The organism is Massilia soli (genome assembly GCF_016809835.1).
GTDB lineage: Bacteria > Pseudomonadota > Gammaproteobacteria > Burkholderiales > Burkholderiaceae_D > Telluria_A > Telluria_A soli.
In genome coordinates this window covers 511,642-598,871 of record NZ_JAFBIL020000003.1, presented here as the reverse complement: position 1 = coordinate 598,871, position 87,230 = coordinate 511,642, and the positions used below count along the sequence as shown (strand labels likewise).

The 87,230-nt window shown below is 63.0% G+C and carries 76 protein-coding genes and 2 pseudogenes (1 of these 78 running past the window's edge); 43 read left to right on the top strand and 35 right to left on the bottom strand.

What is annotated here, in order from left to right; all coding sequences use genetic code 11:
* Positions 1-522: 522 nt before the first annotated feature.
* The 7 genes from I4X03_RS10155 to tssE all read right to left on the bottom strand — a co-directional run bounded on the left by I4X03_RS10155 (position 523) and on the right by tssE (position 9,795).
* Complete coding sequence (locus I4X03_RS10155) at positions 523-948, bottom strand: hypothetical protein (protein ID WP_223468097.1); 426 nt, start codon at positions 946-948, stop codon at positions 523-525.
* Positions 949-954: 6 nt separating this feature from the next.
* The gene (locus I4X03_RS10150) at positions 955-2,772 is read right to left on the bottom strand and encodes a PAAR-like domain-containing protein (RefSeq protein ID WP_223468096.1); all 1,818 of its coding nucleotides are present in this window, start codon (positions 2,770-2,772) and stop codon (positions 955-957) included.
* A complete protein-coding gene (locus I4X03_RS10145; RefSeq protein ID WP_223468095.1) occupies positions 2,769-3,914 on the bottom strand; it encodes a DUF2169 family type VI secretion system accessory protein in 1,146 nt (381 codons plus the stop codon). Before I4X03_RS10145 ends, I4X03_RS10150 begins: the two co-directional genes overlap by 4 nt.
* A gap of 41 nt (positions 3,915-3,955) precedes the next feature.
* Positions 3,956-6,187, bottom strand: a complete 2,232-nt coding sequence (locus I4X03_RS10140; RefSeq protein WP_223468094.1) for a type VI secretion system Vgr family protein — start codon at positions 6,185-6,187, stop codon at positions 3,956-3,958.
* Between the two features lie 109 nt (positions 6,188-6,296).
* On the bottom strand, positions 6,297-7,406 hold the full coding sequence (tssG, locus tag I4X03_RS10135; protein ID WP_223468093.1) for a type VI secretion system baseplate subunit TssG: 1,110 nt from the start codon (positions 7,404-7,406) through the stop codon (positions 6,297-6,299).
* Complete coding sequence (gene tssF / locus I4X03_RS10130) at positions 7,376-9,214, bottom strand: type VI secretion system baseplate subunit TssF (RefSeq protein ID WP_223468092.1); 1,839 nt, start codon at positions 9,212-9,214, stop codon at positions 7,376-7,378. The genes tssG and tssF overlap by 31 nt, the downstream gene beginning before the upstream one ends.
* An 89-nt stretch (positions 9,215-9,303) precedes the next feature.
* A complete protein-coding gene (tssE, locus tag I4X03_RS10125) occupies positions 9,304-9,795 on the bottom strand; it encodes a type VI secretion system baseplate subunit TssE (protein ID WP_223468091.1) in 492 nt (163 codons plus the stop codon).
* A gap of 192 nt (positions 9,796-9,987) precedes the next feature.
* Here tssE and tssK point away from each other — a divergent pair, with 192 nt between their 5' ends.
* Positions 9,988-11,328, top strand: coding sequence for a type VI secretion system baseplate subunit TssK (gene tssK / locus I4X03_RS10120; protein WP_223468090.1), 1,341 nt, complete (start codon positions 9,988-9,990; stop codon positions 11,326-11,328).
* Between the two features lie 4 nt (positions 11,329-11,332).
* Here the strand turns inward: tssK and dnaQ are convergent, their stop codons facing one another.
* The 3 genes from dnaQ to I4X03_RS10105 are packed head-to-tail and all read right to left on the bottom strand — an operon-like array spanning position 11,333 to position 13,307.
* Complete coding sequence (gene dnaQ / locus I4X03_RS10115; protein ID WP_223468089.1) at positions 11,333-12,037, bottom strand: DNA polymerase III subunit epsilon; 705 nt, start codon at positions 12,035-12,037, stop codon at positions 11,333-11,335.
* 51 nt (positions 12,038-12,088) lie between these two features.
* Entirely contained in the window at positions 12,089-12,526 is a 438-nt protein-coding gene (gene rnhA, locus I4X03_RS10110; protein WP_223468088.1) for a ribonuclease HI, read from the bottom strand.
* A 7-nt stretch (positions 12,527-12,533) separates the two neighbouring features.
* Positions 12,534-13,307 (bottom strand): class I SAM-dependent methyltransferase, encoded by a 774-nt coding sequence (locus I4X03_RS10105; RefSeq protein ID WP_223468114.1) that lies wholly within the window; start codon positions 13,305-13,307, stop codon positions 12,534-12,536.
* 27 nt (positions 13,308-13,334) lie between these two features.
* Here I4X03_RS10105 and gloB point away from each other — a divergent pair, with 27 nt between their 5' ends.
* The gene (gene gloB / locus I4X03_RS10100; protein ID WP_223468087.1) at positions 13,335-14,129 is read left to right on the top strand and encodes a hydroxyacylglutathione hydrolase; all 795 of its coding nucleotides are present in this window, start codon (positions 13,335-13,337) and stop codon (positions 14,127-14,129) included.
* Positions 14,130-14,175: 46 nt separating this feature from the next.
* Here the strand turns inward: gloB and aceB are convergent, their stop codons facing one another.
* A complete protein-coding gene (aceB, locus tag I4X03_RS10095) occupies positions 14,176-15,765 on the bottom strand; it encodes a malate synthase A (RefSeq protein WP_223468086.1) in 1,590 nt (529 codons plus the stop codon).
* Positions 15,766-15,900: 135 nt separating this feature from the next.
* Here aceB and I4X03_RS10090 point away from each other — a divergent pair, with 135 nt between their 5' ends.
* Positions 15,901-16,806: a LysR family transcriptional regulator gene (locus I4X03_RS10090; protein ID WP_223468085.1), complete on the top strand. Its 906-nt coding sequence runs from the start codon at positions 15,901-15,903 to the stop codon at positions 16,804-16,806.
* A gap of 98 nt (positions 16,807-16,904) precedes the next feature.
* On the opposite strand, the gene I4X03_RS10085 is transcribed toward I4X03_RS10090, so the two are convergent.
* The 4 genes from I4X03_RS10085 to I4X03_RS10070 form a co-directional block, all read right to left on the bottom strand.
* A complete protein-coding gene (locus I4X03_RS10085; RefSeq protein WP_020703630.1) occupies positions 16,905-17,108 on the bottom strand; it encodes a cold-shock protein in 204 nt (67 codons plus the stop codon).
* A gap of 334 nt (positions 17,109-17,442) precedes the next feature.
* On the bottom strand, positions 17,443-17,802 hold the full coding sequence (locus I4X03_RS10080; protein WP_223468084.1) for an Hpt domain-containing protein: 360 nt from the start codon (positions 17,800-17,802) through the stop codon (positions 17,443-17,445).
* Positions 17,803-17,809: 7 nt separating this feature from the next.
* A complete protein-coding gene (upp, locus tag I4X03_RS10075; RefSeq protein WP_223468083.1) occupies positions 17,810-18,460 on the bottom strand; it encodes a uracil phosphoribosyltransferase in 651 nt (216 codons plus the stop codon).
* A 118-nt stretch (positions 18,461-18,578) separates the two neighbouring features.
* On the bottom strand, positions 18,579-20,255 hold the full coding sequence (locus tag I4X03_RS10070; protein WP_223468082.1) for an isovaleryl-CoA dehydrogenase: 1,677 nt from the start codon (positions 20,253-20,255) through the stop codon (positions 18,579-18,581).
* A 312-nt stretch (positions 20,256-20,567) separates the two neighbouring features.
* On the opposite strand from I4X03_RS10070, the gene I4X03_RS10065 reads away from it, so the two are divergent.
* Together I4X03_RS10065 and I4X03_RS10060 are read left to right on the top strand one after the other, a co-directional pair.
* Entirely contained in the window at positions 20,568-22,337 is a 1,770-nt protein-coding gene (locus I4X03_RS10065; protein WP_223468081.1) for a putative bifunctional diguanylate cyclase/phosphodiesterase, read from the top strand.
* Positions 22,334-23,833 carry an HDOD domain-containing protein gene (locus I4X03_RS10060; RefSeq protein ID WP_223468080.1) on the top strand — a complete coding sequence of 500 codons (1,500 nt, stop codon included), beginning with the start codon at positions 22,334-22,336 and terminating at the stop codon, positions 23,831-23,833. The genes I4X03_RS10065 and I4X03_RS10060 overlap by 4 nt, the downstream gene beginning before the upstream one ends.
* An 8-nt stretch (positions 23,834-23,841) precedes the next feature.
* Here the strand turns inward: I4X03_RS10060 and aroC are convergent, their stop codons facing one another.
* From aroC to I4X03_RS10045, 3 genes are all read right to left on the bottom strand, one after another.
* Positions 23,842-24,936 carry a chorismate synthase gene (aroC, locus tag I4X03_RS10055; RefSeq protein ID WP_223468079.1) on the bottom strand — a complete coding sequence of 365 codons (1,095 nt, stop codon included), beginning with the start codon at positions 24,934-24,936 and terminating at the stop codon, positions 23,842-23,844.
* Between the two features lie 94 nt (positions 24,937-25,030).
* Entirely contained in the window at positions 25,031-25,864 is an 834-nt protein-coding gene (locus I4X03_RS10050; protein WP_223468078.1) for a hypothetical protein, read from the bottom strand.
* A 131-nt stretch (positions 25,865-25,995) separates the two neighbouring features.
* Positions 25,996-26,448, bottom strand: a complete 453-nt coding sequence (locus I4X03_RS10045) for a CBS domain-containing protein (protein ID WP_223468077.1) — start codon at positions 26,446-26,448, stop codon at positions 25,996-25,998.
* Positions 26,449-26,613: 165 nt separating this feature from the next.
* On the opposite strand from I4X03_RS10045, the gene I4X03_RS10040 reads away from it, so the two are divergent.
* From I4X03_RS10040 to I4X03_RS10030, 3 genes are read left to right on the top strand one after another with little or no spacing between them, the layout of a single operon-like run.
* Positions 26,614-27,924 carry an O-acetylhomoserine aminocarboxypropyltransferase gene (locus tag I4X03_RS10040; RefSeq protein WP_223468076.1) on the top strand — a complete coding sequence of 437 codons (1,311 nt, stop codon included), beginning with the start codon at positions 26,614-26,616 and terminating at the stop codon, positions 27,922-27,924.
* A gap of 1 nt (position 27,925) precedes the next feature.
* The gene (locus tag I4X03_RS10035) at positions 27,926-28,735 is read left to right on the top strand and encodes an alpha/beta fold hydrolase (RefSeq protein ID WP_223468075.1); all 810 of its coding nucleotides are present in this window, start codon (positions 27,926-27,928) and stop codon (positions 28,733-28,735) included.
* A gap of 16 nt (positions 28,736-28,751) precedes the next feature.
* Complete coding sequence (locus I4X03_RS10030) at positions 28,752-29,057, top strand: Mpo1-like protein (RefSeq protein WP_223468074.1); 306 nt, start codon at positions 28,752-28,754, stop codon at positions 29,055-29,057.
* Here I4X03_RS10030 and I4X03_RS10025 read toward each other — a convergent pair.
* Complete coding sequence (locus I4X03_RS10025; protein ID WP_223468073.1) at positions 29,047-30,432, bottom strand: YihY family inner membrane protein; 1,386 nt, start codon at positions 30,430-30,432, stop codon at positions 29,047-29,049. The genes I4X03_RS10030 and I4X03_RS10025 overlap by 11 nt on opposite strands.
* A gap of 64 nt (positions 30,433-30,496) precedes the next feature.
* Between I4X03_RS10025 and wrbA the strand changes: the two genes are divergently transcribed.
* The 11 genes from wrbA (at position 30,497) to I4X03_RS09970 (ending at position 43,758) form a co-directional block, all read left to right on the top strand.
* The gene (wrbA, locus tag I4X03_RS10020) at positions 30,497-31,108 is read left to right on the top strand and encodes an NAD(P)H:quinone oxidoreductase (protein WP_223468072.1); all 612 of its coding nucleotides are present in this window, start codon (positions 30,497-30,499) and stop codon (positions 31,106-31,108) included.
* Positions 31,108-31,509, top strand: coding sequence for a DUF2069 domain-containing protein (locus tag I4X03_RS10015; protein WP_223468071.1), 402 nt, complete (start codon positions 31,108-31,110; stop codon positions 31,507-31,509). The genes wrbA and I4X03_RS10015 overlap by 1 nt, the downstream gene beginning before the upstream one ends.
* Positions 31,502-32,911, top strand: a complete 1,410-nt coding sequence (locus I4X03_RS10010) for an FAD-binding oxidoreductase (protein WP_223468070.1) — start codon at positions 31,502-31,504, stop codon at positions 32,909-32,911. Before I4X03_RS10015 ends, I4X03_RS10010 begins: the two co-directional genes overlap by 8 nt.
* 12 nt (positions 32,912-32,923) lie before the next feature.
* Entirely contained in the window at positions 32,924-33,358 is a 435-nt protein-coding gene (locus tag I4X03_RS10005) for a DUF4124 domain-containing protein (protein ID WP_223468069.1), read from the top strand.
* Positions 33,346-35,895 (top strand): FtsX-like permease family protein, encoded by a 2,550-nt coding sequence (locus I4X03_RS10000; RefSeq protein WP_223468068.1) that lies wholly within the window; start codon positions 33,346-33,348, stop codon positions 35,893-35,895. Before I4X03_RS10005 ends, I4X03_RS10000 begins: the two co-directional genes overlap by 13 nt.
* Positions 35,895-36,962, top strand: a complete 1,068-nt coding sequence (locus I4X03_RS09995; protein ID WP_223468067.1) for a lipocalin-like domain-containing protein — start codon at positions 35,895-35,897, stop codon at positions 36,960-36,962. The genes I4X03_RS10000 and I4X03_RS09995 overlap by 1 nt, the downstream gene beginning before the upstream one ends.
* A gap of 29 nt (positions 36,963-36,991) precedes the next feature.
* The gene (locus I4X03_RS09990; RefSeq protein WP_223468066.1) at positions 36,992-38,812 is read left to right on the top strand and encodes an ABC transporter transmembrane domain-containing protein; all 1,821 of its coding nucleotides are present in this window, start codon (positions 36,992-36,994) and stop codon (positions 38,810-38,812) included.
* A gap of 88 nt (positions 38,813-38,900) precedes the next feature.
* Positions 38,901-39,992 carry a threonine aldolase family protein gene (locus I4X03_RS09985; protein WP_223468065.1) on the top strand — a complete coding sequence of 364 codons (1,092 nt, stop codon included), beginning with the start codon at positions 38,901-38,903 and terminating at the stop codon, positions 39,990-39,992.
* A gap of 34 nt (positions 39,993-40,026) precedes the next feature.
* Positions 40,027-40,821, top strand: coding sequence for a thymidylate synthase (locus I4X03_RS09980; RefSeq protein WP_223468064.1), 795 nt, complete (start codon positions 40,027-40,029; stop codon positions 40,819-40,821).
* Position 40,822: 1 nt separating this feature from the next.
* Complete coding sequence (locus tag I4X03_RS09975; protein ID WP_223468063.1) at positions 40,823-41,305, top strand: dihydrofolate reductase; 483 nt, start codon at positions 40,823-40,825, stop codon at positions 41,303-41,305.
* Positions 41,306-41,490: 185 nt separating this feature from the next.
* Positions 41,491-43,758, top strand: coding sequence for an arginine/lysine/ornithine decarboxylase (locus tag I4X03_RS09970; protein ID WP_223468062.1), 2,268 nt, complete (start codon positions 41,491-41,493; stop codon positions 43,756-43,758).
* A gap of 89 nt (positions 43,759-43,847) precedes the next feature.
* Here the strand turns inward: I4X03_RS09970 and dcd are convergent, their stop codons facing one another.
* The 6 genes from dcd to I4X03_RS09940 all read right to left on the bottom strand — a co-directional run bounded on the left by dcd (position 43,848) and on the right by I4X03_RS09940 (position 50,618).
* Positions 43,848-44,414 (bottom strand): dCTP deaminase, encoded by a 567-nt coding sequence (dcd, locus tag I4X03_RS09965; protein ID WP_223468061.1) that lies wholly within the window; start codon positions 44,412-44,414, stop codon positions 43,848-43,850.
* Positions 44,415-44,467: 53 nt separating this feature from the next.
* Positions 44,468-45,280 (bottom strand): alpha/beta fold hydrolase, encoded by an 813-nt coding sequence (locus I4X03_RS09960; RefSeq protein ID WP_223468060.1) that lies wholly within the window; start codon positions 45,278-45,280, stop codon positions 44,468-44,470.
* 91 nt (positions 45,281-45,371) lie between these two features.
* Positions 45,372-47,726, bottom strand: a complete 2,355-nt coding sequence (locus I4X03_RS09955; protein ID WP_223468059.1) for a DNA internalization-related competence protein ComEC/Rec2 — start codon at positions 47,724-47,726, stop codon at positions 45,372-45,374.
* A 121-nt stretch (positions 47,727-47,847) separates the two neighbouring features.
* On the bottom strand, positions 47,848-48,663 hold the full coding sequence (locus I4X03_RS09950) for a TatD family hydrolase (protein WP_223468058.1): 816 nt from the start codon (positions 48,661-48,663) through the stop codon (positions 47,848-47,850).
* Between the two features lies 1 nt (position 48,664).
* A complete protein-coding gene (gene lolD, locus I4X03_RS09945) occupies positions 48,665-49,360 on the bottom strand; it encodes a lipoprotein-releasing ABC transporter ATP-binding protein LolD (protein WP_223468057.1) in 696 nt (231 codons plus the stop codon).
* Positions 49,353-50,618: a lipoprotein-releasing ABC transporter permease subunit gene (locus I4X03_RS09940; protein WP_223468056.1), complete on the bottom strand. Its 1,266-nt coding sequence runs from the start codon at positions 50,616-50,618 to the stop codon at positions 49,353-49,355. The genes lolD and I4X03_RS09940 overlap by 8 nt, the downstream gene beginning before the upstream one ends.
* Before the next feature lie 165 nt (positions 50,619-50,783).
* On the opposite strand from I4X03_RS09940, the gene I4X03_RS09935 reads away from it, so the two are divergent.
* The 4 genes from I4X03_RS09935 (at position 50,784) to recJ (ending at position 55,582) form a co-directional block, all read left to right on the top strand.
* Positions 50,784-51,971 carry a hypothetical protein gene (locus I4X03_RS09935; RefSeq protein ID WP_223468055.1) on the top strand — a complete coding sequence of 396 codons (1,188 nt, stop codon included), beginning with the start codon at positions 50,784-50,786 and terminating at the stop codon, positions 51,969-51,971.
* Between the two features lie 24 nt (positions 51,972-51,995).
* The gene (locus tag I4X03_RS09930; protein ID WP_223468054.1) at positions 51,996-52,760 is read left to right on the top strand and encodes a ferritin-like domain-containing protein; all 765 of its coding nucleotides are present in this window, start codon (positions 51,996-51,998) and stop codon (positions 52,758-52,760) included.
* 102 nt (positions 52,761-52,862) lie between these two features.
* Entirely contained in the window at positions 52,863-53,891 is a 1,029-nt protein-coding gene (locus I4X03_RS09925; RefSeq protein ID WP_223468053.1) for a hypothetical protein, read from the top strand.
* Entirely contained in the window at positions 53,888-55,582 is a 1,695-nt protein-coding gene (gene recJ, locus I4X03_RS09920) for a single-stranded-DNA-specific exonuclease RecJ (protein WP_223468052.1), read from the top strand. The genes I4X03_RS09925 and recJ overlap by 4 nt, the downstream gene beginning before the upstream one ends.
* Before the next feature lie 6 nt (positions 55,583-55,588).
* Here recJ and I4X03_RS09915 read toward each other — a convergent pair whose 3' ends face one another.
* Positions 55,589-55,921: a hypothetical protein gene (locus I4X03_RS09915; protein WP_223468051.1), complete on the bottom strand. Its 333-nt coding sequence runs from the start codon at positions 55,919-55,921 to the stop codon at positions 55,589-55,591.
* Positions 55,922-56,051: 130 nt separating this feature from the next.
* On the opposite strand from I4X03_RS09915, the gene I4X03_RS09910 reads away from it, so the two are divergent.
* From I4X03_RS09910 to I4X03_RS09890, 5 genes are read left to right on the top strand one after another with little or no spacing between them, the layout of a single operon-like run.
* A complete protein-coding gene (locus tag I4X03_RS09910) occupies positions 56,052-56,492 on the top strand; it encodes an MbcA/ParS/Xre antitoxin family protein (RefSeq protein ID WP_223468050.1) in 441 nt (146 codons plus the stop codon).
* Positions 56,493-56,494: 2 nt separating this feature from the next.
* Positions 56,495-57,178, top strand: coding sequence for an RES family NAD+ phosphorylase (locus I4X03_RS09905; RefSeq protein WP_223468049.1), 684 nt, complete (start codon positions 56,495-56,497; stop codon positions 57,176-57,178).
* A 19-nt stretch (positions 57,179-57,197) separates the two neighbouring features.
* The gene (locus tag I4X03_RS09900; protein ID WP_223468048.1) at positions 57,198-57,518 is read left to right on the top strand and encodes a DUF2288 domain-containing protein; all 321 of its coding nucleotides are present in this window, start codon (positions 57,198-57,200) and stop codon (positions 57,516-57,518) included.
* A complete protein-coding gene (locus I4X03_RS09895; RefSeq protein WP_223468047.1) occupies positions 57,515-58,183 on the top strand; it encodes a class I SAM-dependent methyltransferase in 669 nt (222 codons plus the stop codon). Before I4X03_RS09900 ends, I4X03_RS09895 begins: the two co-directional genes overlap by 4 nt.
* Positions 58,180-58,416 carry a hypothetical protein gene (locus I4X03_RS09890; protein ID WP_223468046.1) on the top strand — a complete coding sequence of 79 codons (237 nt, stop codon included), beginning with the start codon at positions 58,180-58,182 and terminating at the stop codon, positions 58,414-58,416. The genes I4X03_RS09895 and I4X03_RS09890 overlap by 4 nt, the downstream gene beginning before the upstream one ends.
* A 335-nt stretch (positions 58,417-58,751) precedes the next feature.
* Here the strand turns inward: I4X03_RS09890 and I4X03_RS09885 are convergent.
* A pseudogene (locus I4X03_RS09885) lies at positions 58,752-60,752 on the bottom strand (bifunctional 2',3'-cyclic-nucleotide 2'-phosphodiesterase/3'-nucleotidase); the annotation flags it as partial.
* Between the two features lie 20 nt (positions 60,753-60,772).
* Here I4X03_RS09885 and I4X03_RS09880 point away from each other — a divergent pair.
* From I4X03_RS09880 to lysS, 4 genes are all read left to right on the top strand, one after another.
* Positions 60,773-60,952, top strand: a complete 180-nt coding sequence (locus I4X03_RS09880) for a hypothetical protein (RefSeq protein ID WP_223468115.1) — start codon at positions 60,773-60,775, stop codon at positions 60,950-60,952.
* A protein-coding gene (prfB, locus tag I4X03_RS09875; RefSeq protein WP_223468045.1) for a peptide chain release factor 2 occupies positions 60,869-61,979 on the top strand; the annotation gives its coding sequence in 2 pieces (ribosomal slippage) (positions 60,869-60,949 and positions 60,951-61,979; 1,110 coding nt in all). Before I4X03_RS09880 ends, prfB begins: the two co-directional genes overlap by 84 nt.
* On the top strand, positions 61,976-62,641 hold the full coding sequence (locus I4X03_RS09870) for an HAD family hydrolase (protein ID WP_223468044.1): 666 nt from the start codon (positions 61,976-61,978) through the stop codon (positions 62,639-62,641). The genes prfB and I4X03_RS09870 overlap by 4 nt, the downstream gene beginning before the upstream one ends.
* 26 nt (positions 62,642-62,667) lie before the next feature.
* Positions 62,668-64,200 carry a lysine--tRNA ligase gene (lysS, locus tag I4X03_RS09865; RefSeq protein WP_223468043.1) on the top strand — a complete coding sequence of 511 codons (1,533 nt, stop codon included), beginning with the start codon at positions 62,668-62,670 and terminating at the stop codon, positions 64,198-64,200.
* A gap of 247 nt (positions 64,201-64,447) precedes the next feature.
* Here lysS and ppnN read toward each other — a convergent pair whose 3' ends face one another.
* Positions 64,448-65,818: a nucleotide 5'-monophosphate nucleosidase PpnN gene (gene ppnN / locus I4X03_RS09860; protein ID WP_223468042.1), complete on the bottom strand. Its 1,371-nt coding sequence runs from the start codon at positions 65,816-65,818 to the stop codon at positions 64,448-64,450.
* A 253-nt stretch (positions 65,819-66,071) separates the two neighbouring features.
* On the opposite strand from ppnN, the gene I4X03_RS09855 reads away from it, so the two are divergent.
* Complete coding sequence (locus tag I4X03_RS09855; protein WP_223468041.1) at positions 66,072-67,589, top strand: peptide MFS transporter; 1,518 nt, start codon at positions 66,072-66,074, stop codon at positions 67,587-67,589.
* A gap of 50 nt (positions 67,590-67,639) precedes the next feature.
* On the opposite strand, the gene I4X03_RS09850 is transcribed toward I4X03_RS09855, so the two are convergent.
* Entirely contained in the window at positions 67,640-68,542 is a 903-nt protein-coding gene (locus I4X03_RS09850; RefSeq protein ID WP_223468040.1) for a LysR substrate-binding domain-containing protein, read from the bottom strand.
* A gap of 104 nt (positions 68,543-68,646) precedes the next feature.
* Between I4X03_RS09850 and I4X03_RS09845 the strand changes: the two genes are divergently transcribed.
* On the top strand, positions 68,647-69,576 hold the full coding sequence (locus I4X03_RS09845) for an NAD-dependent epimerase/dehydratase family protein (protein ID WP_223468039.1): 930 nt from the start codon (positions 68,647-68,649) through the stop codon (positions 69,574-69,576).
* Positions 69,577-69,670: 94 nt separating this feature from the next.
* Positions 69,671-71,980 (top strand): annotated as a pseudogene (locus I4X03_RS09840) (penicillin-binding protein 1A); the annotation flags it as partial.
* Positions 71,981-72,052: 72 nt separating this feature from the next.
* Here I4X03_RS09840 and I4X03_RS23315 read toward each other — a convergent pair.
* Positions 72,053-72,388: a DUF5335 family protein gene (locus I4X03_RS23315; RefSeq protein WP_370660503.1), complete on the bottom strand. Its 336-nt coding sequence runs from the start codon at positions 72,386-72,388 to the stop codon at positions 72,053-72,055.
* A gap of 201 nt (positions 72,389-72,589) precedes the next feature.
* On the opposite strand from I4X03_RS23315, the gene I4X03_RS09830 reads away from it, so the two are divergent.
* The 6 genes from I4X03_RS09830 (at position 72,590) to I4X03_RS09805 (ending at position 81,671) form a co-directional block, all read left to right on the top strand.
* Entirely contained in the window at positions 72,590-73,582 is a 993-nt protein-coding gene (locus I4X03_RS09830) for an HDOD domain-containing protein (RefSeq protein WP_223468037.1), read from the top strand.
* On the top strand, positions 73,566-74,501 hold the full coding sequence (locus tag I4X03_RS09825; protein WP_223468036.1) for a 5'-nucleotidase: 936 nt from the start codon (positions 73,566-73,568) through the stop codon (positions 74,499-74,501). The genes I4X03_RS09830 and I4X03_RS09825 overlap by 17 nt, the downstream gene beginning before the upstream one ends.
* A 40-nt stretch (positions 74,502-74,541) precedes the next feature.
* Positions 74,542-77,991, top strand: a complete 3,450-nt coding sequence (mfd, locus tag I4X03_RS09820; RefSeq protein ID WP_223468035.1) for a transcription-repair coupling factor — start codon at positions 74,542-74,544, stop codon at positions 77,989-77,991.
* A gap of 2 nt (positions 77,992-77,993) precedes the next feature.
* Positions 77,994-78,839 carry a phosphoserine phosphatase SerB gene (gene serB / locus I4X03_RS09815; RefSeq protein WP_223468034.1) on the top strand — a complete coding sequence of 282 codons (846 nt, stop codon included), beginning with the start codon at positions 77,994-77,996 and terminating at the stop codon, positions 78,837-78,839.
* Between the two features lie 113 nt (positions 78,840-78,952).
* Positions 78,953-79,336 (top strand): hypothetical protein, encoded by a 384-nt coding sequence (locus I4X03_RS09810; protein ID WP_223468033.1) that lies wholly within the window; start codon positions 78,953-78,955, stop codon positions 79,334-79,336.
* Between the two features lie 139 nt (positions 79,337-79,475).
* Positions 79,476-81,671, top strand: coding sequence for a hybrid sensor histidine kinase/response regulator (locus I4X03_RS09805; protein WP_223468032.1), 2,196 nt, complete (start codon positions 79,476-79,478; stop codon positions 81,669-81,671).
* Here the strand turns inward: I4X03_RS09805 and I4X03_RS09800 are convergent.
* Entirely contained in the window at positions 81,637-82,407 is a 771-nt protein-coding gene (locus I4X03_RS09800) for a DUF72 domain-containing protein (RefSeq protein ID WP_223468031.1), read from the bottom strand. The genes I4X03_RS09805 and I4X03_RS09800 overlap by 35 nt on opposite strands.
* 121 nt (positions 82,408-82,528) lie before the next feature.
* On the opposite strand from I4X03_RS09800, the gene trxC reads away from it, so the two are divergent.
* Both trxC and I4X03_RS09790 read left to right on the top strand, forming a co-directional pair.
* Positions 82,529-82,981, top strand: a complete 453-nt coding sequence (gene trxC / locus I4X03_RS09795) for a thioredoxin TrxC (protein ID WP_223468030.1) — start codon at positions 82,529-82,531, stop codon at positions 82,979-82,981.
* Between the two features lie 24 nt (positions 82,982-83,005).
* Positions 83,006-83,365: a DUF4870 family protein gene (locus tag I4X03_RS09790; RefSeq protein ID WP_223468029.1), complete on the top strand. Its 360-nt coding sequence runs from the start codon at positions 83,006-83,008 to the stop codon at positions 83,363-83,365.
* A 9-nt stretch (positions 83,366-83,374) separates the two neighbouring features.
* Here I4X03_RS09790 and I4X03_RS09785 read toward each other — a convergent pair whose 3' ends face one another.
* From I4X03_RS09785 to phaC, 4 genes are all read right to left on the bottom strand, one after another.
* On the bottom strand, positions 83,375-84,535 hold the full coding sequence (locus tag I4X03_RS09785) for a cystathionine beta-lyase (RefSeq protein ID WP_223468028.1): 1,161 nt from the start codon (positions 84,533-84,535) through the stop codon (positions 83,375-83,377).
* Positions 84,536-84,637: 102 nt separating this feature from the next.
* Entirely contained in the window at positions 84,638-86,044 is a 1,407-nt protein-coding gene (gene rimO, locus I4X03_RS09780; RefSeq protein WP_223468027.1) for a 30S ribosomal protein S12 methylthiotransferase RimO, read from the bottom strand.
* 116 nt (positions 86,045-86,160) lie between these two features.
* Complete coding sequence (gene phaR, locus I4X03_RS09775; RefSeq protein WP_223468026.1) at positions 86,161-86,721, bottom strand: polyhydroxyalkanoate synthesis repressor PhaR; 561 nt, start codon at positions 86,719-86,721, stop codon at positions 86,161-86,163.
* A 213-nt stretch (positions 86,722-86,934) separates the two neighbouring features.
* Positions 86,935-87,230, bottom strand: partial view of a class I poly(R)-hydroxyalkanoic acid synthase gene (gene phaC / locus I4X03_RS09770; RefSeq protein ID WP_223468025.1) — the 3' end only. 1,432 nt of this gene lie beyond the right edge of the window; 296 of the gene's 1,728 nt are visible here — the last part of the coding sequence; its start codon lies beyond the right edge, outside the window; the stop codon is at positions 86,935-86,937.

The following is an 87,230-nucleotide window of genomic DNA, read 5'->3' as shown; positions in this document are numbered from 1 at the left end:
GCATTCCGTTTTTTCGACGATGCCGCTTCCGCCAAAAATCGGGAAACCGCTGAAATCATCAATTGATCAGCGCTTCCCTAGGTAATCTCACCCCGAATGGCAAAGTCAAGCACGTGCATGGTAATGAATAAAATTCGTACACACCGGTAGCCCTCTAACCTTTGCCATGAGTTGATCGCGAAAAAAAATTGCATTTCTACTCAGGCGAATAGGATCAACTTTTAAAATGCCAATCGTCGCACCTAATCAAATTATGGCACATTATCTATCATGTAAATAAAAATAATAGTCGCACGCCCCAATCTCGGCATTCATCGGTACGGTCAAAAGCTGGCCAAGCAGACCCAATGGACTCTCGGGTACGGTGGCCTCAACAGTGATTACGACGTTCTCCGCTGGGAACTCTAATGTTGTTACTTTGCGTAAATGCTGCCTTTTCTAAAGTGCACGGCTCCCAGGCACCGGATAATGGAAGCCTATCAAATATACTTAATAACTTTCTTAAAACTGGTGGCATAGACTCTAAGGAAACATTACCTTGTCGGGCCAATCGCCCTCATCTTCAAAGTTGAGCCAGCCATAGGTCGCGCCATCGCTTTCGTGTTTTTCTGTCGGCCCGAGTGAGAGCCCTTGGACTGTAACAGAAAATCCAGCTACAGCCTTTCTGAAATCATGATCGTACTCCGGTGGCAAGGTTCCCTCATTATTGTCTCGCTTATAGTTTGCACTAACAAATCGCGAAACATTCTCATCCAAGGATTCAGCAATTTCACCCCTTATCGCCGCCTGGACAATGGGATATGTTCGGCTATAAAACTGATACGGATCATGATCCGGTGAGATTTTCTTCTCAATTTCGTCACGAAGCGCTATCGCTTTTCGTTTTAGGCGGATGGGGTCGACCTCGGCCCAATGCCATTCATTGTACTTAACCAGTTTCTTATGCATATGCACCTAAGGAAATATTATACTAGTGAGTCTTGGAGCCGAAAAAATACTGCGGTCGGCCAATAAGGTTTGAAGGCCGCCGCCATTTTGCGACCATATCACGCCATTTGATCCAATTTCTTTTGTTGGTGCAATCACTGAAGTGAAGGATGTCCCCTGCCGAATCGCGGTTATCTCTACAACCTCGAAACGTATGCCCTGCTGCGAAATCAGCGGGATTCCGACTCTGTCTGCGATTTGATCATAGCTCGCGCCTCGCAGCGTCGCAAGTTCCGCTTCGGTCGCCCAGAAAGCGCTGCTAGGCCCGACTTGTCCTCCCTCAGGGATGATCTTGTAAAATTTGTCCCCAATCTCGATTGGATTTGGCAAAGGAATCGTCGAACCGGTCTGCATTAGGTCTTTCGTCTTTTGCACCGCCTCCGCCGGACTCAAACCAGTCTTTTCGAATTCGTGAACCATTCTGCGGCCCTCCGGAGTAGCCATTGGGTCAGCTCTAAGTCCACGAGTCAAATAATCGTCCCAATCACCGCTAAATTCTGGCTTCTTGTGCTGGCGAATGTGCACGCCATTATCCACCTGCAGCGCGACACTGCGCGGGAATTTTGTCGCCGCATCGGAAGCCTTGCTTGCATCAGCCACCCTCGAGGCACGTCCTGCACTTCTGCCCTTCAACCATCCCAGCCCTGGCGTGCCGATTTCCGCAGCGCCGCGGGTGACAGCTTCAACGTAATCTCCTTTAGCCCACGGATCGGTCACTGGCAGGATGATAGCTTTGCCAACATCCAGTGCGCCGCGCCCGATAGTCCCCGGCGTAATGTTACCTATTTTTATATTTTCGCCGAAGATCTTTGCATCGAGCAGAGCAAGAGCTTTGCCCTTTTGCGTCTGGGTCAGCTGTACAACTTTGGGCACTGCCTTAATGCCCTCGTACGCTAGTTCGCCTGCCCCCATCACAAGATCTTTGCCAAACCCAAGCACGCCGCGCGCAACCTCGGCCGCGTAGCCTACGGCCGTGCCGTGCGTACCGCTGATCTGCGCGATAAGGTCACTGAGTGCTTGATTGGATTGGTCGAAATTGACGTACTCATCGAGCGCATCGAGCTCAAGCATCCCGTCCGCGACGCTCGCTCTCGCCTTCTTGAGGGCGGCCAGCTTTTCGCTGGTGCGCTCCCCCGGAGGCGCGGCGTCCTTCGGGGTAGATTCGCCCTCGCCGACAGTCTTCCGCTCCGTGACAAGTTTTCCTTGTACGCCGCCAACACCCGAAGCGTCACAGTTGATGAGGCAGCGGCTGTCGTGGCGCGCGACCGGAATTCCGTTCACTTTGACGTTATCGTGGCCGTCCAGAATCTTGACATGTCCGCTTCCGAGGGAAGTTCCGGAAACAATGTGCTTGCCGGCGTCTCCCTGGACTTTTTTAATCATGTCACCTTTGCGGTACACCGCAGTACCTCTCGCCTTAACATTTGGCGACGCGGCCTGCTGCATGTCCAACGTGGCAAAACTATTGAACGCCACCACGGCATTGCCGACCTTGCAGAAATCAGGCGCAGTACAGATCGCTTGCCAGCCTGCGGAATGGGCAATATGACTCACCCTCCCCTTGCCAGTAGCGTGGGAATTGACGACCGCCGGTTCCATTTGTGCGAGTTGCGCTTCGAGTTCCGCGTTACTGCGCTCAAGCTGAGCTATTCGTTTCTCGTTCTCAATCAGTTGTGCACGCTCGGCGAGCTGATCTTCAATTGAACGTCGGTCCAGGACGACATTTCCTTTAGGACCAGATCTCGTCAGATCCGATAAATTCAACTTGTCGCGTGAGGAACTCATCGGGTGTTCTCGCCGTTCGGCATCGCCGTCATTGACGGGCTATCGCTCATGAGGCCACCCGTGATAGCGGCCAAAGCAATTTCAACGACCGGATCGACAAAATCAAAGTGTGCGCGCCACACCAACGAGGCCTCGCCGGAGTCCAGATCAAAACGAACAGTATCGAGGTTAAAAATGCATAGCGTGCTCTCACCACTAGCGCGTGTGACCGCGGCAACCATGCGCCACCCCGGCAGGCACATTTCTCGATCGTCGGATAATAGGCCGGTCAGTACGACCCGCTCGTCACCAATCAAATACGGAGAACACACCTGGTCTGCAGCAGCGCTTTGGTAGTAGCGCGAATCGAAATCTTTTGGCAACATGGGATTCCTAGCCGCATGCCACTCATCGTCGTATGTCCCTTGCCAGGACAATCTCGGTTCGCACCAGCGTGCTATCGTGCTGAAACCTTGCGCATCCACGTTCTGAAACGGATACCGGACAGGCGTTGCCTCTGATTCAATTTGGGGTGCGGGAAGAAATTTCTTCCCCTTGATCCAATCCTTGATATGCCTACGTGCCGCCCTAGGCAGGTGCTTGTACGCACTTGGCTTCGGGAGCCAGCCGCATCCTGCCGGGTTGCCTGGATGTTTGATCGTATAGGCGATACTTTCTGCCGTAAGGGCCGCTGGAACGTCGATGCATCCTCCATACGCGAGCCGGTAGTCGAGCGGCACGTATGCAACTGGCTCGCTAGGTCCAAGGCGCCATCCAAAGAACGTTTTGTAAAAATTCCTCGGGCCGTGCAGCCGTAAAGTTTTGCGCATCTGCCCGACCCGGACACTGGCGAGCCAAGATGGCTGAGCAATGCCGGCCGGTGCGACCGCATGCCCCACAATCAAGACATCCGTGCCTGGTTTGTAAGGGAGTAGATCTCCGTCCTCAGTGATAACGGCGCGCAGCGGGTCGCTTTCGACGGAATCCGAATAGGCATCGCCGTAGGCAATCGGCTGTTGCTCAGGCGTCACCGTCATCGGCTGGCCATTGACTCCAAAGGCGAAAGTCGCGCGTACAACTAGGACATCAAGGTGTTCGCCGTCCGGCCCGGTTTGTTCGAACCAGAAATGTGGAACCCCGGTGCTGTTCTCAATAGTGGCCATGAGTTACCCCATGCTGTCAAATGGCAACGACGCTGTCGGGTTCATTCCTCTTTACCCTTTGGGCCCAAGGGAGCGCTCTGGGCACTTCCTGAGTTCAGCAATACGTCAGCGGGCCCATCAAGCTGAACCTTGCTGCTGCTCTTGATATGAACATCGTTGCCCTCTATGTAGATGGCAGTTGGCGTCAGCACCAGCTTCGATTGCCCGCAAATAAGCTGAATTTTGTCGCCAGCGGAAATGGAAACCGTCTTGCCGACCTTTGTAAATTGGCTAGCGCCGACAACGGTTGCCATGACAAGTCCGACGTTTAAGTCGTAACCAAGGCCGACGTTTTCCATACGCCCCATTCCGACGTTTTGCATGTACGCCATACCGATTGTCTCGGTTTTCACCTTGGTGACGTTGATGGACCAATTCCTTCCAATGCTGTCCTTCTGATTTTTGACGACCGACTTGGTACGATTGCCTCCAATGTTGATCGTCTCGTTTTTGCCCACATCCTCAGTGCGATTGTCACCTATGCTGATCTTTTCTTCGTGATCGACCCGCTCTGAGCGGTTGTTGTGGACTGTTATCTGTTGGTCGTTCTTGACCTCAACCGTTTCATTGTGGTCAACGGTCTTCCTACGATCGTTGCCAACCCAGTGCGCTTCGTCATGTTCGACTTCTATCCGCTGATCTTTCTGGGCGTGCAGCCACACTTCTTCTTCACCGCGCTTGTCCTCGAATCGAATCGCGTTCGCATGGGCGCTTCTGCCCTCTTTTGTCGAGCGCGTTAGGATCCCGCTCTGCGTCTTATTGAGCGGCAGCTCCCATGGCGGCATGTTGTTCGCGTTGAAGACACAACCAATGATCAGAGGATGGTTAATGTTGCCATCCAAGAAGTGCAATGCCACTTCCATTCCGACGCGGGGAAGACTGATCTGACCAAATTGCGGACCGGCCCAAGTCGTAAGGACGCGAACCCATGGCGAGCTCTTATCGTCAAATTCGCCTTTACGGTCCCAGTGAAACTGCACCTTCACCCGGCCGTAGCCGTCCGTGTAGATTTCCTCTCCAGGAGGACCAACGACGACCGCGGTTTGAACCCCGAAGATCTTCGGCTCCTCGCTGTTGAAGCCGCGTCCAGGCCGCCATGGCAGGTTATGCGCGATGCACGTCATCTCATTGCTGTAACTCGAGACCGCATCGCGTCCATCCTGGTAGTTGTTCGTCGCCTCGTGGCGCACCGAGGTGATGAGATATTTTTGTGCGGCCGTCCCTTTCGCATTGCCTGATTCGGGATACCCGCTCAACGTGAACCATCTCCCCGGCTCCGCGGTGCGATCGTTGCCCTTGGCGCGATATTCGCTGCGCCGAGTATCCAGCTCTTCAATCCGCAGCTGTGCAAGTGCCTGCCCGTCGTCGAAGTCCTTGAACCCGTAGGTACCGGTGTTCTCATACACTTCCAGCTGCGGCTCGGCGCTTCGGCTTTGCGCCGATGTCCTCTCGACGCGCTTAGGCCTGGGATGTTTGAAGTTGAAGCTCACCGCTGTCACCTTATCGGACCCGATACGGCGCCCGGGGCTCCACCCATGGATCCCATCGTCTTCGGCTACGCCGGCCTTGTCCTGATATGGCATATCGGTGCGCTCGCCTGCAATGGGCAGTGCGCATCGGGTGCTGTCGTCGCAAAGGACCAGCGAATGCCCGTCAGCGCGATGCTCGTAATAGTAGTGCCAACCCCTCGCCTCCCAATGCCTGTGCAGGAAGTTATGTTCGCTCTCGTTGTGCTGGCAGCTATAGGTGATTGGTGGATCGGCGGCGACTACGCGATGCCGCCAGTCGCGCTTGATGTATTCGTCGCATATCTTCGTCGTCATATCGATGACGCTCATATCGTGGAACGCTACGTTGTCCTGGCGCAGTCGGAGATAGGACAGCCACGGTTCGAGTACGAGCTGGTAGTAGGCGAAGCCGCCGTCGGTTTTGAGGAAGCTGAAATCGAAGACGAAGCCGTTGAAAAAGCGGAGCGTACCGTCCTCGCGCACCAGTTCGACCGTCACCATCTTGCCAAGCACGTCATCGTGTGGGATTGCTGCGTTGTCAGATAGGACCTCAACTGTGAAAGCGTAGTCTTGCCCCAGCCCCTCACTTGCATCAAGACGATTGGCCAGCATGAAGGCGTTAGCCGGCGCATCGTCTTTCCGAAACCGCAGGCGCAGGATGCGCTTGCCTTGCCGGTCATTGGCCAGGGCTTCAAGCGCGGCCGCGTCGCCTCTAAATTGATTCATGGTTTTAGGTCCGTGGCAGTAATGCAGGGGCGCAGTTGTCGGATACGATCTGGCAGACTCTACCGATTACGCTCGTCGGCTTGTTGACTAAGGTCAAGTTTAGGAAAACCTAGCTCAGCGGATGTGTTCGTACGGCGGACCGTGGTGGCAACGGCGCCGTTGGAGCAATGTGGTAGAACACGTCGTCGCGGTCGCTGGAACTCGACTCACTGATGAGGAAGCTGTTCTGACCTAACCGTGCGCCCACGGCGACCTGGCCTCCGAGAACGATCGGCCGGATATCATCAGCATGGAGGTTTAGCCTGATCTCATAAACTACTGTGTGATCGCCAAACAGCGTCAGCATCTTCGCCAGCGACAATGCTGCGCACCCGCCTGGAAGGAAGGTTTCAAACTGCTCCCTATGCATTGGCCCAACGGACAATCGTGCCCCCAGGTCCGGCCGCCAGGTGCGCTCGCCAAGAATGGTGTTGTATCCGAGGGTGGCGTTCATCAGGCCAGGCGCGCATTGCTCATGCGGTCCGAGTACGCTCCAGAAGCCGACCGACTCTTCCACATCGATCGCGACCTCAAGAACGCACGCAAGCACTCGGGCGAGGACCACTGGTGAGACTGGGCGCTGCTGCAGCACCCCGGCGAACAACGCTATTGTCTCGTCGCTGATGCCCTCGGCGTTATCGTTCGATGCTTGGGGCTGGAAGCCGGCCAGGCTGAGAAGAAGCGGCAGGTAGTTATCCTTGCCGTCGCCAATCGACTGCTCAATACGGTTCTTTCGCCAGGATTCATAGAAAAGCGCCAGTGCGCGATTTGAAAATACATCCAGGAAGGCACGCGGCGCCTCGTCCTTCCCGAGCAACTGATGGGCTGCGATTCGCTCGGTGTAGTGATGAGGCAACGCGCCATTCTCGCCAAGGAAGCCCATAAACGTGGGCGTCACCGTGAATTGCAGCGCCCGGTCTTCATTCAGCTTCTGGGCGAGGTCCTTCTCACTAACGATATCTTCGTCGCAAATCGCGGCCAACCTTTCAATCTGGCTGGGCGGGAATGCCAAGGACAGGCTATTTTCAAACCTCAAGTGATCAAGGAGCGCCCTCTCCCGGGGCACCCCCTGACTACCCAGCCAGAGGACAATCAGATTGACAGCCTGGCCGAACTCAAATCGATACGGTTCATCCAGCAAGCGCTGGATCACGCTTTTTCGGCGCAGCGAGGCTGACATTTCAGTATCTCCTTCCCTGATTGCTCCGAGACGATCTCGAGCTGGGTGAAGCAGTTGAGCTGGCGGTTGAGTGCGAAGTAGCGGTCCATAACCCGAGCAAAGATGTAGAGCGCGCTGCCGACAAAGGCCTGCTCGTCAACCGTCATTCGAATGCCGATGCCAGGCATAAGCGAAGCCACCGGCAAGGTTGGCATCCATGCGCGAACCGTTCCGTGTTCAAGCCCCACGATGCCACCAATCTGCCGTTGTGAAATTGTGGACCGAGGCAGGTCGTACAGCGACAACATTTTGCGAAGGTCCGACAGGCCGGCAGTCGTCAGAGTCGAATAGTTCAATGTGAGGTGCGAGATCAGGCGCCAGTGGGAACCCTTGTCGGATGCGAAGCGGTACGGAGAGGATGGCTTGCGTAATAGCCGGATCGGCATCGTAGTCGCGACGGCATCGCAAGTGAGGTCGCCACTGGCATGACCGTAGCGCAGCTGGGAGGGTAAGTCGCGATTGGTGCAACTAAGCTCGGTCGAAAGCGTCGCTGTCTCGCCGCTGCTAGGGTTGAAGTCCGCATCAACGAGCGTGATCCTGAGTTCATGGCCGGGACTGATCGCAGCGATGGAGTCGTCGCGGCGGGCCATCCAATAGTTGCCCTTGCCTTCGGCCGCGCCGCCAGGGCGAGCCGTATATAGCGGCGTGAACTCCGTCACGGTGTTGCCGGCTGTTGACTCACGGACGAGCCGTACCGAGTTGATAGAATGGACCTCATATCCTGAAGCATGCGTGGCATCGGCAAGCAGCTGATAGTCAGAACTGGTGTGATCCTGCTGAACTGGTACACCGCGCTTTTCAAACAGGTTCACGACTGGCGTGCAGCCCAGTTTGAAATTCTTGTTTGATAGCGCCGCCAGCAGCCGCGCTTCGTTCGAGTCGCTGGACAGGCCCGCGATGGTGAACTGCAGCGTCATGCGTGAGCATTTTTCTGGGAGCAGCGGTGCAATTTCACTGAGGTCGATGTCGATGAAGTTGAATTTTTCTGGATACGAAAAATACTCCGTCAGTAGCCGAAAAGCAGGATGCGATCGGGCTGTGAAAGGAATCATCGTGTCATCGTCACCAAAGCCAGCAACGTCCAGAGGCACACGCTTGAGCGCGTTCCACGCACCCGTGCTTCCGTCCTGCAGGTAGGCGCCCGCCGAGCGGATCAGTAGCGTGTCGATCAAGGAGGCACGCAGTGATGGCTCGGCGTCTATGAAGACGCGGATCTTCTTCAGGCGCCCGGCGAAATCGCCAAGCCCATGCGCGAGGCTATCGATCGTGATGTTTATGCTAGCGGTCACGGTCGGGGGCAGTCGCATCGCGCGCAACGTGTCGTCGATTACCGGCATGAACGTAACCTTGGAGATCACGAGAGGCGCCAGGGTCACGTCGTAGGCTGTAGTGAACAGGCACGTTACCCCTTGCACCGAATCAGATTGCAGCGTGCTCCCGCGCGGCAGGACAGAGATTGATTCGGGCCGCTCATTGTCACGCCCCCCGATTTGGACGATCGAGTAGGAAGGCAGTGGCCGAAGAAAATGGGGATACAGGCTCTCCAGCATCGCTTCGGTGAACTTTGGGTAGTCGCTGTCGAGCCGTTTTGAAATCCGTGCCGTCAACAGCGCGAAGGACTGGATCATCCGTTCAACGTGGGGATCCTCGGAATTCTCGCCCGCGATGAGTAACTTACCTGCGGTTTTAGGGAAGCGCTCCGAGAACTGGCGCGTGTATTGCCGAAAAATACCGAGCTCACGCTCGTAGTACGGAAGAAGGTCATCCAAGGCAACACTCCCCTATGATTTGTTCTGATCAGGACTGCTTCCGTTCAATCAATGGTCCAGCTCATCGTGCGGCAGCAGCTGTTCCACGTTCAACCTCCCACTGGCGCCGGCCGGCGCGCTTTGCTGATGCTGTAATGGAGCGTCGACGGCTGCAGTTGCGCGTCGAAGTTAACCGGCTCCTGTGCTTCGCTGACAACCATCATCGCGGCAATCGAAAAATTAAGGCTGTTAATCGCGCCGTCACGCTCATCGAGCGATGCCGTGACATTGCGCAGGCGCGGTTCATGGCGCGCGATCGCCTGTTCAAGGCAGGCGCAGATATGGGCGCGGTCATCAGGACTGGACAGCGACCTGCCGGCAAAATCGGCCAGGCCATAGGTAAGCACGGAGCGGGCGCATTCGGGGAAGGCCTTCAGCAGGTCTTCGGACAGCGCGGTGCGCGTATTGAGCAGCGCCTCGAGGTCGCGCGCCACCGAATCCTTCAGGTCCTCGACCGATATCCGCGACACCGTCGCGCTGGTCGCGCCGCGCACCGGCACATCCATCAAGCGGTCAAACAAGCCAGGTGTAAAACCCTTCATGTGCCCCCCAAGGTCAGCCGAGCGCGGCCGCAGGATGGAATATTTGCACAGAAAGAATGGAAAAAACAGCGCCAATGGCGGCGACCGGCGCACACCTTGAGCAGGCGCAAGGATGCACAGCATTCGCCTGCAAATGAGCAGAGGAAAGGTTATGTTTGCGAACTTAATCGCTGCAGAAGAGAGGCACGCAAGATGACCGGTAAAGTTCTCTGGGGCGAGGGCCTGTTCCTGCGTCCCCAGCATTTCCAGCAGCAAGACCAGTACCATGAGCATCGGCTGCACGAGAGCGTCAAGTCGGTCCACCCCTACGCCTGGGGCGTGAGCCATTTGAACGTGGACCGCGACGCGCTGGCCAGCAACAGCCTGCGCATCCTCGAACTGGCCCTGCGCTTCCAGGACGGGGAAATGGTCGTCGCCCCGGGCGCGGACGAGTTGCCGGAGCCTGTAGACCTGAGCCAGTTGCTGCAATCCCAGCAAAGCGTGACGTATTACGCCGCCCTCCCCACCTTCAAGCCTTTTGGCGGCAACTTCAGTCAGCCAGGCCAACCCAAGGACGGGGCGCGTTTTGTCCAGGTCAACCAGGACACGCCGGACCTGTACACCCAGGCTGCGCAGGCGCAGCTGTCATACCTGAGGAAGAAGCTGCGCCTGGTCTCCGAATTCGAGCCGCGCGACTCCTACACCCACTTCCCGCTGCTGCGCCTGCGCCGCGCCTCTGCTGGCGGATTTGAAATGGACCCGGCATTTGTTGCGCCAAGCCTGTCGGTGGCCGCCGCGCCGGTGCTGTTCATGCAGCTGCGCCGCTTGCTGGACGCGCTGCAGGCCAAGGTCAGTGCCTTGTACGGTCATCACCGTGAGCCGAGCCGCAATGTGGTCGAATTCCGTTCCGGCGACATGTCGTCATTCTGGCTGCTGCATACCGCCAGCTCGGCTTTCGCGGCCTTGACGCACCATTTCAACCACCCATCGCTGCATCCGGAACGGCTGTACGAACAAATGCTCGGCATTGCTGGCGGTTTGATGACCTTCTCCAAAAGCTGGACGCTGGCCGACCTTCCGGCCTACCAGCACGGCGATCCTGGCCCGTCATTCGAGAAGCTGTTCCAGATTATTCGCGAACTGGTCGACACGGTCATCTCGTCCAAATACTTTGCGATCGCGCTCAATCAAGTCCGGCCGTCGTATTACAGCGGCGCGCTGGACTCGGGGAAGATCGACGACAAAACCGCGTTTTATGTCGCGGTATCGGCCAGCATGCCGCTGGTGGAATTGGTGGATCTCGTCCCGTTGCGCTTCAAGGTGGGCGCACCGGACGACGTTGAGAAGTTCGTGCTGTCGGCATTGCCGGGAGTGCGCCTCCAGCATGCGCCGCAAGTGCCGGCGGCGGTACCGGTACGGCCGGATACCTGCTACTTCACGGTGGACGCGAAAGGCCAGATGTACGAGCGGATGCTGCAGGCGCAGTCGATCTCGATCTACGTCCCGTCAGGCATGCTGGACCTGAAGCTGGAACTGGTGGCCGTGACGTCGTAAGCGCTTATGCGTCGGCGTAGTGGCGCCAGACGCAGCTGCCCTTGACCTGCTTGTCCAGGCCGTCGAGCACGCTGCCATGGTCGGCCAGCTCGTCGTCGGCCGCGCGCAGCACGATGATCTCCGCCAGCGCGACGGCTTCGAGCGTGATGCCGGCGTTGTCGGCTTCCACCTCGTCGTACATCGACAGGCTGTTCTGCCCGCGCGTCATCGACAGGTAGACATCGGCCAGCAACTCCGCATCGAGCAGCGCGCCGTGCAGCTTGCGGTGCGAGTTGGATACGCCGTATCGGTCGCACAGCGCATCGAGCGAGTTGCGCTTACCCGGATGCATTTCCTTGGCATTGACCAGCGTGTCGATCACGCCGCTCGCAAGGCTGACAAAGGGCGGCAGTCCGAGCAGCTTGAACTCGTGGTTCAAAAACCCCAGGTCGAACGGCGCGTTATGGATGATCAGCTCGGCGCCTTCGATATATTCCCGCAACTCTGCCGCAATTTCAGCGAACTTCGGCTTATCGCGCAAGAACTCCGACGTCAATCCGTGGACTGCCAGCGCCCCTTCGTCCGAGTCGCGTTCCGGGTTGATATACCGGTGGAAGTTATTCCCGGTCAGCATGCGGTTATTGAGCTCGACACAACCGATTTCAATGACGCGATCGCCGGTACGTGGGTTCAGGCCGGTGGTTTCAGTATCGAGGACAATTTGACGCATGGAATCTTAGTGATGTAGTGAAACAAGTCGGCGAAGTATAACAGCCAGCGCCTAGCGGCGGACCGTATCGACGCCGCGGTTGGCAAGCACGTCGGCACGTTCATTGCCAGGATGGCCGTTGTGGCCGCGCACCCAGCGCCAGTCCACCTTGTGCTGCTGCTGGGCCAGGTCGAGCGCCTTCCACAGGTCTTCATTCTTGACCGGTGCTTTCGCCGCGGTCTTCCAGCCGCGCGCTTTCCAGCCGTGAATCCACTCGGAGATGCCTTTCTGAACATACTGGCTGTCGGTGTGCAGCACCACTTCGCAAGGACGGTTCAGGGTGCCGAGCGCCTCGATTACGGCGCGCAATTCCATGCGGTTGTTGGTGGTATTGAGTTCGCCACCGAAGATTTCCTTCTCGTGCCCGTCGGCGACCAGCAAGGCACCCCAGCCGCCGGTACCAGGATTGCCTTTACATGCGCCATCGGTAAAAATCTCTACTTTGCTCATCCAGCTGTTACTTTCTATTAGTTGCGGGAACGGCTTGTGGCGCCGATGCCGATTTTTTGTTCCATGCCGGACCGATCAGGGTCATCCCCTTGACCCGCTTGACTGCGTGCACCATGTACACCGCGCCGAGATACGGCCACCAGCGCTTGCCGGCGTTTTCCATGAAGGCAAAGCGATTGAGCCACTGGGTGGTCCGGGCAGGCGGCGCATAACAGCCAAAATGGCTGCGCGTTACGCCAAGATTCAATAATTTTAACCAGTCTTTCATCCGGGGCAAAGAAATGAATTCCCCCGCGACAGGTAAATAAGGGCTGCGCGTGATGCGCCGCACACTCTGCCGCAAACCCCACAGGCTGGCCGGATTGAAGCCGCAGATGATCACCTGCCCTTCCGGAATCAACACCCGCTCCACTTCGCGCAACACCTGGTGCGGTTCGGCCGCAAACTCCAGCACGTGCGGCATCACCACCAGGTCGAGGCTTTGCGAGGCGAACGGCAGCTCGGCAAAATCGAGCGCGACCGCGATCTGCTTGTTCCCCGCTGCCAGCGCCACATCGTCGAGATGGGACAAGCGCGTAGCCGCCTGCCATTTGTTGGGCATGCGGTTGGCGGCCAGTGCGTCGATCTGCGGCAAGCCCACTTGCACGGCGTTGTAGCCAAAAATATCGACAGTCAGCTCGTCGAGGCAGGCTTGTTCCCACTGGCGCACGTAAATCCCGGCGGGCGATTTCAGCCAGCCGTCGAGCGCTATAATGGATTTTTCGGATGCCGCGCTGTCCATGCCTACCCTTTTGTCGAAACCAACACTATGACGTCTATTCTGCGCAACGATTTGACCGTGCTTGCCATCCCCGCCTTTAAAGATAACTATCTCTGGCTGATTCATGACGGCACCAATGCGGCGGTGGTCGACCCAGGCGACGCCCAGCCCATCCTCGATACGCTGGACGAGCACAAGCTCACCCTTGCTGCCATTTTACTCACCCATCACCATGCTGACCACATTGGTGGAGTTCAACAGTTATTGCAGCATGCCAGTGTGCCCGTTTTCGGGCCGCGCAACGACGGGATTTCGGCGGTCACCCAGCCGTTGGCCGAAGGCGACGAGGTCCATGTTCCGGGCCTGGAACTGGCCTTGCGGGTGCTCGATGTGCCGGGCCACACGCTGGGCCATATCGCGTATGTGGCGCAAGATCCGAACTGGCTGTTCTGCGGCGACACCTTGTTCGCCGGCGGTTGCGGGAGGATGTTCGAAGGCACTCCCGCGCAGTTTACCGATTCGCTCGGCAAGCTGGCCGCGCTGCCCGACGACACCCTGGTGTATTGCGCGCACGAATACACGCTGTCGAACCTGCGCTTCGCCCAGGCGGTCGAACCGGGCAACGCGGCGCTGCTGCAACGGGTAAAAACTGAGGCGGAGAAACGGGCGCACGACGAGCCGACGGTACCGTCGACAATCGGGCTGGAGAAAGCGACCAATCCTTTTCTGCGCTACCGCGAACCAGGGATTATCGACACGCTTGTCAAGCAACGGGGGCTGGATGCGGCCGCACCGCCGGTCAATGCGTTCGCGGCGCTGAGGGAATGGAAGAATACTTTTTAACGCGCCTCGCCACGCCCGGCAAGCGGGAGTGGCGGCGGCGTAGCGCTTAAATTTCTTCGTACAGCGGCAAGGTCAGGAACTCGGCGAACGATTCCGACGTCGACATTTCTTCAAATATCACCGCGGCGCGCGCGTAGCTGGGATCCGAGCCGTTCGGCGCCACTTCCTTTACCTTCGCCAGTTCTTCCGGAATCATCGCGCGCACCATCTCGGCGGTTACCTTGCGGCCGTCGTCCAGCACACCCTTCGGCGTACGGATCCACTGCCACACCTGCGAGCGGCTGATCTCGGCGGTCGCGGCATCTTCCATCAGATTATGGATCGGCACGCAGCCATTGCCAGTGAGCCAGCTGCCAAGGTAATGGATACCGACGTTGATGTTGTAGCGCAGGCCAGCTTCGGTGATCGGCGCTTCCGGCTTGAAGTCCAGCAGTTCGAGCGCGGTGACCTCGACATCCGGGCGCTGCTTTTCGATCTGGTTTGGCTTGTCGCCGAGTACCTTCTTGAACTCCGTCATCGCCAGCTCGACCAGGCCCGGGTGCGCAACCCAGCCGCCGTCGTAGCCGTCGGTCGCATCGCGCGCCTTGTCGCTGCGAACGCCGCCCATCGCGACGTCATTTTTCTCCGGATCGTTTTTGATCGGGATCAGCGCCGACATGCCGCCGATCGCCGGCGCGCCGCGCTTGTGGCAGGTCTTCAGCAGGAGCAAAGCGTAGGCGCGCATGAACGGCGCGGTCATCGTGACCTTTGGACGGTCGGCCAGGCAGAAGTCCTTGTCCAGCTTGAATTTTTTGATGCACGAGAAAATGTAATCCCAGCGGCCGGCATTCAGGCCAGCACTGTGATCGCGCAGCTCGTACAAAATTTCATCCATCTCGAACGCGGCCAGGATGGTTTCGATCAGCACGGTCGCCTTGATGGTTCCCTGCGGCAGGCCCAGTTCATTTTGCGCCATCACGAAAATGTCGTTCCACAGGCGCGCTTCCAGGTGCGATTCCATTTTCGGCAGGTAGAAATACGGGCCCGCGCCGCGCGCCAGCTGCTCTTTGGCGTTGTGCACCATGAACAGCGCGAAGTCGAAGATGCCGCCGGAGACGCGCTTGCCGTCGACCAGCACATGCTTCTCGTCGAGATGCCAGCCGCGCGGACGCACCACCAGGGTCGCCACCTTGTCGTTCAGCTTGTACGATTTGCCGTTTTGCTCCATCGCGATGGTGCCGCGCACGGCGTCGCGCATGTTGAGCTGGCCGGTAATCTGGTTCTCCCAGTTCGGCGTGTTCGAATCTTCGAAGTCGGTCATGTAGCTGTCGGCGCCGGAGTTCAGCGCGTTGATCACCATCTTGCGTTCGACCGGGCCGGTGATTTCGACCCGGCGGCATTCCAGCGCCTTGGGAATCGGCGCGATTTTCCAGTCGCCTGCGCGGATGTGCGCGGTCTCGGCGAGAAAATCAGGACGCTCGCCCTCATCCAGGCGCTTTGCGCGTTCAACGCGTGCCGCGAGCAACTGCTGGCGGCGCGGTTCAAACTCGCGCGTCAGCTTCGCCACCAGCGCAAGTGCTTCCGGTGTGAGGACCTGTTCGTAACCGGGCTTGATCTCGGCGGTAATTTCCATGCCGGCTGGGGTCGTGATGCTCATGGGCTGCTGCTCCTGTAGGTGAAGGTGGATGCTGGGCGTTTCAGTTAACTTAAAGTATATTCACTATCTGGTAGCTAAACGAGACAATTAATACATTCATTTGTGCGTTTTTGTCACAGATACGAAAGAATTTGCATGGGACAGTTCCGCCAGATCTCCACCTTCGTTGAAGTCGTCGCGCGCGGCAGCTTGTCGGCTGCGGCACGTGCCGAAGGCATCGCACCGGCCATGATCGGGCGCCGCCTCGATGCGCTGGAAACGCGGCTCGGCGTCAAGCTGCTGCAGCGCACGACCCGCAAGCTCGCGCTGACCAACGAGGGCGCCGCCTTCCTGGAAGATTGCCAGCGCATCCTGAGCGAGCTGGAAGAGGCCGAATCGGCGGTCGCCGAGCGCAGCGCGCGCGCCAGCGGGCACCTGCTGGTGTCGGTGCCTGCCGGCTTCGGCAGGCAGCATGTGGCGCCGTTGCTGCCCTCCTTCCTCGCCGAGCACCGCGATGTGACGGTCAACCTCAACCTCACCGACCGCATCGTCGATGTCGTTGGCGAAGGCGTCGACGTCGCCATCCGCATCGCCAGCCTGTCCGATTCAAGCCTGGTGGGCGTGAAACTGGCCGACAACCAGCGCGTGCTGGTCGCCTCCCCCGCTTACTTGCGGCGCAACGGCACGCCGCGCACCCTGGCCGACCTCGCCAAGCACAACTGCCTGGCGATCAGCAGCGAAGGCAGCCAGCGCGGCTGGTCGTTCAGCGAGAACGGCAAGATCGTGACGCTGAAGGTGGCCGGCAACATGGTGTGCAATGACGGCGCCGTGCTGCACGACTGGGCGCTGACAGGCAAGGGACTGGCGTGGCGTTCGATGTGGGAGGTCGCCAGCGATATCGAGGCAGGCCGGCTGCGCACGGTGCTCGACCAGTTTGCCGCGCCCGGCAACGACATCTATGCGGTGTTCGCGCAGCGCCGCCACCTGCCATTGCGGATCAGGGCGTTCGTCGATTTCCTGCGCCACACCTACGCAGGCAGGGAGTACTGGCGTAAACGATAAAAGGCCGGAATTAACCGGCCCTCTCGTCACCCGTCGCTGTAGCAGCTGGGGCTAAAAAAAATCCCCGGAAGCCGAGGATTTTTTATTGGATTCAGCTATTAGATAGGCTGAATGTTCGAAGCTTGCTTGCCTTTAGGGCCAGCAGTTACTTCGAAAGAGACGCGCTGGTTCTCTTGCAGGGATTTGAAGCCTGCCGACTGGATAGCCGAGAAGTGAGCGAACAGATCTTCGCCGCCTTCATCAGGGGTGATGAAGCCGAAGCCCTTCGAATCATTGAACCATTTTACGATGCCAGTTGCCATTACAATTTCCTATTTCAGTTAAGTGGACTTGCGTCCGTTTTCGATCGTTTGAAGAACCAAGTAAGAAATGACAGACAAACTGCACTACTACCTCGAATCCAACGATCCCGTATTATACCGAATAAAACACAAAAAGCACGTCCCGCACAAAATAAAATGCTGACGGTTGAAATAATTCAGTGCGTCAACTCTTTAGCGCCCGTGTTCACTGCGGCAGTACGGTGAATATAGGCCATCGAAGCGGTACAAGTTTGCGTTATATCAAACGACCATCGTAAGATAACTTGCAACTAGTAAAGGCGTCGCACAATTGCTTTACTGCCCGAATGGGTGTTCAGGGATATTGATCGGCTTTTGGATTGGTTTCCGCCCACGCCACGTATTCATCCAGGCAAACCATCCAGTTTTCCCAATCCTGGGCCTGGACCGTATCGAACGCCATCAGCACGCGCAGCCGCTGTTCAAGCTGGCGCGCCTGCTGGCCAAGCACGCGGAAACCAAACGTGGCGGCCGAGCCGGCGATGGTGTGCAACATCTGGTGCAGCTCGCCGACCAGTGCCTTGTCCGGGCTGTCCGGCGCGAAGCGCACGCGCACGTCGCGCAGGCGCCCCATGGTGGCCGGCACGCTCGCGGCGAACTTCACATTAAGCTCGTTCAGCCTGGCGAAGAAATCCTGGTCGATCAACGTGGCCATGGGGCGCTTATTTCGTGCCGAAAATACGGTCGCCGGCGTCGCCCAGGCCTGGCACGATGTAGGCGTGATCGTTCAGGTGCGAGTCGAGCGAGGCCACGTACAGCTTGACCTTCGGATGAGACTTCTGGAACACCTCAACGCCTTCCGGTGCGGCAACCAGGGCCAGGAAGATAATTTGCTCGTCGCTGACGCCGCGCTTTTTCAGCACATCGATCGCGTGGACCGCGGAGTTTCCGGTCGCCACCATCGGGTCGCACAGGATGAAGATGCGGTCGGCCGTGTCGGGCAGGCGCACCAGGTATTCAACCGGCATATGGGTGTCCGGGTCGCGGTACACGCCGACGTGGCCGACCCGTGCCGACGGCACCAGTTCCAGCAGGCCGTCGCTCATTCCAATGCCTGCACGCAGGATCGGCACGATGGCGAGCTTCTTGCCGGCGATCACAGGGGCGTCGATGGTGACCAGCGGGGTCTCGATCTGGCGCGTGGTCAGCGGCAGGTCGCGGGTGATTTCGTAACCCATCAGCAGGGTGATTTCCTTGAGCAGTTCGCGGAAGGTGCGCGTGGACGTATCGCGCTCGCGCATGTGGCTCAATTTATGCTGGATCAGCGGGTGATTCAGGATAAACAGGTTGGGAAATCGGGGATCTTGTTTCATTGTGTTGTTCATGTAATCGTCTAAGTGAGGCTATTTCGCCATTATCCCAGCCACGGACGGGTTTGTCCGCATTTTGGCAAATAAATGTCCAATGGACACGACAAATGACGCAAATGCATCAGATTGCCAGTGCGCGCGCGAGGATCGCCTCGCAATCGACGCCGTCCGGCAAGCGTCCGTAGGCGCCGCCGGCGTCGCGCGCCAGGCGCGAGGCCACGAAGGCCGAGGCGACGAACGGCGGCGCGTGGCGCAGCAGCAGCGCCGCCTGCACCGCGACGACGATGCGCTCGGCCAGCCGGCGCGCGCCGTATTCGTCCTGCGGCCGCGCCAGGTCGGCCAGCAGCTGTTCGCTGTAGGCGGAAAACGCCGCGTCGCCGCTACCAACGAGTGCCAGCTCGGCCGCCAGCGCGTCGCGCGTTTCGGGCGCCTTGCCGAAGGCGCGCAGCACATCCAGGCACATCACGTTGCCCGATCCTTCCCAGATCGAATTGACCGGAAACTCCCGATACAGCCGCGCCAGCGGGCCGTCTCCCACATAGCCATTGCCGCCGACCACCTCCATCGCCTCGAAGCCAAAGCCCGGCCCGCGCTTGCAGATCCAGTATTTTCCCGCTGGCGTGAGGATGCGCCCGAGCAGCGCCTGGGCCGGATCGGCGGCCTCGTCGAAGCAGCGCGCAAGCCGCATCGCAAACGCGGTGGCCGCTTCCGATTCCAGCGCCAGGTCGGCCAGCACGTTCTGCATCAAGGGCTGCTGCGCCAGCGGCCTGCCGAAGGCCGACCGCCCGCGCGCATGGTGCAGCGCATGCGCCAGCGCCGCGCGCATGATGCCGGCGCTGCCGACCACGCAGTCCAGGCGCGTGTGACTGCCCATTTCAAGGATGGTCGGGATGCCGCGCCCGAGCTTGCCGACCAGCCAGCCGGTGGCGCCGGCAAACTCCACTTCCGACGACGCGTTCGATCGGTTGCCCAGCTTGTCCTTGAGGCGCTGCACGCGGATCTCGTTGCGGCTGCCGTCAGGCAGGAAGCGCGGCACGAAAAAGCATGACAGGCCCGCGCTGCCCTCGTCGCTGGTTTGCGCCAGCACCAGATGGGCGTCAGACTGCGGCGCCGAGAAGAACCATTTGTGCCCGACGATGCGCCACGCGCCCTCGCCCTCGGCGCCAAAACGCGCCTGCGCCGCGCCGGCATCCATCGGTACGGCGCGCGTGGTGTTGGCGCGCACGTCGGTGCCGCCCTGCTTCTCGGTCATGCCCATGCCGATCAGCGCACCGGTCTTTTGTTCGATCGGCAGCGAGCGTGGATCGTACTGGCGCGACAAGATCTTCGGCAGCCACTTGTCGGCGATCGGGCCGGCCTGGCGCAGCGCCGGGACCGACGCATAGGTCATCGTGACGGGACACTGGCTGCCGTTTTCGACCTGCCCGAACAGCAGGTACTGGGCCGCGCGCGCCACCTGCGCGCCCGGCCGCGCCGAATCCCACGGCGAGGCGTGGGCGCCGGCCTCGATCAGCATCGCCATCAGTGTGTGCCACGACGGGTGGAACTCGACCTCGTCGATGCGGTTCCCGCTGCGGTCGAAATTGACCAGGCGCGGGCCGTTGGCATTGGCCTGCCGCGCCAGCTCGAATGTCGCCGCCGTCCCCAGCTGCGCGCCGAGCGCCCCCAGGCAGTCGGCCGCCCAGCCGGCGCCTTCGCGCACAACCGCCTCCATCAGTGCCGGATCGCAGGCGAACAAATTGACGTTCTCAAATGGCGGCGCCTGGTTAAATACCGCGTGCGTGTCGAACTGGCTCATTGTTTCATTGCTCCGGGGTTGGCTGTTGATCGTGGACCGCGCCTGAGGCTAGCGCAAACGCATTTCGGACGCAAGCTTTCGACGGCCGCACGCGGCCGAATGCCGGCGGCGGCCGCGCAATTCCTTTGACCGGCGTCAGATTTAACGAAATCAACGGCTTGCGCCACAATATTTAATGCGTTTTGGCATCTTTGCTTCATCCTTTTCGCTCTAGTTTGGTAGACTTGCGGGATCAAACAGACCCGGCCATTCGCTTCGTACCCAAATTGGATACTTTTCAGGCCTTACGATAAGAAAGTCGCACTTTTTCAGATGCTTTCCAGTCCCCCATCAGTGCCTGAGAGCGAGCTGCGCGCCGCACAGCGAAGCGCCGCCGCCGCGGCGCTTGGGCCACTTCTCGAAGCGGCCGGCGATATCGTTTTCGCCCTCGACCTCGATGGCGCGATCCGGAAAGCCAGCCAGCGCGCCATCGCACTGAGCGGCGCCGCCGGCGACCTGCATGGCCAGCCGCTGGCGAACCTGGTGGCCGAGGCCGACCAGTCGATCCTGCGCCACGCGGTCGCCAATGCGGTCGCCAATGCGGTCGGCGGCCAGGATGCGGTGCGCATCGAGGCGCGCCTGAATACCCCGGAAAAGGAAGTCTGGTTCGAATTCCGCTTCGCCGCACTGGCTTTGCCCGATGGCGACCTCGCCCTGCTGGCGGTCGGCCGCGACATGTCGGTCCAGCGCGCGACCGAAGAACGCCTGCGCCACCTGGCCACCCACGACGGGCTGACCGAACTGCCCAACCGCCTGCTGCTGTCGGACCGGATTCGCATGGTGATCGCCCAGTCGCGCCGCTCCGGCCAGGGCTTCGTGGTGGCGACCATCGGCCTCGACGGCTTTAAAAAAGTCAACGATGGCCTCGGCCATCCGGTGGGCGACGCGGTGCTGAAGATGGCGTCGGCGCGGCTGCGCAAAACCCTGCGCGACAGCGATACGCTGGCGCGCATCGGCGGCGACGAGTTTGTCGCGGTCCTGCCGGGCACCCACACCGAAGCGCAGATCAAGCTGGTCACCGGCCGCCTGCTGGCGACGCTGCAGCCGCCGTTTGAAATCGACAAGCACACCGTCTACCTTGGCGCCTCGGTCGGCGTGTCGATCTACCCGCAGCACGCCGAGGATGAAGTGCGCCTGGTGGCGCTGGCCGACGCCGCGATGTCGCGCGCCAAGGAAACCGGCAAGGCGCGCTGCGTGGTCTACAGCCCGGCCCAGAACGGGCCGCCGGAGCACGACATCTCGCTCGAAGCGGCAATGTTCCAGGCGGTGCGCGAAGGCGAATTCCTGCTGTACTACCAGCCGATCGTCGACGCGGGCACGCGCCAGATCCAGGGATTCGAGACGCTGATGCGCTGGAAGCATCCCACCCTCGGCATGGTGCCGCCGGTGCGCTTCATCCCGATCGCCGAGACCAATGGCCTGATCAACCTGCTCGGCGCGTGGGCCTTGAAGGCCGCCTGCGTGCAGCTGCGCCAGTTCGAGGAAGCGGCGCGCCGCAAGCTGTACATGTCGGTCAACATCAGCCCGCGCCAGTTCCGCAGCGATAAATTCCTCGACGTGCTCGACGACGCGCTGGCGTACTCGGGCCTCGGCGGCGAGCAGCTGGTGCTCGAGATCACCGAAGGCACCCTGATGGTCGACCCGGTCCACGCCGAAACGGTCCTTGCGCGCATGGCCGAACGGCGCGCGCGCATCGCGATCGACGACTTCGGCACCGGCTACTCGTCGCTGGCCTACCTGAAGCGCTTCCCGATCTCGGTGCTGAAGGTTGACCGCGCCTTTGTCAAAGACCTGCCGCACGCGGCCAAGGACGCGGCGATCTGCAACGCGGTGCTCGACCTGGCCAAGCACCTTGGCCTGTCGGTGGTCGCCGAAGGCGTTGAAACCGAAGAACAGCTGGATTACCTTAACCAGCGCGGCTGCGCGTTCATCCAGGGCTACCTGACCGGCAAGCCGATGCCCGCCCACGTTGCCATGGCAGCGTTGACGGAAGACAAATACACAGCCCTGCTGCCAATCGACCTGAGGGCCGGGAACCCATGACGACTACCGCCAACGCACTGCCCCCGATGAGTTCCGAGACCACCCTTGCGCTGCTCTGGGAGCGCACGCGGCGCCAGGGCGACATGCCCGGCTTCACCAAGGCGATCAGCGCGATCCTCGGCGCCATGCGCGGTGAGGACGAGCAGGAATTCAACATGACCCAGACGGTGCTGACCGACCCGGTGCTGACCCAAAAGGTCCTGCGCCTGGCAAACAGCGGCATGTATGCGGCCTTTGGCCAGCGCGTGAACACCGTCTCGAAAGCCGTGCTGGTGCTGGGCACCGAGGCGATCGGCCACCTGGCGCTCGGGCTGAAACTGATCGAAGAGCTGTCGAAGTCGCTGCCCGATTCGGAGGTCGCGCACATCGAAATGGAAAAGGCGGTGCTGGCCGGGATGGTCGCGCAGCAGGTGGCGGCGGGCTGCCTGCCGAAGGTGGCCGAGGAAGCGGTGGTCTGCTCCATCCTGCATACGCTGGGCCGCATGATGGTGTCGTTCTATATGCCCGAGCGCTGGCTGCAGATCACCCAGCGCGGCGCCGGCCGCGCCGAAGACGAAGCGGCCGAGGAAGTGCTCGGCATGTCGCTCGAACGCATCGGCGTGGCCGCGGCCCGTCACTGGGGCCTGCCGGCAAACCTGATCAGCGGCATGCGGCGATCCGCGCCTGGCCAGCGCGGCAACACCTTCGGCCACGGCGACTGGCTTGCCGCGGTATCGACCATGTCGTCGCAATGCGCCGACGCCCTGTGGGGCGACGAACCGGGTAGCACCGAAGCGGTCAGCGCGCTGGCCACCGGCTTTGCGCCGCTGTTGAACATCGCCCCCGACGCCCTGCTGGTCTCGATCGGGAAAGCCAAGGTGGCCGCGGCCGCCGACCTGCAGATCGCACCGCTGGCCAAGCCGGCCGAGAGGCGCGCCCTCGAAGCCGCATCGACCCGCCTGCGCGCCGAAGGCAACCGCATCCTGGTCAGCGGGGTATCGGACATGCGCGACGTCGCTGCCAGCGCAAGCCCGGGGCAGATGTCGTCGATGGCGCTCGAAACCCTGTACCAGGGCCTGTCGTTCACCCACGCGATGGCGTTCATGCGCAACCGCCGCGACAAGGAATATACCTGCAAGATGGGCTTTGGCGAAGGCGTCCAGGCGATGATGCCGGAAATGCGCTTCAACGATGCGTACGAGCCGAACGTCTTCCACGCGGCCCTCAACAGCGACCGCGTCATCTTCATCGAAAATGCACGCGATCCGAAGTTCGCCGCCAAGCTGCCGGCATGGTGGAAGCAGACGCTGTCGGGCGCGCGCAGCTTCGTGATCCTGCCGCTGTGCGCCAACGGCCAGGCGGTCGGTTTCCTGTACGGCGACTGGGACCAGAGCTTCCCGGCGATCCAGTTGAGCGCCGCCGAGTTCTCGCTGATGAACGACCTGCGCGCGCTGGTGATGAAAGCGGTCGAGCGGCGCCGCGCCGGCGAGCTGGAAACCCTCGGCCGCGTCAGCTGACGCGCGCGTCAGGCCAGTCGCGGCGTATTCACCCGCACGTCGCCGCACTGCGCGCGGTGCATCAGGGCGTGATCGATCAGCACCAGGGCCAGCATCGCTTCGGCAATCGGGGTGGCGCGGATGCCCACGCACGGATCATGGCGGCCGAAGGTCTCGACCATCACCGGATTGCCTTCCTTGTCGATGGAGCGGCGCGGCGTGCGGATCGACGAGGTCGGCTTGATCGCGATCGAGACCGCGATGTCCTGCCCGGTCGAGATCCCGCCCAGCACGCCACCCGCGTTATTGCCGATGAAGCCATCCGGGGTCAGCTCGTCGCCGTGCTCGGAACCCTTCTGCACCACGCTGTTGAAGCCGGCGCCGATCTCGACGCCCTTGACCGCGTTAATACCCATCATGGCGAACGCGATGTCCGCATCGAGCTTGTCGTAGATAGGCTGGCCGAGGCCGACCGGGACGTTCTGGGCCACCACGTCGATCCGCGCGCCGATCGAGTCGCCGGCGCGGCGCAGTTCATCCATCGCGTCTTCCATGCGCGCGATCAGCGCGGCATCGGCGCTGGCGGCGAAGAACGGGTTGTCGTGCACGTGCTCCCAGCTCTCGAACGGCACCGCGATGTCGCCCAGCTGGCTCATGCAACCCCTGAACACGGTACCGTACTGCTGCAGCAGCCATTTTTTGGCGACCGCGCCGGCGCCGACCACCGGCGCGGTCAGGCGCGCCGAGGAACGGCCGCCGCCGCGCGGGTCGCGCACGCCGTATTTGTGCCAGTAGGTATAGTCGGCGTGGCCCGGGCGGAAGCTGTCGGCGATATTGCCGTAGTCCTTGCTGCGCTGGTCTTCGTTGCGGATCAGCAGCGCGATCGGGGTGCCGGTGGTGACGCCTTCATACACGCCCGACAGGATTTCGACGCGGTCGGCTTCCTGGCGCTGGGTGACGTGGCGCGAGGTTCCCGGGCGGCGGCGGTCAAGCTCGGGCTGGATGTCGGCTTCCGACAAGGCCAGTCCGGGCGGGCAGCCGTCGATGACGCAGCCGATGGCCGGGCCATGCGATTCGCCGAAGGTTGAGACGGTAAACAGCTTGCCAAATGAGTTGCCGGACATGATGAGGAGAGAGGAAAGGCGGAAAAGCCAATTCTACCGTACGCAGGGCGATGCTGCTGCCCTGCCCCTGGCCCTGGCGCCATTCCTCCCGTGATCAGTCGGCGCAATGGCCCGGCGCGCCGGGATAGACGCCATTGTTGTAGGCGTCGAGGATCGCGCCCAGGTCGATCTGGCGCTGGCATTGGCCGGGCTCGCAGCTGGCGGGTGTGGTGCCGCCGGCGAAGAAGGCCGCCGCTTCGTCGATGGCGGCAATCACGCTGGGCGGCGCCGAGGCGCCGCCGGCGTAGTTGAGCACCGCTGCGATGTACTGCTTGGCCAGGATCAGGTAGCCGCTACCGCGCACCGGCGCATCGAGAATGCCCTGCAGTGTCAGGCCGCTGGCGAAGAACAATGCATCGCGGCTATACGGTGCCGGCCAGATCACGTCCGGCTTGCTGCCCCAGTAGCCCTGGGTGCGTACGCAGCCCTTGATCGGATTGCAGCCGCACACCGTCTCCGGGGCGACCAGGCCAAAGCTGCTGACACGGCCCGGGTTGGCGGGATCGGTCAGCTGCACGGCGGCGGCGCCGCGCATCGTCCCCAGGGTTAGGGCCGCCTCCTCGATACTGAAGCCGTACATCGGCGCCGCGGTGCTTACCAGCGGCACTGCGGCGGCGTTATACGATGGCAGGTAATCGGCGCCGGACACCCGGTTCTGGACCGTGTAATCGACTTTCGCGGCGGTTCCCCTGGGTAAGGCGCTGGTAATCGCGACAATGCCAGAGTAAACCCATTTCCCGGTGGCGGCATTTTCGCAGACGTCCAGCGTGGCAACGCCTTTCGCGGCCGAAGTCTGTGCGTGGACCGGCAATGACAGCGCGCTCGCGGCGACGGCCGCGGCGGCAAGGACGCGCAGCAAGGCGCTGGCGCAAACAGATGTGGTGCCCATGTCGACTCTCCTCGATGGTGACAGCCGGCCGTCGCTGCAGCCGTGCTGACTCCAGTCTGGTCTCGATCTGATGGGCTCGCTTGCGTTATCTCATTCGCAAGTCAGAATCAATTTCAACGCTGCATGAGCGCTTAATCTTCTTGCGCGGTTTCGGCTGGCCAGTCGCGAATGTAGGCTTTCAGCATGCGATTTTCGAAATTCTGGGCTTCCAGCATGGCGCGCGCGACGTCATAAAAGGAGATAACGCCAAGCAGTGTCTTGGCGTTCATTACTGGCAGGTAGCGCGCGTGTTTCTCGAGCATCATGCGGCGCACTTCATTGACTTCGGTGTCGGGCGTGACCGTGATCGGATGGTCATCCATGTACTTGCGCACGGTGCCGCCGCCGATCGCGCCGTCGTTGGAATGCAGCGTCTTGATGACTTCGCGGAAGGTCAGCATGCCGACCAGGTCGCCAAATTCCATCACGACCAGCGAGCCGATATCCTTCTCCGCCATGATGTTGACTGCGTCGACCAGCGGCATGTCGGGGGTGGCGGTGTACAGGATGTTGCCTTTAACCTGGAGGATTTCAGAGACTTTCATGGTGGTCACCCTGTGGGAAGGTTTATCTGCGCTTGCACGGCTGTAAGCTTTATCCGAATGTAGCCTAAGCGTAGCAAAAAATCCAGTATTGCGAATAATCAAAGCTTGCTGGCGTGCGCCGGCATGCTACGATGCGGGCCATTCAATTTCTTGGATGAGCCCATCATGAGCGGTCCCCAATACCCAGGTTTCGACACGCTGTCGCTGCACGCCGGCGCCGCACCAGACCCGGTCACCGGCGCACGCGCCACCCCGGTGTACTTCACGTCCTCGTTCGCCTTCAAGGACTCCGACCACGCCGCGTCGCTGTTCAACATGGAGCGCGCCGGCCACGTGTACTCGCGCATTTCGAACCCGACCAACGCGGTGCTGGAAGAACGCATCGCCGCGCTCGAAGGCGGCGTGGCCGGCATCGCCACCGCCAGCGGCCAGGCCGCGATGCATTTGGGACTGGCGACGATTGCCGGCGCCGGTTCGCACATCGTCGCCTCGCGCGCGCTGTACGGCGGTTCGCAAAACCTGCTCGCCTACACGATGAAACGTTTCGGCATCGAGACCACGTTTGTCGACCCGCGCGACCTGAACGCATGGCGCGCGGCGATTCGCCCGGAAACCAAGGCGCTGTTCGCCGAAACGCTCGGCAATCCGGGACTCGATGTGCTGGACATTCCCAACGTGGCCGCCATCGCGCACGAAAACCACCTGCCGCTGATGCTCGATTCGACCTTCACCACGCCCTACCTATTAAAACCGTTCGACCACGGCGCCGACCTGGTGTTCCACTCGGCGACCAAATTCCTGTGCGGGCACGGCACCGCGATCGGCGGCCTGCTGGTCGACGGCGGCACCTTCGACTGGCAGGCGGCATACGACAAGACCGGCCGCTTCGCCGAGCTGTGCGAGCCGTACGAGGGCTTCCATGGCATGGTGTTCGCCGAGGAGTCGACGGTGGCGCCGTTCGCGCTGCGCGCGCGGCGCGAAGGACTGCGCGACTTCGGCGCGGTCATGAGCCCGCACAACGCGTTCGCCGTGCTGCAAGGGATCGAAACGCTGGGCCTGCGCATGGACCGCCACGTCGCCAACACCCGCAAGGTGGTCGACTTCCTGCTGTCGAATCCGGCGGTGGAATCGGTGTCGTACCCGGAGCTGGCATCGCACCCCGACTACGAACTGGCCAAGCGCCTGCTGCCCAAGGGCTGCGGCGCGGTGTTCTCGTTCACGCTCAAGGGCGACCGCGCGGCCGGGCGCCGCTTTGTCGACGCGCTCAAGATTTTCTCGCACCTGGCCAATGTCGGCGACGCCAAGTCGCTGGTGATCCACCCTGCGTCGACCACCCATTTCCGCGTGCCCGCGGAGCAACTGGCGGCATCCGGCATCGGCGAAGGCACGATGCGCCTGTCGGTCGGCCTGGAGAACGTCGAGGACCTGATCGACGACCTGGCGCGCGGCCTGAAACTGTCGCAGAAAGGAGCCTGACATGATCATTGACGTACAAGGCAAGCAGGCTTACTGCTATACCGGCGGCAAGGCGTTCGACGCCGCGCGCCCGACCGTCGCTTTCATCCACGGCGCCCAGAACGACCACTCGGTGTTCGCGCTGCAGACCCGTTATTTCGCCCATCACGGCTTCAATGTGCTGGCGGTCGACCTGCCGGGACACGGCCGCAGCGCCGGGCCAGCGCTGGCCAGCGTGCCGGAGATGGCCGACTGGCTGCTGGCGCTGCTGGGCGCGGCCGGCGCCGCGCAGGCCATGCTGGTCGGCCACAGCATGGGCTCGCTGATCGCGCTGGACGCGTCGTACAAGGCGCCGCAGGCCGTCACCAAGCTGGCGCTGCTGGGAACCACCTATCCAATGAAGGTCGCTGACGCACTGCTCGATACATCGAAAAACAATGAACCTGCCGCGATCGACATGGTCAATATCTGGTCGCACTCGTCCATGGCGCAGAAACCATCGTGCCCGGGGCCGGGGTTTTACACGATGGGCATGGCGCGCCGGCTGATGCAGCGCATGTCGGCCATCAACCCCGAGCAATTGTTCTTCACCGACTTCACCGCGTGCAATGCCTACGGCAATGGACAGCTTGCAGCCGAAGCGGTGCGCTGCCCGGTGCTGATGGTGTTCGGCGCCAAGGACATGATGACGCCGCCGCGCTCGACAAAACTGCTGACGGCGTCGATGCCTCATGCCAGGATCGTCCATGTCGACGCGGGCCACAGCATGATGCAGGAGCAGCCCGATGCCGTGCTCGACGCGCTGTTCGGCTTTGCAGGGGCAGCCAATTAGCGACCAGGAGAGTCCGATGACGACCCGCTACACCAGTTTCGCCGAGTTCTACCCGTACTACCTGACGCAGCATGCCAACCGCATGTGCCGGCGCGCGCACTTTATCGGCACGTCATCGGCGATTGCCGGCATCGCGCAGTACATCGACAGCATGAACCCGTGGTGGTTGCTGGTGGCGGTGGTGTCGGGCTACGGCGGCGCATGGGTCGGCCACTTCTTCTACGAGAACAACCGGCCGGCATCGTTCACCCAGCCCTTGTACTCGTTCCGGGCCGACTGGAAGATGTACTGGCAAATGCTGACCGGCAAGCTCAGCTGGTAGGCTGGGCCGCCAGCTGGCGCCCATCGAAGTGCTCGCCCACGCTCTGGCCCAGCTGGACCTCAACCGCGCCTTCGACCTGGCGTGCCAGCGTGGCGATATCGAGCGTCATTGGCGAGGACGGGTTCAGGTCGTACGACGCGCCGGCGTCCAGCGACAGGCCGCCGAACACGAACAGCCGGTACACCTCGGATATCTTCAGGCGCGACAGGTTCACCAGCAGCACCCAGTTATCGGCGCCCTCGCGCCCGCGGCGGCGCCATTTCGCGCGGGTGATCAGATCGGTCTGCACCCTGCCGACCCAGCCGACGGCGACCATCTTGCCCATCAGCGCAGTCATCTCGTCGTAGCCGATACGCGTATGCGCGCGGATTTCCTCGCTCGACACCAGCGCCGTGTCGCCCTGCTGTGCGCGGCCATGCATCACCTTCAGGATCGCCATCGCATCGACGAACGCGCCGCCCGGTACCGGCTCGTACCACCAGCGCTCGTACTTCACCACCGGCAGCGCGGCCGTCAGCACGGCGCCGAACAGCGTGATCATCCACGACAGGTAAAGCCACAGCAGGAACAGCGGCAGCGCCGCCAGCGCGCCGTAAATAATGGCGTAGGTCGGGAACTGGCGGATAAACAGCGCGAACAGCCGCTTGGCGACTTCAAAGGCGACCGCGGCCACCAGCCCGCCCCACATGGCGTCGCGCCAGTCGACGAAACGGTTGGGCACGGTCACGTACAGCATCGTGTAGGCGCCGGTGGTCAGCGCGATCGACACCAGCGTGTAGAACACGGTGGCCAGCAGCGGCGCGCTTTTGGCCAGGCCGGTGGTGGCGCCGAACAGCTGCGAGGTCACGGTGATCGACAGGCCCATCAACAGCGGGCCCAGCGTCACCAGTGCCCAGTAGATGGTGATGCGCTGCGCCAGCGGGCGCGCCTGGCGCACCCGCCAGATCTGGTTGAAGGCGCGCTCGATCATGCCCATCATCGCCGCCGAGGTCAGGATCAGCGCCACCGCGCCGACCGCCGACAGGCTGGTGGCCTTGCTGGCGAACTGGGTCAGGTTGCCGATGACGGTGTTGGCGATCCCCTTCGGCATCAGGCTCTGCACGAAGTACGCATCGAGCGCGCTGCGCAAGCTGCCAAAGATCGGGAAGGTGGTGAAAATGGCCAGCACGATGGTCAGCAGCGGCACCAGCGCGAGCGTGGTCGTAAACGTCAGGCTGCCGGCCAGCTGCGGCAGGCGCTCCTCGTTCAGGCGGCGCTGCGCGAACTGAAACAGGTCGCGCATCTGGCTCCACGTCAGGCCGCGCATGGCGGCGGCGCCGACATCGATCATGTCGCTGGTTGACCTGGAGAGCGAGCGGACTGTTTTTGAAAGCATGAACTAGTGAAAATCACGCCCGGCAAAGGCATGACATAATATAAAGCGCCCTATAATACCAACGATGAACCAAACCACTCCGATTATTCTCGTTTTATACTATTCGCGCCATGGCGCCACCCGCAAACTCGCCGAACTCATCGCCCAGGGCGTGGAAAGCGTCCCCGGCGCCGAGGCGCGGCTGCGCACGGTGCCGGCGGTGTCCACGGTAACGGAAGCGACCGCGCCGGATATTCCGGCCAGCGGCGCGCCTTACGTGGAGCTGCAAGACCTGGCCGACTGCGCCGGCCTGGCGATGGGTTCGCCCACCCGCTTTGGCAATATGGCGGCGTCGATGAAGTACTTTTTGGACGGCACCTCGGCCGACTGGCTGGCCGGCACGCTGGCGGGCAAGCCGGCGGCGGTGTTTACCTCCACCGGCAGCCTGCACGGCGGCCAGGAGTCGACCCTGCTGTCGATGATGATCCCGCTGCTGCACCACGGGATGCTGGTCATGGGCCTGCCGTACACGCAGCCCGAACTGATGACGACCGCGACTGGCGGCAGCCCTTACGGCCCGACCCACTGGTCGGGACTGGACGGCGACAAGCCAGTCAGCGAAGATGAAAAACGGCTCGCGATCGAAGCCGGGCGCAGGCTGGCCGAAACGGCGGCGCGCCTCTGGAGGACAAGGTAATGGAATCATCGAAGGTATATCACGTCGGCGCGGCGGCCAGCCTGGCGGTGCTGATCGCCTGGCTGCTGGCCTGGGAGATGCTGGTCGCGCCGCTCAAGCCGGGCGGCTCGCTGCTGGCCCTGAAGGTCATCCCGCTGCTGATCCCGCTGCGCGGCGTGCTCAAACGCGACGTCTACACGCTGCAATGGACCTCGATGCTGATCCTGCTGTACTTCGCCGAAGGCGTGGTGCGCGGCTACAGCGACCTCGATGCGACCTCGCGCTTCATGGGCCTGGGCGAAGTGGCGCTGACCCTGGTCTACTTCGCCTGCGCCTTGCTGTACCTGCGCCCCTATAAAAAGGCCGCCAAAAAAATGGCCCGCGACCTGCTCGACAAGGTCAACCGCGCAACCCATGAGTGAAGAATTCCTTTCGCACTGCCGCCATATCGCCGGCGAGCCGTTCGTCCTGACGAGCGCCGCCGACATGGCGCCCTTCCTCGATGACTGGCGCGGCCGGTACACGGGAAAGGCGCTGGCCGTGCTGCGCCCTGCCGACACCGAACAGGTCGCGCAGCTGGTCAAGGCCTGCGCCCAGTGGCGCGTGCCGCTGGTGCCGCAGGGCGGGCGCACCGGCCTTGTGCTCGGCAGCGTGCCGGACGACAGCGGCACGGCGGTCGTGCTGTCGCTCTCGCGCATGAACAAGGTGCGCTCGATCGACGCGGTCAACCGCACCATGACGGTCGACGCGGGCTGCATCCTCCAGCATGTCCAGGACGCCGCCGCGCTGCACGACTGCCTGTACCCGCTGTCGATGGCCTCCGAAGGCACCTGCACCATCGGCGGCAATCTCTCCACCAATGGCGGCGGCACCGGCGTTCTGCGATACGGTAACGCGCGCGAACTGTGCCTCGGGCTCGAGGTCGTCACGCCGCAGGGCGATATCTGGAGCGGCCTGCGCGGACTGCGCAAGGATAATACCGGCTACGACCTGCGCGACCTGTTCATCGGCGCGGAAGGCACGCTCGGCGTCATCACCGCCGCGGTGCTCAAGCTGTACCCGCTGCCCAAGGCATCGAGCACCGCGCTGGTCGCCCTTGGCACCGCGCGCGATGCGCTCGACCTGCTGACGCTTGCGCAGGACCGCTGCGGCGCCTGCCTGACGGCGTTCGAGCTGATGTCGGACGTCTGCCTGCAGCTGGTCGGCAGCCAATTCCCCGAACTGCCCAAGCCGTTCTCCCGGCCGCATGGCCAGTATGTGCTGCTTGAACTGGACAGCTGCGAATCCAGCCAGCACGCGAACGGCATGCTTGAGCAGACGGTCAGCATCGCGCTCGACCGCGGGATCGCGCGCGACGCCGTCGTGGCGGCGTCCGAGGCGCAGTCGCGCGGCCTGTGGAACCTGCGCGAGCACATCTCGATGGCGCAGGCAAAGGCCGGCAAGAACATCAAGCACGACATATCGGTGCCGATCTCGCGCATCGCGCGCTTTATCGGCGCCACCGATGCCAAGCTGCGCGACGCCTTCCCGGGCGTGGTGCTGGTGACCTTCGGCCACCTCGGCGACGGCAACCTCCACTACAACGTCGGGCCGCCCGCGGGCGTGCCGCATGACGAGTTCCTCGCCAACCAGGCGGCGGTCAACCGCATCGTGCACGACCAGGTCGACGCCTTCGGCGGGTCGATTTCGGCGGAACACGGCATCGGCGCGCTAAAAAGAGACGAGCTCAGCCGATACAAATCGCCCGTCGAAATGGCGATGATGCGTGCGATCAAGGCGACGCTCGACCCACTCGGCATCATGAACCCTGGCAAAATCTTCTGACAAGGAGTGGTCATGTCGCGCGCCCTGGTGATCCTCGCAGGCCTGGCGCTGTGCGCTCCAGCGCCGGCACAGTCGATCTATAAATGCAGCAGCAACGGCAAGGTCACGTACAGCGAGCAGCCTTGCAGCAGCGGCACCCAGGCCATGCTCGATGTGCCGCCGGCGCCCCCGCCCGACCCGGAACTGAAGCAACGCCTGGCGCGCCAGAAGGCACTGGCCGAATCGCTTGACAAGGAGCGGCGCGAGGCGTCGGCGCTGGCCGCCAAAGCAGCGCGGCCGCCCGGCGCAGCACGCGCCACGCCGCAACAGCAGCGTTGCGACAAGCTGCGCCTGCAGCTGAAGTGGGCCCAGGACGACCTGCGCAAGAGCGCCGGCCCTGCCACCGAAGCAATGCGCATCAAGGTTGAACGGCAGGCCGAAGCGATGGCTGTTGAATGCCAGCGTTAGGCGCCCTGTCACGCTGGCTGCTGGTGGGCGAATGGCGCGCCCACCCCCTGCGCGCCATCGTCGCGATTGTCGCCATCGCGGTCGGCGTGGCGATGGGATTCGCCATCCACTTGATTAACGCGGCCGCCTTCAACGAATTTTCCGCCGCTGTCAAAAGCATCGCAGGCCAGGCGGACATCCAGGTAAGCGGGCGAGAAGCGTGGTTCGACGAGTCGGTCTATCCGCGCCTGGCGAGCCACCCGATGGTGGAGGTGGCCTCGCCGGTGCTTGAATTCCAAGTTGGCGCGGTGGGCAAGCAAGGCCCGCTCAAGGTCATCGCCATCGACGTTTTCCGGGCCGCCCAGGTCACGCCCGGCCTGATCGGCGGCGCCGCCGACGGCAAGCTGATGGATACGCTGGCCGACGACGCCCTCTTCCTGTCCCCCGCGGCGCTTGAATGGCTGGGCACGGGCGAGCGCGCCAGCGTGGCGCTGCGCGCCGGCGCGTCGGTGGTCACGCTGCGCGTCGCGGGCAGCATGCTGCAAGCCCTGCCCGGCCAGCGCATGGGCGTAATGGATATCGGGGCGGCGCAGTGGCGCTTCGATAAAACCGGGCAGCTGTCGCGGATCGACCTGAAGCTGCGCGGCGGCGTCAACCGGGATGCGTTCGAACGCGACCTCGCGCGCGAGCTGGAACGCGATTTCCCGGGCCGCTTCCTGGTCGGGCAGCCGGGCGACGAGGCGCAGGAGAGCCGCACCAACAGCATGAGCCGCGCCTACCGGGTCAACCTGACGGTACTGGCGCTGGTGGCGCTGTTTACCGGCGCTTTCCTGGTGTTTTCGACGCAGGCGCTGGCGGTGATCCGCCGCCGTAGCCAGTTCGCGCTGCTGAGGGTGCTTGGCCTGGAGCGTGGAGAGTTGCTGCGCCAGGTACTGATCGAGGGCGCCAGCCTCGGCGTGATCGGCGCTCTGCTGGGCATCGCCGGAGGCTATGCGCTGGCGGCGGCGGCGCTGCACTTCTTCGGCGGCGACCTTGGCGCGGGCTACTTCGCCGGCGTCAATCCCGCGGTCCAGTTCACGCCGGTCGCCGCCGCCGTATTCTTCGCGCTCGGCTTCGGGGTCGCGCTGCTTGGCTGCCTGACGCCTGCGTGGGAAGCGGCGCGGACGCCTCCGGCAGCGGCGCTCAAGTCAGGCGCCGACGAAACCGCGCTGTCGCGGCTGGACCGCATCTGGCCATCGATGCTGTGCCTGGCGATTGCGGGAGCCCTGTCCCAGGCGCCGCCGGTGTTTGAGCTGCCGATCCTGGGCTACCTGTCGATCGCCCTGTTGCTGGTGGGCGGGATCGGCCTGATGCCGCGCCTTGCGCGCAGCCTGTTCGGCGCGGCCAGCCGCCGCCACCAGCGCAGCGCTGCAGCTTCCGCGGTGCCGGCCCTTGCGCTGGCGCGCCTGGGCAACGCCTCGGGACAGGCGGCGATCGCCCTCGGCGGCGTGCTGGCCAGCTTCAGCCTGATGGTCGCGATGGCGATCATGGTGTCGAGCTTCCGGGTATCGCTCGATGACTGGCTGGTGCAGTTGCTGCCCGCCGATCTTTACGTGCAGGTCGGCTCGAGCAGCGGCGCCGGAACCCTGGGACCTACCGAACAGGCGGCGATACAGGGCCTTGCAGGCATCTCCCGCATTGAATTCCAGCGCACGCGCCAGTTGTCGCTCGATCCTGCGCGCCCGCCGGTACGCCTGATGGCGCGCCCGATCGACCCGCTCGACCCCGGCAAGACGATGGTCATGCGCGGCCTGTCGCTTCCGGTGCCGCAAGGCGCGATGCCGGTGTGGGTCTCGGAAGCCATGCTCGATCTTTACCGCGTCAAGCCGGGCGCCACGCTCGCGCTGCCGGTGGGCGGCCGCATGCACAGCTTCTTTGTCGCCGGCACGTGGCGGGACTATTCAAGCCAGTCAGGCGCCGTGCAGATGCACATGAGCGACTACCGCGCGCTGACGCGCGACGCCAGCATCAACGCTTTTGCGGTCTGGACTGCCGAAGGCGTGCCGGCGGCCCGCATCGAAGAGGCGATCCGCGCGCTGCCGTTCGGCCAGGCGCTTGAGTACGCGCGGCCGCAAGACATCCGGCTAATGAGCCTGACGATCTTCGACCGCAGTTTCGCCGTGACCTACCTGCTTGAAGCGATCGCCATCGCCATTGGCCTGTCCGGCGTGGCAGCGACGTTCTCGGCGCAGACGCTGGCGCGCGCCAAGGAATTCGGCATGCTGCGCCACGTCGGCGTCACCCGCGGGCAGGTACTGCGGATTTTGGCGCTGGAAGGCGGCGCGCTGACGGCGCTCGGCATCGCCTGCGGCTTCCTGCTGGGACTCGTCATCAGCCTGATTCTGGTGTATGTGGTCAATCCGCAGTCGTTCCACTGGACGATGCAGCTGCATGTGCCATGGCCGCTGGTTTCGATTGTCGCCGCGGTGCTGCTGGGCGCCTCGGTGCTCACCGCGCTGGTATCGGGGCGCCATGCGCTGTCCGGCGGTCCCATTCGCGCCGTCAGGGAGGACTGGTAATGCGATTTTTGTTTGTGCTTTTGCTGCTGGCGGCGCAGCTGTGCCACGCGGCGCCGCCCACGTTTGCGCCGGTCACGCCGGCTACCGCGCTGGCGTTTCCGAAGGACTTCGGCGCTCATCCGGACTTTCGTACCGAGTGGTGGTACGTCACCGGCTGGCTCAACACCACGGATGGTAGACCGCTCGGCTTCCAGGTCACCTTCTTCCGCAGCCGCACCGCGCATGACCCGGCCAACCCCAGCGCGTTCGCACCCAAGCAGCTGATCATCGCCCACGCCGCCGTCTCCGATCCGGCGCTTGGCAAGCTGGTACACGACCAGCGCAGCGCGCGCGAAGGCTTCGGGCTGGCCTATGCCAGGACCGGCACCACCGACCTCAAACTGGACGACTGGCGCATGCTGCGCCACAGCGACGGCAGCTACACGGTCAGCATCAAGTCGGCGCAGGTGGCGATGGACCTGCGCCTGGCGCCGACCCAGCCGGTGCTGCTGCAAGGCGCGGGAGGCTACTCGCGCAAGGGCGCCGACCCGCGCAACGCCAGCTACTACTACAGCGAGCCGCAACTCAGCGTCAGCGGCACGGTAGCCCATGCCAAGGGCGGCGGCGGCAAGGTGGAAGGTACCGCATGGCTCGATCACGAATGGTCAAGCGAAGCCCTCGACCCGTCCGCCACCGGGTGGGACTGGGTCGGCGCCAACCTCGACGACGGCTCGGCCCTGATGGCTTTCCAGATCAGAAGCAAGCAAGGTGGTAAACTATGGGGTCACGCGATGCTGCGCGACCCCACCGGGAAGGTGACGCAGTATTCGCCCGACCAGGTCAGCTTCATTCCGCAGGCGCGGTGGAAATCGCCGCGCACCAATGCCGTGTATCCGGTGGCGACGACGATCGTCACGGGCGGCACGCGCTGGCAGGTCAAGCCCTTGCAGAACGACCAGGAGCTCGATTCGCGTCAATCGACCGGCGCCATTTATTGGGAAGGCGCGGTGACGATCGACCGCGACGGCGTGCCGGCGGGGCGCGGATATCTTGAAATGACGGGCTACGACCGGCCGATGAAACTTTAAAAACAACAGAAAACGACAGCATTAACACGATGAGCAACAGCACCACCAGCACCACTCAAACCGATCCGCGCACCGCAAAAGGCAGCCTCGCCGCCTTCAAGGGCCTGCTGCCCTTCCTCCGGCCATACCGCCGCCAGTTCGGACTGGCCGCGATCGCGCTGGTATTTGCCGCCGGCGCCACGCTCGCCATTCCCTACGCATTCAAGCTGATGATCGACCAGGGCTTCTCCCCCGCGGCCGGCCAGGGCAGTGTCGACAACGTCAACGACACCTTCCTGGGCCTGTTTGCGGTGGCCAGCGTGCTGGCGGTAGCGACGGCAGCGCGCTTCTACACGGTCTCGTGGCTGGGCGAGCGCGTGACCGCCGACATCCGCAGCGCCGTGTACGCGCACGTCGTCACGCAAAGCCCTGAATTTTTCGAGACCACGCAGAGCGGAGAAGTTTTATCCCGCATTACCACCGACACCACGTTGATCCAGGCCGTCGTCGGCACCAGCATCTCGGTCGCCCTGCGCAATACGCTGCTGTTCCTGGGCGGGATGGTGATGCTGTTCGTGACCAATCCGAAGCTCTCGTCGATCATCCTCGGCATGCTGGTGCTGGTGGTTGTCCCGATCGTGATGTTCGGGCGCCGCGTGCGTTCGCTCTCGCGCGCCTCGCAAGACCGCATCGCCGACGCATCGGCGATGGCCGGCGAAATCCTCAACGCCATGCCGACAGTGCAGTCGTTCACGCATGAACAGATCGAATCGGCGCGCTTTGGCAAATCGGTGGAAGGCGCATTCGCCACCGCGATGAAGCGCATCCGCGCGCGTTCGCTGCTGACACTGATCGCGATCCTGCTGGTATTCGGCTCCATCGTATTCGTGCTGTGGCTTGGCGCGCACGCGGTGCTGGAAGGCTCGACGACCGGCGGTGAGCTCGGCCAGTTCATCCTCTACGCATCGATCGTCGCCGGTTCGGTCGGCGCGCTGTCGGAAGTGATGGGCGAAGCCCAGCGCGCCGCTGGCGCCACCGAGCGCCTGCTCGAACTGCTGTCGGTGAAGTCGCCGATCCAGAATCCCGCCATGCCGATGGCGCTGCCTGCGCGCGCCGCCAATGGCGCCGCGCTCGCGCTCAACGACGTCACCTTCTCCTACCCATCGCGCCCTGAAACGGCGGCGCTGGAGCACCTGTCGCTGCACATCAAGCCCGGCGAGACGGTGGCGGTGGTCGGGCCTTCTGGCGCCGGCAAGACCACGCTGTTCCAGCTGTTCCTGCGCTTCTACGACCCGCAATCGGGATCGATCACGCTCGACGGCGTCGACATCCGCCAGCTCGACCTGCACACGCTGCGCGACGCCATTGGCATCGTCCCGCAAGACACGATCATCTTCTCTGCCAACGCGATGGAAAACATCCGCTACGGCCGCGCCAACGCCACCGACGCCGAAGTCATGGCGGCGGCGAAGATGGCTGCCGCCCACGAGTTCATCGAACGCCTGCCCGAAGGTTACAAATCGTTCCTCGGCGAGCGCGGCGTACGCTTGTCTGGTGGCCAGCGTCAGCGCATCGCGATTGCCCGTGCGCTGCTGAAGAATCCCCCGCTGCTGCTGCTCGACGAAGCCACCAGCGCGCTCGACGCCGAATCCGAGCGCCTGGTGCAAAGTGCGCTGGAAGCTGCGATGGTCGGCCGCACCACGGTCATCATTGCGCACCGGTTAGCGACAGTACAGCGCGCCGACCGCATCATCGTCATGGAAGACGGCAAGATCGTCGAAACCGGCACGCACGCATCGCTGGTATCGTTGGGCGGCATCTACGCCAACCTCGCCGCCCTCCAGTTCCACAACGTCCACGTAATGCACTAAATTCCAAAATCGGGGACAGACCACCATTTTAGAACGTTCTAAAATGGTGGTCTGTCCCCGATTTTGGAACATTTGCAGAGGAGTTTTTGTGACCGACGCCGAGCTGTTGAAACAATGTCATACCGTGCTGCCAGGCCATCGGCCAAGGTCGCCTGCTGAGATGTTCGCGGCGATGGCGGCCTGGTGCGAGACCAACTCCGTGGCGCACGACGTCTATGGCAATGGCGAACTGATTCAGCAGTTTGAGCAGAAAATCGCCAGCCTCCTCGGCTTTGAAACCGCCGTCTTCTGTATCAGCGGCACCATGGCGCAGGTGACCGCGCTGCGCCTGGCGTGCGAGGATCGCGGCAGCCGCCTCGCCGCCCTGCATCCGACCTCGCATATCCTGGTGCACGAGAAGTCCAATTACCAATTGCTCGGCCACTTCGATGCGCTGCAGGTCGGCGACCGCCATCGCCCCTTCACAGTCGCCGATCTCGCCCAGATCCCGGACCGCCTTGGCGCCGTCGCACTCGAACTTCCAATGCGCGAGATCGGCGGCCAGGTGCCAAGCTGGAAAGAGCTTGAGGCAATCAAGGCCCATTGCCGCAACTCCAAGGTACACCTGCACATGGACGGCGCCCGGCTCTGGGAGAGCGCAGCGGGCTATCAGCGATCGGCCGGCGAAATCGCGTCAGGCTTCGATTCTGCCTACGTGTCGCTCTACAAGGGGATCGGCGGACTCGGTGGCGCGATGCTGGCCGGGACCGAGCGCTTCGTCGCGCGCGCGGCCGAATGGTTCCGCCGCCAGGGCGGCAATGTGATCCATCGCTCGCCCTACGTGGTGTCGGCGGCGATGCAGTTCGAGCAGCGCCTCGCCGACATGCCGCTGTACTTCCGGCGCACCGAACGCCTGTACGACACGCTGCGCGATTACCCCTCCATCAAGGTCAACCCGGCCAGGCCGCAAGCCAACATGCTGCACCTGCACCTGCCGGTGTCGCGCGAGCGCGCGCTGGAGATCCGCAACGACGTCGCGCGGGACCACCAGATCTGGCTGTTCGGCCGCGCCGCCCATGGCGCGCTGCCTTGCACAAGCGTGGTCGAACTTTACGTCGGCGACAACCTGACCGGCATGCCGGACCACGTCGTGCGCAAGGCCCTCGATCTGCTATGCGCCGCCATGGAAAAGACAGCCTGAGTTACAATCACGCCTTCACCATAAGAGCCCCTCGATGCGCCAATATCTTGATTTCATGCGCCATGTCCGCGACCATGGCACCGGGAAAACCGACCGTACCGGTACCGGCACGCGTTCCGTGTTCGGCCACCAGATGCGCTTCAACCTGCAGGAGGGCTTCCCCCTCCTGACGACCAAGAAGGTGCACCTCAAGTCCATCATCCATGAACTGATCTGGTTCCTCGCCGGCTCGACCAACATCGCCTACCTGAAGGAAAACGGTGTGTCGATCTGGGACGAGTGGGCCGATGCCGAGGGCAACCTGGGCCCGATCTACGGCTACCAGTGGCGCAACTGGCCGACCCCCGGCGGCGGCCATGTCGACCAGATCTCGCAGGTGCTCGAACAAATCAGGAACAACCCGGACTCGCGCCGCATGATGGTCTCGGCCTGGAACGTGGCCGACATCCCGCAGATGAAGCTGCCGCCTTGCCACGCGCTGTTCCAGTTCTATGTCGCCGACGGCAAGCTGTCGTGCCAGCTGTACCAGCGCAGCGCCGACATCTTCCTGGGCGTGCCTTTCAATATCGCCTCGTACGCGCTGCTGACCCACATGATGGCGCAGCAGGCCGGCCTCGACGTGGGCGACTTCGTCTGGACCGGCGGCGACTGCCACCTGTACTCGAATCACATGGAACAGGTCGACCTGCAGCTGTCGCGCACACCCGGCCCGCTGCCGCAGCTGGTCATCAAGCGCAAGCCCGATTCGCTGTTCGACTACACCTTCGACGACTTCGAGGTGACCGGCTACGAGCCGCAAGCGGCGATCAAAGCGCCAGTGGCGGTATGACATGACCCAGCTGACCATCGTCGTCGCCATCGATGCCGCGCGCGGCATCGGCGTCAACAACACCCTGCCATGGCACCTGCCCGAAGACCTGGCGCACTTCAAGCGCGTCACGCTCGGCCACCCGATCATCATGGGCCGCAAGACCTTCGATTCCATCGGCCGCCCGCTGCCAGGCCGCCGCAACATCGTCATCACTCGCAATGCCCACTGGCGCCATGACGGCGTCGAGGCGGTGACCTCGCTGGCCGCGGCCATCGCGCTGGTCGGCGACGAGCCGGCGGCCATTATCGGCGGCGCCCAGATTTTCAACGAGTCGCTGCCTCTGGCCGACCGCATGATCGTCACCGAAATCGCGCATACGTTCGAGTGCGATACCTTCTTCCCCGAGCTGCCGCCAGACACCTGGCGCGAGTCGGCGCGCGTGACGCAGCATTCGGAATCGAATGGTTTCGACTTTTCCTACGTAACGTACGAGCGCTTGTGAGTATTTATTGATAGAATTGCAAGGGTGCGCCAAGCACGCCAAGTAGTGGTTACTCTTACAAAAGTTTTTCACCGGATTGCGGCCATTTCTGCGAAAATCCGCATCTTATTTTTTTCGGTGCCGTGAGCGACGTCCTGCCTTTGTGGCGGTGACAGCCCTCGCGGCGCTTCGCTTTGGAGCTGCCCATGAAATTTCGTTTCCCAATCGTCATTATCGACGAGGATTTTCGTTCCGAGAACACCTCGGGCCTCGGCATTCGCGCACTCGCAGCCGCGATGGAAAAGGAAGGCATGGAAGTGCTTGGCCTGACCAGCTATGGCGACCTGTCGCAATTCGCGCAGCAGCAGTCGCGCGCGTCGGCCTTCGTACTGTCGATCGACGATGAGGAATTCGGCGCGGGCTCGATCGAAGAGACCAACTTCGCGCTGACCGCGCTGCGCGCCTTCGTCAAGGAGATCCGCCACAAGAACGCGGATATCCCGATCTACATCTACGGCGAAACGCGCACCTCGCGCCACATCCCGAACGACGTGCTGCGCGAGCTGCATGGCTTCATCCACATGTTCGAGGACACGCCGGAGTTCGTCGCGCGCCACATCATCCGCGAAGCGAAGTCGTATCTCGACGGCCTGGCGCCGCCGTTCTTCCGCGCGCTGGTCAACTATGCCAACGACGGTTCGTATTCGTGGCACTGCCCCGGCCACTCGGGCGGCGTGGCTTTCCTGAAGTCGCCGATCGGCCAGATGTTCCACCAGTTCTTCGGTGAGAACTTGCTGCGCGCCGACGTCTGCAACGCGGTGGAAGAACTCGGCCAGCTGCTGGACCACACCGGCCCGGTCGCCAAGTCGGAGCGCAACGCCGCACGCATCTTCAACGCCGACCACTGCTACTTCGTCACCAACGGCACCTCGACCTCGAACAAGATGGTCTGGCACTCGACCGTCGCGCCTGGCGACATCGTCGTCGTCGACCGTAACTGCCACAAGTCGATCCTGCACTCGATCATCATGTGCGGCGCGATCCCTGTGTTCCTGATGCCGACCCGGAATCACCTCGGCATCATCGGCCCGATCCCGCTCGAAGAGTTCACGCCTGAATCGATCGCCCGCAAGATCGAGGCCAATCCGTTCGCCCGCGAAGCCGTCAACAAGAAGCCACGCATCCTGACCATCACCCAGTCGACCTACGACGGCGTGGTGTACAACGTCGAGACCCTGCGCGAAATGTTGGACGGCAAGATCGACACGCTGCACTTCGACGAAGCGTGGCTGCCGCATGCGACCTTCCACGACTTCTACAAGAACATGCACGCGATCGGCAAGGACCGCCCGCGCGCCAAGGAGTCGATGATCTTCTCGACCCAGTCGACCCACAAGCTGCTCGCCGGCCTGTCGCAGGCGTCGCAGGTGCTGGTGCGCGAATCGGAATCGGTCAAGCTGGACCAGGACGCATTCAATGAAGCCTACCTGATGCACACCTCGACCTCGCCGCAGTATTCGATCATCGCCTCGTGCGACGTCGCCGCTGCCATGATGGAAGCGCCGGGCGGCACCGCGCTGGTGGAAGAGTCGATCTTCGAAGCGCTCGACTTCCGCCGCGCGATGAAGAAGGTCGACGCCGAATTCGGCAACGACTGGTGGTTCAAGGTCTGGGGACCGGACACCTTCAGCGAAGAAGGCATCGGTACCCAGGACGACTGGATGATCCGCGCCGAAGACACCTGGCACGGCTTCGGCAAGCTGGCGCCGGGCTTCAACATGCTCGACCCGATCAAGGCGACGGTTGTCACGCCTGGCCTGTCGCTGGACGGTCAGTTCGGCGAAAGCGGCATTCCTGCGTCGATCGTCACCAAGTACCTTGCCGAGCACGGCGTCATCATCGAGAAGTGCGGCCTGTACTCGTTCTTCATCATGTTCACGATCGGTATCACCAAGGGCCGCTGGAACACGCTGGTCACGGCGCTGCAGCAGTTCAAGGACGACTACGACAAGAACCAGCCGATGTGGCGCATCCTGCCGGAATTCGCGGCAGCGAACCCGCGTTACGAAGCCTGGGGCCTGCGCGACTTGTGCCAGTCGATCCATGACTTCTACAAGAAGTCGGACGTGGCCCGCCTGACCACCGAGATGTACCTGTCGGACATGATTCCTGCGATGAAGCCGTCGGACGCCTTCGCCAAGATGGCGCACCGCGAGATCGAGCGCGTCTCGATCGAAGAGCTGGAGGGCCGCATTACCGCCATCCTGCTGACGCCTTACCCGCCGGGCATTCCGCTGCTGATTCCGGGCGAGCGCTTCAACAAGACCATCGTCGACTACCTGCGCTTCGCACGCGACTTCAACGAGCGCTTCCCAGGCTTCGAGACCGACGTGCACGGCCTGGTCAAGCGCGAAGTGGACGGCAAGATGGGCTACTTCGTCGACTGCGTGAAGCTGGACGGCGAACTGCGCTAATCGCCAGCGCCGGCATCATAAAAAAAGGAACCTCGCGGTTCCTTTTTTATTGGCCGTTCCCGCGCAGGCGGGAATCCATACCACCGTTGCTACGCCTTCGGCAGCGTCACCCCAACCTGCCCCTGGTACTTCCCGCCGCGATCCTTGTACGAGGTTTCGCAGACTTCGTCGCTCTCGAAGAACAGCACCTGCGCGCAGCCCTCGCCCGCATAGATCTTGGCCGGCAGCGGCGTGGTGTTCGAGAACTCCAGCGTCACGTAACCTTCCCACTCAGGCTCGAACGGCGTCACGTTGACGATGATGCCGCAGCGCGCGTAGGTCGACTTGCCGAGGCAAACCGTCAGCACGTTGCGCGGAATGCGGAAGTACTCGATGGTACGCGCCAGCGCGAACGAATTCGGCGGAATGATGCAGACATCGCTCTTGATATCGACGAACGAGTTCGAATCGAAGTTCTTCGGGTCGACGATGGTGCTGTTGATGTTGGTGAAAATCTTGAACTCGTCGGCGCAGCGGATATCGTAGCCGTACGAGGAGGTGCCGTAGGAGATGATCCGGCGACCGTCTTCTTCGCGCACCTGGTTCGGTGAAAACGGTTCGATCATGCCGGTGGATTCGGCCATGCGGCGGATCCATTTGTCGCTCTTGATAGTCATCGCTGGAGTCTTCGTGGAGAAAAGGGAACCCAGCGATTTTACGCGAAAAAAATTCAGCCAGGTTGGCCGGCCTGCTTCAACAGCCGTTCTATCATCTCGCGCGTCAGTTTCGCGGTCAGCTCGGGCGACTCCATCGGGAACAGGTGCCCGCCCTCGATCTCGACAAAATTGTCGCCGACCAGCTGCCTGGTGGCGCCGCGCCCGGCCTGGCGCAGTTCGACCGATTGGGTGCCGGCGACGAAACCGATCGGCACCGGGAAGCGCTTTCCGGTCACGCTGCCCATGTGGTGCGGGAGGGCGTTGTAAATTTCGGTCTCGACCTCGCGCGAGAAGCGCAGCTCGACGCCGCCGTCCTGGTGCGGCTTGAGGCCGTGCTCGAGGTAGGCATCGAGCACGCCGGGAGCCCAGGCCGCAAACATGTCCTTGGCGTTGAAATGCTCGTACGCGGCCGCCCGGTCGGGCCATGCCGTGCGCCGCCGGCGCGAGAACCTGGCCGGCGAAAAGCGGTCTGCGTGGCCAAGCCACTTCACAATCCGCCACAGCCACGCACGCCAGCCGGCGACCACCGGCGAGTCGAGCATCACCACGCAGCGTACCAGTTCGGGGCGCTGCTTCGCCGCCATCATGCTCAGCATGCCGCCCAGAGAATGACCGACCAGGATCGCAGGCTGATGGTAGCTTTCGAGCTGTTCGATCAGTTCGGCCACCAGCTCGGGCCAGCCGTCGGTGACCGGGTAACGCGGGTCGTGGCCATGCATGTCGACGCAGCGGATGTCGAAATCGGCGCGCAGGTAGTCGAAGAAGTGGCTGTAGGCGCCAGCGGGGTAGCTGTTGCCGTGGCTGAAGTGCAGCAGGGGTTTGGTCATTGTCTGGTTGGCCGGCGCTTGAGCCGCGCAAGCCTGGTTGGTGTGGCGTGAATTGTAATGCGATTGGCGGCGCCCGGTTAGAAGGAACCGTCTAGCGCAGGTGCCAGTATCTGGCGCGCTCGCGGCGGTATTCGGTCGCGCCCAGCGCGGCGCCGAACCTGAACGTCACCGCGCCTGATTCATCGGTCCGCAAGCGCGTGACACCCATCTTTTCGTAGCGCTCGACCACCTCGGCTTTCGGATGGCGGTAGCGGTTGCGGTAGCCAACCTGGAACAGCGCGACGTGCGGCCCCACGCCCGTCAGGAATGCCTGGGTCGACGAGGTGCCGCTGCCGTGGTGCGGCGCCAGCAGCACCTGCGACTGCAGGCCGTGCGGCGCGCGCGTCAACAGCTGCGCCTCCTGCGCCGCTTCGATGTCGCCCGCCAGCAGGATAGCGTGTTTGCCCGCGCTGATCCGCAGGGTACAACTGCGGGCATTCGCTTTCAGGCCGGTGTCGGCGTAGCTCTCGCTGGTCGGATGCAGCACATCGAAGCGGATCCCATCCCAGTGCCAGCGCTGGCCAGCGGCGCAGCGATGGTGCGATGGCGACGCCTTGACGACGGGGTGATCGGCGCGGAGCGATGAGGCGACCCACCCGGTCTTGATGGCAGCGAGGATGTCCAGCGCGCCGCCAGCGTGATCGACGTCGCTGTGCGAGACCATGATGCCGTCGAGGCGCTCGATGCCCCGCCCCCGCAGATACGGAAGGATCACCCGGTTGCCGCCGTTGGATTCGTCCGAGTAGCGCGGCCCGGTATCGTAGAGCAGACGGTGACTGGAAGTTTCGATCAGCAGTGCGGTGCCCTGCCCCACGTCGAACGCCGTGACATGCATCTCGCCCGCGGGTGGATGGGTCGGGAGATTGGCAAGCATCGGCAGCCATCCGGCTACCCCGATCCAGCGTACCGGCCAGCCGCGTGGCGCCAGCATCCAGAGCGTCCCCGCCAGCGCAAAGGCGAACATCCACGGCTCGGGTGCGGGCGCAGTCCACACCGCAAGCGGCAGGTCGCCCAGCCACCCGAGCAGCGCCGCCAGTGCCGCCATGACCAGGTGCGCGGCGCCGAGCACGATATGCGAGAGCGGGGCAGGAAGCAGGCTGCCGGCCAGCGAGAGCGGCGTGACGATGAAGCTCACCAGAGGAATCGCCAGTGCGTTGGCGATCGGGCTGACCAGCGACACCTGCGAGAACAGCAGCATCGTCAGCGGCACCAGCCCGATAGTCACAACAGCCTGGGTGTGCGCGGCCACGCGCAGCGCACCTGCCATCCGGGCTTCGCGTGGCGCGATCCGGCCGCTGGTCGCGTACAGGATCATGGCCACCGCCCCGAACGACAGCCAGAAGCCAGGTGCCAGCACCGCCCAGGGATCGATCAGCACGACCACCCCGAGGGCCGTGCACAGCACGTGCGATACGCTGGCAAGGCGGCCGCACCACAGCGCGATCGCGACCACGGTCAGCATGTAGAGCGTGCGCTGCGCCGGGATGCCGAAGCCAGCCAGCAGCACGTACACCAGCCCGACCCCGGCGCCGGCCAGCGCCGCCACCTTTTGCGCCGGAATAATCAACGGGAGCTGCGCACTGGTGAAGAACGAGCGGCGCCACAGGCTTGAAGCGATCCACGCGAACAGCCCCGCAACCATCGTAATGTGCAGCCCGGAGATCGACACAAGGTGGCTGATGCCGGTGCGGTTGAACACCTTCCAGTCCGACTGGTCGATGGCGCGCTGGTCGCCGACCACCAGCGCGACGATCACGCCGGCGTACGGCTGGTCCGGCAGGGCCGCGCGAATCCGCGCACGCAGCGTCGCCCGGGCGCTTCCGACGATGCTTGAAAAGCTTGGAACGAAGCTGTCGATGCGCTGGTTTCCGGCGTCCGGCCTGACGTAGCCGGTTGCGCGTATGCCCTGCTCCAGCAGCCACGCTTCATAATCGAAGCCGTGCGGGTTGGCGTTGCCATGCGGGCGCTGAAGGCGCACGGTCAACCGCCAGCGCTCTCCCGGCTGGACATTGCCAACCTGCTGGCGCGCGTCGCGAAAGCCGGTGTACCACGCCAGTGCGAGGCGCGGCGGAACCGGAAATTGCGCGCCGCGCGCCTCCTCGACCTTGAGGTGAAACCGCACTCCCTGGTCGAATGTATATGGCAGGCTGTCGACAATGCCCACCACGGTCAGGTCGCACCCTTCATCGGCCTTCGACAAGTTGGGCGCCAGGGCCAGCTGAGCGATGTAGGCGGCCCAGCAAAATCCTAGCGCTACGCCGGCAAGTAAGGCCAGCGCCGCGTGCCTGAACACCAGCATCAGCACACCTGCGGCGGCCAGGCCGGCCAGCACGGCGTCGCCAGGAAGGCTGGCGCGCGTCTGCAGCAATGCGGCGCCGGAAACGACGCCAAGAATCAGGCAGCGCATGGTGGCGGACCGGACAAGACAATCCGCCAATACTGCGCCACCTGGAGAAGCCATTCTTAACAATCGTCAAGCTTGGATGCGTGTCCCTGGCTTAATTCAGCACGGCGCCACCACGATGAATTTATGGCAACTTTAAGTGACCAAACAATTTGCCCAGCCGGGGCATCGCAGCGACCGCGTTTACCGCGGTTGCTTCCCTGATCGCCGCGACCGACAGCGCGCGCAGTTCGGCGAGCACCGCCCCAATCCCGGGCAGGTACTCCGGGCTGTTGCGGCCGGGATGAATCCACGCCGGCGAGATATCCGGCGCGTCGGTTTCCAGCACGATCGCTTCCAGCGGCAGCGTGGCCGCCAGCCTGCGTATCTGCAGCGCGCGCGTAAACGTCATCGCACCGCCGAAGCCTAATTTGAAACCCAGGTCGATGAATCCCTGCGCCTGCTGGAAGCTGCCGTTGAATGCGTGGGCGATGCCGCCTGCCGGCCGGATCTGCCGCACATGCTTCAAGACCTGGTCTTGCGAGCGCCGCACATGCATCAGCACCGGCAGCTCGAAATCGCGCGCGATGCGAAGCTGCTCGCGGAAGAAGTACTCCTGCTTCTCGCGCATCGCCGGTTCGCACAGCATCGGAATGAAGTAATCCAGGCCGATTTCGCCAACCGCCACAAACCGCGGATCTGCCAGCGCGGCTTCGACTGCCTGGCGCAAGGTGGCCAGGTCGTCTTCACCGGCCTGCGGAACATAGATCGGATGTATGCCGAGCGCATAGCTGGCGTTGGGCGCGTCGGCCGCCATCCTGGCCACCAGCGCGAAGTTATGCCGGTCGACCGCCGGGATGACGATCATTCCGACATTGGCCTCCCCTGCCCGGCCAGCCACCGCCAGCGACTCGCCGCCGAATTCATGCGCGTCAAGGTGGCAGTGGGTGTCGATCCACATCTCAGGCTTCCTGCAGCCCGTTTTCGGTCAGGCGCAGCACGCGGTCGCAGCGGCGCGCCAGTTCGATATCGTGGGTCACGATGACGAACGCGGTCCCGAGCGACTTCGACAGCTCCAGCATCAGGTCGAAGACATGCTCCGCGGTGGCATGATCGAGGTTACCGGTCGGTTCGTCGGCCAGCACGCAGCCTGGCTGGGTGACCAGGGCGCGCGCAAGAGCGACGCGCTGGCGTTCGCCGCCCGACAGTTCGCCCGGCACGTGAATCACGCGCTTGGCCAAGTTGACGCGGGCCAGGATCTCCTCGGCCTTTGCGACCGCCACGGCACGCTTCTCGCGGCGGATCATCAGCGGCATCGCGACGTTGTCGAGCGCCGAAAATTCCGGCAGCAGGTGGTGGAACTGGTAGACGAAACCGAGCATGTTGTTACGCAGCTCGCCGCGGCGCGTTTCCGACAGATTGGCGAAGTCCTCGCCCATCAGGCTGACCGACCCGGTGGTCGGCGTATCGAGCCCGCCCAGCAGGTGCAGCAGGGTCGACTTGCCGGAGCCGGACGCGCCGACGATCGCAACCCGCTCGCCGCGATAGATCGCGAAGTCGATGTTGTTCAGCACCGGCACCGAGTACGAGCCCTGGGTGAAGGTCTTGCCAAGGCCGCTGCATGCAAGCACTGGCGTCTTGTGGTTGATATCATTCATAGCGCAGTGCCTCCGCAGGTTTGACGCGAGCCGCCGAATAGCTTGGATACAGCGTGGCGACGAAGGCCAACACCACCGACATGCCGCCGATTTTGGCGACGTCGAGCCAGCGCAGGTCGGACGGCAAGGCGCTGATCAGGTAGATGTCCTTGGACAGGAACTCCACGCCCAGCATGCGTTCGATGAACGGCACGATCACATCGATGTTCAGCGCCACCAGCACGCCGAAACCGACACCCATCGCGGTGCCCATGATGCCTACCAGCGCGCCCTGGATCATGAAGATCTTCATGATCGAGCGCGGCGACGAGCCGAGCGTGCGCAGGATCGCGATGTCGGCCTGCTTGTCGGTCACCGTCATGACCAGGGTCGAGACCAGGTTGAACGCGGCGACGGCGATGATCAGGGTCAGGATGATGAACATCATCTTCTTCTCGGTCTGCACCGCCGCGAACCAGTTGGCGTTCTGCTTCGACCAGTCGCGGATCAGCAGCTCGCCCGACATCGACTTGGCCAGCTCCTGGGCCACGAAAGGCGCGCGGTGCATGTCTTCGATGCGAAGGCGCACGCCGGACGGCGCTTCCAGGCGCTCCATCTTCTGCGCGTCGTCGATGTTGATGAATGCCAGGCCCGAGTCGAACTCGAAATGGCCTGCTTCAAAAATGCCGGACACGGTGAACGAGCGGGTACGCGGCAGCACGCCGGCCGGCGTGGTCTGGGCCTGCGCCAGCATCATGGTGACCTTGTCGCCCATGTCGACGTTGAGCGAACGCGCCAGCGCGTAGCCCAGCACGATGTTGAACGAACCTGGCTCGAGCGAGTCGAGGCTGCCGCGCTTGACGTTCTTGGCCACGTCCGAGACCTTGCCTTCTTGCGACGGCAGGATGCCGCGGATGACCGATGGACGCATCACGCCGTCCTGCAGCAGCATGCCCTGGGTTTCGACGAACGGCGCCGCGCCTTTGACGGCCGGGTTGGCGAAGGCTTCCTTCGAGGCCTGCTGCCAGTTGGGCATGGCGCCGCGCGCGTCGAATACTTCGATGTGGGCCAGCACCGACAGCATGCGGTCGGTGACTTCCTTCTGGAAGCCGTTCATTACCGACAGCACCACGATCAGGGCGGCGACGCCGAGCGCGATGCCGGCCACTGAGATGAGGGAGATAAACGAGATAAAGCTGTTGCGCCCGCTACGGCGGCCGGCGCGCGTGTAGCGCAGCCCGACCAGCCATTCATACGGCAATTTATGGATGATGCTCATGGAATCCGAATGTTTATATAAGAGCACGAAGTGTGCCACACAAAGCTCATCCGTGAATAGGACTTGCACAATTGAATCGCCCTCGCAGGCGGAAAAATCATCGAACTTGGCGCCCGTTCGAGGAATCGAATGGAGACGGCATATTTGTCCGCGAAGGAGCAGGCCATGGCTTTCAGTTTATTCGATTCCAAGGGCGTCCACGTCGACAACCAGCACTTTACCTGGCGCGACATGGTCCAGAAACCCATCAGCAAACTCGACGATGACGCGTTTACCCGCGTCCGCATCATTCTTACCAACGGGCTCGAGAACGAAGCCCTGCGCTTTGGCCACATGGCGGCGCGCCACAACCTGGCACTCAGGCTGCCGCTGGCAAAGGTCCGCCGCACCGAGCAGCACCAGGCAACCATGATCAACTGGCTGATCGCAGCCGATCATTCGCCGCTCGAAACGACCATCGCGTACGAACAGACCGCCATCGAAGTGACCGCGGCGGTCGCCCAGCGCGAACCCGACACTTACCTGGCGCAGGTCTACCGTTTCGGCCTGCTCGAAGATTTCGACCACCTGTACCGCTTTTCGGCCCTGCTGGACCGGATGGAGGGCAAGGACGCCAACAACATCCTGCAAAGCTATACCGACGTGATGCACGGGCGACCGACCAGCGAACATCACCGCGCGCCTGAAGATGAGCTGCGGCGTCCGTACGTCTCCAGCACAGCCGACCTGATCACCAGGTTGCACGCGCTAATGCTTGTCGCGGGCGAATACCAGACCCACGACTATTACATGAATATCGGGCCGCTATTTGCCGATCCGCTGGCGCGCCAGCTGTACGCCGAGATCGCGTCGGTGGAAGAGCAGCACGTGACGCAGTACTCGTCCATCCTCGACCCGGGCGACAGCTGGCTCGAACAATGGGTGCTGCACGAGGCCACCGAATGCTATCTGTACTATAGCTGCATCGAGCAGGAATCCAACCACCACGTGCGCGCCATCTGGGAGCGCTTCCTCGATTACGAGCTGGGACACTTCCACATGGCGTGCGAAGCGTTGCAAAAGTTTGACAGCCGCGATCCAGCCGAAATCATCGCCTCCAGCATCGACAGCCCGCTCGCATTCCGAAGCCAGCGCGACTTCGTCCGCAAGGTGCTCGCCAGCGAAATCGACGTGCGCGCCGACGGCACCCGGTTCATCGACAAAGCGCAGGAAGGCGCGCTGTCGCAGCGCTACCGCGCGATGGTCAACACCGATGGGTCGCCGAGCGATACCGTGGCGTCCGGCTATGTCTGGTCGCCGGGAACCGAACTTTACCGAAAAAAATGGACGACGCCGGGCGTGCATACGCACTGAAACGGCTCGGCCCAGGGAGGAACAATGAGTACGCAAACTGAACCTGTCGGAATAAACCGCACCGGCATCCAGATGTCGCCCATCGACAGCAAGGCGATGACCGACGTCGACCCCGACCTGATGCAAGGAAACGAAGGCGACGATTCGCCAATGGCCGAGCTGCGCAGTCCCTATATTATCGACGCCGATTCGCTGGGCTCGGTTCCGCTGCCGGGTACTGTCACGGGCATGCTCAGCATGGGGCTGGACATGCTGAAGGGCGAAAGCCCGCAGATCCTGATGGACAAGCTGGGCGAGCGCCTGGCGTTCGAGCGAACCGGCGCCAGGCTGTACGACGCCTTGATCACCAAGTGCGAGGTCATGCTCGACGATACCGAAATCAGCATGACCATCGACGACCTGGACGACATCCGCGAAGACGAGGCGCGCCACTTCCTGATGGTGTCCGACGCCATCGAATCGCTGGGTGGCGACCCGACGTCGCAAACGCCAAGCGCCGACCTGTGCGGCGTGGAGTCGCTGGGACTGGTGCAGGTGCTCAACGACCCGCGCACCAGCATCGCGCAGTCGCTGCACGCAATCGTCACGGCCGAGCTCAGCGACAAGGCGGGCTGGGAGACCCTGATCGCGCTGGCGGACGAACACGGCCTGACCGACATGGTGAGCAACTTCACCATCGCGCTCAACAATGAACGAGAACACCTGGCGCTGGTACAGACCTGGTACGAGGAAGCCATTGGCCTGACGTATGGCGACGTGGAGCTTGGCGGCGGCGACGAGCAAATCTGACGCATCGGATCGGCCTGGGCGGCCGCCGCTGCCTGCGGCCGCATCGGCGCGCCCATCCGCTCGCAATTTCTCCTTGAGACACCAGATGAAATACAATGCGGCATGACCCAGATTTCGCTTGTCCTGCCGTTTGCCCTCCCCCCTCCTGAACTGGCTCCCGACCTGGTGCGCGCACTGGAGGCGCCGGCTCTTGCCAGCCTGATAAGCCGCACATCGTCCTTCAGGCAGGTTCCCTTCGACGGTCCGCAGCGGATGCTGCCGCACGAGCTGTGGCTGGCGCGCGCGATCAGCCTTGACGCGAGCGACCGCCCGGCGCTGGCGGTGCAATCGATGCTCGGATTCGGGCTCGACCCCGGCGACGGCAACTGGTTCATCATCCATCCGATCCACATCGAAATCGCGCGCAGCCACATGCTGATGGCCGACCTGCGCAGCCTGAACCTGGACGACAGCCATTCGCGCATGCTGTTCGAGGCCGCCAAGCCCTACTTCGACGAGACCGGCAAGACGCTGCTGTACGGCGATGCGCACACCTGGTTCATGCGCGCTGACGGCTGGACCACGCTGGACACCGCCACACCCGACGCCGCGGCCGGCATGAATCTGTCAGACTGGCTGCCAAAGGGCGACAAGTCGGTCGAGTACCGCAAGCTGCAGAACGAAGTCCAGATGCTGTGGTTCCAGAACCGGGCAAACAGCGAGCGCGAAGGGCGCGGACAGCGCGCCATCAACGGTTTCTGGCCATGGGGCTGCGCCAGCGCGCTTGAAACCATTCCGGAAGCCGCTCCGCTGCTTGCCACGCGCGACGCACCGGGCTGGCTGTCGTCCATGGCGCACATGCGCGGACCGACCTTGAAGGAGCTTGTCGACGACACCGACGGCGACGCCATTTTCGTCTGCGATACGCTGACCCAGGCTGCCATCGGCACCGAATGGGCCGCCTGGCTGGCGCAGATGAAGCACCTCGACAAGACCGTGTTCGCGCCGGCGCTGGCGGCTGTGCGCGACGGCCGCATCAAGAAACTGCGCATGGTGCTGAGCCACCGCGACCGTCATCTCGAACTCACCACCTCCAAACTGGCGCAGAACATGTTCTGGCGCCGCCCCACGCTTGACCGATTGCTGCCATGACCCGAATCGCTACACGTCCCTGCTCGTTCCGAACCTCCGAGATGCTGCGCCAGGGCGGCGTGCACCCGGTGCTCGCCCGCCTGTTCGCCTCGCGCGGGCTGACCGACGCGCGCGAGCTCTCGAGCGAGCTGGCCGCGCTGGTGCCGCCTTCCGGCCTGCTGCACATCGACGCGGCCGCGGTGTTCCTCGCCGACGCGATCGCCGCGCAAAAGCGCATGGTCATCGTCGCCGATTACGACTGCGACGGCGCCACCGCCTGCGCCACCGCCTTGCGCGGATTGCGGGCGATGGGCGCGCATGTCGATTACATCGTGCCGAACCGCTTCGAGTACGGCTACGGCCTGACGCCGGAGATCGTCGCGCTGACCGCGCGCGAAAAGACGCCTGACATCATCATCACCGTCGACAACGGCATTGCCAGCATCGACGGCGTGCTGGCCGCAAAGCGCCTGGGCATCGATGTCGTCGTGACCGATCACCACCTGCCCGGCGACACCCTGCCGGAGGCACGCGTCATCGTCAACCCGAACCAGCCGGAATGCGGCTTCCCGAGCAAAAACCTGGCCGGCGTCGGCGTCGTGTTCTACGTGCTGCTGGCGCTACGGGCGGAGCTGCGCCGGCGCGGCATCTTCGACGCGCAGACGCAGCCGAAGCTCGACAACCTGCTCGACCTGGTCGCGCTGGGCACCGTAGCCGACGTGGTCAAGCTCGACGCCAACAACCGCATCCTGGTCGCCCAGGGCATCAAGCGCATGCGCGCCGGCCGCATGCACGCCGGCGTCGCCGCGTTGTTCCGCGTGGCGGGCCGTGAAGCGCGCAGCGCGTCGCCGTTCGACCTTGGCTTCGCGGTCGGCCCGCGCCTGAACGCCGCCGGCCGCCTGGACGACATGTCGCTGGGGATCGAATGCCTGACGACCGACGACGAGGGCCGCGCTTGGGCGATCGCCCAGCAGCTCAACGACATCAACCTGAAGCGGCGCGAGATCGAAGCGGACATGCAGGACACCGCCCTGCTCCATCTCGACTCTTTCGAGCCGGCCAGCAGCAGCACGATCTGCGTATTCGACGAGAGCTGGCACCAGGGCGTGATCGGCATCGTCGCCTCGCGCCTGAAGGAGAAGTTCTTCCGGCCGACCATCACCTTCGCGCCGGGCAGCGACGGCTGGCTGAAAGGTTCCGGCCGATCGATTCCCGGCTTCCACCTGCGCGACGCGCTTGACCTGGTATCGAAGCGCGCGCCGTCCCTGATCGACAAATTCGGCGGCCATGCGATGGCGGCCGGCTTGACGATCCGTGCCGAATCGCTCGCGGCCTTCCAGCAAGCCTTCGAAGAAGTCGGCCGCGCGCTGCTCACGCAGCAGCAGCTCGAGCGCGTCATCGAGACCGACGGCCCGCTGGAGGACGCCTATTACACGACCCAGTTCATCGAGGTGATCGATGGCCAGGTATGGGGCCAGGGCTTCGCGCCGCCGCTGTTCTGCGACGAGTTCCGCGTGGTCAGCCAGCGCATCCTCAAGGAGCGCCACCTCAAGCTGCTACTGGAGCGTAACGGCCAGCGCTACGACGCGATCTGGTTCGGCCACACGGCATCGGTCGGCGACCGCGCACGGGTGGCGTTCCGGCTCGACGCCAACGAGTATAACGGCGTCACCAAGGTCCAGCTGATGGTCGAACACGCCGAACCGGCGTAAGGCTGCCTAGCCCAGGCTCTTTTGCACCATCAGCAGCACGCCGCCGACCAGGGCGGCGGTCGCGATCCAGGCCGCCATGCGGGTCAGGAGCGCCAGGTACTTCTCGCGCTCGACCGGGTTGTTGACCCAGTTGCGGCTGAAGGCCACGCCGTCGGGTCCAACCACAAAATACACCGCCGGCAAAAAGATGAAAATCGCCGCGACACCGAGCCAGAGCGCGTTTTCCGCAAGCCCCGATGAAAACGCGCCGCTGCCGGACCAGATGGCATACGGCAGCACGCCCAACCCGGTCCAGATTCCAGCAAAGGCGGCGCTACGGTTGCTCGGTTGGTTATTCATCTCTTCCTTATTGTGAACTCGCGGTTGCTCATTCTGCCATGATATTGCCAGAAGCCAAACATGGCGCATTGCGCACCGCTTGCATCGCTATCGGAATCGGAGTATAACTAATCCATTACCGGAGCTAATTATGAACAATCTAGCCTACGCCTACCCAAAAAGCCGCTTTGAGCCGGCCGTACTGGTTGACCTGAACGCCCGGCCTGAGCGTGAGCGCCTGTCCAAGTCCGCCCTCAAGGGGTTCTTCCAGCTGGTGGCGGCCTGGAAGCTGCGCGATGAAGACGCGCGCGAACTGCTTGGCGGCCTGTCCTCGTCCACCTTCTACGAATGGAAAAAGAACCCTGACCGGGTGCTCGAGGTCGACCGCATCACCCGCATCTCCTACCTGCTGGGCATCTACAAGGCCCTGCACATCCTGTACGGCGACCAGCTGGCCGATGAATGGGTCACGCTGCCGAACAAGAACCCGGTGTTCGGCGGCCGCACGCCGCTGTCGCAAATGCTGGCGGGCGGCCTGCTGGCCATGCAAATGGTGCGCAAGCTGCTCGACGCCCGCCGCGGAGGCCTCTGATCTTGTCGCGCGAACCAAAGCTGGTGCAGCTGCGCCAGTTCGACACCTGCCGACTGATCCCGTCGCGCTTTGCCGACGTCGAGGATTCGGTGCTGAGCCCCCTCGCCGACAGCACCGACGTGCTGCGCGACCTGTTCGAACTCGACAACGCGACCAATGAGCGCCTGCGCGGCGAGTACGGCGGCCTGCCTGGCATCGGCGTCGACGAGCTGGTGTTCGGCGTGCCGAACTTCCGGATCATTAACGCGGCCTATACTTATCCGCGCCCCGAAGGCAGCCGCTTCAACGACGGCGAGCGCGGCGCGTGGTACTGCGCGTTCGACGCCGCCACCGCGCTGGCCGAGATCACCTTCCATAAAACCGTGGAGTACCAGGAGATCGACCGCTTCGACGACAGCGTCACCTACCAGGTCATGCTGGCCGATTTCACCAGCACCTTCCACGACCTGCGCGGCCAGAAAACCTTCGACAAGGCGCTCGACCCGTCGAGCTACATCGCGTCGCAGCAGCTTGCGGCCGCGCTGCTCGACGCCGGTTCGATGGGCATCATCTACCCGAGTGTGCGGCGAAACGGCGGCATCAACCTCGCCTGCTTCCGCCCTGCGCTGGTGGGCAATGTGCGCAAGGGCCAGGCGTATCGGTTAACATGGGCGGGTTCGCCGGATCCGGTGATCGAACCTCTCTGACCTTAATACCGACTCAAGCATGAAAACCAAGCCCGAAAACGATACCGACCTGCGCATCAAGATCAACCGCGAGACCGCGCGCCTGCCGTGGTCCGAACTGGAGAAGCACTTCGCGCAAGGAAACGTGGTGTTCGTCAGCCCGGAACTGGACCTGATCGACGTCGCGCTGCGCGTCTCGCATGACGACAAGGACAGCATCAGCCGCTGGATGGCCGAAGGCAAAGTGGCCAAGGTGACCGATGTGCAGGCGGCCACCTGGTCCGCCGCAGACGCGACAGTGTGGGCCTCGGTCGTCAGCCCGTTCGTGCTGGTGCAACCCGAGAAAACGAAACTCCATTGAAGCCATTGAGCGACGAAAAGATCATCGATTCATGGTCGAAGAATACCGACCCGTGGACCAACGCCGTGCGCGGCGGCGAAATCGAAAGCCGCAAGCTGGTCACCGACAAGGCGATCGTTGACGCGGTGCGCAGCCGCTCGCCGCGTAGCGGCATCGACATCGGCAGCGGCGAAGGTTGGCTGGTTCGCGCCCTCGACGGCGTCGCGATGATCGGCGTCGATGTGGTACCGGGCCTGATCGACAAGGCCAACGCAGCCGGCGGCGGCGACTTCCGGGTCATGTCGTACGAAGAGATCGGCGCGGGAGCGCTGGACGCGGCGGTCGATGTCGCGATCTGCAACTTCTCGTTGATCGGCAAGGAATCCGTCAATAGCCTGCTGCGTGCGGTACCATCGCTGCTCAACCCTGGCGGCGCGCTGGTTGTGCAGACGCTTCATCCGCACGTCGCGTGCGGCGAGGCGGCCTACCAGGATGGCTGGCGCGAAGGATCGTGGTCCGGCTTCAGCGCCGATTTCACCGATGCCCCGCCGTGGTACTTCCGCACCCTCGAAACCTGGGTGCGAACCTTGAGCGACTGCGGTTTCCGGCTTCTCGAGATGCGCGAATCCATTCACCCGACGACAGGCAAGCCAGTCTCCGTCATTTTTATCAGCGAACCAATATGAAGACCATTTTTACGGCGTCGGTTTTCGACGCAACCGTCATCGTCAACGGAAACGAACTGTTCAAGGGACAGGGCTCGGCCAGCATGTGGGCCGAGAAGCTGGCCGCCGAACTGGAAACCACCATCACAGTGGAGAAAATCGGCACCGGCTGGGCCTTGCGCGGCGTGGTCGACGGCGTTGACCGCACCTGGGGCGTGCATGGCCAGCGCCTGATGCAGATCGAGCGCGCCTGACCGAACTGCTACTGCGCGCGATGCCGCATCGCGTGCGCCATTTCCTTTATCAACACAGCGGCCTGGTGTTCATCGCGCTCGAATCCCATCGAGCCGTCCCTCAGCGCCATCGCCTTCTGCTGCATCGCCTCCGGATGGTCGCGCGCCACCGCGGCTTCCAGCCACTTGCGCGCCTCCTCCAGGTTCTCGGCTGCATACAGCATGTTCGACAGCAGGAACATCGCGTTCGGCTCGCCAGCGTGGGCTGATGCCTGGATCGCCTTCGCAGCGTCAGGGCTGCCGGACCTGGCCGCCGCGCCGGATTTGCCCAGACGATTGGCGGCAGCCGCGGCCGACTGGGACAGATCAATCGCATACAGCGCGAAGCCCTTGCCGGCGCCGTCGTCGGCGCGCAGCTGCGAGACATGTCGCAGTCCGGCCTCGTGCGCCAGCGCAGTCAGTCCTGGCGCCGAGTGGAACACCACCGGGCCTGCCGTCTTCACTTTAGCGAACGACCAGCTGCGATTGGCGCCATGGTCCGCGCGGGTAAGGCTCCTGGTCTGCTTGACGTAGGCGATCAGTACCTCACGGTTGTTATCGGGCGAAGCGATCACCGTCTTGCTGCCATCAAGCCCAGGGAAGCCGCCACCGCCACTGGCACGATAGTTATTGGTCGCGACAAGGAACTCGTCTGCCGCGCCAACCGGCTTGCCGCGGTAGCTGAGGTTCTGGATCCGGTTGCCCACCGGCCGCGTCACATCGATCTGGTAGCGCACGTCAGGCGAGGTCAGGGTGTCGAAGTTATACGATGCGAATGCCGGGTTGACCAGTTCCTGCGGTTCCTTGCGGGCCGGATCGATCGTATTGAAGCGGCCGGCCGAATGCTCCAGCCAGGCCTTCAGCTCCAGTCCATTGACTTTGACTGCGTACAGCGCGTTGGGATACAAGTACAGGTCAGCCGCGTTGTTCAGCGCGAGGCTACCGGCCGCCACATCGGTGAAGTCGGTCACGCCGGCGTTGCCGCTTTTGAACGGCGCGGACATCGACAGCACCGGCAGGTTTGCGTACTGGGGCAGCGAGGTCTTGACATAGTTGGTCACATAGTCAGCCTGCGCCAGGTTCACCACCGCCATCGCGGAGACGTCGCCGACGTCGGCGAAGTAGGTCGACATCCGAAAGCCCGTCACACCGACCGGCGTCTTCACATAGCGGATGGTTGCCTCGTGCTCTTCCGCGACCAATGCCGCCACCGCCGGATCGGCAGCGACATAGCGCTTGTCGGGGTGCTGCGCGCCGCGCGCCTCCACGGTGGTGGCCGGCTTGTCGACCACCCAGCGCCGCCCGTCATGCGCGAGCTGCAGGCCGATGACGCCCAGGTGCTTGCCCCACAGGTTGGCCATCACGGTCGGCACGCCGTGCACCAGGCCTTTCGCTTTGTCCACGCCAGGCAGGTTGAATTGCGCGGCGGTGCTTTTCGCATTTGGGAAGACCTGGTGGGAATGACCGATCAGCATGGCGTCCACGCCAGGCACCTGGGCCAGGTAATAGTTCGCGTTTTCCATCGTTGGCGAGTAAGGCGACGCATCCAGGCCGCCATGCGATATCGCGACGATCAGCTCCGCCCCTTTGGCGCGCATCTCGGGAATGTACTTTTGCGCCGATTCGCGCACGCCTTCCGTGTAGACCTTCCCGTCGAGCCAGCGCTTGTCCCAGGACATGATCGTCGGCGGGGCAAAACCGATGATGCCTACCTTGAGCGTTGCCGTGAACGGTTTGCCCGCGGCATCCTGCGCCGTGATCGTCTTGTCGATGATGTGGTACGGCGCGAACAGCGGCTGGCGCGTCTTAAGGCTGTAGACGTTAGCCAGCACCTGCGGGAACGCCGGGCCGGCGCAGCGCGGCTTTGCCGGGTCGACGCCATCGACGTCGAAGCGGTTGCCGGTCACCTGCGACAAGTGCGCAAGGCCATAATTGAATTCATGGTTGCCGATGCCGCCGCCATCGAACCTCAGGTGGTTCATCGCCTTGTAGATCGAGATCACCTGGCCGCAGGCGCGCGGCGCCACCAGGGCCTCGTAGTCCGATAGCGCGGTTCCCTGGATGGTGTCGCCATTGTCGAGCAGCAGCGTGTTGGCGTACTGACTGCGCGCTTCGGCGATCAGCGTGGCGGTGCGGTCGAAGCCAAGCGACGCGTCGGGCGCCAGCTTGTAATAGTCGTAGCCGACCACATTCGAATGAAGGTCGGTCGTTTCCAGCAGCGCGACGGTGGCGCGGCTGCCCGCCGGGATGCCCACCGCCGTGGTGGCACAAGCGCTTAGCAGCGCTGGAACAAGCAAAGTATAAATTTGATAACGCATGGCCGGCCCGGATGTGAAGTATGGGCTGGATGATACGGGACGGCCGCCTGCCCGGGCAAGCCGGCATCGGGTATAATCTAGGGTTCGATTCAACCAATTATTTAGACCGGAACGCCATGGAAGCCGAACGCATCAACGCCCTCTCCGCCCTGCTGAACGATCTCACCGATCGTGAAGCCGAACTTCGGAGGTATCTTTGACTTCGATACCAAGTCAGAGAAGCTCGAACAAGTAAACGAAGAACTCGAAGATCCGACCGTCTGGGACGATCCTAAACGCGCGCAGGATCTCGGCAAGGAGAAGAAGGCGCTGGAGGCCATCGTCGACACGCTGACCAAGGCCAAGGCCGACCTGGGCGATGCGAACGACCTGTTTGCGATGGCGCGTGAAGAAGCCGACGACGACACGCTCGAGGCGATCATCGGCGACGCCGACGAAATCCGCAAAGTCATCGAAGCGATGGAGTTCCGCCGGATGTTCAACAATCCGATGGACCCGAATAACTGCTTCATCGACATCCAGGCTGGCGCAGGCGGCACCGAAGCGCAGGACTGGGCGTCGATGCTGCTGCGCCAGTACCTGCGCTACTGCGAACGCAAGGGCTTCAAGGTCGAGATCATGGAGCAGTCGGACGGCGAGGTCGCCGGCATCAAGACCGCCACGCTGAAAGTCGAAGGCGATTACGCCTACGGCCACCTGCGCACCGAGACCGGCGTTCACCGCCTGGTGCGCAAGTCGCCGTTCGACTCGGCCAACGGCCGCCACACCTCGTTCACCAGCCTGTTCGTGTACCCGGAAGTGGATGACTCGATCGAGATCGACGTCAACCCGGCCGACATCCGCATCGACACCTATCGCGCCTCGGGCGCGGGTGGACAGCACATCAACAAGACCGACTCCGCGGTGCGCATGACGCACATGCCGTCCGGGATCGTGGTGCAGTGCCAGAACGACCGAAGCCAGCACCGCAACCGCGCCGAAGCGATGGACATGCTCAAGGCGAAGCTGTACGAACTCGAACTGCGCAAACGCATGAGCGAGCAGCAGAAGCTGGAAGACTCCAAGACGGATGTGGGCTGGGGTCACCAGATCCGCTCGTACGTGCTGGATCAGTCGCGCATCAAGGATTTGCGCACCAACTTCGAGACCGGCAATACCAAGGGCGTGCTGGACGGCGACCTGGACGACTTCATCTCGGCGTCCCTGAAGCAGGGCGTAGGCTCATGACCGCAACCCGCCGTGCCTTCGTGTTCGACATGGACGGCACGATCGTCGATAACATGTCGTTCCATACCGACTCGTGGATCGCGTTCTTCAAGCGCCGCGGCATGGACATCGATGCCGATGAATTCTTCCGCACCACGGCCGGCCGCCAGGGCAAGGAGATTATCCGCGCCCACATGGGCGAGGACCTGCTCGACCATGAAGTGCTTGAACTGAACCTTGAGAAGGAAGCGGTCTACCGCGAGCTGTACGAGCCGCACCGCAAAACCGTCACTGGTTTTGACGACCTGGTTGAACAAGCCAGGCTGCGCGGCGTCGCATTGGCGGTAGCGACGGCTGCGCCGAACGCGAATATCGAATTCACCCTCGATGGCCTCGACCTGCGCCGCCACTTCGACACCGTGGTCGGCGCCGCCGATGTCGCGCGCGGCAAGCCGCATCCGGACGTGTTCCTGCTCGCAGCCGAACGCTGCGGCGTCGCGCCGGAGAACTGCATCGTGTTCGAGGACGCGCCGTTGGGCGTTGAGGCGGCGCGCCGCGCAGGCATGCGCTGCGTTGTGCTGACGACCACCCTGCCCGCCGAAGCCTTTGCCGAATTCGACAACGTGATCCACATCGCCAGCGATTTTTCCGAGCTGACGATCGACGAGCTGTTCCCCGCATAATCAATCAAAAACTAGCGATACTTATCATGACTACGGATATCCAAGAACAAGCCGCCGCCCCGGCCGACGAAAACAAGATCATCGCCGAGCGCCGCGTCAAGCTGGCCGCACTGCGTGAAAAAGGCGTGGCATTCCCGAACGATTTCCGTCCACAGCACAAGGCGGCCGACCTGCACGCGCAGTACGGCGCCAAGTCGCGCGAAGAACTCGAAGCCGAAGCGATTCCGGTTGTCCTGGCGGGCCGCATGATGCTCAAGCGCGAGGCCGGCAAGAAGGCCGCCTTTGCGACGCTGCAGGATTCGTCGGGCGATCGCGCCGATGGCCGCATCCAGATCTACGCCACGCTCGACCTGACCGGCGAAGCGGCGATGGAAGCGCTGCACCACTATGACCTGGGCGACATCCTGGGCGTTGAAGGCACGCTGTTCAAGACCAAGACCGACGAACTGACGATCAAGGTCACCAGCCTGCGCCTGATCACCAAGTCGCTGCGCCCGCTGCCGGACAAGTTCCACGGCCTGGCCGACCAGGAGACCAAGTACCGCCAGCGCTACGTCGACCTGATCATGAGCGAAGATACGCGCCGCACCTTCAAGGCGCGTACCGCCGCGATGTCGTCGATCCGCCGCTTCATGGAAAAGAACGACTTCATGGAAGTCGAAACGCCGATGCTGCACACCATTCCTGGTGGCGCCGCGGCCAAGCCGTTCATCACCCACCACAATGCGCTCGACATGGAGATGTTCCTGCGTATCGCGCCGGAGCTGTACCTGAAGCGCCTGGTGGTCGGCGGCTTTGACCGCGTGTTTGAAGTGAACCGCAACTTCCGCAATGAGGGTGTCTCGCCGCGCCATAATCCGGAATTCACCATGATGGAGTTCTACGCGGCCTACGTCGATTACCAATGGCTGATGGACTTCACCGAAGCCGTCATCCGCCAGGCGGCGATCGACGCGCACGGCACCGCGATGCTGACCTACGGCGGCCGCGAGCTGGACTTGTCGAAGCCGTTCAACCGCCTGACCATCGTCGGCGCGATCAACAAGTACGCTCCGCACTACACCGGCGAGCAGCTGAACGACGCGGCCTTCATCCGCACCGAACTGAAGAAATTCGGCGTGAACCCGATGTCGACCTGGGGCCTGGGCGCGCTGCAACTGGCGCTGTTCGAGGAGACGGCCGAAGCGCAGCTCTGGGAGCCGACCTACATCATCGACTACCCGGTGGAAGTGTCGCCGCTGGCGCGCGCGTCGGACACGCGCGAAGGCATCACCGAACGCTTCGAGCTGTTCATCGTCGGCCGCGAAATCGCCAACGGCTTCTCGGAGCTGAACGACTCCGAAGACCAGGCAGCGCGCTTCCTGGCCCAGGTGGCGGCAAAGGACGCAGGCGATGAAGAAGCGATGTTCTACGACGCGGACTACATCCGGGCGCTGGAATACGGCATGCCGCCAGCCGGGGGCTGCGGCATCGGCATCGACCGCCTGATGATGCTGATTACCGACTCGCCGAACATCCGCGACGTGATCCTCTTCCCGCACCTGCGCCGCGAAGACTAAGCAGAATGAGAAATGGGACCCTTCGGGGTCCCATTTTTTTAGCCGGAATTTTCTAAGCGACGTTTTTCGCGATGAAATATACGACCGCAACGAGCAGTGTACCGAAACCGTACAATTTCCACGTGAGCGTATTGATGGCCTTGAGCAAGTTGGTGCCGCGGGATGCTCATACAACAATGATTGTCGTACGCCCGAAACCTGTCAAGCGACGCACCTTACCAACCGCGCGCCGCATGACCAGCCTCAACTACTGAACAATCCGATAACAAGGAATATACGCCTTGCCCGGCAACTTCATCCGGCTCTGCTCGACAAACGACGTCAGCAGCGCGTCCATCGGCCCCATGATCGCCGGGTCGCCGTGGATTTCGAAATGGCCGAAGGCTTCAATCGCCCGGATTCCCTCGTCCTTGACGTTACCCGCCACAACACCTGAAAACGCGCGCCGCAAATTGGCCGCCAGCTGGTGCTTTTCCTGGTTTTTATGCAGGCTGAGGTTGCGCATGTTTTCATGCGTCGGCTTGAACGGCCGCTGGAACTCCGAATCGATGCGCAGCAGCCAGTTGAAATAATATGCATCGCTGCGCGACTTGCGGTATTCGCGCACTTCCTTGATCCCGGTTTGCATTTCGCGCGCCACCAGTTCAGGGTCGTCGACGATGATCTTGTAGCGCTTTTGCGCCTCTTCGCCGAGCGTTGCGCCGATAAAGTCGTTGATCTGCGCGAAGTAGTCGCGCGAGGTTTCCGGCCCGGTGAAGATCAGCGGGAAAGGCATGTCCGCGTTATCCGGATGCAGCAGGATGCCGAGGATATACAGGATCTCTTCGGCAGTGCCGGCGCCGCCCGGGAACACGATGATTCCGTGGCCGGTACGGACAAATGCTTCGAGGCGCTTTTCGATGTCCGGCATGATGACCAGGTCATTGACGATCGGGTTCGGCGATTCGGCCGCGATAATGCCCGGCTCGGAGATGCCGAGATAGCGCCCGCTGCTGCGGCGCTGCTTGGCATGGCCGATGGTCGCGCCCTTCATCGGGCCTTTCATCGCGCCAGGGCCGCAGCCGGTGCAGATATCCAGGTCGCGCAGGCCGAGCTGGTAGCCAACCTCTTTCGAGTAGTTATATTCGATCCGGTTGATCGAATGGCCGCCCCAGCACACGACCAGGTTTGGATTGCGCTGCGGCTGCAGCACATTCGCATTGCGCATGATGTGGAACACCGCATCGGTAATGCCTTCGGTGCGGTTCAGGTCGAAATTCGGGTTATCGGTGATTTCGCTGCTGATGAAAATGATATCGCGCAGTACCGCAAACAAATGCTCGTGAATCCCTTTGATCATTTTGCCGTCGACGAATGCAATGGCCGGTGCGCCCTTGATCTCAAGCTTGATCCCGCGCTCGCGCTGCACGATGCTGATGTCAAACGATTTAAAACGCTCAAGCAGCTCCTTGCCGTCGTCTATCGAGCTGCCGCAATTGAGCACAGCCAGCGCGCAATTGCGGAAAACCTGGTAAAGGCCGCCCTGGCTGGTATCGAGAAGCTTGACGACTTCGGACTTCGACAGCACTTCAAGCCGGCCTTCCGGTGAAATGAGGGTATCGACAACGTCGTGCTCCATAGTACAGATTCCTTTTTCAATTCAGTGTAAAGATCATTGCCTGCACTCTCAATATACGACAACTGGCGCAAATCGGTGCACGGCATTTGCAAGCCGTGTGGCGGGTAAGTACACGCGGAATACCACAGCGGCCAAAAATTCGCAGAATGTGACGGATTTACATTAAAATGCAGCCCAGTTGGAATTTTCACCCTTTTCGGGCCGGGCTTCCACCGATGATCGTATCAACCATAACCAGTCAGGAGACCCCCGCATGAGCGGAGCCGCAACCACACCACATCAGGAAGTTGTCATTCCCGAGTTCAAGCAGATGATGGGACACCCAGGTCCGCTTTGGATGTTATTCATGACCGAATTCTGGGAGCGCTTTGCTTTCTACGGCATCCGTTGGGCACTTGTACTTTATATCGTCGCTCAGTTCCATGACGGCGCCGGCACCGGCGAAGCCGCGGCCAACCTGACCTACGGTTCCTATCTGGCGCTGGTGTATGCCGGCGCAGTATTCGGCGGCTATGTCGCCGACCGCGTCATCGGCTACCAGCGTTCGATCCTGATCGGCGCGCTGTTCATGGCAGCCGGCCTGTTCGCCATCACGATTCCAGACCCGAAGATCTTCAACCTCGGCCTGGCCACCATCATCGTCGGTAACGGCATGTTCAAGCCGAACATCTCGACCATGGTCGGCAAGCTGTACGCGCTGAACGACACCCGCCGCGATTCGGGCTTCACCATCTTCTACATGGGTATCAATGCCGGCGCGTTCGTCGCACCGATCCTGACCCAGATCCTGGCAGAGAAGATCTTCGGCACCGACGTCGCGCCAGCCTACAAGGTCGTGTTCTTCGCCTCCGGCATTGGCATGCTGATCAGCCTCGTATGGTTCTACATCGGCCGCGCTTCGCTCAAGGGCATCGGCGCGCCGGATGAATCTGGCCAGAGCCGCACCCGCGCCATCATGGTCGCCGTCGGCGCCTTGTTCGTGATCCCGGTTGTGTACTTCCTGCTTGAACTGGGCGCAGCGACGCTTCAGGTCATCCTGACCGTCATGTTCGTGATCCTGGCGCTCATGCTGATGATCGAAGGTATCCGCGACGGCAAGGTCGCACGCGACAAGACCATCGCCATGATGATCATCTTCGCGTTTAACATCCTGTTCTGGATGTTCTTCGAACAGGCAGGCAGCTCGTTCACCTTCCTGGCCGATAACATCGTCGACCGCGTCGGCGCACTGGGCATGGAGGTCTTCCCAACCGCCTGGTTCCAGAGCGTGAACTCGGTCGCCATTATCGTGTGCGCACCGATCATCGCCTGGATCTGGGTTGCGATGGGCCGCAGGAACATCAACCCGTCGATCCCGCGCAAATTCGGCCTCGGCATCCTGTTCAACGCGCTGGCCTTCGGCCTGCTGATGTACGCGCTGTCGTTCCTGGTCGACCCGACCTACGGCAAGATCCCGTTCTGGACCCTGTTCGCGGTCTACTGGATCCAGTCGATCGGTGAGCTGTGCCTGTCGCCGATCGGCCTGTCGATGGTCACCAAGCTGGCGCCAGTGCGCCTGGTTGGCCTGGGCATGGGCGGCTGGTTCCTGTCGACCGGTATCGGCAACAACCTGTCGGGCATCTTCGCCGGCCACGTGAGCGGCACCGAAGGCATGTCGATCGCCTCGGCACTGTCGGGCTATACCTTCGGCTTCTGGGCGCTGCTGATCGGCGGCGTGATCCTGTTCCTGATCGCACCGCTGATCCAGAAACTGATGCACGGCGTGAAGTAAGCGTCAGCACCCGCATCGTCAAAGCGGCGGCCTTCGGGCCGCCGCTTTTTTTATGCGTTCTGCTCCAGCTGGCGGCGCATGTCGTCCATCTCGGCCACCAGCCAGGCGCGGAAACGCTGCACCTTCGGCATGTTCTCCTTGCGCGGATTGACCAGGAAGCGATAGCCGCTCGCAAACGGCGCGCTGCGGCAGTTGATCTGCCTGAGCGATCCTTTCAAGATATCCTGGCAGGCGATCCCGAACGTGACCAGCGCGATCCCCTGCCCGGCGACCGCTGCCTGCGCCAGCACGCCCCAGTGGCTGTACCCGCGCGAGAAATCGTACTTGCCCTTCAGCGCACGGTTCTCGTTGAGCAGCTGTAGCCATGATTCGGTCGACTTCTCGTACAGCAGCGGGAAATCGGGCAGGTCCGCCAGCGTCAGCTCGGCCTGGCCCGGCGCCAGCAGGTCGGGACTGTATACCGCGATCAGGCGCTCGCGGAACAGCAGTGCCGGATCGCCGTCCGTGACGGGGCCGTAACGCACTGCCACGTCGGTGGCGTCGTCGTCCAGGTCGACCTGCGCGTCATTCGAATCGAGGCGGATGTCGAGTTCCGGATACAGCTTGGTAAAGCGGTGCATGCGCGGCACCAGCCACTTGATCGCAAACGAGTGCGTGGTCGAGATGCGCAGTACCGATTCTTCACTGCCGGCCTGCAGGGCGCCGACTTTGGCGCGCAGCTCGCCCAGCATCTTGCTGACCGCAATGGCGAGCTCCTGGCCTTTTTCGGTCAGCGTCACGTGGCGCGGATGACGGACAAACAGCGCGAAACCGAGGTTTTCTTCCAGGTGGCGGATCTGCTGGCTGATCGCGGCTGGCGTCTTGTGCAGCTCCTGGGCGGCCAGCTTGAAACTGCCCCAGCGCGCCGCGCAATCGAAATCGATCATTCCCGACAGGCTGCGGAGCGGCTTCACAGAAGTTCCATGGATAAGTTTTTCTTAGTCATTGCGCAAATTTTTCTCGGTTGATCAATTGCCATCATCAGCAGAAAATATACGCGATCCAACAAGGAAATGCCATGCACAAGAATATATTGGTGATCGGAGGAACGCGCCACGTCGGCAAGCTGCTGGTGCAGAAGCTCGTCAATGCGGGGCACCAGGTCACCATCGCCACCCGTGGCCGCGCACCGGACCCGTTCGGCGCCCGCATCGGCCGCATCAAGGTCGACCGGCGCGATGAGGCGGCCATGCGCCGCGCCTTCGCCGGCATCGAGGGATATGACATCGTGTACGACCAGATGTGCTACAGCCCTGTCGATGCCGCGATCGCCGTCCGGGTATTTGGCGGGCGTGTGAAGCGCTATATCGTTGCGTCGACAGTGGACGTGTACCGCGGCCTGATGGGAAGCCAGAACGAACCGTTTTCCGAGGGCGCCCTGAGTGCCCAGGCGCAGCTGATCGACACGCGCTACCCATGGCACGATCCTTCCCGTGCGGTCGAAAGCTACGTGGCGGGCAAACTGCAGGCCGAAGCTTACCTGCTCCGCGATGGGTCGCTGCCGCTGGTGACCGCGCGGATTGGCCACGTGCTGGCGGGCCCCGACGACTTCACCGGCCGCCTCGCGCATTACGTCGACCTGGTGCGCCTGCGCGCGCCGCTGCGCTACTCGAACGCCGCCGCTGCCAGCTCCTTCATCGACGGGCATACCGCAAGCAGCTTCCTGGCCTGGGCAGGCATGCAAGACTTTACCGGCCCGGTCAACGCGGCCTGCGACGGCGGCATGTCGGCCTTCGACCTGCTGCACCGCGCCGGACGCGCGCTCGACGAACCGGTAACGGCGATACCGGTCGCCAAGCCGTCGTCCGCGGGAGAACTGAGCCCTTTCGATTACCCGCACCCTTTGATGATGGATACCAGCCGCGCCGCACGCCTCGGCTACCGCTTCGGCCACATCGACGAATGGGCCGACGACGTCATCCGCCAGCACGATCTCGCCTTCGTCTGACCTTCGGCACCAGGCAATACGGGGCCGCGTCCAATGAAAAGCGCGGCAAGAGCAATCGACTATAATTCGGCCGATGCGAACTTATCCCCGCCCAATGCATACGCCAACGCCTCGTCCACAACGCGGTGTCATTCTGATTACGCTGATCCTGCTCCTTCTGGCCGGCGTCGCCGCGGCCGGCTGGCTGGTCTGGTCGATTCTCAAGAACGTTCCTGAAATCGATGCGGTCACGGATTACAAGCCCAAGATCCCGCTGCGTATCTACACCGCCGACCAGGTGCTGATCGGCGAGTTCGGCGTCGAGCGGCGCGAGTTTGTGCCGATCGCGCAGATCCCCGACCTGATGAAGAAGGCCGTGCTGGCCATCGAGGACACGCGTTTCTACGAGCATGGCGGCATCGACTGGATCCGCGCGATGGGCGCCGCCAGAGCCAACCTGAAGGGCGGCTTTCGCGAGGGTGCGTCGACCATCACCATGCAGGTCGCGCGCACCTTCTTCCTGTCGCGCGAGAAGCTGGTCTCGCGCAAGCTGACCGAGATTGCGCTCGCGCTGAAGATCGAGAAGGCCCTGTCCAAGGACCGGATCCTCGAGCTGTACATGAACCAGATCTACCTCGGGCAGCGCGCCTACGGATTCTCCAGCGCCGCGCGCGCCTACTTCGGCAAGCCGCTCGACAAGCTGTCGGTAGGCGAGATCGCCATGCTTGCCGGCCTGCCGCAAAACCCGTCGCGGCACAACCCGGCCGTCAACCTGAAGCGCGCCACCCAGCGCCAGCACGCGGTCCTGAAGCGGATGTTCGAGCTCGACTACATTACCGAGGCGCAGTACCGCGAGGCGGTCGACCAGCCGGTGCGTGTCAGGCCGGGCGGCCAGCAATTTGCCACCCGCGCCGACTATGTCGCCGAGCTCGCGCGCCAGGCCGTGTATGAGCAGTTCAAGGACGAGGCTTACACGTCCGGCATCCGCGTGACCACGACGATCCTGTCGAAGGACCAGGATGCGGCCTACGAATCGGTGCGCCGCAACGTGCTCGCCTATGACCAGCGCCATGGCTATCGCGGCCCGGAGGGTTACATCGACCTGCCCGCGGACGCCGCCGAACGCGACATCGCCATCGACGCGGCGCTGCAAAAGCGCCCTTCTTCCGACGGATTGATTCCCGCTGTCGTCACGGCCATGTCGGCGCGCGGGGTCACGGTCGAAACCCAGGGAGGCGACACCCTGGACATCAGCGGCGCCGGCCTGCGCTTCCTGGAACGGGCATTGTCCGACAAGGCAAAGGCCGCGATCAAGCTGCGCCCGGGCGCGCTGGTGCGCGTAATGCAGGACAGCCGCAAAGCGTGGTCGATCGTCCAGGTGCCGATCGTTGCCGCCGCCTTTGTCGCACTTGACCAGGACACCGGCGCCTACCGTGCGATGGTGGGTGGCTTCGACTTCAACCTGCACAAGTTCAACCACGTGACGCAGGCGTGGCGCCAGCCTGGGTCGGCGATCAAGCCGTTCGTGTACTCCGCGGCGCTGGAGAAAGGCTATTCGCCGGGAACATTGATTCTCGACGAGGCGCTCGACCTGCCTGGCGAGAACGCCGGCGCGACCTGGTCGCCGCAGAACGACGACGGCAAGTTCGATGGCATTGTCTCGATGCGCGACTCGCTCGCCGAGTCGAAGAACGTGACCACAGTACGCCTGCTGCGCGCGGTGTCGGTGCCGTATGCGCACGAATATCTCGGCAAGTTCGGTTTCGACATTACGCGCCATCCAAAAAATCTCACGCTCGCCCTCGGCACCGGTGCGGTCACGCCGCTGCAGATGGCTGGCGCCTATGCGGTCTTCGCCAACGGAGGCTATGCGGTGCAGCCGTACCTGATCGCGAAAATCCAGGATGCCAGCGGTGCGGTGATCCAGGAAACGCTCCGCGAACCAGCCCCGCCCGAGACCCAGCGCGTGATCGACCAGCGCAACGCCTTCGTGGTCGACAGCATGCTGCGCGCCGTGACCGCCCACGGCACTGGCGCGGCGGCGGGCGAGCGCCTCGGCCGCCAGGACCTCGCCGGAAAAACCGGCACCACCAACGACGCCTTCGACGGCTGGTTCGCCGGCTATGGAGGCGACGTGGTCGCGGTCGCGTGGATGGGCTACGACGAGCCGAAGTCGCTGGGCGGGCGCGAGTTCGGCGCCACCTTGTCGCTGCCAATCTGGGTCGACTACATGAAAGTGGCGATTGCCAAACGCCCGACGCCGGTGCGCGAGCCGCCCGAGGGCGTCACCGAGGAGGCCGGCGACTGGGTCTATACCGAGTACGCGGAGCTGCCCGACTATAAGCTCATCGACGTGACGCCGCTCCCTGACGCCGTACCGGCAGAATCGGCTGGCGAGCAGGAACCGCCGCCGCTGGAGACGCCGGACGACGAGTTAGCGCGCACGCGAGCCGATCCGCAGGAGGGAGCCGCGCACGTCCCACGTGCGCCCTCCCGCTCAGCGCGGAGCGCCCGAGCCCGGGTCCTGCCGGCGGGCCCCTGCGGCAAGCTGCGGGTCGGGCAGCGTCAAGGGATCGCGCAGCTTGATGATCTGTTCAACGCCGTCGCTGTCCAACACCATGATGCTGTTGAGGCTGATGCCGTCCCGATCGATCCAGATCTCGTGCACGTGGGAAATGTTGTGCTCCCAGCGCTCCAGCATAATTTCCAGCATGTCGCTCTTATGGTCGTATGTGATGCCATGTAACGGCGCGAATCGGGACGCCACCTGGGCGCCCAATTCCAGCGATTCCACGTCGATTTCCGCCTGCTTGCCGGCCAATACCTTGGACATGGAATCGAAATACGCCGCCCACGCCTCTTTCTCCAGTTTCTCGATGCTCATGGTGACCTCCTTGTGTCGCACCTGCAGCTAACCCTTCGACCAGCGAACGGGCAGAAAATTCCACGCCCGCGCAAGAGAGGCGCCCGGCTGGCGCCGCACCCGTAGGGTAGAATTGCCCCTGGATACACGCGCACAGATGCCCCGATGATCATGACCTGGATTTCCCGCCTGTTTGGCGCCGCGCCGGCGGCCGGCACCGCGCAGCCCGGCGCGCCAGCCCAGCCGGCCGCGCCCGATCGCCAGGGGGCGCCGCAGTTCGCCATGCCGCCGGCCACCATCGACGCGATGTTCTACCGCTGGATGACCGGCGCGGACGCGCACGACGCCGCGCCTGGCACCGGCCGGCTGGTGCTTGACGAGCTTGCCCGCCTGGTCGACTCGCCCTCCATCGGCGCCAGCCTGGTGCCACGCGTGCCCGCCGTCATTCCCCAGCTGCTGCGCAGCCTGCGCGACGCCAGCATCACCAGCGCGGACCTGGCGCGCCAGCTGTCGCAGGATGTGGTGCTGGTTGCCGAAGTCATCCGCGAGGTCAACAGTCCCTACTACCATCCGACCGCGCCGGTTCGCAACCTGGAAGGCGCGGTGATGCTGCTGGGCGAAAACGGCCTGCGCATGCTGCTCGCGCGGGTGTCGTTTCGCCCGATCATCAGTATGCAAACAGGCAACTACGCACGCATGGTCGCGCCGCAGGTGTGGCGCCAGTCCGAGCACTGTGCGCTGGCCGCCAGCCTGCTGTCCACGCGCATTGGCGTCAATCCGTTCGAGGCCTATCTCGCCGGCCTGATGCAGAACGTCGGGCTGATCGTCGCGTTCCGCCTGATCGACCAGCTCTCGGCCGATCAGTCGCTGCCCTATTCGGGCGACTTTTGCGAAAGGCTGTTCGGCGATGCCCGTATCCTGTCGAGCCGCATCGCCACGCTGTGGGACTTCCCGCAGCCGGTGGCGGCGGCGATCGAAGGCGCCGGCCGGCCCGATGCCGATGGCCTGGCGCAGGCACTGGCCTATGGCGACCAGATCGCCAAGCTGCGCATGATGGTCGACGCCGGACAGCTGGAGGCGGCCATCGCCGACGCGATGGGGCCGGCCGCGCGCGATGTATTCGATAAAATCAAAACCGAGGAAGCACATGGCGTTTCAGATTGAGCACAAACTGGTGATTGGCGTCGCCTCGAGCGCGCTGTTCGACCTGTCCGGTTCGCACCAGGTCTACCTGGACAGTGGCCCCGAAGAGTACCGCAAGCACCAGGAACAGAACCTCGACGTCATCCTCGGCAAGGGCGTCGCCTTTCCCTTCATCCGCCGCTTCCTGAACATCAACAAGTGCTTTCCCGGGCAGACTCCGGTCGAAGTCGTCCTGTTTTCGCGCAATTCCCCCGAGACCGGCCTGCGCGTGATGCGCTCGATCGCCCACTACGGGCTGGACATCTCGCGCGCCGCCTTCATGACCGGCCAGTCGCCCTATACTTACCTCCCGGCCTTCAACGCCTCGCTGTTCTTGTCGGCCAACGAAGACGACGTGCGCAAGGCCATCGACGCCGGCTACCCGGCCGGGCTGGTGCTGCCCTCGAAAATCAGCGACGACGATGACGACATCGAGCTGCGCGTCGCCTTCGACTTCGACGGGGTGCTGGCCGACGACGAATCCGAGACCGTCTTCAAGCACAACGGGCTTGACCAGTTCCACGCCCACGAAACCGAGAACATGGCGGTGCCACACCAGCCTGGCCCCTTGGCCGACATGTTCCAGAAGCTGGCGCTGATGCAGCGGATCGAGGAGCGCATGCAAAAGCGCGACCCCGGCTACCGCAAGGTGCTGCGCATCGCCATCATCACCGCCCGCAGCGCGCCGTCGCACGAACGGGTCGTCACCACGCTCAAAAGCTGGGGCGTGTCGGCCAACGAGACGTTTTTCCTGGGCGGGATGAACAAAACCCGTGTGCTGTCGGTGTTCAAGCCGCATATCTTCTTCGACGACCAGCTGACCCACCTCGAATCGTCCCCCAGCGGTACCATCCCGATGGTTCACGTGCCGTTCGGCGTCGCCAACCGGGGCCAGATATAATGACACCCCACTCTCGCACCCATGAAAAGCCGTCGCCTGCATGCCTTTCGATTTAAAGAAATCACTTCCTAAAACCGGCACCCGGTTTGCGCTGCCAACCCTGTTCGGCTCATCGGATGCGTACGCGCTGTCGGTTGCCGCGCTTGAACTCAAGGCTTCCAGGCAGATGCTCGCCGTCGTGGTGGCCAATGCCAGCGACGCCCAGCGCCTGCTCGACGAGATTCCATGGTTCGCCGAAGGGAAGCTGGCCTGCCATTTGCTGCCGGACTGGGAGACCCTGCCCTACGACGCGTTCTCGCCGCACCAGGACCTGGTCTCCGAGCGCCTGGCGACGCTGCACGAGATCCAGAACGGCCAGTGCGACGTCCTGATCGTCCCGGCCACCACGGCGCTGGTGCGGCTGGCACCGCCGTCGTTCCTGGCCGCCTACACCTTCTTCTTCAAGCAGGGCGAAAAGCTCGACGAGGCGCGCCTGAAATCGCAGTTGACGCTGGCCGGCTACACCCACGTGTCGCAGGTGATGTCGCCGGGCGAATACTCGGTGCGCGGCGGCCTGATCGACCTGTTCCCGATGGGTTCCGTGCTGCCGTACCGGCTCGACCTGTTCGGCGACGAGATCGAGACCATCCGCACCTTTGACGCCGACACCCAGCGCTCGCTCTACCCTGTGCGCGAGGTGCGCCTGCTGCCGGGCCGCGAATTCCCGATGGACGAAGCGGCGCGCACCGCCTTCCGCAGCCGCTGGCGCGAACGCTTCGAGGGCGATCCATCGCGCTCGGTGGTCTACAAGGACATCAGCAGCGGCATCGCCTCGGCCGGCATCGAATACTACCTGCCGCTGTTCTTCGAGCAGACCGCGACCCTGTTCGACTACCTGCCGCAAGGGGCCAGCCTGGCGCTGGTCGGCGACATCGACGCGGCCATCAAGCGCTTCACGCTGGATACCGAGTCGCGCTTCCGCTTCCTGAAATCCGACCGCGACAGGCCGATCCTGGGCCCGGACGAACTATTCCTCAGCGACGAAGCCTTCTTCACGCTGGCCAAGCCATACGGCCGCCTGGCGATTTCGAAGGACAACGACGGCCAGGCCTCGGAACTGTCGGCGCCGATCCCCAACATCGCGGTCAACCGCCGCATGGACGATCCGCTGGCCAACCTGCGCTCCTACCTCATGCAAGGCAGCGGGCGCCGCGTGATGATCTGCGCCGAGTCTAACGGCCGCCGCGAGACGCTGCAGCAGTACTTCGCCGAATACCAGCTGCAGCTCACGCCAGTGGAGGGCTTTGAAGGCTTCCTGCAGTCGGACGCCAAGCTTGCCCTCGGCGTGGCGCCGCTGCAGCAGGGCTTCGAACTGGTGGAAACCCGCGCCGGCGACCTGGTGTTCATCACCGAGACCGAACTGTATGCGGGCTCGGGCCGCCGCGTCGGCAAGAAGAAGCAGGAAGCCACCACCCAGGTCGAGGCGATGGTGCGCGACCTGTCGGAACTGAAGATCGGCGACCCGGTCGTCCACATCAACCACGGCATCGGGCGGTACATGGGCCTGACCAGCATGGACCTGGGCGAAGGCGAAACCGAGTTCCTGCACCTCGAATATGCGAAGGACACCAAGCTATACGTCCCGGTGTCGCAGCTGCACGTGATCTCGCGCTACTCGGGCGGTTCCGCCGACGACGCGCCGCTGCATTCGCTCGGCTCGGGCAACTGGGAAAAGGCCAAGCGCAAGGCCGCCGAGCAGGTGCGCGACACCGCAGCCGAACTGCTCAACATCTATGCGCGCCGGGCCGCGCGCCAGGGCCACGCATTCGAATACTCGTCGCACGACTACCAGAACTTCGCCGACAGCTTCGGCTTCGATGAAACACCCGACCAGCTCGAGGCGATCAACAACGTCATCAAGGATATGACCTCGGGTAAGCCGATGGACCGCCTGGTATGCGGCGACGTCGGTTTCGGCAAGACCGAAGTCGCGCTGCGCGCCGCCTTCATCGCCGTCATGGGCGGCAAGCAGGTGGCGATTCTCGCGCCGACCACGCTGCTGGCCGAGCAGCATGCCCAGACCTTCGCCGACCGCTTTGCCGACTGGCCGGTGCGGATCGCCGAACTGTCGCGCTTTCACACCGGCAAAGAGATCACCGCGGCGATCAAGGGCATGGCCGACGGCACCCTCGACATCATCATCGGCACCCACAAGCTGCTGTCCGCCGACGTCAAGTTCGAGCGCCTTGGCCTCGTCATCATCGACGAAGAACACCGCTTCGGCGTGCGTCAGAAGGAAGCGCTGAAGGCGCTGCGCGCCGAAGTCGACGTGCTGACCCTGACCGCGACGCCGATCCCGCGCACGCTCGGCATGGCGCTCGAAGGCTTGCGCGATTTCTCGATCATCGCCACCGCGCCGCAAAAGCGCCTGGCGATCAAGACCTTTGTGCGCAGCGAAGACGGCTCGATCATCCGCGAAGCCTGCCTGCGCGAACTCAAGCGCGGCGGCCAGATCTATTTCCTGCACAACGAGGTCGAAACCATCCAGAACCGCCTGGCGATGCTGACCGAACTGCTGCCCGAGGCGCGCATCGGCGTGGCGCACGGCCAGATGCACGAGCGCGACCTGGAAAAGGTCATGCGCGACTTCGTGGCCCAGCGCTTTAACATCCTGCTGTGCACCACCATCATCGAAACCGGCATCGACGTGCCGACGGCGAACACCATCATCATGCACCGCGCCGACAAGTTCGGCCTGGCGCAGCTGCACCAGCTGCGTGGCCGGGTCGGCCGCTCGCACCACCAGGCCTACGCTTATCTGATGGTGAACGACGTCAGCAGCCTGACCAAACAGGCGCAGCGCCGCCTCGACGCGATCCAGCAGATGGAAGAACTGGGCAGCGGCTTCTTCCTGGCGATGCATGACCTGGAAATTCGCGGCGCTGGCGAAGTGCTGGGCGAGAACCAGTCCGGCGAAATGCTGGAAGTGGGCTTCCAGCTGTATTCGGACATGCTGAACGAGGCGGTGCGCTCGCTCAAGGCAGGCAAGGAGCCCGACCTGGCCGCGCCGCTCGCCACCACCACCGAGATCAACCTGCACGTTCCCGCGCTGCTGCCGGCCGACTTCTGCGGCGACGTGCACGAACGCCTGTCGATCTACAAGCGGCTGGCCAACTGCCAGCAGCCCGAGCGCATCGACGACATGCAGGAAGAACTGATCGACCGCTTCGGCAAGCTGCCGGACCCGGTCAAGGCCTTGATCGAAACGCATCGCCTGCGCATTGCAGCGAAAGCGGTCGGCATCGTCAAGATCGACGTGCATGCGGAAGCGGCCAGCCTGCAGTTCATGGTCAATCCGCCGATCGAATCGATCCGCATCATCACCCTGATCCAGAAGAACCGCCACATCAAGCTCGCGGGCCAGGACAAGCTGCGCATCACCGCCAGCATGCCCGATCTTGCGGCGCGCGTGAACCAGGTCAAGCAGACCATCAAACAACTCCTGACATGAACATGAACCTGGTATTACAAGGGCCGCGCGCGGACCGCGCCGCCCTCGAACGCATCGCCGCGCTTGCCGCACCGGCACGCACTGTCGTGCTGGGCGAACAGGCGATCCGCTGCGAGCAGTTCGGCTATTCGCTGGAACTGAAACAGGCCATCGAACTGGCCGCCCACGCCGCACAGGTCGATGCGACCTTCATCGCGCCCGGCCGCACCCTCGCCGATTTCAGCCTGGTGGCGATGGACATGGACTCAACGCTGATCACGATCGAATGCATCGACGAGATCGCGGACATGCAAGGCCTCAAACCCCAGGTCGCGGCGATCACGGAAGCGGCGATGCGCGGCGAGCTCGATTTCGCCGATAGCCTGACACGCCGGGTCGCCCTGCTCGGCGGCCTGGACGCGTCGGCACTGGAACGGGTGTACGCAGAGCGCCTGCAGATCTCGATGGGCGGCGAACGCATGCTTTCAGCGGTGAAAGCAGCGGGCCTGAAGACGCTGCTGGTGTCGGGCGGCTTTACCTTCTTCACCGAGCGCCTGCAACAGCGCCTGGGCCTCGATTTCATCCACGCCAACGCGCTGGAGATCGTCGACGGCAAGCTCACTGGCCGGGTGGTGGGCGGCATCGTCGACGCCGCCGAGAAGCAGCGCACGGTCGAGCGCATCTGCGCGCAGCTTGGCGTGAGCCCGGACCGCGCGATCGTCATGGGCGACGGCGCCAACGACCTGCAGATGATGAAAGTGGCCGGCCTGTCGGTGGCGTTTCGCGCCAAGCCAGTGGTCTACCAGCAGGCCGACGTGGCCCTCAATTTCAGCGGCCTGGATGGCTTGCTGACTATTCTGGCGCAATGATGCCGGCGTGCTCGGCACGTTTCACTGTTGTTTCGCGTTGTAACAGAAGGTAATCGGCAAGCGAAGCGCGGCAAAATTACCTATGATGTGGTATCCAGCAGGAGGACCGCGCCATGAGAACAATTATCGTCATTACAGCCGCGGCCATGCTCGCCGGCTGCGCTTCAAGCCCACGCCAGCAGTACGGCAGCAACTACCCGGCTCCGGCCGACCCATCCCAGTGGCGGGTTGTTTCCGTGACCCCAGTTCCGCCGGGTACCGGTGCGCGCGTTGCCGCGAACTCGCCGGATGGCGCGCGGGTGGAATATTCGTCCGCGCCAGCGTATGCCACCCAGCCGGTGTATGTACCGCAGCCGGTATATGTTCCTCCGCCAATTTACGCACCGCAGCCGTCGTATTACTATCCACCGGTATCGCTGAGCCTTGGCTTCGTTTTCGGCCGCCACTGGGGCAGCAGCGGGCGACATCGCGGGCATCACGGCAGGCGTCACCGCTAGGCAGAATATTTATGTCGGGGAATTGTCTTCCGAGTAACAACATGAAATAATCAGGGGCCGGAAATCGGCCCCTGTTACGTTTACCTCAAGGAAGCAGTTTGCCGATGTCAAGAACGCCACAGAAGCGCGAGCCGAACGCATGAAACTTCGCGCACATTACTTCCTCCTCGCGTTTTGCATCGTCATCCCGGTCGCCATCTGCTGCTTTATCGCCCTTAACATGTTGAGCCATGCTCAGCGCGACTCAGCCATCCAGCGCATCAACGAAAGCGCCCGCCTGACAGCGATGGTGATCGACGCCGATATCGAGCGCGCCACCGCGGTGCTGAAGGTGCTGGGCCGATCGCAGTCGCTCGGCGCCGGGTCGCTGGAGCGTTTTCATGCCGATGCAAGTGCCGCCAACGCTGGCCCCGGCGCCTGGATCATCCTGTACGACCTGAACGGCCAACAGCTGGTCAATACGCGCCATCCTTTTGGCCGGTCATTACCCAAGCGCCACGACCCCGTGCAAATCAACGCCTTGCTGGCAAGCGGCAAGGCTAACGTCAGCGGGATCCGCTGGGGCAACGAACTCAAGAATAATTTCGTGATGGTCGAGCGCGCCATCACCGCCCCTTCGGGCGAGCGCTACATCATCGGGCAGGCCTTCTCGCCGAAGTTCTTCTCGCACGCATTTGCTGGGAGCGCGATTCCGGCCAGCTGGCTGATTGGCATTTTTGATACCAATGGCGTGTTCATCGCACGCCGCTACGACGACGAAAAATACGTCGGCAAGAAGGTCTCGCCGAAGGCGCTGGCCACTTTCAACGCCACCGCCAGCGGCAGCCTGCCCAGCACCACCCCCGAAGGCACCCCGCTGTACAACGCCTTCACGCATTCGCGTTTGTCGGGCTGGACCATCGCCATCGGCGCGCCGGCCAGCGAGCTCGATGCCGCGGTCTGGAACGGCATCGGCGTTGTCGCGATCGGCCTGCTGATAGCGATCCTTGGCGCGCTGACGCTGACGATGATGACAGGGCGGCGCCTGGTCGCCTTTATCCGGCGCGCCTCGGACGCCGCGCGGTCGCTGGGCCGCGGCGATACGGTCGCCACGCTGCCGCCGTCGATCATCGACGAACTCGACGAACTCAATGTCGCCATCATGGATGCCAGCCGCCGGCTGCAATCGGAAATGCGCTCGCGCGCGGACGCCGAGAGCGACCGCAATACCTTGCTGGTGCTCGAAAAGAGCGCACGCGCCAAGGCCGAACAACAGAACGATGCGAAGGATGAATTCCTGGCGATGCTCGGACACGAGCTGCGCAACCCGCTCAGCGCCGTCACCAGCGCGGTCAGCATCCTGGAAAGCGGCCGGCCACTGGGCGACGACGTGGTGAAACGTACCCACGGGGTGTTGCGGCGCCAGACCGACCACCTGCGCAAGCTGGTCGACGATTTGCTGGAAGTAAACCGCGCCTTGATGGGCAAGCTCACGCTTGAAAAGATGCCGACCGACCTGGCCGAGGCGATGCAGCGCTCGGTCGATACGCTGCAAGCTGGCGGAAGGACCGAAGGCTTCGAGGTGCGCGTCTCGACCGAACCGACCCAGGTGCTGGCCGATCCGACCCGTTTGCTCCAGGTGATCGACAATATTCTCGACAACGCCATCAAGTACAGCCCGGCGGGCGGCCTGATCGAAGTGTCCGTGCGGACGCACGACGGCCAGGCCGAACTGCAGGTGCGCGATGCAGGCCTGGGTATCGACGCGGAATTGCTGCCAAGCGTGTTCGACGTGTTCGTGCAGGGCGCCCAGACGCTGCAGCGCGCGCAGGGCGGGCTGGGAATCGGCCTGTCGCTGGTGCGACGGCTGGTGGGCCTGCATGAAGGCAGCGTGACAATCGCCAGCGCTGGCACCGGCCAGGGCTGTGTCGTCACGGTGCGCCTGCCGCTGCTCGACGGCGGCGCCGGCATGGCGCCGGGTAGCGCCGCCGCGGTCGTCGCCAGCGGCCGGCGCGTGCTGCTGATTGAAGATAACGTGGATGCGCGCGAGATGATGGCCATGCTGCTGGAGCTGCGCGGCTGCGTGGTCGATTCGGCCGAAAGCGGGCCCGCCGGGATCGCGCTGGCGCTCGCGCAGCAGCCCGAGATCGCGCTGATCGACATCGGGCTGGAACAGATGGACGGGTACGCGGTGGCGCGCGCGCTGAGGGCCGAGCCGCGCACCGCCAGCATCGTGCTGGTGGCGTTGACCGGCTATGGTTCCGAGGCCGACCGCCAGCGCGCCTTTGATGCCGGCTTCGACCACCACTGCACCAAGCCGATCAAGCTCGAGGAACTGGACGCGATCCTGGCGTGACCCGCAGCGCGTCGACCAGCGCCAGGGCGTTCGGCACCGATGCCCCTGACGCCGTGTTATCGAAGATACACCAGACATCCCTGCCCGCCTTGGCATGACCCGCCATGTTGCGGCCCAGTTCGTCAAGATAGTCGTCCGAGTAGGACGAGTAATAGATCCTTGGCGAACCATGCAGGCGCACATAGATGTCGGCGCTGGTTGGCTCATGCGCACCTGGCTGGCCCTTGGCCGGGTCGGCGATCCCCCGGGTGATGTTGCGCGCCGCCAGCAGCGCCGTCGCTTCGGGCGCAAACCATCCCGGGTGGCGCGCCTCGCAGGCGATCATGCAGCCGAACATGGCGGCGGCACGGTCGAAGAAATCGGCGGCGACCCCGGCGTCGAAAGCGAGCTTCGGCGGCAGCTGCAACAGCAGGCAGCCCAGCTTGCCTCCCAGCGCCGACACTTCCGATGCGAACTGCGCCAGCGGAACGGCGATGTCGCGTAAGCCGGCGTCGTGGCTGATGGTGCGCGGCAGCTTGACCGAGAAGCGAAAGTCGTCCGGAACGCTGTCGGCCCAGCGCGCATAGGTCTGGGGACGATGCGGCCGGTAGAACGAGGAATTGATCTCGACGCCGCCGAACACCCTCGCGTAGCGCTCCAGGTGGCTGCCCTCGCCGGGAAATGCCGCCGCTGCGCCGCGTGGAATGGTCCAGCCGGCGCAGCCGATCCTGCAGATGCCTGTTCTGTTTTCTGTCATGGCGCCAGTCTGAACTTTGCCCTTGCCGGGTTCTGTACGACTGCGCACCTAGCGGGACAGCATGCACGCCGATCTGTCATACAATGGCAATATTGACCACATTTTGCAGCGGGAGGAATCCATGAATGAACCACTACACATCGTCTGCCCTCACTGCGACGCAGTCAACCGTCTCGCCCAGGAGCGCTTGAGCGACCAGCCCACCTGCGGCAAGTGCACGCGCGAACTGTTCATGGCCAAGCCGCTCGATGTCTCGAGCGCACGCTTCGCCAAGCACATCGGACGCAGCGACATTCCCGTGCTGGTCGATTTCTGGGCGCCGTGGTGCGGGCCGTGCCGGACCATGGCGCCGGCCTACCAGCAAGCGGCGCAGCGGCTCGAACCGATGGTGCGGCTGCTGAAAGTGGACACCGAAAGCGCTCCCGACGTGGGCGAGCGCTTCAATATCCGCTCGATCCCGACGCTTGCGCTGTTCCGCAATGGCCGCGAGGTCGCGCGCCAGCCAGGGGCGATGGATGCCGGCGGCATCGTCGCCTGGACCCAGGCCCAGCTGCAGGCAAGTACAACCCGATAACAATTTCAGTAAAAGGAGCCGCACATGTCACAACAACTCGTACTCGACGACACATCCGACGCCAAGAACCTGGCGCGCATCCTCTACATTGCGCACGGCATCACCTTCTTCTTTTCGCTGGGCATGCTGTCGATCCTGCCGGTGATCGTCAACCACATCAAGCGGCCGGATACGGCGGGCTCGCTGGTGCACAGCCACCACACGTGGATGATCCGCACGTTCTGGTATTACCTGGCGTGGATGGCGCTGGGATGGGTGTTGTTTGCAACGATTATCGGGCTGCCGCTGGCGTTCGTGATCTGGGGCGCGGCGTGGATCTGGCACGCTTACCGGCTGATCCGCGGGTTCATCGACCTGAACAACAACAAGGCCGAGTACGTCTAACGGCCAGCCTTACAGGGCCGAGAGCGCCTGCGCGATGTCGGCGATCAGGTCGTCCGTGTCTTCCAGGCCGATGTTGAAGCGCACCAGGGTGCCGCCGTCATGCCAGTCGCGGCGCATCGTCTGGATGCGGTACGGCATCACCAGGCTGTTGGCGCCGCCCCAGCTGTAGCCGAGGCCGAACAGCGAAAGGCTGTCGACGAAGCGGTCGGTCTGCTCTTCGCTGTAGCGCGCATCGAACAGCACCGAGAACAGGCCGCCGGCGCCGGTAAAATCACGCTTCCATGTGGCGTGGCCCGGGCAGTCTTCAAACGCCGGATGCAGCACCCGGGTGATCTCCGGGCGCGCCTTCAGCCATGCCGCCACTTTGCGGGCGCTGGCGTCATGCGCTTCAAAGCGCAGCTTCATGGTCGGCAAACCGCGCATGACCAGGAAGGCGTCGTCGGCGCTGACACCCATGCCAAGGCGCATGTGCGCCACCGCCAGGCGCTCGTTCAAGGCGGCGTCGCGCGTGACTAGCGAACCCATCAGCACATCCGAGCCGCCCGACTGGTATTTGGTCAGCGCCTGCATGACGATGTCCACGCCCATGTCGAAGCCGCGCAGCGCGAGGCCGGCGGACCAGGTATTGTCCAGCGCGACCAGCACGCCGCGCGCGTGCGCCGCCTCGCAGATCGCCGGCAGGTCCGGCACTTCCATCGATACCGAGCCGGGCGCCTCGGCCCAGATCAGTCTCGTGTTCGGCTGGATCAGGCCGGCGATGCCGGCGCCGATCATCGGGTCGTAGTAGCGCGCAGTAATGCCGAAATCGTTAGAGAGCCACTTGCCGAGTTCACGGTTGGGGTTGTAGACGTTTTCCGGCAGCAGCACATCATCGCCAGTCTTGAGCAGCGCGAAGTCGACAATCGCGATCGCGGCCAGGCCGCTCGGGGCCAGCAGGCAGTGGGTGCCGCCTTCGAGCTCGGCCAGGCGGGCTTCAAGCGTGAAGGTGGTTGGGGTGCCGTGCAGGCCGTAGGTGTAGGCGGTCTTGTTTTTCCAGTCGCCGGAGCGCATCGCGGCGACGTTCTTGAACAGGACCGTGGAGGCGTGGTGAATGGCTGGCGGGTAGGCGTCAAAGCCCTCCGGAGCCGTGTAGTCCGGGTGGATCAGCTGGGTCTGGAGGGATTTTTTCATGAGCCGACGGTTGAATTCGGCGGATGCGCTCCGCTTATCCGCCCTACGGTTCGGCTATCGTAGGGCGGATAAGCGAAGCGCATCCGCCGTTTTGAATGTAGGTTAAGCGACAGACGCCCACAAATCGTGCGCGTCGGCGTTGGTGATGACAACATCGGCAAACTCGCCCACCACCAGCTTCTTGCCCGGCACCAGCGAGCGCTTGATATGCACCACGCCGTCGATCTCAGGCGCATCCGCAGCCGAGCGGCCGATCGCTTCCTTGGCGCCGACTTCGTCGACCAGCACGCGCACGGTCTTGCCGATCTTCGCTTGCAGGCGCTTGGCCGAAATTTCTTCCTGCAACAGCATCACGCGGGCGCGGCGCTCTTCGCGCAACTGCTCCGGCACCGGGTTGGCGAGCGCGTTCGCGGTCGCGCCTTCGACCGGCGAATAGGCGAAACAGCCCAGGCGGTCGATCTGCGCTTCTTTCAGGAAGTCGAGCAGGTATTCAAACTCCTCGTCCGTCTCGCCCGGGAAGCCGGCAATGAAGGTCGAGCGGATCACCAGATCCGGGTTCATCGCGCGCCATGCCTGGATGCGGTCGAGGTTCTTCTCGCCGCTGGCCGGGCGCTTCATGCGCTTGAGGACATCCGGGTGGGCGTGCTGCATCGGAATATCGAGGTAAGGCAGGATGTTCTCGCCGGTCATCATCGGGATGACCTGGTCGACGTGCGGATACGGATAGACATAGTGCAGGCGAACCCAGGCGCCGTACTGCTTGGCCAGCTGGCCGAGCGCTTCCACCAGCTGCGTCATGTGGGTCTTGACCGGGCGGCCATTCCAGAAGCCCGAGCGGAACTTGACGTCGACGCCGTAGGCACTGGTGTCCTGCGAGATCACCAGCAGTTCCTTGACGCCGGCCTTGAACAGGTTTTCGGCTTCGAGCATCAGGTCGGCGATCGGGCGCGAGACCAGGTCGCCGCGCATCGACGGGATGATGCAGAAGCTGCAGCGGTGGTTGCAGCCTTCGGAAATCTTCAGGTAGGCGTAGTGCTTCGGCGTGAGCTTGATGCCTTGCGGCGGCACCAGGTCGAAAAACGGCTCGTGCGGCTTCGGCAGGTGCAGGTGGACCGAGTTCATGACCTCGCCAACCGCGTGCGGGCCGGTGACGGCCAGTACTTTCGGGTGGATCTTCATGATCATGTCGTCGCCGGCCGCGTCTTTCTTGGCGCCCAGGCAGCCGGTCACGATGACCTTGCCATTGGCGGCAATCGCCTCGCCGATGGCGTCGAGCGACTCCTGCACGGCGGCGTCGATGAAGCCGCAGGTATTGACGATGACGAGGTCGGCGCCCTCATACGACTTGGCCGTATCGTAGCCTTCGGCGCGCAGCTGGGTCAGGATCTGTTCGGAATCGACCAGCGCCTTCGGGCAGCCGAGCGAGACGAAACCTACCTTGGGTGCGGCGGCTGGGATGCCGACGACAGGATCTGGTGCGGGAACGGGGATACGGCGGAGTTCGGACATGGGGGAGCAGGGAAATTGCAGGGGAATCGGCTATTGTACCGCACTGCAATGCCGCGATGTTGGGCGATGTACGCCGGAGACCCGATCGGGTGGCTCCGGCGCAGCCCGGGACTTGCTTATTTTTTATCGACTGGTACCACCGGTACAAACGGGAAGGTGCCGAAGATATTCTTGCTTTGCGACTGCATCTGTTCCTGCATCTGCACGAACAGGTTCTTGCTCTGGTCGATATAGTTGTTCATCATGCCTTGCATCATCGGCCCCTGGACGTTCATGAACTGGGTCCACATTTCAGGGCTGAACGGCTTACCCTCGTAACCGCCGCCGGCACCGCTGGTGAACTTGTTCTGGATGTCGGTAAAGGCCTGGACGTTCTTTTCCAGGTAAGACCCCATCATGCCCTGCATCGCGTGGCCGTAGTAACGGATGATCTGCGACAGCACCACGCTCGAGAACATCGGCGCGCCGTTCGCTTCCTCTTCCAGGATGATCTGCAGCAGGATGCTGCGCGTCAGGTCGTCGCTGGTCTTCGCGTCAACCACTGTAAATTCGTCTCCATCCAGCACCAATTGTTTTACATCTGACAAAGTAATGTACGAACTCGTCTGTGTGTCATACAAGCGACGGTTAGGGTACTTCTTGATCAGGCGTTCAGCGCTCTTTTTTGCACTACTCATCTCAGGTTTCCACTATTGCGCCGCAGCGCATTTGAATGATTACGAAAAAAAAGCGGACGTTGGTCCGCCGTCCTGCCAAGCCCACTCCGGCGTTTTGAGAGTGAATAGTCAGGAACATACCACTTTGTGGGGCGGGATGCAGTATTTATTGCACTGCATACCAAGCGTAAATACACGGCAATAAAGATTGCCGTGGTTCACGGACCACAGTCCTCAATCGCCACGCACTTTCACGTAACGTCCCGGGGCCGGCTCGATCGGCTTGAAGGTCGCATTGCCAGGCTTGGCCGGCGCCTTGATGTCCTTGCCGCCGTTGTCGGCCAAGAACTTGGCCCATTCTGGCCACCAACTGCCTTTGTGCTCGGTTGCGCCCTCGAACCAGGCGCTCGCCGTGGCCGGGCGCGCCTTGCCGTTGCTGTCGTTGGTCCAGTAGCTGCGCTTGTTCTTGGATGCCGGATTGATCACGCCCGCGATATGGCCCGACGCGCCCAGCACGAAGCGATTGGCTT

What these genes read in the sequence shown, in the direction of transcription:
- I4X03_RS10000 (WP_223468068.1), top strand. Translation starts at nt 33,346, where the DNA reads ATGCCAGCGTTAGGCGCCCTGTCACGCTGGCTGCTGGTGGGCGAATGG.
- I4X03_RS09925 (WP_223468053.1), top strand. Translation starts at nt 52,863, where the DNA reads ATGACCCAGATTTCGCTTGTCCTGCCGTTTGCCCTCCCCCCTCCTGAA.
- I4X03_RS10080 (WP_223468084.1), bottom strand. Translation starts at nt 17,802, where the DNA reads ATGGCCACGTTGATCGACCAGGATTTCTTCGCCAGGCTGAACGAGCTT.
- dnaQ (WP_223468089.1), bottom strand. Translation starts at nt 12,037, where the DNA reads ATGCGTCAAATTGTCCTCGATACTGAAACCACCGGCCTGAACCCACGT.
- mfd (WP_223468035.1), top strand. Translation starts at nt 74,542, where the DNA reads ATGCCTTTCGATTTAAAGAAATCACTTCCTAAAACCGGCACCCGGTTT.
- I4X03_RS09940 (WP_223468056.1), bottom strand. Translation starts at nt 50,618, where the DNA reads ATGAGCATCATCCATAAATTGCCGTATGAATGGCTGGTCGGGCTGCGC.
- I4X03_RS10060 (WP_223468080.1), top strand. Translation starts at nt 22,334, where the DNA reads ATGACGACTACCGCCAACGCACTGCCCCCGATGAGTTCCGAGACCACC.
- I4X03_RS09995 (WP_223468067.1), top strand. Translation starts at nt 35,895, where the DNA reads ATGCGATTTTTGTTTGTGCTTTTGCTGCTGGCGGCGCAGCTGTGCCAC.
- rimO (WP_223468027.1), bottom strand. Translation starts at nt 86,044, where the DNA reads ATGTCCGAACTCCGCCGTATCCCCGTTCCCGCACCAGATCCTGTCGTC.
- I4X03_RS10045 (WP_223468077.1), bottom strand. Translation starts at nt 26,448, where the DNA reads ATGAAAGTCTCTGAAATCCTCCAGGTTAAAGGCAACATCCTGTACACC.
- I4X03_RS10030 (WP_223468074.1), top strand. Translation starts at nt 28,752, where the DNA reads ATGACGACCCGCTACACCAGTTTCGCCGAGTTCTACCCGTACTACCTG.
- I4X03_RS10050 (WP_223468078.1), bottom strand. Translation starts at nt 25,864, where the DNA reads ATGGGCACCACATCTGTTTGCGCCAGCGCCTTGCTGCGCGTCCTTGCC.
- I4X03_RS10105 (WP_223468114.1), bottom strand. Translation starts at nt 13,307, where the DNA reads ATGGACAGCGCGGCATCCGAAAAATCCATTATAGCGCTCGACGGCTGG.
- wrbA (WP_223468072.1), top strand. Translation starts at nt 30,497, where the DNA reads ATGAACCAAACCACTCCGATTATTCTCGTTTTATACTATTCGCGCCAT.
- I4X03_RS09970 (WP_223468062.1), top strand. Translation starts at nt 41,491, where the DNA reads ATGAAATTTCGTTTCCCAATCGTCATTATCGACGAGGATTTTCGTTCC.
- I4X03_RS10010 (WP_223468070.1), top strand. Translation starts at nt 31,502, where the DNA reads ATGAGTGAAGAATTCCTTTCGCACTGCCGCCATATCGCCGGCGAGCCG.
- I4X03_RS10035 (WP_223468075.1), top strand. Translation starts at nt 27,926, where the DNA reads ATGATCATTGACGTACAAGGCAAGCAGGCTTACTGCTATACCGGCGGC.
- I4X03_RS10155 (WP_223468097.1), bottom strand. Translation starts at nt 948, where the DNA reads ATGCATAAGAAACTGGTTAAGTACAATGAATGGCATTGGGCCGAGGTC.
- I4X03_RS10040 (WP_223468076.1), top strand. Translation starts at nt 26,614, where the DNA reads ATGAGCGGTCCCCAATACCCAGGTTTCGACACGCTGTCGCTGCACGCC.
- phaR (WP_223468026.1), bottom strand. Translation starts at nt 86,721, where the DNA reads ATGAGTAGTGCAAAAAAGAGCGCTGAACGCCTGATCAAGAAGTACCCT.
- I4X03_RS09870 (WP_223468044.1), top strand. Translation starts at nt 61,976, where the DNA reads ATGACCGCAACCCGCCGTGCCTTCGTGTTCGACATGGACGGCACGATC.
- I4X03_RS10070 (WP_223468082.1), bottom strand. Translation starts at nt 20,255, where the DNA reads ATGAGCCAGTTCGACACGCACGCGGTATTTAACCAGGCGCCGCCATTT.
- I4X03_RS09960 (WP_223468060.1), bottom strand. Translation starts at nt 45,280, where the DNA reads ATGACCAAACCCCTGCTGCACTTCAGCCACGGCAACAGCTACCCCGCT.
- rnhA (WP_223468088.1), bottom strand. Translation starts at nt 12,526, where the DNA reads ATGAGCAAAGTAGAGATTTTTACCGATGGCGCATGTAAAGGCAATCCT.
- I4X03_RS09800 (WP_223468031.1), bottom strand. Translation starts at nt 82,407, where the DNA reads ATGACAGAAAACAGAACAGGCATCTGCAGGATCGGCTGCGCCGGCTGG.
- I4X03_RS10015 (WP_223468071.1), top strand. Translation starts at nt 31,108, where the DNA reads ATGGAATCATCGAAGGTATATCACGTCGGCGCGGCGGCCAGCCTGGCG.
- I4X03_RS23315 (WP_370660503.1), bottom strand. Translation starts at nt 72,388, where the DNA reads ATGTCCAAGGTATTGGCCGGCAAGCAGGCGGAAATCGACGTGGAATCG.
- serB (WP_223468034.1), top strand. Translation starts at nt 77,994, where the DNA reads ATGAACCTGGTATTACAAGGGCCGCGCGCGGACCGCGCCGCCCTCGAA.
- trxC (WP_223468030.1), top strand. Translation starts at nt 82,529, where the DNA reads ATGAATGAACCACTACACATCGTCTGCCCTCACTGCGACGCAGTCAAC.
- I4X03_RS10005 (WP_223468069.1), top strand. Translation starts at nt 32,924, where the DNA reads ATGTCGCGCGCCCTGGTGATCCTCGCAGGCCTGGCGCTGTGCGCTCCA.
- gloB (WP_223468087.1), top strand. Translation starts at nt 13,335, where the DNA reads ATGACGTCTATTCTGCGCAACGATTTGACCGTGCTTGCCATCCCCGCC.
- I4X03_RS10140 (WP_223468094.1), bottom strand. Translation starts at nt 6,187, where the DNA reads ATGAATCAATTTAGAGGCGACGCGGCCGCGCTTGAAGCCCTGGCCAAT.
- I4X03_RS09890 (WP_223468046.1), top strand. Translation starts at nt 58,180, where the DNA reads ATGAAGACCATTTTTACGGCGTCGGTTTTCGACGCAACCGTCATCGTC.
- dcd (WP_223468061.1), bottom strand. Translation starts at nt 44,414, where the DNA reads ATGACTATCAAGAGCGACAAATGGATCCGCCGCATGGCCGAATCCACC.
- I4X03_RS09825 (WP_223468036.1), top strand. Translation starts at nt 73,566, where the DNA reads ATGGCGTTTCAGATTGAGCACAAACTGGTGATTGGCGTCGCCTCGAGC.
- I4X03_RS09975 (WP_223468063.1), top strand. Translation starts at nt 40,823, where the DNA reads ATGACCCAGCTGACCATCGTCGTCGCCATCGATGCCGCGCGCGGCATC.
- ppnN (WP_223468042.1), bottom strand. Translation starts at nt 65,818, where the DNA reads ATGGAGCACGACGTTGTCGATACCCTCATTTCACCGGAAGGCCGGCTT.
- tssE (WP_223468091.1), bottom strand. Translation starts at nt 9,795, where the DNA reads ATGAAGGGTTTTACACCTGGCTTGTTTGACCGCTTGATGGATGTGCCG.
- aceB (WP_223468086.1), bottom strand. Translation starts at nt 15,765, where the DNA reads ATGAGCATCACGACCCCAGCCGGCATGGAAATTACCGCCGAGATCAAG.
- I4X03_RS09910 (WP_223468050.1), top strand. Translation starts at nt 56,052, where the DNA reads ATGAACAATCTAGCCTACGCCTACCCAAAAAGCCGCTTTGAGCCGGCC.
- I4X03_RS09900 (WP_223468048.1), top strand. Translation starts at nt 57,198, where the DNA reads ATGAAAACCAAGCCCGAAAACGATACCGACCTGCGCATCAAGATCAAC.
- aroC (WP_223468079.1), bottom strand. Translation starts at nt 24,936, where the DNA reads ATGTCCGGCAACTCATTTGGCAAGCTGTTTACCGTCTCAACCTTCGGC.
- I4X03_RS10065 (WP_223468081.1), top strand. Translation starts at nt 20,568, where the DNA reads ATGCTTTCCAGTCCCCCATCAGTGCCTGAGAGCGAGCTGCGCGCCGCA.
- I4X03_RS09955 (WP_223468059.1), bottom strand. Translation starts at nt 47,726, where the DNA reads ATGCGCTGCCTGATTCTTGGCGTCGTTTCCGGCGCCGCATTGCTGCAG.
- I4X03_RS10085 (WP_020703630.1), bottom strand. Translation starts at nt 17,108, where the DNA reads ATGGCAACTGGCATCGTAAAATGGTTCAATGATTCGAAGGGCTTCGGC.
- I4X03_RS09805 (WP_223468032.1), top strand. Translation starts at nt 79,476, where the DNA reads ATGAAACTTCGCGCACATTACTTCCTCCTCGCGTTTTGCATCGTCATC.
- I4X03_RS09950 (WP_223468058.1), bottom strand. Translation starts at nt 48,663, where the DNA reads ATGTGGATCGACACCCACTGCCACCTTGACGCGCATGAATTCGGCGGC.
- tssK (WP_223468090.1), top strand. Translation starts at nt 9,988, where the DNA reads ATGACCGGTAAAGTTCTCTGGGGCGAGGGCCTGTTCCTGCGTCCCCAG.
- I4X03_RS09980 (WP_223468064.1), top strand. Translation starts at nt 40,027, where the DNA reads ATGCGCCAATATCTTGATTTCATGCGCCATGTCCGCGACCATGGCACC.
- I4X03_RS10090 (WP_223468085.1), top strand. Translation starts at nt 15,901, where the DNA reads ATGGGACAGTTCCGCCAGATCTCCACCTTCGTTGAAGTCGTCGCGCGC.
- lolD (WP_223468057.1), bottom strand. Translation starts at nt 49,360, where the DNA reads ATGAATGATATCAACCACAAGACGCCAGTGCTTGCATGCAGCGGCCTT.
- I4X03_RS09990 (WP_223468066.1), top strand. Translation starts at nt 36,992, where the DNA reads ATGAGCAACAGCACCACCAGCACCACTCAAACCGATCCGCGCACCGCA.
- I4X03_RS09915 (WP_223468051.1), bottom strand. Translation starts at nt 55,921, where the DNA reads ATGAATAACCAACCGAGCAACCGTAGCGCCGCCTTTGCTGGAATCTGG.
- I4X03_RS09930 (WP_223468054.1), top strand. Translation starts at nt 51,996, where the DNA reads ATGAGTACGCAAACTGAACCTGTCGGAATAAACCGCACCGGCATCCAG.
- I4X03_RS10025 (WP_223468073.1), bottom strand. Translation starts at nt 30,432, where the DNA reads ATGCTTTCAAAAACAGTCCGCTCGCTCTCCAGGTCAACCAGCGACATG.
- lysS (WP_223468043.1), top strand. Translation starts at nt 62,668, where the DNA reads ATGACTACGGATATCCAAGAACAAGCCGCCGCCCCGGCCGACGAAAAC.
- I4X03_RS10150 (WP_223468096.1), bottom strand. Translation starts at nt 2,772, where the DNA reads ATGAGTTCCTCACGCGACAAGTTGAATTTATCGGATCTGACGAGATCT.
- I4X03_RS09810 (WP_223468033.1), top strand. Translation starts at nt 78,953, where the DNA reads ATGAGAACAATTATCGTCATTACAGCCGCGGCCATGCTCGCCGGCTGC.
- I4X03_RS09830 (WP_223468037.1), top strand. Translation starts at nt 72,590, where the DNA reads ATGACCTGGATTTCCCGCCTGTTTGGCGCCGCGCCGGCGGCCGGCACC.
- I4X03_RS09855 (WP_223468041.1), top strand. Translation starts at nt 66,072, where the DNA reads ATGAGCGGAGCCGCAACCACACCACATCAGGAAGTTGTCATTCCCGAG.
- I4X03_RS09845 (WP_223468039.1), top strand. Translation starts at nt 68,647, where the DNA reads ATGCACAAGAATATATTGGTGATCGGAGGAACGCGCCACGTCGGCAAG.
- I4X03_RS09785 (WP_223468028.1), bottom strand. Translation starts at nt 84,535, where the DNA reads ATGAAAAAATCCCTCCAGACCCAGCTGATCCACCCGGACTACACGGCT.
- I4X03_RS09790 (WP_223468029.1), top strand. Translation starts at nt 83,006, where the DNA reads ATGTCACAACAACTCGTACTCGACGACACATCCGACGCCAAGAACCTG.
- I4X03_RS09880 (WP_223468115.1), top strand. Translation starts at nt 60,773, where the DNA reads ATGGGCTGGATGATACGGGACGGCCGCCTGCCCGGGCAAGCCGGCATC.
- tssG (WP_223468093.1), bottom strand. Translation starts at nt 7,406, where the DNA reads ATGTCAGCCTCGCTGCGCCGAAAAAGCGTGATCCAGCGCTTGCTGGAT.
- upp (WP_223468083.1), bottom strand. Translation starts at nt 18,460, where the DNA reads ATGAAACAAGATCCCCGATTTCCCAACCTGTTTATCCTGAATCACCCG.
- I4X03_RS09935 (WP_223468055.1), top strand. Translation starts at nt 50,784, where the DNA reads ATGGCTTTCAGTTTATTCGATTCCAAGGGCGTCCACGTCGACAACCAG.
- I4X03_RS10145 (WP_223468095.1), bottom strand. Translation starts at nt 3,914, where the DNA reads ATGGCCACTATTGAGAACAGCACCGGGGTTCCACATTTCTGGTTCGAA.
- recJ (WP_223468052.1), top strand. Translation starts at nt 53,888, where the DNA reads ATGACCCGAATCGCTACACGTCCCTGCTCGTTCCGAACCTCCGAGATG.